General features: G+C 69.7%; 92 protein-coding genes and 13 pseudogenes (2 of these 105 cut by a window edge). 60 read left to right on the top strand and 45 right to left on the bottom strand.

Annotation, left to right across the window (positions count from 1 at the left end; all coding sequences use genetic code 11):
- A protein-coding gene (locus M2271_RS02085; RefSeq protein WP_280885289.1) for a LacI family DNA-binding transcriptional regulator crosses the window boundary here: on the bottom strand, positions 1 to 789 show its 5' portion. Its footprint begins 231 nt before the window's first position; 789 of the gene's 1,020 nt are visible here — the first part of the coding sequence; it begins with the start codon at positions 787 to 789; its stop codon lies beyond the left edge, outside the window.
- Between the two features lie 264 nt (positions 790 to 1,053).
- Here M2271_RS02085 and M2271_RS02080 point away from each other — a divergent pair, with 264 nt between their 5' ends.
- On the top strand, positions 1,054 to 3,033 hold the full coding sequence (locus tag M2271_RS02080) for a beta-L-arabinofuranosidase domain-containing protein (RefSeq protein ID WP_280885288.1): 1,980 nt from the start codon (positions 1,054 to 1,056) through the stop codon (positions 3,031 to 3,033).
- A gap of 200 nt (positions 3,034 to 3,233) precedes the next feature.
- On the opposite strand, the pseudogene M2271_RS02075 reads toward M2271_RS02080, so the two are convergent.
- Both M2271_RS02075 and M2271_RS02070 read right to left on the bottom strand, forming a co-directional pair.
- Positions 3,234 to 3,584 (bottom strand): annotated as a pseudogene (locus tag M2271_RS02075) (DUF3533 domain-containing protein); the annotation flags it as partial.
- Between the two features lie 79 nt (positions 3,585 to 3,663).
- Positions 3,664 to 4,113, bottom strand: coding sequence for a transposase (locus tag M2271_RS02070; protein ID WP_280885287.1), 450 nt, complete (start codon positions 4,111 to 4,113; stop codon positions 3,664 to 3,666).
- A 194-nt stretch (positions 4,114 to 4,307) separates the two neighbouring features.
- Here M2271_RS02070 and M2271_RS02065 point away from each other — a divergent pair.
- Positions 4,308 to 4,859: pseudogene (locus M2271_RS02065) on the top strand (transposase).
- 60 nt (positions 4,860 to 4,919) lie between these two features.
- Here the strand turns inward: M2271_RS02065 and M2271_RS02060 are convergent.
- Together M2271_RS02060 and M2271_RS02055 are read right to left on the bottom strand one after the other, a co-directional pair.
- Positions 4,920 to 6,089, bottom strand: a complete 1,170-nt coding sequence (locus M2271_RS02060) for an acyl-CoA dehydrogenase family protein (RefSeq protein WP_280885286.1) — start codon at positions 6,087 to 6,089, stop codon at positions 4,920 to 4,922.
- Positions 6,090 to 6,137: 48 nt separating this feature from the next.
- Positions 6,138 to 7,337: a CaiB/BaiF CoA-transferase family protein gene (locus tag M2271_RS02055; RefSeq protein WP_280885285.1), complete on the bottom strand. Its 1,200-nt coding sequence runs from the start codon at positions 7,335 to 7,337 to the stop codon at positions 6,138 to 6,140.
- 85 nt (positions 7,338 to 7,422) lie between these two features.
- On the opposite strand from M2271_RS02055, the gene M2271_RS02050 reads away from it, so the two are divergent.
- From M2271_RS02050 to M2271_RS02015, 8 genes are all read left to right on the top strand, one after another.
- Positions 7,423 to 8,400 carry a LysR family transcriptional regulator gene (locus tag M2271_RS02050; protein ID WP_280885284.1) on the top strand — a complete coding sequence of 326 codons (978 nt, stop codon included), beginning with the start codon at positions 7,423 to 7,425 and terminating at the stop codon, positions 8,398 to 8,400.
- Positions 8,401 to 8,446: 46 nt separating this feature from the next.
- Positions 8,447 to 9,238 (top strand): alpha/beta fold hydrolase, encoded by a 792-nt coding sequence (locus M2271_RS02045; RefSeq protein WP_280885283.1) that lies wholly within the window; start codon positions 8,447 to 8,449, stop codon positions 9,236 to 9,238.
- Positions 9,239 to 9,608: 370 nt separating this feature from the next.
- Positions 9,609 to 9,995 (top strand): phosphonopyruvate decarboxylase, encoded by a 387-nt coding sequence (locus tag M2271_RS02040; protein WP_280885282.1) that lies wholly within the window; start codon positions 9,609 to 9,611, stop codon positions 9,993 to 9,995.
- Positions 9,995 to 10,594 (top strand): thiamine pyrophosphate-dependent enzyme, encoded by a 600-nt coding sequence (locus M2271_RS02035; RefSeq protein WP_280885281.1) that lies wholly within the window; start codon positions 9,995 to 9,997, stop codon positions 10,592 to 10,594. The genes M2271_RS02040 and M2271_RS02035 overlap by 1 nt, the downstream gene beginning before the upstream one ends.
- A gap of 43 nt (positions 10,595 to 10,637) precedes the next feature.
- Positions 10,638 to 12,116, top strand: a complete 1,479-nt coding sequence (locus M2271_RS02030) for an aldehyde dehydrogenase (protein ID WP_280885280.1) — start codon at positions 10,638 to 10,640, stop codon at positions 12,114 to 12,116.
- 122 nt (positions 12,117 to 12,238) lie between these two features.
- Entirely contained in the window at positions 12,239 to 13,339 is a 1,101-nt protein-coding gene (locus M2271_RS02025; RefSeq protein WP_280885279.1) for an MFS transporter, read from the top strand.
- On the top strand, positions 13,246 to 14,025 hold the full coding sequence (locus tag M2271_RS02020) for a hypothetical protein (RefSeq protein ID WP_280885278.1): 780 nt from the start codon (positions 13,246 to 13,248) through the stop codon (positions 14,023 to 14,025). The genes M2271_RS02025 and M2271_RS02020 overlap by 94 nt, the downstream gene beginning before the upstream one ends.
- Positions 14,022 to 14,849 carry a CoA ester lyase gene (locus M2271_RS02015; protein ID WP_280885277.1) on the top strand — a complete coding sequence of 276 codons (828 nt, stop codon included), beginning with the start codon at positions 14,022 to 14,024 and terminating at the stop codon, positions 14,847 to 14,849. Before M2271_RS02020 ends, M2271_RS02015 begins: the two co-directional genes overlap by 4 nt.
- Before the next feature lie 71 nt (positions 14,850 to 14,920).
- On the opposite strand, the gene M2271_RS02010 is transcribed toward M2271_RS02015, so the two are convergent.
- From M2271_RS02010 to M2271_RS01990, 5 genes and pseudogenes are all read right to left on the bottom strand, one after another.
- Complete coding sequence (locus tag M2271_RS02010) at positions 14,921 to 15,187, bottom strand: metal-sensitive transcriptional regulator (protein WP_280885276.1); 267 nt, start codon at positions 15,185 to 15,187, stop codon at positions 14,921 to 14,923.
- A gap of 115 nt (positions 15,188 to 15,302) precedes the next feature.
- A pseudogene (locus tag M2271_RS02005) lies at positions 15,303 to 15,971 on the bottom strand (MMPL family transporter); the annotation flags it as partial.
- Positions 15,972 to 16,280: 309 nt separating this feature from the next.
- Positions 16,281 to 16,916 (bottom strand): annotated as a pseudogene (locus M2271_RS02000) (TSUP family transporter); the annotation flags it as partial.
- On the bottom strand, positions 16,913 to 17,272 hold the full coding sequence (locus M2271_RS01995) for a rhodanese-like domain-containing protein (protein ID WP_280885275.1): 360 nt from the start codon (positions 17,270 to 17,272) through the stop codon (positions 16,913 to 16,915). The pseudogene M2271_RS02000 and the gene M2271_RS01995, both read right to left, overlap by 4 nt.
- Before the next feature lie 34 nt (positions 17,273 to 17,306).
- Positions 17,307 to 18,674: an MBL fold metallo-hydrolase gene (locus M2271_RS01990; RefSeq protein WP_280885274.1), complete on the bottom strand. Its 1,368-nt coding sequence runs from the start codon at positions 18,672 to 18,674 to the stop codon at positions 17,307 to 17,309.
- 676 nt (positions 18,675 to 19,350) lie between these two features.
- Between M2271_RS01990 and M2271_RS01985 the strand changes: the two genes are divergently transcribed.
- The 7 genes and pseudogenes from M2271_RS01985 to M2271_RS01955 all read left to right on the top strand — a co-directional run.
- The gene (locus M2271_RS01985; RefSeq protein WP_280885273.1) at positions 19,351 to 20,016 is read left to right on the top strand and encodes a hypothetical protein; all 666 of its coding nucleotides are present in this window, start codon (positions 19,351 to 19,353) and stop codon (positions 20,014 to 20,016) included.
- Entirely contained in the window at positions 20,016 to 20,666 is a 651-nt protein-coding gene (locus M2271_RS01980) for an RraA family protein (protein WP_280885272.1), read from the top strand. Before M2271_RS01985 ends, M2271_RS01980 begins: the two co-directional genes overlap by 1 nt.
- Entirely contained in the window at positions 20,663 to 21,286 is a 624-nt protein-coding gene (locus M2271_RS01975; RefSeq protein WP_280885271.1) for a hypothetical protein, read from the top strand. Before M2271_RS01980 ends, M2271_RS01975 begins: the two co-directional genes overlap by 4 nt.
- A complete protein-coding gene (locus tag M2271_RS01970) occupies positions 21,279 to 22,439 on the top strand; it encodes an aminotransferase class I/II-fold pyridoxal phosphate-dependent enzyme (RefSeq protein WP_280885270.1) in 1,161 nt (386 codons plus the stop codon). Before M2271_RS01975 ends, M2271_RS01970 begins: the two co-directional genes overlap by 8 nt.
- Before the next feature lie 28 nt (positions 22,440 to 22,467).
- Entirely contained in the window at positions 22,468 to 22,851 is a 384-nt protein-coding gene (locus tag M2271_RS01965; protein ID WP_280885269.1) for a VOC family protein, read from the top strand.
- Between the two features lie 95 nt (positions 22,852 to 22,946).
- Positions 22,947 to 23,843 carry a LysR family transcriptional regulator gene (locus M2271_RS01960; RefSeq protein WP_280885268.1) on the top strand — a complete coding sequence of 299 codons (897 nt, stop codon included), beginning with the start codon at positions 22,947 to 22,949 and terminating at the stop codon, positions 23,841 to 23,843.
- 142 nt (positions 23,844 to 23,985) lie between these two features.
- Positions 23,986 to 24,690 (top strand): annotated as a pseudogene (locus M2271_RS01955) (amidohydrolase family protein); the annotation flags it as partial.
- A 408-nt stretch (positions 24,691 to 25,098) separates the two neighbouring features.
- On the opposite strand, the gene M2271_RS01950 reads toward M2271_RS01955, so the two are convergent.
- The 3 genes from M2271_RS01950 to M2271_RS01940 form a co-directional block, all read right to left on the bottom strand.
- Positions 25,099 to 25,326, bottom strand: coding sequence for a hypothetical protein (locus M2271_RS01950; RefSeq protein WP_280885267.1), 228 nt, complete (start codon positions 25,324 to 25,326; stop codon positions 25,099 to 25,101).
- A gap of 65 nt (positions 25,327 to 25,391) precedes the next feature.
- The gene (locus M2271_RS01945; RefSeq protein ID WP_280885266.1) at positions 25,392 to 25,526 is read right to left on the bottom strand and encodes a hypothetical protein; all 135 of its coding nucleotides are present in this window, start codon (positions 25,524 to 25,526) and stop codon (positions 25,392 to 25,394) included.
- 64 nt (positions 25,527 to 25,590) lie between these two features.
- Complete coding sequence (locus tag M2271_RS01940) at positions 25,591 to 25,899, bottom strand: hypothetical protein (protein WP_280885265.1); 309 nt, start codon at positions 25,897 to 25,899, stop codon at positions 25,591 to 25,593.
- Positions 25,900 to 25,963: 64 nt separating this feature from the next.
- On the opposite strand from M2271_RS01940, the gene M2271_RS01935 reads away from it, so the two are divergent.
- A complete protein-coding gene (locus M2271_RS01935; RefSeq protein ID WP_280885264.1) occupies positions 25,964 to 26,395 on the top strand; it encodes a hypothetical protein in 432 nt (143 codons plus the stop codon).
- Between the two features lie 338 nt (positions 26,396 to 26,733).
- Here the strand turns inward: M2271_RS01935 and M2271_RS01930 are convergent, their stop codons facing one another.
- Together M2271_RS01930 and M2271_RS01925 are read right to left on the bottom strand one after the other, a co-directional pair.
- Complete coding sequence (locus M2271_RS01930) at positions 26,734 to 27,174, bottom strand: hypothetical protein (protein ID WP_280885263.1); 441 nt, start codon at positions 27,172 to 27,174, stop codon at positions 26,734 to 26,736.
- 490 nt (positions 27,175 to 27,664) lie between these two features.
- Positions 27,665 to 28,039, bottom strand: a complete 375-nt coding sequence (locus tag M2271_RS01925; protein ID WP_280885262.1) for a hypothetical protein — start codon at positions 28,037 to 28,039, stop codon at positions 27,665 to 27,667.
- Positions 28,040 to 28,289: 250 nt separating this feature from the next.
- Between M2271_RS01925 and M2271_RS01920 the strand changes: the two are divergent.
- Positions 28,290 to 28,490, top strand: a pseudogene (locus M2271_RS01920) (IS701 family transposase); the annotation flags it as partial.
- Here the strand turns inward: M2271_RS01920 and M2271_RS01915 are convergent.
- Entirely contained in the window at positions 28,405 to 28,935 is a 531-nt protein-coding gene (locus tag M2271_RS01915; RefSeq protein ID WP_280885261.1) for an NAD(P)H-binding protein, read from the bottom strand. The pseudogene M2271_RS01920 and the gene M2271_RS01915 overlap by 86 nt on opposite strands.
- Before the next feature lie 180 nt (positions 28,936 to 29,115).
- Here M2271_RS01915 and M2271_RS01910 point away from each other — a divergent pair, with 180 nt between their 5' ends.
- Complete coding sequence (locus M2271_RS01910) at positions 29,116 to 29,397, top strand: hypothetical protein (RefSeq protein WP_280885260.1); 282 nt, start codon at positions 29,116 to 29,118, stop codon at positions 29,395 to 29,397.
- 89 nt (positions 29,398 to 29,486) lie between these two features.
- Here M2271_RS01910 and M2271_RS01905 read toward each other — a convergent pair whose 3' ends face one another.
- From M2271_RS01905 to M2271_RS01885, 5 genes and pseudogenes are all read right to left on the bottom strand, one after another.
- Positions 29,487 to 33,746 carry a carboxypeptidase regulatory-like domain-containing protein gene (locus M2271_RS01905; RefSeq protein ID WP_280885259.1) on the bottom strand — a complete coding sequence of 1,420 codons (4,260 nt, stop codon included), beginning with the start codon at positions 33,744 to 33,746 and terminating at the stop codon, positions 29,487 to 29,489.
- 44 nt (positions 33,747 to 33,790) lie between these two features.
- Positions 33,791 to 34,015 carry a hypothetical protein gene (locus tag M2271_RS01900; RefSeq protein WP_280885258.1) on the bottom strand — a complete coding sequence of 75 codons (225 nt, stop codon included), beginning with the start codon at positions 34,013 to 34,015 and terminating at the stop codon, positions 33,791 to 33,793.
- A gap of 289 nt (positions 34,016 to 34,304) precedes the next feature.
- Entirely contained in the window at positions 34,305 to 37,301 is a 2,997-nt protein-coding gene (locus tag M2271_RS01895; RefSeq protein WP_280885257.1) for an AAA family ATPase, read from the bottom strand.
- A 454-nt stretch (positions 37,302 to 37,755) separates the two neighbouring features.
- Positions 37,756 to 37,998 (bottom strand): annotated as a pseudogene (locus M2271_RS01890) (muconolactone Delta-isomerase family protein); the annotation flags it as partial.
- Between the two features lie 81 nt (positions 37,999 to 38,079).
- Positions 38,080 to 39,171 (bottom strand): MFS transporter, encoded by a 1,092-nt coding sequence (locus M2271_RS01885; RefSeq protein ID WP_280885256.1) that lies wholly within the window; start codon positions 39,169 to 39,171, stop codon positions 38,080 to 38,082.
- 73 nt (positions 39,172 to 39,244) lie between these two features.
- Here M2271_RS01885 and M2271_RS01880 point away from each other — a divergent pair, with 73 nt between their 5' ends.
- Positions 39,245 to 39,595, top strand: a complete 351-nt coding sequence (locus tag M2271_RS01880) for an MFS transporter (protein ID WP_280885255.1) — start codon at positions 39,245 to 39,247, stop codon at positions 39,593 to 39,595.
- Here M2271_RS01880 and M2271_RS01875 read toward each other — a convergent pair.
- Positions 39,590 to 39,829: a DoxX family protein gene (locus tag M2271_RS01875; RefSeq protein ID WP_280885254.1), complete on the bottom strand. Its 240-nt coding sequence runs from the start codon at positions 39,827 to 39,829 to the stop codon at positions 39,590 to 39,592. The two genes, M2271_RS01880 and M2271_RS01875, sit on opposite strands and share 6 nt — an antisense overlap.
- 468 nt (positions 39,830 to 40,297) lie before the next feature.
- Positions 40,298 to 40,789 (bottom strand): MarR family winged helix-turn-helix transcriptional regulator, encoded by a 492-nt coding sequence (locus tag M2271_RS01870; protein ID WP_280885253.1) that lies wholly within the window; start codon positions 40,787 to 40,789, stop codon positions 40,298 to 40,300.
- A gap of 174 nt (positions 40,790 to 40,963) precedes the next feature.
- Between M2271_RS01870 and M2271_RS01865 the strand changes: the two are divergent.
- The 6 genes and pseudogenes from M2271_RS01865 to M2271_RS01840 form a co-directional block, all read left to right on the top strand.
- Positions 40,964 to 41,237: pseudogene (locus M2271_RS01865) on the top strand (NAD(P)-binding domain-containing protein); the annotation flags it as partial.
- A 143-nt stretch (positions 41,238 to 41,380) separates the two neighbouring features.
- Positions 41,381 to 41,980 carry an NAD(P)-binding domain-containing protein gene (locus M2271_RS01860; RefSeq protein WP_280885252.1) on the top strand — a complete coding sequence of 200 codons (600 nt, stop codon included), beginning with the start codon at positions 41,381 to 41,383 and terminating at the stop codon, positions 41,978 to 41,980.
- A 373-nt stretch (positions 41,981 to 42,353) separates the two neighbouring features.
- A complete protein-coding gene (locus M2271_RS01855) occupies positions 42,354 to 43,445 on the top strand; it encodes an MBL fold metallo-hydrolase (protein ID WP_280885251.1) in 1,092 nt (363 codons plus the stop codon).
- Positions 43,446 to 43,793: 348 nt separating this feature from the next.
- A pseudogene (locus M2271_RS01850) lies at positions 43,794 to 44,754 on the top strand (acyl-CoA dehydrogenase family protein); the annotation flags it as partial.
- On the top strand, positions 44,751 to 44,882 hold the full coding sequence (locus tag M2271_RS01845) for a hypothetical protein (protein ID WP_280885250.1): 132 nt from the start codon (positions 44,751 to 44,753) through the stop codon (positions 44,880 to 44,882). The pseudogene M2271_RS01850 and the gene M2271_RS01845, both read left to right, overlap by 4 nt.
- Positions 44,883 to 44,920: 38 nt before the next feature.
- Positions 44,921 to 46,900, top strand: a complete 1,980-nt coding sequence (locus M2271_RS01840; RefSeq protein WP_280885249.1) for an amino acid transporter — start codon at positions 44,921 to 44,923, stop codon at positions 46,898 to 46,900.
- A gap of 573 nt (positions 46,901 to 47,473) precedes the next feature.
- Here the strand turns inward: M2271_RS01840 and M2271_RS01835 are convergent.
- The gene (locus M2271_RS01835; RefSeq protein ID WP_280885248.1) at positions 47,474 to 48,355 is read right to left on the bottom strand and encodes an endonuclease/exonuclease/phosphatase family protein; all 882 of its coding nucleotides are present in this window, start codon (positions 48,353 to 48,355) and stop codon (positions 47,474 to 47,476) included.
- A gap of 8 nt (positions 48,356 to 48,363) precedes the next feature.
- The gene (locus M2271_RS01830) at positions 48,364 to 48,615 is read right to left on the bottom strand and encodes a GNAT family N-acetyltransferase (protein ID WP_280885247.1); all 252 of its coding nucleotides are present in this window, start codon (positions 48,613 to 48,615) and stop codon (positions 48,364 to 48,366) included.
- Positions 48,616 to 48,872: 257 nt separating this feature from the next.
- Between M2271_RS01830 and M2271_RS01825 the strand changes: the two genes are divergently transcribed.
- The 8 genes from M2271_RS01825 to M2271_RS01790 all read left to right on the top strand — a co-directional run bounded on the left by M2271_RS01825 (position 48,873) and on the right by M2271_RS01790 (position 60,210).
- Complete coding sequence (locus M2271_RS01825) at positions 48,873 to 49,946, top strand: LacI family DNA-binding transcriptional regulator (RefSeq protein WP_280885246.1); 1,074 nt, start codon at positions 48,873 to 48,875, stop codon at positions 49,944 to 49,946.
- Positions 49,947 to 50,444: 498 nt separating this feature from the next.
- Positions 50,445 to 51,677 carry a sugar ABC transporter substrate-binding protein gene (locus tag M2271_RS01820; RefSeq protein ID WP_280885245.1) on the top strand — a complete coding sequence of 411 codons (1,233 nt, stop codon included), beginning with the start codon at positions 50,445 to 50,447 and terminating at the stop codon, positions 51,675 to 51,677.
- 9 nt (positions 51,678 to 51,686) lie between these two features.
- A complete protein-coding gene (locus M2271_RS01815) occupies positions 51,687 to 52,640 on the top strand; it encodes a sugar ABC transporter permease (RefSeq protein WP_280885244.1) in 954 nt (317 codons plus the stop codon).
- Positions 52,637 to 53,461: a carbohydrate ABC transporter permease gene (locus M2271_RS01810; protein ID WP_280885243.1), complete on the top strand. Its 825-nt coding sequence runs from the start codon at positions 52,637 to 52,639 to the stop codon at positions 53,459 to 53,461. Before M2271_RS01815 ends, M2271_RS01810 begins: the two co-directional genes overlap by 4 nt.
- Positions 53,462 to 53,576: 115 nt before the next feature.
- Entirely contained in the window at positions 53,577 to 54,995 is a 1,419-nt protein-coding gene (locus M2271_RS01805; protein ID WP_280885242.1) for a GH1 family beta-glucosidase, read from the top strand.
- Position 54,996: 1 nt separating this feature from the next.
- Positions 54,997 to 57,318 carry an alpha-xylosidase gene (yicI, locus tag M2271_RS01800; protein WP_280885241.1) on the top strand — a complete coding sequence of 774 codons (2,322 nt, stop codon included), beginning with the start codon at positions 54,997 to 54,999 and terminating at the stop codon, positions 57,316 to 57,318.
- Between the two features lie 808 nt (positions 57,319 to 58,126).
- Positions 58,127 to 59,839 (top strand): cytochrome c oxidase subunit I, encoded by a 1,713-nt coding sequence (ctaD, locus tag M2271_RS01795; RefSeq protein WP_280885240.1) that lies wholly within the window; start codon positions 58,127 to 58,129, stop codon positions 59,837 to 59,839.
- 41 nt (positions 59,840 to 59,880) lie between these two features.
- Complete coding sequence (locus M2271_RS01790; protein ID WP_280885339.1) at positions 59,881 to 60,210, top strand: hypothetical protein; 330 nt, start codon at positions 59,881 to 59,883, stop codon at positions 60,208 to 60,210.
- 158 nt (positions 60,211 to 60,368) lie between these two features.
- Here M2271_RS01790 and M2271_RS01785 read toward each other — a convergent pair whose 3' ends face one another.
- On the bottom strand, positions 60,369 to 61,202 hold the full coding sequence (locus tag M2271_RS01785; protein WP_280885338.1) for a serine/threonine-protein phosphatase: 834 nt from the start codon (positions 61,200 to 61,202) through the stop codon (positions 60,369 to 60,371).
- A 70-nt stretch (positions 61,203 to 61,272) separates the two neighbouring features.
- The gene (locus M2271_RS01780) at positions 61,273 to 61,704 is read right to left on the bottom strand and encodes a hypothetical protein (RefSeq protein ID WP_280885239.1); all 432 of its coding nucleotides are present in this window, start codon (positions 61,702 to 61,704) and stop codon (positions 61,273 to 61,275) included.
- Positions 61,705 to 61,945: 241 nt separating this feature from the next.
- On the opposite strand from M2271_RS01780, the pseudogene M2271_RS01775 reads away from it, so the two are divergent.
- The 4 genes and pseudogenes from M2271_RS01775 (at position 61,946) to M2271_RS01760 (ending at position 65,670) form a co-directional block, all read left to right on the top strand.
- Positions 61,946 to 62,567: pseudogene (locus M2271_RS01775) on the top strand (DsbA family protein).
- 54 nt (positions 62,568 to 62,621) lie between these two features.
- Positions 62,622 to 63,427 (top strand): annotated as a pseudogene (locus M2271_RS01770) (MBL fold metallo-hydrolase).
- Between the two features lie 255 nt (positions 63,428 to 63,682).
- Positions 63,683 to 64,102: a nuclear transport factor 2 family protein gene (locus M2271_RS01765; protein WP_280885237.1), complete on the top strand. Its 420-nt coding sequence runs from the start codon at positions 63,683 to 63,685 to the stop codon at positions 64,100 to 64,102.
- Between the two features lie 392 nt (positions 64,103 to 64,494).
- Positions 64,495 to 65,670 carry a cytochrome P450 gene (locus M2271_RS01760; protein ID WP_280885236.1) on the top strand — a complete coding sequence of 392 codons (1,176 nt, stop codon included), beginning with the start codon at positions 64,495 to 64,497 and terminating at the stop codon, positions 65,668 to 65,670.
- 2 nt (positions 65,671 to 65,672) lie between these two features.
- On the opposite strand, the pseudogene M2271_RS01755 reads toward M2271_RS01760, so the two are convergent.
- A pseudogene (locus M2271_RS01755) lies at positions 65,673 to 65,773 on the bottom strand (IS630 family transposase); the annotation flags it as partial.
- 578 nt (positions 65,774 to 66,351) lie between these two features.
- On the opposite strand from M2271_RS01755, the gene M2271_RS01750 reads away from it, so the two are divergent.
- From M2271_RS01750 to M2271_RS01740, 3 genes are all read left to right on the top strand, one after another.
- On the top strand, positions 66,352 to 67,143 hold the full coding sequence (locus tag M2271_RS01750; protein WP_348539136.1) for a DUF3152 domain-containing protein: 792 nt from the start codon (positions 66,352 to 66,354) through the stop codon (positions 67,141 to 67,143).
- Positions 67,144 to 67,688: 545 nt separating this feature from the next.
- A complete protein-coding gene (locus tag M2271_RS01745) occupies positions 67,689 to 70,013 on the top strand; it encodes a glycoside hydrolase family 95-like protein (RefSeq protein WP_348539135.1) in 2,325 nt (774 codons plus the stop codon).
- A gap of 227 nt (positions 70,014 to 70,240) precedes the next feature.
- Positions 70,241 to 70,774 (top strand): ATP-binding protein, encoded by a 534-nt coding sequence (locus M2271_RS01740; protein ID WP_280885233.1) that lies wholly within the window; start codon positions 70,241 to 70,243, stop codon positions 70,772 to 70,774.
- Between the two features lie 136 nt (positions 70,775 to 70,910).
- Here the strand turns inward: M2271_RS01740 and M2271_RS01735 are convergent, their stop codons facing one another.
- The 3 genes from M2271_RS01735 to M2271_RS01725 form a co-directional block, all read right to left on the bottom strand.
- Entirely contained in the window at positions 70,911 to 72,239 is a 1,329-nt protein-coding gene (locus tag M2271_RS01735; RefSeq protein ID WP_280885337.1) for an enolase C-terminal domain-like protein, read from the bottom strand.
- Positions 72,240 to 72,357: 118 nt separating this feature from the next.
- Entirely contained in the window at positions 72,358 to 73,695 is a 1,338-nt protein-coding gene (locus M2271_RS01730) for a gluconate:H+ symporter (protein ID WP_280885232.1), read from the bottom strand.
- Positions 73,696 to 74,007: 312 nt separating this feature from the next.
- A complete protein-coding gene (locus M2271_RS01725) occupies positions 74,008 to 74,967 on the bottom strand; it encodes a 5-dehydro-4-deoxyglucarate dehydratase (protein ID WP_280885231.1) in 960 nt (319 codons plus the stop codon).
- Positions 74,968 to 75,083: 116 nt separating this feature from the next.
- Between M2271_RS01725 and M2271_RS01720 the strand changes: the two genes are divergently transcribed.
- Complete coding sequence (locus M2271_RS01720; RefSeq protein WP_280885230.1) at positions 75,084 to 75,359, top strand: hypothetical protein; 276 nt, start codon at positions 75,084 to 75,086, stop codon at positions 75,357 to 75,359.
- 112 nt (positions 75,360 to 75,471) lie between these two features.
- Positions 75,472 to 75,621 (top strand): annotated as a pseudogene (locus tag M2271_RS01715) (alcohol dehydrogenase catalytic domain-containing protein); the annotation flags it as partial.
- A 57-nt stretch (positions 75,622 to 75,678) separates the two neighbouring features.
- On the opposite strand, the gene M2271_RS01710 reads toward M2271_RS01715, so the two are convergent.
- Positions 75,679 to 76,887 (bottom strand): ROK family transcriptional regulator, encoded by a 1,209-nt coding sequence (locus M2271_RS01710; protein ID WP_280885229.1) that lies wholly within the window; start codon positions 76,885 to 76,887, stop codon positions 75,679 to 75,681.
- A 96-nt stretch (positions 76,888 to 76,983) separates the two neighbouring features.
- Between M2271_RS01710 and M2271_RS01705 the strand changes: the two genes are divergently transcribed.
- The 8 genes from M2271_RS01705 (at position 76,984) to M2271_RS01670 (ending at position 88,018) form a co-directional block, all read left to right on the top strand.
- Positions 76,984 to 78,273 carry a sugar ABC transporter substrate-binding protein gene (locus tag M2271_RS01705; protein ID WP_280885228.1) on the top strand — a complete coding sequence of 430 codons (1,290 nt, stop codon included), beginning with the start codon at positions 76,984 to 76,986 and terminating at the stop codon, positions 78,271 to 78,273.
- Position 78,274: 1 nt separating this feature from the next.
- Entirely contained in the window at positions 78,275 to 79,225 is a 951-nt protein-coding gene (locus M2271_RS01700) for a sugar ABC transporter permease (RefSeq protein WP_280885227.1), read from the top strand.
- A complete protein-coding gene (locus M2271_RS01695; protein ID WP_280885226.1) occupies positions 79,215 to 80,159 on the top strand; it encodes a carbohydrate ABC transporter permease in 945 nt (314 codons plus the stop codon). Before M2271_RS01700 ends, M2271_RS01695 begins: the two co-directional genes overlap by 11 nt.
- 73 nt (positions 80,160 to 80,232) lie before the next feature.
- On the top strand, positions 80,233 to 81,519 hold the full coding sequence (locus tag M2271_RS01690; RefSeq protein WP_280885225.1) for an alpha-L-fucosidase: 1,287 nt from the start codon (positions 80,233 to 80,235) through the stop codon (positions 81,517 to 81,519).
- Between the two features lie 131 nt (positions 81,520 to 81,650).
- Entirely contained in the window at positions 81,651 to 82,412 is a 762-nt protein-coding gene (locus tag M2271_RS01685) for an SDR family oxidoreductase (protein ID WP_280885224.1), read from the top strand.
- Positions 82,413 to 82,960: 548 nt separating this feature from the next.
- Positions 82,961 to 83,902, top strand: a complete 942-nt coding sequence (locus tag M2271_RS01680; RefSeq protein ID WP_280885223.1) for an ABC transporter ATP-binding protein — start codon at positions 82,961 to 82,963, stop codon at positions 83,900 to 83,902.
- The gene (locus M2271_RS01675) at positions 83,899 to 85,257 is read left to right on the top strand and encodes an ABC transporter permease (protein WP_280885222.1); all 1,359 of its coding nucleotides are present in this window, start codon (positions 83,899 to 83,901) and stop codon (positions 85,255 to 85,257) included. The genes M2271_RS01680 and M2271_RS01675 overlap by 4 nt, the downstream gene beginning before the upstream one ends.
- Positions 85,258 to 85,261: 4 nt before the next feature.
- Complete coding sequence (locus M2271_RS01670; protein ID WP_280885221.1) at positions 85,262 to 88,018, top strand: bifunctional YncE family protein/alkaline phosphatase family protein; 2,757 nt, start codon at positions 85,262 to 85,264, stop codon at positions 88,016 to 88,018.
- 414 nt (positions 88,019 to 88,432) lie between these two features.
- Here the strand turns inward: M2271_RS01670 and M2271_RS01665 are convergent, their stop codons facing one another.
- Genes M2271_RS01665 through M2271_RS01655 form a run of 3 tightly spaced genes read right to left on the bottom strand, consistent with a single transcriptional unit; the run spans position 88,433 to position 91,053 of the window.
- Positions 88,433 to 89,236 carry an SDR family NAD(P)-dependent oxidoreductase gene (locus M2271_RS01665; protein ID WP_280885220.1) on the bottom strand — a complete coding sequence of 268 codons (804 nt, stop codon included), beginning with the start codon at positions 89,234 to 89,236 and terminating at the stop codon, positions 88,433 to 88,435.
- Between the two features lie 54 nt (positions 89,237 to 89,290).
- A complete protein-coding gene (locus M2271_RS01660) occupies positions 89,291 to 90,331 on the bottom strand; it encodes an NAD(P)-dependent alcohol dehydrogenase (protein ID WP_280885219.1) in 1,041 nt (346 codons plus the stop codon).
- A 50-nt stretch (positions 90,332 to 90,381) separates the two neighbouring features.
- On the bottom strand, positions 90,382 to 91,053 hold the full coding sequence (locus tag M2271_RS01655; protein WP_280885336.1) for a helix-turn-helix domain-containing protein: 672 nt from the start codon (positions 91,051 to 91,053) through the stop codon (positions 90,382 to 90,384).
- A gap of 346 nt (positions 91,054 to 91,399) precedes the next feature.
- Here M2271_RS01655 and M2271_RS01650 point away from each other — a divergent pair, with 346 nt between their 5' ends.
- A complete protein-coding gene (locus M2271_RS01650) occupies positions 91,400 to 91,894 on the top strand; it encodes a MarR family transcriptional regulator (protein ID WP_280885335.1) in 495 nt (164 codons plus the stop codon).
- Positions 91,895 to 91,933: 39 nt separating this feature from the next.
- Here M2271_RS01650 and M2271_RS01645 read toward each other — a convergent pair whose 3' ends face one another.
- Complete coding sequence (locus M2271_RS01645) at positions 91,934 to 94,549, bottom strand: YfhO family protein (RefSeq protein ID WP_280885334.1); 2,616 nt, start codon at positions 94,547 to 94,549, stop codon at positions 91,934 to 91,936.
- A gap of 768 nt (positions 94,550 to 95,317) precedes the next feature.
- On the opposite strand from M2271_RS01645, the gene M2271_RS01640 reads away from it, so the two are divergent.
- Positions 95,318 to 95,992 (top strand): hypothetical protein, encoded by a 675-nt coding sequence (locus M2271_RS01640; RefSeq protein WP_280885218.1) that lies wholly within the window; start codon positions 95,318 to 95,320, stop codon positions 95,990 to 95,992.
- Positions 95,993 to 96,393: 401 nt separating this feature from the next.
- On the opposite strand, the gene M2271_RS01635 is transcribed toward M2271_RS01640, so the two are convergent.
- From M2271_RS01635 to M2271_RS01620, 4 genes are all read right to left on the bottom strand, one after another.
- On the bottom strand, positions 96,394 to 99,672 hold the full coding sequence (locus M2271_RS01635) for a family 78 glycoside hydrolase catalytic domain (protein ID WP_280885217.1): 3,279 nt from the start codon (positions 99,670 to 99,672) through the stop codon (positions 96,394 to 96,396).
- Between the two features lie 41 nt (positions 99,673 to 99,713).
- A complete protein-coding gene (locus M2271_RS01630; protein WP_280885216.1) occupies positions 99,714 to 103,157 on the bottom strand; it encodes a glycosyl hydrolase in 3,444 nt (1,147 codons plus the stop codon).
- Positions 103,158 to 103,274: 117 nt separating this feature from the next.
- The gene (locus tag M2271_RS01625; RefSeq protein ID WP_280885215.1) at positions 103,275 to 105,881 is read right to left on the bottom strand and encodes a beta-L-arabinofuranosidase domain-containing protein; all 2,607 of its coding nucleotides are present in this window, start codon (positions 105,879 to 105,881) and stop codon (positions 103,275 to 103,277) included.
- A gap of 662 nt (positions 105,882 to 106,543) precedes the next feature.
- Entirely contained in the window at positions 106,544 to 106,726 is a 183-nt protein-coding gene (locus M2271_RS01620; protein WP_280885214.1) for a hypothetical protein, read from the bottom strand.
- A gap of 144 nt (positions 106,727 to 106,870) precedes the next feature.
- Here M2271_RS01620 and M2271_RS01615 point away from each other — a divergent pair, with 144 nt between their 5' ends.
- The 3 genes from M2271_RS01615 to M2271_RS01605 are packed head-to-tail and all read left to right on the top strand — an operon-like array spanning position 106,871 to position 110,426.
- Positions 106,871 to 107,395 (top strand): PadR family transcriptional regulator, encoded by a 525-nt coding sequence (locus M2271_RS01615; protein ID WP_280885213.1) that lies wholly within the window; start codon positions 106,871 to 106,873, stop codon positions 107,393 to 107,395.
- Positions 107,392 to 108,084 (top strand): ABC transporter ATP-binding protein, encoded by a 693-nt coding sequence (locus tag M2271_RS01610; RefSeq protein ID WP_280885212.1) that lies wholly within the window; start codon positions 107,392 to 107,394, stop codon positions 108,082 to 108,084. The genes M2271_RS01615 and M2271_RS01610 overlap by 4 nt, the downstream gene beginning before the upstream one ends.
- Positions 108,081 to 110,426 (top strand): ABC transporter permease, encoded by a 2,346-nt coding sequence (locus M2271_RS01605; protein ID WP_280885211.1) that lies wholly within the window; start codon positions 108,081 to 108,083, stop codon positions 110,424 to 110,426. The genes M2271_RS01610 and M2271_RS01605 overlap by 4 nt, the downstream gene beginning before the upstream one ends.
- Before the next feature lie 158 nt (positions 110,427 to 110,584).
- Here the strand turns inward: M2271_RS01605 and M2271_RS01600 are convergent, their stop codons facing one another.
- Positions 110,585 to 111,031 carry an ATP-binding protein gene (locus M2271_RS01600; RefSeq protein ID WP_280885210.1) on the bottom strand — a complete coding sequence of 149 codons (447 nt, stop codon included), beginning with the start codon at positions 111,029 to 111,031 and terminating at the stop codon, positions 110,585 to 110,587.
- Positions 111,032 to 111,364: 333 nt separating this feature from the next.
- Here M2271_RS01600 and M2271_RS01595 point away from each other — a divergent pair, with 333 nt between their 5' ends.
- The 3 genes from M2271_RS01595 to M2271_RS01585 all read left to right on the top strand — a co-directional run bounded on the left by M2271_RS01595 (position 111,365) and on the right by M2271_RS01585 (position 113,399).
- Positions 111,365 to 112,237, top strand: coding sequence for a helix-turn-helix transcriptional regulator (locus M2271_RS01595; RefSeq protein WP_280885209.1), 873 nt, complete (start codon positions 111,365 to 111,367; stop codon positions 112,235 to 112,237).
- Positions 112,234 to 112,485, top strand: coding sequence for a DUF397 domain-containing protein (locus M2271_RS01590; protein WP_280885208.1), 252 nt, complete (start codon positions 112,234 to 112,236; stop codon positions 112,483 to 112,485). The genes M2271_RS01595 and M2271_RS01590 overlap by 4 nt, the downstream gene beginning before the upstream one ends.
- Before the next feature lie 89 nt (positions 112,486 to 112,574).
- Positions 112,575 to 113,399 carry an SAM-dependent methyltransferase gene (locus M2271_RS01585; protein ID WP_280885207.1) on the top strand — a complete coding sequence of 275 codons (825 nt, stop codon included), beginning with the start codon at positions 112,575 to 112,577 and terminating at the stop codon, positions 113,397 to 113,399.
- 147 nt (positions 113,400 to 113,546) lie between these two features.
- On the opposite strand, the gene M2271_RS01580 is transcribed toward M2271_RS01585, so the two are convergent.
- The 4 genes from M2271_RS01580 to M2271_RS01565 form a co-directional block, all read right to left on the bottom strand.
- On the bottom strand, positions 113,547 to 113,987 hold the full coding sequence (locus M2271_RS01580; protein ID WP_280885206.1) for an OsmC family protein: 441 nt from the start codon (positions 113,985 to 113,987) through the stop codon (positions 113,547 to 113,549).
- 213 nt (positions 113,988 to 114,200) lie between these two features.
- Entirely contained in the window at positions 114,201 to 114,491 is a 291-nt protein-coding gene (locus M2271_RS01575) for a GlsB/YeaQ/YmgE family stress response membrane protein (protein ID WP_030665248.1), read from the bottom strand.
- 95 nt (positions 114,492 to 114,586) lie between these two features.
- Positions 114,587 to 114,949: a DUF952 domain-containing protein gene (locus M2271_RS01570; RefSeq protein WP_280885205.1), complete on the bottom strand. Its 363-nt coding sequence runs from the start codon at positions 114,947 to 114,949 to the stop codon at positions 114,587 to 114,589.
- A gap of 203 nt (positions 114,950 to 115,152) precedes the next feature.
- On the bottom strand, positions 115,153 to 115,343 hold the 3' portion of the coding sequence (locus M2271_RS01565; protein WP_280885204.1) for a hypothetical protein. Its footprint extends 76 nt past the window's final position; the window shows 191 of its 267 coding nt (coding positions 77-267); its start codon lies beyond the right edge, outside the window; its stop codon occupies positions 115,153 to 115,155.

The following is a 115,343-nucleotide window of genomic DNA, read 5'->3' as shown; positions in this document are numbered from 1 at the left end:
CGCGACGCCGCGCGCGATCTGGTCGTTGCCGCAGAAGAAGGCGTCGGTGTCCGGAGCCGTACGCAGGACCGCGTCGGCGGCACGGCGTCCCCATGCTTCGCTCCATTCGCCGAAGTGGACGCGCCCGGTCGCCAGTTTCAGCGAGGAGCGCTCCAGGAACTCGACCGTGTGGCTGGCGCGGACACTGGCGGCCGCGTGGTGTGCCGGGCCGGTGACGTGCGCGATCCGGGTACGACCGGTCGCGATCAAATGCTCGACGGTCAGTTGGGCTCCGCTCCGATCGTCGGAGACCACGGAAATGTCGGCCTCGTTCGTGGACGGGGAGAGTGCGTAAACCGTAGGAATCGGCTCCGCACCCTTCAAGGGAGGGCGGGCGTCGGTGCGGCGGCCGGTGATGATGATGCCGTCCACCCGACGGTCCATGAGGTTGGTCAGGTGGTGCTGTTCCCGGATGGCGTCGCCCCGGGTGTCGCACAGCAGGACGGAGATCTTCCCGGCTCCGAGCGCGTCCTCCGCACCCAGCAGCACGGGGGTACTGAAGCGGCCGATGCCGTCCGTGGTCATCAGGCCGACCGTCCAGCTACGGCCGGTGTGCAGACTCTGCGCGTGCTGGTTGGGCCGGAAGCCGAGCGACTCCACTGCGGCCAGGACCCGCTGCCGGGTCTCGGGGCGCATCCTGCCGCTCCCGTTGAGCGCCTTTGAGGCCGTCCCCACACTGACGCCGGCCAGCGCGGCGACATCGGCGAGCTTCGCCCGGCCTGCGATGGGAGTACGTGGAGCCTGGGCCACGAGCAATCCTTTTCCCTGACAACGGTAGCGGGTACATCCTGGCAGCCTTCCTCTGGTCTGACCAGCCCTGATCAATGAACAGCAACGCTTTGCGAGCGCGCCTTGACTGATACGTAAGGGCTATCTACCTTTCCTTTAGGAAAACGATTGCTCAAGCGATTCCAGCGGTCGGCGCACCGACTGCCGGATGCGACGGGTCGCCGTGCGACAGCGCGACGCACCAGAACTCCGTCGACTCGCCGACACCGACCTCTTCGGAGAGCCATGCCCCGCACCCGCTCCACTCCGCCCGTCACCGGTCCGGTCCGTCTCGGCCCGGGTGCCCACGCGACGCTGCGACCCGCCGCCGTCGACGTGCTCGCCGGTTTCTGGCACACACGCCGCGAGGTCAACGCGCACACATCCATCCCCCAGGGGCCGGGACTGCTGGAGTCCGCGGGGAATCTGCACAATCTGCGACTGGTGGCGGGCACGGCTGACGGCGAGTTCCAGGGCGCGTACCCGTTCGTGGACTCCGATGTCTACAAGTGGCTGGAGGCAGCCTCCTGGCAGCTCGCCCAGTGGGCGCCCGGCAAGGCCCGCCCCGAGCCCGGCGCCGAGGCCCAGCAGCTTGCTGCCGACGTGGACCGGATCATCGCCCTGGTCAGGGCTGCGCAGCAGAGCGACGGCTACCTGAACACCTGGTTCCAGGTCCGCAAAGGCGGTGAGCGCTACCAGGACCTCCGCTGGGGCCACGAGCTGTATTGCGCGGGGCACCTGATCCAGGCGGCGGTGGCCCACCACCGGGCCACCGGACGCGAGGAACTGCTGAACGTCGCACGTCGCTTCGCCGACCAGATCGACTCGGTCTTCGGGCCGCCGGGCAGTGGCAAGCCCATCGACGGTGTCGACGGCCACCCCGAGGTCGAGACCGCCCTGGTCGAGCTGTACCGGGAGACCGGCGAGCAGCGCTACCTCGATCTGGCGGGTTACTTCGTCGACCGCTTCGGCCACGGCCTGCTCGGAGGGGAGGCATACTGCCAGGACCGCGTGCCGCTGCGCTCGGCGGTCAATGTCGAAGGGCACGCGGTACGCCAGCTGTATCTGCTGGCGGCCGCGGCGGACCTGGCCACGGAAACCGGGGACGCCGGACTGCGCGCCGCCACCGAGCGGTTGTGGCACGCGATGACCGCCACCAAGACCCACCTGACCGGCGGGCTCGGCGCCCACCACGACGAGGAGGACTTCGGCGACCCGTTCGAGCTGCCCAACGAACGCGCCTACTGCGAGACCTGCGCCGCCATCGCCTCGATCCAGTGGAGCTGGCGGATGGCCCTGCTCACCGGCGAGGCCCGCTACTCCGATCTGATCGAGCGCACCCTCTACAACGGTTTCCTGGCCGGCGTCTCTCTCGATGGCGAGGGCTGGCTGTACGTCAACCCGCTCCAGGTCCGCGACGGCCACACCGACCCCGGCGGCGACCAGTCCGCCCGCCGCACCCGCTGGTTCCGCTGCGCCTGCTGCCCCCCGAACGTCATGCGGCTGCTGGCCGGCCTGGAGCACTACCTGTCCTCCACCGACACGCAGGGCCTGCAGGTCCACCAGTACGTAACCGGCCGCTACAGCGGCGACCTCGACAGCGGCACACCCGTAGCCGTAAGTGCCCGCACCGACTACCCCTGGCAGGGCGCGATCACCCTGACCGTCGAGGAGAGCCCGGCGGACCGGCCCTGGACCCTGTCGCTGCGCATCCCGCAGTGGTGCCGCACGTACCGGGTCCGGTGCGACACCCGGACCTACGACGAGTCGGACGCCCCCGTCACGGACGGCTGGCTGCGTCTGGAACGCCCGTGGGCGACGGGCGACCAGGTCCTGCTGGAACTCGACATCGAACCCCGGCTCACCGCGGCCGACCCAAGGGTGGACGCCGTACGCGGCTGCGTGGCCATCGAGCGCGGTCCGCTGGTGTACTGCCTGGAACAGGTGGACCACCCCGGCGGGGGGCTGGACGACATCGTCATCGACACCGCCCACCCGCTTGGCGTGAAGCACCGGCCGGACCTGCTCGGCGGCGTCACCACCGTCGTGGCCGCCGGCCACCGACGGCAGATCCCCGCCGACGGCTGGTGGCCCTACCGGTCCACCGACAACGCCCCCGACACGGCGCCGCCGTCCGGTGAGCCCGTCGAACTCACCGCGGTCCCCTACTACGTCTGGGCCAACCGGCAAGACGGCAGCATGCGCGTCTGGCTGCCCACCTCCTGACTGTCCCATCAGTCGGCGCGACATGTCGGTATCGAAGCCCGGGTCAGTCGCCTCAAGCGCAGCTTCGGCCTCCGCTGCCCCCGCCTGCGCCGCATGACGGTCGTCGCCAGGTGAACAAGGACAACAGGCAGCCCCCGGCACCGGACCAACCCACAACAGCAGTCCGGTCACCAGGCAAAACCCTTTTCAGGGGCAAGTAGCTAGGCGGAGAGCTTGGCAGCCTGTCCCTGAGGGGTGGGGGCTGCTGGCCCGCCCCGTCGGATACCGGCACCGATCAGGCTGATCACGACACCGACCACGGCGTAGGCGGTGAGGACCAACAGCGGGCCGGTGGTGGCGTTGCCCGAGAAATAGACGGTGTTGCGCACTGTCGTGGTGCCCGCACCCGGGGGCAGGGCCTGGCCGATGGCCCGCCAGAAGGGCGGCAGCAGCGAGGCCGGATAGGCGCCGCCCGCGCTGGGGTTGCCCAGGACGACAAAGAGCAGGATCGTGACACCGATCCCGAGCATGCCGAAGAGGATTTGCAGTCGATCTGCCCTGCCAACCAGGCCGCGACCGCGAGGGCCTCCAGAGCCGCCCGCACACTCTCGCCGGCCAACGCCAGCCGGTTCAAGTCCCGCACCGCGCTGATCACATGGGTGGAGCGGTTCGCTGCTTACCCCCGGCCGCCACCAGGCCGACGTCCTTGCAGCGCTCCAGGAGCCGGTCGAAGACGACCCGTTCCATGCCGTTGTCCGCGAGCCGTGCCCGGAACCGGCACAGCACACTGGCGTCGAAGCCGATGTCCGTCAGTTCCACCCCGAGCGCGTATTTCCAGTCGATCGCCCGCACCGCCATCGCCGCGGCCTGCCGGTCCGTAAGGTCCTCCGCAAACTGCAACACCGTCACCAGCGACAACGCCCCCGGTGACAGTCCCGGCGCCCCTCGCACACCGAACGCCTCCGCGAACGGCTCATCAGCGAAGACCTCCGCGAGGTGATCCCGCCCCCGGATCGCCAGGCTCCCCTTCGGGAACGCCGCCCGGGCCACCATCACGGTCTGCTCCGGAACCTCCGGCAACCCCACCGGCCGCATCGACATGTCCTACCGCCTCCATAGCCGCACAACAGAAGAAGCGACCCCAGGAACGATCACCACTGACCCGCCCTACCCCCGTGCGCAGCAGAGTCAGTGAACCGGGTCCGGGAGGCACTCCAGGCCCTGGTCACCCTGGCCTGCCTGCGGCTATGGCTGCCCTGACTTACGTCGTCTTCGAGGATGAGGCCGGGTTTGCGATGACTCCGGCGCGTGCTCGCACCTGGGGTCGGCGTGGACACACGCCGGTGGTGCGGGTGCGCGGCCGGTCCTGGCGCCGCTGGTCGATCGCCGCGATGTGCTGCTACCGGCCGGACGAGTCCTCCCGGCTGATCTACCGCCCGCGCCGGCACCGCAAGTACCGGGGCAAGGGACGCAATAGCTTCGCCTGGAGCGACTACCGCGATCTGGTCGTGCGAGCCCACATCCAACTCGCCGGCCCCCATCGTCCTCGTCTGGGATCAACCTCAACACCCACCGGGCTGCCGGGATGCGCGAGTACGCAGACAAACACGACTGGCTCACCATCGGCCAACTGCCCTCCTATACACTGGACTTGAACCCGGTGGAAGGCATCTGGTCACTGTTACGGCGCGGCCCGCTGGCCAATGTCGCCTTCGCCGACGACGACCATCTCGAACGCATCCTCCGCCGCGGCTTGCGACATCCAGCAACACCCGGACCTCATCGACGGCTGCCTCGCCGGCACCGAACTGACCCTCCACCCGACAACAGCCCGAAGAACTCAGTAGGTCATCGCGAAGTGCCGGTCGCCGGTGAGTCGGGCACGCACTTCACACAGACGACGGTGTTCACACGTCGAGACTTCCGCGCTTGACGAGCTGGCTCGCGATCACGTTCCGCTGGATCTCGTTGGTGCCCTCGCCGACAATCATGAGCGGGGCGTCGCGGAAGTACCGTTCCACGTCGAACTCGGTCGAGTAGCCGTAACCGCCGTGGATTCGGACGGCGTTGAGGGCGATCTGCATGGCGGTCTCGGAGGCGAACAGCTTCGCCATGCCCGCCTCCATGTCCACGCGCCGGCCCGCTTCGGCCTCGCGGGCAGCGTAGAGGGTGAGTTGGCGGGCCGCGGTCAGCGAGGTGGCCATGTCGGCCAGGTAGGAGCCGATCGCCTGGTGCTGCCAGATGGGCTTGCCGAAGGACTCGCGCTCCTGGGCGTAGGCGAGCGAGTCCTCGAACGCCGCCCGACCGACACCGAGTGCGCGGGCGGCGACTTGGAGGCGGCCGGTCTCCAAGCCCTTCATCATCTGGGCGAACCCCTTGCCCTCGACGCCGCCGAGCACGGCGTCGGCCGGCGCGCGGTAGTCGTCGAAGGACAGCTCGCAGCTCTCGACGCCCTTGTAGCCCAGCTTGGGCAGGTCGCGCGAGACGGTCAGGCCGGGTCCATGCTCGACGAGCAGGATAGCGATGCCCTGGTGGGCGGGGGTGGCCTCGGGGTCCGTCTTGCACAGCAGGGCGATCAGCTGGGAGCGGCGCGAGTTGGTGATCCACGTCTTCGACCCGGTGACCACGTAGCCTCCCCCACCGTCCTTGCGGGCGATGGTGCGCATGGCCTGGAGGTCGGAGCCGCCACCGGGTTCGGTCAGTGCCATGGTCGCCCGGATCTCGCCGGTGGCCATCCGGGGGAGGTAACGGCGCTTCTGCTCCTCGGTGCCGAAGTGCAGCAGCAGTTTGGAGACCACCGTGTGCCCGCCCATCGCACCGGCCAGGCTCATCCAGCCGCGGGCGAGTTCCTCGGTGACCAGGACGTAGCAGGGAACGGAAACCGGGGTTCCTCCGTACTCCTCCGGGATGGCGAGGCCGAAGATGCCGAGCTTCTTCATCTGCTCGATCAGCGCCTCGGGATAGGTGTTGGCGTGTTCGAGTTCCCGCACGACGGGCTTGACGTCCTTGTCGACGAAGTCGTGCACCGTGCCGACGATGAACTGCTCGTCCTCGGACAGGATGTCGAGAGTGCTCATGCTGTGCCGCTCCTTGCGGGATGTACGGGATATGCCTGGGCGGGCGGTTCAGATGGTGTGATCGGCCCGCAGGCCGTCGATGTCGGCCGCGCTGTGCCCCAGTTCGGCCAGGATCCGTTCGGTGTGCTCGCCGGCCGCAGGGACGGCGCCCATACGCGCGGCCGTTCCGGCCAGGTCCACCGGCGGCAGGAGAGCCGGCACCAGTTCGCCGCCCGGTATCCGTACGTCCCGCCAGCGGTCCCGGCCGCTGAGCACGGGATGCGCGAGGAACTCCTCGACGTCGTTGACCCCGGCGTTGGCGATGCCCGCCGCGTCGAGCAGCTTCCTCACCTGCTCGCTGTCCAACGAGCAAAACCGCTCGGCCACGATGGCGTTGAGTTCCTCGCGGTGTGCCACCCGGTCGGATCCGGTCGCGAACCGTGCGTCGTCCACCAGATCCGGCCGTCCCAGGAACTGCTCGCACAGCGCGGCCCATTCGCGTTCGTTCTGGACCGAGAACAGGACGTCCTTGCCGTCGGCCGCGGTGTACGCGCCGTACGGGGCGATCGTGGCGTGCTGGGTGCCCACCCTCGGGGGCTGGGTGCCGCCGTAACGCGTGTAGTAGGCGGGCTGGCTCATCCACTCGGCCAGCGCCTCGAACAGCGACACCTCCACGGAGCGGGCGATGCCGGTGGTGGCCCGTGTGAACAGCGCGGTGAGGATGCCCGAATAGGCGTACATGCCGGCGGCGATGTCGGCGATCGACACTCCTGCACGGGCCGGCTCCCGGGCGGTCCCGGTCAAGGAGACGAGCCCCGTCTGGCACTGCACCAGCAGGTCGTACGCCTTGCGGTCCGCCCACGGGCCGGACGCGCCGTAGCCGGAGATCGAGCACGGGATCAGTGCCGGGTGGCGCTCACCGAGTGCCTCGGCGCCAAGGCCCAGCCGGACCGCCGCGCCCGGCGCCAGGTTCTGCACGAACACGTCTGCCCTGCCCAGCAGTTGCTCCAGGACCGCCCGCCCACGCGCGGACTTCAGGTCCAGCGTCACGGACTCCTTCGACCGGTTGAGCCACACGAAGTAACTGGACTCGCCGTACACCGTGCTGTCGTAGCGGCGGGCGAAGTCACCTCCTCCGGGACGCTCCACCTTGATGACCCGGGCGCCCAGGTCGGCCAGCTGGCGGGTGGCAAAGGGGGCCGCCACCGCCTGCTCGACACTGACGACGGTGATGCCGGCCAGCGGCAGTTCTTCGGGGGGCTCGGTCATGCGGTGACCTCCAGGAGCATGCGTGTCCCGTACGGGAGTACCATCATGAACGCTCATGACACTGTGAGTGAAATAGCTAAATCTGATGGCACCATGTCCGGTGCGGATGGCGGTGAGAACCCTGGACGTCAAGCAGCTCAAAGCGCTCATCACGGTCGCCGAGGTGGGCAGTGTCACGCGTGCCGCCGAGTTGCTGCACCTGGTGCAGCCGGCGGTGACCCGGCAGATCCGCACTCTGGAGGAGGAGCTTGGAGTCCCTCTGTTCGAGCGCACCCGGCAGGGCATGCGTCCGACGGAGGCCGGGGCGATCATGGTGGACCGGGCCCGGCGGGCCCTGAACGAGCTGGAGCGGGCCCGCGCCGAGGTGCAGCCGGCACCCGGCGTGGTGACCGGCATCGTCACTGTCGGTCTGCTGGAGAGCGTGAGCGACCTGCTCGCGGAGTCGCTGGTGTCGGCCGTCGCCCGCGACCACCCCGGCATCGAACTCCGGCTGATCACCGCATACTCCGGGCATCTGCAGCAGTGGCTCGACGACGGCGACCTGGACCTGACCCTGCTCTACAACCTGGACAGCACTCCCTCACTCAACGCCCGCCCGCTGGTGCGGGAGCGCTTGTGGGCGGTCGCTCCGGCGGCGGCCGGGCTGCGGGCCGATCGTCCCGTGCCGTTCGCGGAGGCGGCAGCGCATCCGCTCATCATGCCGGCGTCCGGTCACGCGCTGCGCAGCCTGATCGACGCGGCGGCGGCGCGGGCCGGAGCGGACTTGAACGTCGCCGTCCAGACCAACTCCATGCGGGTGCAGAAGCAGCTCGTCCGTGCCGGGCACGGCTGGACCGTCCTGCCGGGTGTGGGCATCGCCGAGGATGTCGCGCAGGGCTCACTGAGCGCCGCACCGCTGTGCGAACCGGATGTGTGGCGCTCCATCGTCCTCGGAACCCCCAGGTTCGGGCGGACGCCGCCCGCCGTGGAGGTCGTCGCCCGGGAACTGGTACGCCAGATCAACTCGAGGGTCGACCACGGCAGATGGCCCTCAGCCCAGGCCCAGGCATCCACCACCCCGTAGCAGACGGCTGACCGCCCCCGCCCCCGATCACCCCCTGGGACGAACCATGACGAACACCATCCGCCAGCTCCACGCCCGCGCTCAGGACGGTACCGCGCTGGCGTACCAGCTCCAGGGGGACGGGTTCCCGCTCGTGCTCCTGGCCGGGCAGGCGAACAACCACCACTGGTGGGATGGCGTGCGCGAGGACTTCTGCGCCACGCACTCGACCATCACCCTCGACTACCGCGGGACCGGGGCCAGCGACAAGCCAGAAGGGCCGTACTCGACACGGCAGTTCGCCGAGGACGTGCTCACGGTCCTCGACGACCTCGGCATAGAACGGGCCGACGTCTACGGGACCTCCATGGGCGGCCGGGTCGCGCAATGGGTCGCCGCCCGCCACCCGGACAGGATCCGGCGCCTGGTCCTGGGTTGCACTTCGCCGGGCGGACCGCACGCCGTCGAGCGCGACAACACCGTGCGGCGCGCCCTGGCCCAGGCCGACCCGGAGACTGCCCGGCGGGCCCTGACCGAGCTGATGTACTCCCCGGCCTGGCTGGCCGGCCACCCCGGCCCGTACGGCACCCTCGGCGATCCCGGCATGCCGCCGCACGCCCGGCGCGGCCATCTGGTGGCCAGCAACGAGCACGACGCCTGGGACGTCCTCCCCTTCATCAGCGCGCCCACGCTGATCCTGCACGGCGACCAGGACCGGCTCACCCCGCCGGACAACGCCCCGCTGCTCGCCACCCGGATCCACGACGCCCGGACCCACATCTTCCCCGGGGCCCGGCACGCCTACTTCGAGGAATGCCGGAGCGAAGCCGGGGAACTGGTCAGGGCGTTTCTCGACTGAGAAACGGCCCGGCCGGAAAACCGTCGGTCCAGGGTTCTGGACGAGGACGGTGAATGGCGGAGACCGTGACCGACGACGTGATGCCGCAGGTCGCCGCCAGTGCGGGTGCGGGGCATGCGGGCAGAGCATACGAGCATCACAGATTTCTATTGTTCAACCCCATCCATCACCACTCATGATGTGTGACACCTTGAGCCGCCCGGAACAGCGGAGTCGCCACACATGAGCCAGAAACACGCCCCGGCCCCTTCCTGGCAGGAGGCCGTATTCGCCGCGCTGAAGAAGCGCGAGGTCCAGCAGATCGCCTACGTGCCGGACGCGGGTCACTCCCACGCCATCCGCGAGGCCCACCGGGAAGGCCATCAACGACGTGGTGCTGACCACCGAGGAGGAAGGCGTAGCCGTCGTCAGCGGGGCCTGGCTGGGCGGTCAGCGGGCGGTGCTGCTGATGCAGAGCAGCGGGGTGGGCAACTGCGTCAACATGTTCTCCCTGCTGCAGATGTGCCAGTTCCCCTTCCTCACGCTGGTGACGATGCGCGGCGAGTACGCCGACTTCAACCCGTGGCAGGGCCCCATGGGCCGCACCACCCAGCAGGCCCTGGAGCTCATGGGCATCACCGTCCTGCGCGCCGACACCCCGGAGGAGGTCGAGGACACAGTCGAAGCGGCCCTGGACTCCGTGTTCGAGGCCGGCGAGCGCGTCGCCATGCTCCTCGGACAGAAACTCATCGGCCGCAAGAAGTGGGAGCGCAACTGATGACTGCCGTCGACACCCCCGTCCGTATCGACCGCCGCCGCTTCGTCGCCGACCTCATCTCCCGCCTGCCCGAGGAGACCCTGGTGGTGTCCGGGCTCGGCTCCCCCAGCTACGACGTGTTCGCGGCCGGCGACCGCCCCGGCAACTTCTACCTCTGGGGCGCGATGGGCGCCGCCGCCCCGCTCGCCCTCGGTCTCGCCCTGGCCCGGCCGGAGCGCCCGGTCGTCGCGGTCACGGGAGACGGCGAACACCTCATGGGTATCGGCGCGTTGGGCACCATCGGTGCCGTGCTGCCGCCCAACCTCACCGTCGTCGTGCTGGACAACGCGCACTTCGGCGAGACCGGCATGCAGCCCAGCCACACCGGCCTGGGTACCGACCTGGTCGCCGTCGCTCAGGGCTTCGGCATCCGGGACGCCCTACGGATCAGCGACGCGGCCCAGGCCGAGGACCTCGCCGCCCGGATCCGGGTGCGCGCGGCAACCACGTACGCGCAGGTGCTGATCACCACCGACGAGCCGCCGCGCGCCCTTCCGCCGCGCGACGGCGTCGCCAACAAGAACTCCTTCCGCGCCGCGCTGGGCCTGAGCACGTTCTGACTCCTCCCAGCGGGTGCTCCGGGCCGCCGAATCGAGATTCCCCATGCAGCGCTACGACATGTTCATCGACGGGGAGAGCCGCAAGCCCGCCGGCGGTGAATGGTTTCCCACCGACAACCCCTACGTGGGCGCCCCCTGGGCCGAGATCGCCAAGGGCGGCGAGCAGGACGTCGACGACGCGGTCACCGCCGCCCACCGCGCCCTGCACACCGGCCCGTGGGCCGAACTCACCGCCTCCGCGCGGGGCGCCCTGATGCGGCGCCTCGGTGACGCCATCGCCGCCGACGCCCGTCGCCTTGCCGAGCTCGAAGTCCGTGACAACGGCAAGCTGTTCACCGAGATGTTCGGCCAAGTCAGCTACGTCCCCCAGTGGTTCCACTACTACGGCGGGCTCGCAGACAAGATCGAAGGCACCGTCCCACCGATGGACAAGAAGGGCTACTTCGCCTACACGAAGAAGGAGCCCGTCGGGGTCGTCGCGGTCATCACGCCGTGGAACTCCCCGCTGATGCTGCTGGCGTGGAAGATCGCCCCGGCGCTGGCCGCCGGGTGCACCGTGGTGATCAAACCGTCGGAGTTCACCTCCGCCTCGACCGTGGAGCTGGTCCGGCTCTTCCACGAGGCGGGCCTGCCGCCCGGCGTGGTCAACGTCGTCACCGGTTTCGGCAAGGACGTCGGAGCCGCCCTCGTCGGGCACCCCCTGGTCAGAAAGATCACCTTCACCGGCTCGGACGCCACCGGCCGCCACATCAACGAGGCCGCCGCCCGCGACTTCAAGCACGTCAGCCTCGAACTCGGCGGCAAGTCACCGAACATCGTCTTCGCCGACGCCGACCTGGAAGCCGCGGTGAACGGCGCCGTCTCCGGCATCTTCGCCGCCACCGGACAGACCTGCATCGCAGGCTCCCGGCTCCTGGTGCAGGAGAGTGTGCACGACGAGATCGTGGGCAAGGTGGTGGACCTGGCGCGCACCGCACGCATGGGCGACCCGATGGACGAACACACTCAGGTCGGCCCCATCACCACCCCCGCCCAGTACGCCAAGGTGCTCGACTACGTCGCCATCGCACAGCAGGAGGGCGCCGACCTCGCCCTGGGCGGAAGGGCCGCCGCCCGCCCCGAGTGCGGCAGCGGCTGGTTCGTCGAACCGACCGTCTTCACCGGCGTCCGCAACAGCATGCGCATCGCGCAGGAGGAGGTCTTCGGTCCCGTCCTCGCGGTCATCCCCTTCAAGGACGAGGACGAAGCCGTCACCCTCGCCAACGACAGCCGCTACGGCCTCGGCGCCGGCGTGTGGACCAGTGACATCGGCCGCGCCCTCCGCATGGCCGACCGCATCCGCTCCGGCACCGTCTGGGTCAACACCTACCGCGCGGTGAGCTACCTGGCGCCCTTCGGCGGGTTCAAGGACTCCGGCATCGGCCGCGAGAACGGAATCTCCGCCATCAACGCGTACGTGGAGGAGAAAAGCGTCTGGATCAACACCGGCGCCCCCACCGGTAACCCCTTCGTCCTGCGCTGACACACCTCCACCGCCTGTTCCGGCAGGAAGGAGAAGGTTTCTCCGCTCACTCAAGGTTGCTCCCTCACGGCTCGGGCGCCGCGGGAGCGGCCTCCACCGCGACGAGAGCAACGGAGCTTCCTGTGTCGCAGCCACCCCTCCCCGTCCCCGCACAGTCCCGGGTCACGGCCAACGTCATACGCGGCTGCCTGGGCAACCTCATCGAGTGGTACGACTGGTTCGTCTACGCCACCTTCAGCGTCTACTTCGCGGCCGTGTTCTTCCCCGACGGGAACCAGACGGCGCAGCTCCTGTCCACCGCGGTCGTCTTCGCCGTCGGCTTCCTCATGCGTCCCCTCGGCGGCTGGCTGCTCGGGGCGTACGCCGACCGGCACGGCCGCCGCAGCGCGCTGACCCTCTCGGTCACGCTCATGAGCGCCGGATCGCTCACCATCGCGGTCATCCCCGGCCACCAGAGCATCGGCCTGTGGGCGCCGGTCCTCCTGGTCCTGGCACGCCTGGCCCAAGGGCTCTCCGTCGGCGGCGAGTTCGGCTCCAGCGCCTCCTATCTCGCCGAGGTCGCTCCCCCCGGGCGGCGCGGCTTCTACTCCAGCTTCCAGTACGTGTCCATCGTGCTCGGCCAGCTTTCCGCCCTGCTCGTGATGATCATGCTGCAGAACCTGCTGACCGAGGAGCAGCTGAAGACGTGGGGCTGGCGCATCCCGTTCGTGATCGGCGCGGTGGCCGGTCTGGTCGTGATGTACCTGCGCCGCACCATGGAGGAGTCGCAGCACTTCCAGCAGGAGCAGGCGAAGGCCGCCGTACAGGATCCGGGCGTCCGGGAACGCAAAGGCCTGCGCGCCCTGTTCACCGAGTACCCGCGCCAGCTCACCGTCGTCTTCGGGCTGGCCATCGGCGGCACCGTCGCCTTCTACACCTACACCACCTATCTGCAGAAGTACCTGGTGAACACCGCGGGCATCCCGAAGTCGACGGTCTCCGTGATCGGTTTCGCCGCCCTGTTCGTCTACATGCTGACTTCAAGGACAGAAGGACGATGCAGCCCACCCCATCCCCCTCGCTCAGCTCGTACGTGCAGTCGTGGACTCCCGGGCCGGTCACGGACGAAGACCCCCTGTCCGCCGTCCCGGTGGCGGCCCTGTCGGCGACCCTGGACCTTTCCGACACGGCCGCGAAGGCCGGTGACCCGCTCCCTGCGCTGTGGCAGTGGCTCTACTTCCTGAGCTGGCCCGCCGGGCGGGAACTCGGCGCTGACGGCCACCCACTGAACGGCCACTTCCTGCCGCCCCTCCCCCACCGGCAGCGCATGTGGGCCGGCGGCCGCTGCGAGATCACCGAGCCGCTCCGCCTCGGCGAACCGGCCGAACGCATCAGCAGCCTGGGCACGGTGACCGCCAAACAGGGCCGCACCGGGGAGATGCTGTTCGTCACCGAGCGCCGTGAGTTCCGCCAGCACGGCCGCACGTGCCTCGTCGAGGAACAGGACATCGTCTACCGGTCGGGACGCAGCGCAGGCGAGCACCCGGCCGGGATCGACGAGTCCGCTTTCCCGGACACCGATGCCCCATGGCAGCTGCCGCTGCGCGCGGACCCGGCGCTGCTCTTCCGGTTCAGTGCCCTGACCGCGAACGCCCACCGCATCCACTACGACAGCCCGTACTGCCAGGGCGAAGAGGGCTACCCCGGCCTCGTCGTCCACGGGCCCCTGCTGGCCCTGCTCATGCTCGAACTGGCCCGCCGCCACGCCCCGCAACGGCGATTGCGCTCCCTGTCCTACCGGCTGCGGCGGCCGGTGTTCGCCGGCGAGCGCCTGCTGGCCTGCGGCACCCGCGTCGACGATCGCGCCGAGCTGCGCATCGCCACCCACCGGGAGGAGCGGCACGCCACCGCCGAGGTGACGTTCGCATGACCGTGCTCAGCGACCGCATCGCCACCGCCCGGAGCCTGCTGTTCGTGCCCGGAGACCGGCCCGACCGCTTCGACAAGGCGGTGGCCTCCGGCGCCGACCTCATCATCATCGACCTCGAAGACGCGGTCGCCGCCGCGGACAAGGACCACGCCCGCGACAACGCCGCCGCCTGGCTCGCCCGCGGCAACCAGGCGATCGTACGGATCAACCCACCCAGCGCACCCTGGTCCGAGGCGGATCTCGGCGTGGCGGCCGATCACGGCTGCCCGGTGATGGTGCCCAAGGCCGAGGACCCCGCCGTACTCGCGGAGCTCGCCGCCCGCACGGCGGGACGGTGCGCGCTCATCCCGCTCATCGAGACGGCCCTCGGCGTGGAGCGGGTCCACGAGGTGTGCGCCGCACCCGGCATCACCAGAGCCGCTTTCGGCAACGTCGACCTGGCTGCCCAGCTCGGTGTCGCCCACGACGACCACGCGGCGCTGGCGTATGCGCGCTCCCGGCTGGTCGTGGCCTTGGCCGCGGCGGGCATCTGCCCGCCGATCGACGGTGTGACGACGGCCATCAGGGACGCCGGTGCCTTGGGTGCCGACGTCGCTCACGCCCGGCGGCTGGGCTTCACCGGAAAGCTCTGCGTCCACCCTGCGCAGGTCCAGGCCGTCGCCGCCGGATTCGCCCCCTCCGACACCGAAGTGCGGTGGGCGCGCGCCGTTCTCGATGCCGGAAGTTCGGTCACCACGCTCGACGGACAGATGGTGGACAAGCCGGTACTGGAACGGGCACGACGCGTCCTGGCACAGGCCAGGGAGCGGCCTGCCGCTCCCTGACGCTGCCCGACGAGCTCGCCCTGTTCCACCCCCGGGTCGGGGCCTGAGGCACATCCGTGTCGGAGCGTGCGCTAAGCCAGGGCCAGGAAGAGCTTTTCCAGTTCGTCCTCGGTCATGGGGGGTGTCTGGTCGTCGGCGGCGGTCATGCACTGGCGCATGCCACTGGCGACGATTTTGAAGCCGGCCCGGTCCAGGGCGCGGGAGACCGCGGCGAGCTGGGTGACGACGTCTTTGCAGTCGCGTCCTGCCTCGATCATGGCGATGACTCCGGCCAGTTGGCCCTGGGCCCGGCGTAGCCGGTTGAGTACCGCTCCGATCGCTTCGTCGTCCACGCTCATGCCCACGGGGCGCCTCCTGATGTCGAACGTCTCTTCCATGGTACCCCGGGGGGTATAGGTGGTGTCCCCAGCCGGCACGTACGCCTTACGGGGACACCGCGGTCTTGGTTCGGCGTCAGTGGGCGAAGCGGATGTCGGGCAGGAGACGGCGCAGCCAGGCCGGGCTCCACCAGGCGGCATGGCCGGTCAGGCGGAGCAGGACCGGCAGCAGGACCAGGCGCACCAGGGCGGCGTCGAGCAGGACGGCGATGCCCAGAATGACGCCCATTTCCTTGGGAGGCAGCGGCCCGGAGAGCGCGAAGGTGAAGAACACGGCGACCATGACGGCGGCGGCGAAGATGATGCGGCCGGAGTGGGCCAGGGAGCCGGTCATCGCGTCGCGGGGGTCGCCTGTCTTTTCGTAGTGCTCCTTGGCGGAGGCGAGGAGGAAGACGGTGTAGTCCATGGCGATGGCGAAGATCATGGCGAAGAAGAACACCGGTGCCCAGCCGTCGAGGAATCCCTGCGAAGTGAAGCCGAGCAGGTTCGCGCCGTGTCCGTCCTGGAAGATCAGGCGTGCGGCGCCGAAGGCCGCGCCGGTGGACAGCAGGCTGGTGAGCGTGCCGAGGGCGGCGATCAGCGGGGCCTGCAGAGCCACCAGCAGCAGGATGAAGCCGAGGGCGAGGACGACACCGATGACCAGGGGGGTCTTGTCGGTCAGCAGGTGTTGCAGGTCGAGGTTTTCCACGGCGGCGCCGCCGATCAGCGCCTTGTCGGGGAGGTCGGCGCGCAGGTGGTCCACGGTGGTGGCCAGGGCGGGGTCGGAGGGGTCGACGGTGGGCACGGCCTGGATGAGGGAGAGGCCCGAGTGGTCGGTGGCTGCTTGGGCGGGCATGACGCCGGCGATGCCGTCGGTGTTTTTCAGCTGGTCGGTGACGGTGGCCGCCTGGCCGGTGGGGGTGAGGATCTGCAGGGTGCCGGGGGCGCCGGGGCCGAAGGCGTCCTGGACGGCTGTGTAGCCGGCGCGGGCGGAGGCGTCGCCCGGCAGCACGGTGATCGAAGGCATGGCGGTGCGCAGTCCGAGCACGGGGGCGGCCAGGGCGATCGAAACGACCAGGGCGGCGGCGCCGAAGAGGACCGGGCGGCGCCACAGTCGCTCGCCCCAGGCGGCGAAGCGGGCGGAGCGGTGTTCGCCGGTACGGGACCAGGGCAGGGCGAGAGCGTCCAGCAGGCTGGTGCCGACGGCGGCCTGCATCTCGAATGCCAGGACGGTGACCAGGGCGGGGACGGCGAGGAACCCGCCGCCCACCCCGAGCAGCCCCGTCAGCGCCCCCAGGCCCGCGCCGGTGCCGGCTGCCCTCACCGGCCCCGTCTTGGACGGTCCGGCGGCTGGGGCGGGGCGCAGCATCTTCACCGCGGCCAGGGCGGCTACGGCGGCGAACGCGGCGGTCAGTACCGCCTGCGGCAGCCGGGCGGCTGCCGCCCCGGCCAGCGCGGCCGGGAAAAGACCGGCCGCGGCGAAGGCGGCCCCGGCTTTCCAGCGCACGTGTCCGGTCCGGGCGTGGGCGTACAGGGCGGTGGCGGAGGTGGCGGTGACGATGAGCAGGCTCGCGGTGGTGGCCGCGGCGGGGGTGAAGCCGAGCAGGTAGATCAGGGCGGGGACGGCAAGGACGCTGCCGCCTCCGCCGAGCGCGCCGAGCGCCAGGCCGACCACGGCCCCCGCGATCAGGGCCAGGACCAGGGCGCTCACGCTATCGAGCCGCCCCGCCCGCGTTCGTCGACCACCGGCAGCCCGGCCTTCGCCCAGGCACTCATGCCGCCCCTCACGTCCAGGACGTCGACGCCGCGGGAGGCCAGGAGTTCGGCGGCCTGGCGCGAGCGGTGACCGGAACGGCAGACCGTCACCACCGGCCGGCCCTGCGCTTGGGCCGGCAGTGCCGCGCCGGCCAGCAGGCGGGTCAGCGGCAGATGAACGGCGCCGGGCGCGTGCCCGGCCTTCCACTCGGGCGTTTCGCGGACGTCGAGCAGCACCGTGGTGTTGTCGGTCGTGCGCTCACGCGCCTGCTGGGGGGTGAGGCGGCCGGGGCCGCGACCGAAGAGGGGCATCGGCATCTCCTTCTGCTGGTGGTGTGCGGGTTTCTCAGCTGCCGGTGGCGAGGGGCAGTCCGGCGTCCTTGGCGGCATCGAAGGCGTCGTCGACAGCGACGACGTCGCGTCCGGCCGCATCGAGCAGGGACGCGGCGATCGCCGCGCGCATCCCGCCGGCGCAGTGCACCCACACGGTGCCCGCCGGGACCTCGCCGAGGCGGCCGTGCAGCTGGTGGATCGGAATGTGCACCGAGCCGTCGATGAATCCGCCCGCGCGTTCGGAGTCGCGGCGCACGTCCAGCACCACCACCCGCTCGCCGCGCTCGCGCACGGCGGCGAGGTCGGCGAAGGCGGCGCGCGGGAACGACGCGAGGTCGTCCTTCTCCCTCACCCAGGAGGCCAGGTCGCCGGTGGCGGCGGCGGCCGGGCGGTCGATGCCGACCCGGGCCAGCTCCCGCTGGGCGTCGGCGATCTGGTCGGGCGTCTCGGCCAGCAGGGTGACGGGCTTGCCCCACGGGATCAGCCACGCCAGGTAGGTGGCGATCTTGCCCTCACCCTCGAAGTTGAACGCCCCGGCCACATGCCCCTGGGCGAAGGCGACGCGGCTGCGCAGGTCCACCACCCACTCACCGGCGGCCAGCCGCTGCGCGATCCCGGCGGCGTCGGCGGGCTCGGGCGGCGTCAGATCGACAGGTGCGGGGCCTGCCGCGTTGGCCGGGGCCATGTGCGCGTAGTAGGCGGGCACGTCCTCCAGTCCGGCCAGCATCCGCGTGACGAAGGTGTCCACGTCCAGGGTGAGAGCCTCATTGGCTGCCCGCTCCTTGCCGATCGTGGAGGTGTCCCCCTCGGCCGGGGAGGAGGAGCAGAAGCTGCCGAAGCCATGCGTGGGAAGTACCGGCACCTCGTCATCCAGCTCGCCGGCGAGCCGGTGGGCGGAGGCGTGCTGGGCACGGGCCAACCGCTCGGTCAGCCGCGGCTCCACCAGGTCCGGACGCCCCACCGAGCCGATCAGCAGCGAGCCGCCGGTGAAGGCCGCCACCCCGCGCCCGCCGTCCCGCAGGACGTAGGAGGTGTGGTGAGGAGTGTGACCAGGAGTGGCGATCGCCCGCAGCACCAGGCCCTCATCGACGGTGAGAGCGTCACCGTCGGCGACCGGAGTGCGGGCGAAGGACACCGAAGCACCGGCCGGCACCAGGTAGCGGGCGCCGGTCAGGCGGGCCAGTTCCAGACCGCCACTGACGTAGTCGTTGTGCACGTGGGTCTCCGCCACGAACGCGATCCGCACCCCGCGCCGGGCCGCAGCCGCCACCACCTGGTCGATGTCGCGCGGCGGGTCGATCACGACTGCGGCACGGGCGCCGCCGGCCAGGTAGCTGCGGTTGCCCAGGCCCTCGAACTCCAGGGTGTCGACGAAGAACACGGCTCCAGCTCCTTCCGAGAAAACAAATTACCCCGGGGGGTATCTCAGACCGACTCTAACAGAGATACCCGGGGGGGTATTTTTCCGAGGCGGATTGCCCCATGCCCGGCATTGCCCTCACCCCGGCCGACGTCCGCCGGGGCATCGAGGAATCCGGTCTTGACTGCATCCCGTCCACGGGCGACAAGCCCGCCGCCCACACTCCGACGCGGGATCACCGCCTGGGTGTCGACCAGCCCGGCGTTCGCGGGCCAGCCGTCCGCACTTCAGCGCCTCAACCCCGCTGATGACGGGGACGGGGCCGACGTTGCAGCTGTGGGCCACCAGGAGCACCGCAATGGTGACGGGAGGTCCTGAGTCGCGCCTCGCCGCCGGTAACCGAGGTGAACGCTTGGTCGGCGCCGGCCCGGAAGAACACTTCCCGCGCCCTCTCGGCAGGCCTACGCGGGGCAGCATCACGCTCGCCCAGCCTGCAGGTCGAGCAGGAAGGCCGGCTCCGGGCTCCGGCGCCAGCGCGGCGAAGCGCAGGCGGCCGTCGTCGAAGAAAATCTGCCCGCCCTCCGGCAGGGCGGTTTGCCCTCCCTGCAGGCCTTCCCGCGATCAAGTCGCTCAGCATATTGCTGGCATTCGCATCAGGACCTTCACAATATGAGAGCTGATTGGTGGACTGGACTTCGTGAACGACTGCACACCTCTCCTGGCCGCCTACGCCGCGCTCGACAGCGCGGCGGTCAGTGACGCGCTCGACGCACTGGACCTGCCGCCCGGCATAGGGGGGATCGGACCGGTCTGGGGCCGTCCGAAACTGGTGGGATTCGCCGCACCGGTCGAACTCGCGCCCCGTACCCCCGGCCCGTCCGGTGCCCACATCACCGCATCGGCCGTATCCGCCAGCGGACCCGAACACGTCCTGGTGATCGCCAACGGCGGACGCACGGACGTCTCCTGCTGGGGCGGCCTGCTGAGCCTGGGCGCCAGCCTGCGCGGCGTCCGCGGCGTGGTGGCCGACGGAGCCTGCCGTGACGTCGGCGAGGCCCGGGACCTGGGCTTCCCTGTCTACGCCCGAGCCACCACGCCGGTGACCGCACGCGGCCGCCTGCAGCAGGTGTCCGCCGGCGAACCGGTCCACGTCAGCCCAGCCACCGTCGCGCAGGGGGACATCGTCATCGCCGACGAGACCGGCGTGGCCTTCGTGCCCCTGACCCGCGCCCATGAAGTCCTCGAGGCCGCCCAGGCACTGGCCCGGCGCGAGAGCGCCATCGCCGAGGACCTGCGCGACGGAGTGGCCCTGCCCGATGCCATGCGCGATGCCCGACTCGCCGGAATCAAGGAAAAGAACTGATGGACGAACTGACCCAGCGGGCCTCGGCCCTGCCGACCGCCGCGCTGTCCGACGCCCTGGACGCCCTCGGGCTGCCCGGCTCCGTGCTCGGCATCGCGCCGCTCTCCCCCACCGCCCAGCTGACGGGGCCGGCCTTCACCGTCGCCTACGCGCCGGCCGACGAGGGCAAGGGCAGCGTCGGTGACTTCCTCGACGACGTGCCTCCCGGCGCTGTCGTGGTGATCGACAATGCCGGACGTACGGACTGCACGGTCTGGGGCGGGATCATGACCCAGACCGCCGCGGCCCGGGGCCTCGCAGGCACCGTGGTGCACGGTGCCTGCCGCGACGTGGCCACCTCCCTCTCGGAGAGCTATCCGCTGTTCAGCTGCGGCCGGTTCATGCGCACCGGCAAGGACCGGGTGCGCCTCGCCATGGTCGGCACACCCCTGTCCCTGGGCGGCGTACCCGTGGCGCCGGGCGACCTGGTGCGCGGCGACAGCGACGGCGTGGTCGTCATACCCGCCGCCCGGCTGCAGGAGGTCATCGAACTCGCCGAGCGGATCGAGGACACCGAACACGGCATCGTCACTGCGGTACGCGCGGGCCACAGCCTGCGCCAGGCCCGCGCCGACTTCGGCTACCACCTCCTCCAGCGGGGCCGGCGATGACCCACCCCTACGCCGGCGGACACGCCACCGCCACCCTGTACGAGGCCTCCGGTTTCGACTGTGCCTGCGCGCCGGGACTGCGCCCCGCCTGGCCCGGCGCCCGGCTGGCCGGACCTGCCTACACCGTGCAGGGGATGGGCGGCGACAACCTCGCCCTGCACAACGCCGTCGCCGCGGCCCCGCCCGGCCATGTCCTCGTCGCCGACCTGCAGGGCGCGGTCCATGGCCACTGGGGTGAGGTACTGGCCGTAGCCGCCCAGGTGCGCGGGCTGCTCGGTCTGGTCATCGACGGCGGAGTCCGCGACAGCGTGGAACTCGCGGAGATGGACTTTCCCGTCTTCTCCTCGTCCGTCGCCGTCTACCGCACCGGCAAGGACCACCCAGGAGTGCTCGGCGAATCCGTCGTCCTGCGCGGAATCGCGGTCCACACCGGCGACCTGATCGTCGCCGACGCCGACGGAGTCGTCTGTCTGCCCCACGACACAGCGTCCTCGGTCATCGCCCGCGCCGATGAGCGTGTCCGCAAGGAACAGCACATCTTCGGCCAACTCCGCAACGGAGAAACCACCCTTGAGCTCTACGATCTCTCTCCCGCCGGCGCCGGCGGCCCCGGTGAGTGACAACGCCATCCTGGCCATCAGCGCCCGCGCCGCCGAGCTGTGCGCCCAGGGAACCGACGTGATCAGCCTCGCGGCGGGTGAGCCCGACCTGCCCACGCCGGCCAACGTCACCGCGGCGGCGGCCCGCGCCGCGGCCGACCCTGCCTACCACCGCTACGGATCTGCCGCGGGCCTGCCGGAACTGCGCTCCCTGGCCGCCGACCGGCTCGCCACCGCGACCGGACTGCCGTGGAACGCCGAGGACATCCAGATCACCCTGGGTACCAAGCACGCTCTCGCCCTCGCCCTGCAGGCGGTGCTCGGCCCTGATGAGGACGTGCTGGTGACCAGCCCGGGCTGGCCGGGCCACCACGGCGCCGTGCAGGCCGCGGGCGGTCGCGTCCGGTCGATACCGGTGCGCGCCGAAGACCGGTTCCTCGCCACGCCGCAGACCCTCGACCTGGCCCTCACCGGGCGCACCCGCGCGGTGATCCTCGCCAGTCCCGGCAACCCGGTCGGCGCGGTCTACCCCCGTGAGCTGCTGGCCGACATCGCCGACTGGGCGCTGCGCCACGACGTGTGGATCATCGCCGACGACATCTACGACCAGTTCGTCTACGACGGCCCGCACACCACGCTGCTGGCCGCCGCACCCCGGGCCCGCGACCGCTGCATCGTGGTCAACGGGGTCTCCAAGGCCCACGCGATGACCGGCTGGCGCATCGGCTGGCTCGCCGGCCCCGCCTCCGTCGTCGCCCACGCGTTCCGGAACGTCTCCCAGACCATCACGCACGTCCCGCTCATCACGCAGGCCGCCGCGATCGAGGCCCTGGCCGGGGACCAGCGGCCTCTGCACGAGGCCCGCACCCGCTACCGGGCCAACCGAGACCTCTTGACCGATGCCCTCAACACGTTGCCCGGCATCGACTGCCCGCGGCCTTCGGGCGGCCTGTACGTCTTCCCGTCCGTCGCCGCGCTGCTCGCCCGCCACCCCGAGCGCTGGACATCGGCGGCGGACGTCGCCGCCTGGCTCCTGGACACCGCCCATGTCGCCGCTGTCCCCGGGGAGGTCTTCCACGCGCCGAACCACCTCAGACTCTGCTTCGCCGTCAGCGACACCGCCGTGCGCGAAGCGATCCAGCGGCTGTGCCGCGCTTTTGAAACCCTCACATAGACAAACGGGAAGAGAAGGGTGCACACCGATGCACATCCAGCGTTTGGACCACCTGGTGCTCACGGTGGCCGACATCGACGCCACGGTCGACTTCTACGTACGCGTCCTGGGAATGACGCCCGTCACGTTCAAAGGCGGCCGTCGCGCGCTGACGTTCGGCCACAGCAAGATCAACCTTCACCAGACCGGAAGGGAATTCGAGCCCAAGGCCCACCGCCCGACGCCGGGCAGCGCCGACCTGTGCCTCATCGTCGATGAGCCCGTCGACCGTGTGGTGAAGGAACTGTCCGAGCTGGGAGTGGCGGTGGAGGAAGGACCGGTCGAAAGGACCGGAGCCACAGGCCCGATCATCAGCGTGTACCTGCGCGATCCGGACAACAACCTCATCGAACTCAGCAACTACCTCAGCTGAGGCACCACCCCTGGAGGCCCTGGCGTCTCCCGCTCGGCCGACGGCGATATCCTGCGGGTACTGATGCTGCCGGGGATGAGACGGGGTGCGACTCGATGATTGAGGTCCGCCAGGCCCGTTACTTCATCGCGGTCGCCGAGGAGCTCCATTTCGGTCGGGCCGCGGAACGCCTGCAGATGTCCCAGCCACCGCTGAGTCAGGCCATCCGGCAACTGGAGCGGCAGCTCGACGCGCAGTTGCTGGAGCGCTCCAGCCGTTCCGTGGCTCTGACCGAGCCCGGCGCTGTCTTCCTGGAGCACTGCTACACGCTGACCGCGGCGGCCGAACGCGCCCAGGTGGCCGCCGCCCAGGCACAAGCCGGCTACCTGGGCACCCTGACCGTCGGCGCGGTCACGTCCGCCTTCTCGGAGCCACTTCCCGCCATCCTCGGCCGTTTCCGCGCCGAGCGTCCTCGCATCGAACTGCGGGTACGGGAACTGGACACCATCGAAGGCGTTCAGGGCCTCCTCAGCGGACGCCTGGACATCGCCGTGATCCGCCACAGCGGCAACGACGAGCGGCTGCTCTCGGATCCGCTGAGCCGCGACCGGCTCGTGGCAGCCCTCCCCCAGGGGCATGACCTCGCCGCCGGGGACAGCGTGGACCTCGCCGCCCTCGCGGACGAGCCTTGGGTGTGGATCCCCCGGCCGATCTCGCCGAGGTACCACGACGAACTCGTGGCGGCCTGCCGACAGGCCGGCTTCAGCCCGGACCCCCGGCACGAAGCGAACTCCATCCATTCCCAGCTGGCCATGATCGGCTGCGGTCTGGGAGTCGGCCTCGTGCCGCACACGGCATCCGGGCCGCTGATGCCGAACGTCGTCTGCCTTCCGTTGCGGGAGCCAGCCCCTCTCGTGGGACTCGCCGCGGTCAGACGCACGACGGACCTCAGCCCGCTCGTCGCACAGTTCGTGCGGTACGCAGCACCCATTCCGCTCCCCTCAACTCCCTAGACCAACTGCCGCGGCCACATCATGTCCGCATGCCCCCTCGGCGATGCTCCTGTGCTGCCAACTCAGCCGCCCCAGTTGCCCATGCCCGCCGCAGCAACGGCGAGCCAAGCAGGGGTGGTTGGCTGTTGTCTCATGGAGCCTTGACCGCGAGGCGCCTGCCAGCTTGCCAAAGACTCCCGGCGCCTCCCCCGCGGACAGCGTCCCGCGCTGCGTGGAGGAACTCGGCTTCATCGGCTGCAACCTCAACCCTGACCCGTCCGGGGGAAACTGGACAGGACCGCCACTCACCGATCGCGCCTGGTATCCGCTCTACGAAGCCATGGTCGAACTCGACGTGCCGGCGATGGTGCACGTCTCCTCCTCGGACAACCCCAACTTCCATACGACCGGGGCGCACTACCTCAACGGTGACACTGCGGTGTTCATGCAGTTGGTGACCGGTGATCTGTTCAAGGACTTCCCGACCCTGCGCTTCATCATCCCGCACGGCGGAGGCGCGGTTCCCTACCACTGGGGCCGCTATCGCGGGCGCGCGCAGAGCCTGAACCGGCCACCCCTCGCAGAGCACGTCCTGCGGAACGTCTTCTTCGACACCTGTGTCTACCACCAGGCCGGCATCGAACTGCTCACGAAGGTGATCCCAGCCGAGAACATCCTGTTCGCCTCGGAGACATTCGGCGCGGTCGAGGGCATCGATCCCGAGACCGGTCACCACTACGACAACACGCGCCGGTACATCGACGCGATTCCGCGGCTCAATGACGCCGACCGAGGGCTCATCTTCGAGGACAACGCGCGTTTCGTCTACGGACGACTGTCCAAACAGCTCGAACGCCAATGCTCCTGACTCCCCTCCAGCGTCCCGTCGCCGAAACATTCCAGATCGAGGAGAACTGAGTGAACCCCGTTGGCTGGCGTCGATACCCCTCCGCTGCCCCGACCGGGCCCGACCTGATCGAACCGCTGCGAGGTAACTGGATCACGTCGAGGTTCAGGCCGGCCTCGCTCAGAGAAGGCCCGATGGCTTCGGACATCAAGGCCCAGGACGAACGCGGGGCGGCTCACCGCATCGCGGGACTGGAGGAGTTGGGAGGCGATGCTGAGGGTCACGTTGGGCCGTGCTTCGAAATTCGCGCCGATGACACCGCCCGGTCGTCGGCGCTCGAGCAGCGTCAGGCCGTTCCTCGAGGACCGCGTCCCTCGGTTCGTGCGGTACGTCGGCCTGCTCACGCAACTGGGCCTGCGTGGAGCCGAGTCAGGCATCGGCCAGAGGCAACCGGCCCTCAACGCCTTCCGACATTCCTGAGCCCACCGCCGCTTCGAAGTCCTGGTCATTCTCCGCCGGAAGGGCACTGTGCGCTTCTTCCAGACGCTTGGCCGCCATGCGGCCCAGCGCGACATCGAAGTCCTCGTCAGACGCGTCCACGAGAGCGGTGGGGCCTGACAGCCAGGGCCGCGTGCGCTCGCACGGTTTGTTCGACATGCCTGGCTTCGGGGCCGCTACAAAATCCGGCTCAGCTCGCTCTGACCTACAGTCGATGGGAGACTTCAGGCGCGCTGCGGCATCTGTCCCTCCTCCACAGCCGCCATGGCCATGAGCCCACACAAGCCGGTGATCAGGTCATCGACTTCGAAATCACCGAAGAACGCCTCGTCCATGATGAACCCGCGCACCACGACCATGAGTGTGCGCGTCCTCGCCCTCGTGTGCGTAGCACGATGTGTCGTCCTGCTGCGCTGGCAGTCACTACTCCCGGCGGACAGGCACATTGACGTCGTCCACGTTGATGTGGCCCCAGCCGCCCGTCGCCCTGTCGACGACCTCGACGTAGATCCGCTCACCGGTGTGGGCGGACAGGTCGAAGACGACCCGGCGGAACTGCTCGACGGCGCGGCCCGGTCGCCTTGGCGAGCACCTTGCCGTCCCCTGGGCAGGGTCTTGGAGGGACTTGTCCCGGATGTACTCGCGGTTCGGACGGCCATGCCGGCGAAGAACGCGAAAGGACTTCAACCGCAGACCGACCTGGCTGAAAATCGGGCTCCGCGCTGCCCCCATTCACACGACGATGGTCGCGAGAAGTTTTTGAATGTTCATCCTCTCCTCACGACTGGAACTAAACATGCCCCTCAACTCCCCCCGCAGCCGCACGCGCCGCACGGCCCGAGCCTTCGGCCTGACCGCCCTGCTCGCCGTCAGCAGTGCCACCGCTCTCGCTGCCGCGCCCACGGCATCCGCCGCCCCCACGGCCTCACTCACCGTCGACGTACCCATGGCGGCCCGCGGTCAAGGCAACTCCGTCGTGTATTTCGGCAGCCTTCGGATCGACAACGGCACCTCCGTCACCTGCGTGAACAAGTACACGACCTCCGGCGCAGCTCCCAGGATCATCGTGAGTACCACCTACCAGGTCACCGCGGGCACCTCCTACGGCATCTCCGCCTGGGAGACCGGCAATTGCGACGCGGGCGGCACGCAGTCCCTCGGCGGCGTGACCGTCAAGCCCAGTGACGCCGATGTCTCCAGCGGCGTCTACCAGGCCAGGATCGGTTAGTCACGAGGCCTCGCCTCGAGCGGCCCACACGATCGCCTGCGCCTCGCTGCCCACGTGCCGGGGAGAACGAGCCGGCATCCCGGCCACCCCGCCCCACGGGACGACTACTGAGACGTGCCTTTGACCGCCCGCTCCGTCCCGCAGAAACCCCGGGCCTTTCGAGGCCCGGGGTCTCATGCTGTCGGCGCAGTCGTCAGAATCGCTTCGGCCGCCGTCATGCGCTCCGCCTCCGAGGTCTCACAGCTGGCGCGCGACGTCGCGCAAGGCGCGGGGTGGGTGGTCAGCGGGGGCAGGTGGCGTAGCCGACCCGGAGGTCGACCACGCCGACAGCCGTTAGGTCAGGGGCACAGGCCACTGTCCGAGTTGTAGTAGATGTCGATCGAACCGCTCCAGGTCATGCACAGGCCGGGCTTGGGCAGGTCCTTGTACACCGGGCCGGCGAAGGTCGTGTAGGAGCCGGCGTCCCTCGCCGGGGTGCTGCTGGTCGGCCAGGTGTCCAGGGTGACCTCCATGAACACGCGGGCACCGGGCTTGCTGCGCACCGTGACGGCGCACCACTGCTTGTCCGCGGAACTGTAGGCCACGTAGGTGGTGGCGGCCACAGTGGTCTGCGAGGACTTGATCGGAGTCGAGGTGAAGACCTCGTACCCCGTGCCGCACGCCCCGTTGTAGGCGCCGGCAGTGGCGGCCGAGGCCGGCGCGGTCGCGGCGAGCGTGCCGCCCAGGGCCAGGATGGCAAGGGCGCCAGCGGTGGCTGCCTTGTGATGGATCGACTTCATGGTGTTCCCCCTGCTGGTGTCATGGCGGGACGACCGGTCGTTGCCGTCCACGCGGAGTGAGACCGGACAGGCCCACGGACAGTTGTGGGCTTTCTTGTCGCAGGCCTGTCACCGCTGTCACAAGGGCCGTTACGACCACCCAAACCCAGGGCACTGACGGCACTTGGACCACACCGCAACCGCGACAAGCCCCTACGGCTGCGGCTGCGACTCACCCGCCTGGACAGCCGAGGGCACCAAGAGCATCTCCGGTGTCCGGGTGCTGTCCGGCGGGCACCAGCTGCTCACCCCGAATACGCCGCAAGACGGCACGCTCACGGCCGACTGGGTCAGCCACCCGCGCGGCGGCGGAGCCGACGCGCAACAGGGCGAGCGCGCCCCGATCCCCGGCCGCGTCTGCGCCGTCCAGCCCGCCCTCCCTCATCCTCAACTCAGCCAGGGCCTGGGCGAATGGGGTCGCGAAGGGGATGTCAGACCCCCGCACACCTACTCAGCAGTTGGGCAGCGGGTTGGTCTCGCTGGAGATCGCTGTGTCCTTCATCCAGCCCCACTGCCCGTTGTCCGCCTTCGTGAACTCCCAACGCCTCGGGTGCGGTCCGCCCACCCAGGCCTGATCGTCCATCTTGCAGTCGAACCAACTGGGGTTGGAGTACATGTAGCCGACGATCACGTCGGGGTCGGGGTACTGCGTGCTCGCTCCCATCGTGCCGTAGACGGGCGCCCCCGACACGTTGTTGCACCACCAGCGCCCACCGCTCTGCCAGCACCCGCCGGCCGCCCCGGCGGACGGCGTGCCGGCTCCCACCACGGCGACGGCGATTGCGGCGGTGGTCAGCACCGCACCCGCCCTGCTCCTCTTGCGCATGTGAATCCCCCGTAGGTCCTTTGCGTGGTGCTCCCCCTCACGGGGGGGCACCGTGACACCCCCATCGCAACACGAGCGGATGCTGATGGCCATGGGTTGTCCCGTACACCACGAAACAGCTACAAACTACGCGTCGGATTCCGCAACGACGTGGCTCGCCTCCGTCAGCTCGTCACGCCCGTACGTTGGGTTGACCTGTATGGGGAAGCTTCCAAGGCCGGGTAGTCAGGGCTTGCCGGGAAACTTCAGCCTCGGCCTGGACCACTTCGAGGGACGCTCCTGGAACGGCCGGCACCACCACGTCACCCTGGCCACCGCCGCCCACGCATTCCTCACCGAACAGCGCCTGGCCCAAAAGCGCAGTCCTACTCAACGTCGATCGCCTTTTCGATGGGGGTCTCGCCGCCGACCACCACGTAGATACGGCCGGCGGTGTCGGGCCGGTCGATGAGCGCCACGAGCACGGCGGCAACGTCTTCCCTGGCGACTTGGTCGAACCTGGCGCGCTGTGGCCCAACCCTGTCCCCGGCGGTGAGTTCGACGGTGCCGTCGCCGTGGCCGTCGGTGAGCACGCCGGGCCGCAGTACCGTCCAGTCGAGCTCCTCCCGGGCGAAGATGTGCTGTTCGGCGGCACGCTTGGCCCGCAAGTAGACGGCGTACCCATCACCGATGCCGCCGTCGTCGGCACAGCCCACGTTGATGGAGCTGACGTGCAGGAACCGTCGCACACCGGCCTGTTCCGCCGCGTCCATGACCAGCACGACAGCGGCCCGGTCCATCGTGTCCCGGCGTGCGGAGGTAGCGCTGTTGCCCGAGCCGGCCGAGAAGACGGCAGCGTCCGCGCCGACAAGGGTCGCGGCCGCCTCGTCCACCGTGGCATGCTCAAGATCGAGCACGACGGCCTCTTGGTCAACGCACGGTCCAGGCACAGCCGCAGGATGCGCCAGCGGACCGGGTGCCCGAGTGCTTTGAGTTCTTCGACCGTCGCTTCCACATACGGCACAGTGCCTCGCCAAGCCGACGCCGGTTTGCTTGACTGCTATCGATTTCATTCCGTGCAATCGCTTGGAGGACCTGTGATCGAGCAGCTCCGGGACTGGGCGGGCGGCCGGCACCTGGTTGGTGAGCTGGCGGACTGGATCTCCCGGCCGAGCGTGAGCCGGACCGGCGAGGGCATGGCCGAGGCCGCGGCCCACGGTCTTGGGCTGTTACGCGCATCAGGCCTGCAGGCGCGCGAAGTCGAGACCGGTGGCTGGCCCGCGCTGGTGGGGACGGCGGACGGGCCGGGGCCGCACGTGCTGATCTACGGTCACTACGACGTGCAACCGGCTGGGCTGGTAGGAGTGGGCTGTCGGTGATGCCCCAGATCCAGACGGCGTAGAAGGAGAAGCCGCGCCCACCCGGACAGAGCGTCCGGGTGGGCGCGACGTGAGCAAGTGGCGGTGGGTCAGGTCGCGGTCAGCGACAGGTCGGCCGTCGTGGCGCGGCCCGGCAGCAGGGTCACCTCCCTGGATGCCGGGCGGTGGCGGGCGGCCGAGGCCGTGACCCGCAGCGGGCTGGAGCGGGCGTCCAGCCAGAGGTCGTAGTGGCCGTCGGAGTCGGTGCGTACGGTGTGGGCGAGGCGGTCGCAGCCGGTCGTTCTGGCGTGCGCCACCGGGCAGATCAGGACAGTGGCTGCGGCGAGCGGCGTTCCCGTGTGCTTGTCGGTGATCGTTCCGGCGAGATGGCCCCAGGACCGCGGGACCGTGACCTTGAGGCTGACCTTGACCGATGCTCCGGCGTAGGGGGCGTCGGTGCTGTAGGTGAGCCGCGCGGTGTAGGTGCCGGCCGCGGCGACGGCGGAGGCGTTCGCGCGGACAGTGACCGTGGTGGAGCGGCCGGGGGCGAGGTCGAACGAGGTCTTGTCCGCCGACAGCCAGGTGACGTCGTCGCCGTCGCACTGGTCGTGCCCGGGCAGGAGCTCGGCCGAGGAGACGGTCTCGGAGAGCGAGATCATGCCGCCGACGCGGTAGATCCCGCAGCCGCCGCCGGCCCGGAAGACGGTGGAGGAGGCGTTGGGCAGGTCGGACCAGGTGTTGGACACCGGGTCGTATTCGACGACGGTGTTGACCGAGTCCTGTCCGGCGATGCCGCCGACGGCCTGAAGTTTGCCGTCGTTCCCGCCGGCGACGGCGCCCCAGCGCGTGTCGGGCATGTCGGCCGCGCGGGTCCAGGTGTCGGCGGAGGGGCTGTAACGGTAGGTCTCTCCCTTGGCGTCGCTGCGATTGATGCCCCCGGCGCAGACCAGTTCACCGGTGATGCCGGCGCAGGCCGCGCGTTCCACGGGGAACGGGTAGTCGGCGAGGCGGGTCCAGGTGTCGGTGGCCGGGGTGTAGCGGTAGACGGTGCCGACGATGTCCGTGCAGCCGGATCCGGTGCAGCCGCCGATGACGTACAGGCTGCCGTCGAGGACGGTCACATTGGGCATGCCGACCGCCTGGGGCAGATCGGTGAGGCGGGTCCAGGTGTCGGTGGTGGGGTGGTACGCGTAGAGCGTGGCGCGGGCACCGTCCGGGGCCCAGCCGCCTGCGACGTACATGGTCCCGTTGACGAACGCCCCGCCGGGTGACTCCAGGGCCTCGGGGAGGTCGGCGATCCGTGTCCAGGCGCCGGTGGACGGGTCGTGCACATAGCCGCGACTGAGGTACTCCCCGGCGAAGACGCCGGAGACTCCGGCGACGGAGTAGACCTTGCCCTGGTAGGTGCCCACCGCGTTGTCCGTGACGGGCTCGGGGTAGTCGGCTATGCCGGTCCAGGGCCCGGTCGATGCCGAGGCCGAGGCAGTGGCCGAGGGGTCACTCGATGTGCTCTTCGAGGCCGAGGAGGTGGAACTCATCGGTCCGGGTGCGTAGTTGCCCTTGACGCGCAGTGTCGGGGCGCCTGCCGAGGAGTCCGACGTGGTCGTGGGGGTGCCGGTCGGTGAGGTGTAACCGGTGCTCTGCTCACCGAGGTTGACGTGCAGCGGCGCCTGGCCCTTGTTGGTGAAGGTGACCTTCTTGCTGCCTGATCCGCCCAGTGACTCACTCACGGAGAGGGCGTCCGAACTCACCTTCAGGCGGCCCGCCTTGAGCGTGCGGTCGAATCGGTTGACCTTGTCCGGCCGCGTGGTGAGGGTGCCGGTCGAGGTGGAGTAGCGGGCGGCGGCCGTCCGGTAGCTGTGCCGTCCGGTGGGGGTGCTGAACAGCCAGTAGTAGCCGTCGGCCAGCGCCAGGTCGTCGGGGGTCGCGACGGTGGTCGCGGTCGCGTAGCGGTCGGCGGTGTCGGTGATGGTGGCGGGCGTGACGGCGTCGCCCGTGTTGCCGTCGACGACCTGTCCGGCGACGATGCCTCCGCTCACTGCCGCGCAGGAGCCGACGGTGACGGTGTCGAGCTGCCAGAGCGACAGGCCGCTGCCGGAGTAGTGGAAGCGCACCTTCACGTGCTTCGCGCCTGCCGCCTGGGCCAGAGGAACCTCGGCGCGGCCCGCGTACTCGGCCGTGTCCCGGTGCCACACCGTGGTCCACGTCGCGCCCGAGTCGAGGCTGAGGTCGACGTTGGCCACCGAGTCCTTGCCGGCGGCGTAGGCGGCGTCGAAGCCGAGGACGGGTGAGGTCTGGCCCGCCAGACTGAAAACGGGTGAGACGAGTTCGGTGTCTTCCCGGACACCGCCCCGGCCGAAGGGGTTCGCGGAGGCCCAGTTCCCGGTTCCGCCCGTGAAGTTCCACACCGATTTGTCGGCGAAGTCCCAGGCGGCGCCGTCCGTCCCGTGATCGACGACGGTCCAGCCGTGCTCCGGCGTGGTGCCGGTCCAGCCCTCGAAGCCGGTCTCGGCCGGGTAGGCGTGGCCGGGTGCGACGCAGGCCGCCAGGTCCACGTCCGGGGCGACGTCGGTACGTACGTCGGCCGTGCCCACCGGGACACGTCGGTCCGTGCTCCGGTAGCCGGGGTAGACCGGGGCCACGTGGACGTCGTAGGTGGCCTTCTCCGGAAGCTCCACGCTGTACTTGCCGGTGTAGGGGTCGGTGTAGAGGGCGCCGTTCGGATAGCCGTCGATGGTGATCTTCGAGTACAGGGGCCAGCCGTGCCCGCTGCCGTCCTTCACCGTGCCGGACACCGTGCGAGTGGGCAGTTTCACCAGGGCCAGGTCGGCGGTGGTGCTCTGGTTCTCGGCGACACTCACCCCGGAGCGGGTGTTCTCCCGGTAGCCGAAGTCGGTGGCGGTGATCCGGTAGTTGCCCACCGCGACGGGCAGGTTGTAGGCGCCCTGGGCGTCGGTGGTGACGCGGTACTCGCGGCCGTCTGTCGTTTCTGCGGAGATGGTCAGCGCCGCACCGGCGAGCGGGGCGCCGGACCTGCTGTCGGTGACTCGCCCGGACATCGTTCCATGGACGCCGAAGGCCAGCGCGGACACGCCGACCGGGGTGCCCAGACCGGTCGGGCCGTCCCAGCCGGCGCCGGCGGTGCACGTCACGGTGCCGCAGTCGTCGTTGGAACCTGTCGTGACATCGCTCAGCCCGGAGGCGTTGATGTACGGGTAGGTCACCGGGTAGGTGTCCTTGACGGGGGTGCCCGCCAGCGCGTACATCGCCGTGATCAGTGGGGCGGAGAGGCTGGTGCCGCCGACCTGCAGCCAGCCGTCCTTGCCCACCGTGTCGTACACCCCCAGGCCGGTCGCGGGGTCGGCGACCGCGGCGATGTCAGCCGTAGCCCGGGTGTCGCAGCCGGTGGTGAGCCCCCTCTGATAGGCGGGCTGGGCCTCGTACAGCGAGCAGCCCGATCCGCCGGAGGTCCACGCGGACTCCGTCCAGCCGCGCTCGGTGTCCTCGGTGCGGGTCAGCCGGGTGCCGCCGGCGGCCACCACGTCGGGGTTGGTGGCGGGCCAGTTCTGGACGTGGCCGGTGTCGCCGGTGGACGCGACCACGGCCACACCGGGGTGGTCGTAGTGGTGGTCGTACGCGGTCTGGGATGCGCTCTCGCTGGGCAGACCGTAGGAATTGGAGACGTACTTGGCGCCCAGGCGTACGGCGGTGTCGACCGCGGTGCCCAGGTCGTCCAGACTCGCCGAATCACCCTGCACGAGAAGGATGTTGCACGCCGGACAGGCGGCGGAGACGGCGTCGAGATCGAGCGCGGTCTCCAGCGCCCAGCCCGCGTCGTCGGCGGGGTAGTCCGTGCCACCGTTCTGATCGGCCTTGCGGAAGCAGCCGTTGGCGGTGGTGCACTCGGGCAGCCCGTAGTGCTTGCGGTACTCGGCCAGGTCGGCCTCGGCGTGGGAGTTGCCGTACGCGTCGACGATCGCCACCGTCCTGCCCTCGCCTCCGGCAGGAAGGCTGTAGGCCGCCTGGATGTCGGCCGGGCCCAGCGCCGTGGACGGGGGCGCGGTCGCCTGCGGCTTGACGATGTGGTCGGAGCCGGTGCGCACGTCGGCGAAGCACTGGGCCACGCCGTCCTTGAGGCTCGGGTTGTTGCAGCCGGCCGGTACGTAGTTCTGCGGGACGCTGTCCTGCGGCACGGCGTTGAGCAGGTCGGAGGCCTTGGGGGAGCCGGCGTCGGATGAGGAGGCCGGGGAACCGGCGGTGGCCGCGGAGGCGGTGGCCGGCTGTATCGCGGCGAGGGCTCCGGCGCCGAGACAGCCGGCTATGAGAAGGGAGAGGGGCGCGCGTACGCGCGCACGTCTTGAGGACAGCAAGGGGGTGACCTTTTCGTCGTGTTCAGGACCCGGTCGGGCCGGGATCAGAGGGGTTCGTAACCGCTGTACGAGTCGTCCCCGCAGGCGGGGCCCGCCGTCGTGTCGTGGGCGGGTACGCCCGGTGCGGCGGGCGTCGGTTTTGGGGGTCGTTCTCCGGCGGGCGGCACGTCGGTGTGGAGCGGTCCGGTGACGGCACCGGCGGGAGGGTCGGCGCCGTCCGTACGGGCGCCCGGTGCGCCGGACTTCGGTTCGGGGGGTGTGCTGCTCATCCGACGGATGGATGCCTCTCCGGTCGTGTCTAGTGGCGCGGCAGGCAATGTTTGCCCGAGAAGGAGCGGCGTCTGGTGCGTGCTATCGGCGTGCCGGGCGGAAGCCCTCGTACTGGATGTACTTGGGCTTTCGCCCGGTGCGGCGAGAGTGCGTGCCAGGCGTCGCGACGGGGCGAACATTGCCTGTCGCGGCACTATGTGAAGGCGGGCTCGCGGAACCCACGGGCGCGGAACCTGTGGTCACTGAGTATCGATGGTTGGCGCGGGTCCTCGCGATGGGGCGGATGACCTAAAGTTCGGGGCCCGCTGCGGTGGTGTGGCCTTCCGGCGGGGTGATTCCGGCCTGTGTCAGGCTGACCGCCAGTGCGGTACGCGAGGTCACTTTGTATTTGCGCATTGCGGAGTTCAGTTGCGCGGCGATGGTCTTCGGGGAACGGGAGAGTGCTCGTGCGATGGCCGGGTTGGTCAGACCGGTGAGCATCAGCCGGACCACTTCCAGCTCGCGCGGGGACAGTTGGTCGCCGTAGCCGCGCCGTCCGCCGCGCCACACCTCTCGTACCGGCGCCCCGGCCGCACGGCGCGCGGCGTGCACCCGGGCGGCGTCCGTCCGGGCTCCCAGAGCCGTGAATCCGGCCTGCGCGCGAGCGAGTTCGGCCAGTGCGGTGTCCCGGTCCCCCGCTGCCAGCAGGCAGCCGGCCCGGCGTTCGCCCGCGAGCAGTGCCTCATAGGGTCGGGGCAGGCGCTTCCAGGCGGTGACGGCCCGGCCGAACGCGGCGGCTGCCTCGATGCTGCGGCCCTCTCCTTGTGCCAGCACTCCGCGACACGTCTCCAGGGCCGCGTTGGCTGCCGGCAGGTTCCTGCCGCTGAGCCCTTCGGCCAGGTCCGCGACGAACTGCCGTGCCTGGTCCGGCCGTTGGAGTGCGAGGAGCGCGTCGGTCCGCACCGGTGCGAACTCGGTGGCCCACAGCCAGATGTTCTTGCGGGCCACGACGTCGGCCGGTCCTTGCGTCAGCTCCAGCGCCTCGGCGGCCGCACCCTCGGCGAGCCGGATCCGCGCCAGGGCGGCCGCAGGCTCCAGCGGCAGGTCGACGATGCCACGCCGCAGCCCCGCGTCGAGGACCTGGCGCAGACGCTCTTCGACGGTCCCGACCCCGCCTTCGGTCACCGCCGCGGGGCCTGGATCCGCTCCGCCGGCGCCGACCGCCCCGTCCAGCAGAGCCGTGATCAGCAGGGCGTCCAGCTGGAGCAGGGGTTCCTCGTCCACCCCGGCCAGGGCGGCGGCTCGCTCGGGCAGTCCGTCCCAGGCGCCGGTGAACCAGTCCAGGTGCACCAGCGTCACCAGGATCATGTCGTGGAGCCGCTGGTACCGGTGTTCTTCGGCCCTGGCCAGCGCAGTCGTCAGCAGTTGTCTGGCCTCGTCGTATCGGCCCCAGCGCATGGCCCCGTTGGCGATGTTGAGTCCGCTGCGGGCCAGCTGCATCATTCCTTCCGGGGTCGTGGCGGTGTCGGGCAGTTCCGCGGCCACGGCCCAGCCGGCCTCGTCGCCCATGTCCAGCAAGGCAGTCGCCCGGTCCACCACGAGAGCCAGCCGCTGGTCCGCCGTCATCGGCAGCCGGGCCGCGTCGGCCGCCCGGTCCAGCCAACGGCGGTGCTCCCCGGCGGACATCAGGGTGCCCGGCGGGCTGCCGAGCGTGTTCATCGCCCAGGCCGCCTGGAACGGTTCGTCGGCCAGATCCGGCAGTGCCCTCTCCAGTTCCGCCGCACCGGCCGCGTACTCGCCTGCGTGCAGCAGCATCCTCCCCAGTTGGATGCGGACGGCTGCGCGCTCGTGCGGGGCGAGCACTTCTGCGTCCAGCACCCTGCGTAACGCGCGGGTCAGATCGCCGCGGCCGACGAGCCCGGTGAAGGCCAGGACCGGCATCTTCTGTGCCCAGCGGGCCACCGAGGCGGCGGGCGGATCGCTCTGCGTGAGCAACTCGTGCAGCAGTCCGACGGCGGTGCGATGGTCCCCGGAGGCCAGGGCAAGGTCGGCGGTCCGTTCCGCGTACCGGCGCCACTGCCCGGTGTCCCCCGCCTCCCGGTAGTGGTGGGCGAGCCGGGCCACCGGCTGCGGCGTCATGGCCCGCAGCAAGCCGCCCGCTCCTCGGTGCAGGGCCCGGCGGTCGGGCGCGGGCGTCATGTCGTAGACCGCACGGGCCGCCAGCGCGTGCCGGAAACTGACCCGGCCGGCCCGGTCCTCGCCGAGCAGTCCACTGCGTACGGCAGCATCCACGCCTGCGGTGGCAACGTCGTCCGGGAGCCCGCTCACCGTCCCGAGGACGGCCGGGCCGACCGGTTCGGCCAGCACGGAGGCGGCCTGCAGCACGCGTTGCGCGACCGGGGTGAGGCGCGCGGCGCGCTCGGCGACCGCGTCCCGGATGGTGGGCGGCACAGCGATGTCGGCCAGTGTCCTGCGCACCCACTCGCCGCCCTGCCGGACCAGATCGGACCGGTCGCGCAGCAGCCGGACGGACTCCTCGATCGCCAGCGGCACTCCGTCGGTCCGTTCCTGGAGGAACGACGCGAACGTCTCGGAGACGTGTTCCCCATCGAGCATCGACGACATCAACTCGGCGGTCTGCGGCACGTCCAGCGCGCCGAGACAGATCCGTACGTACCCGGTGCCGGCCGGGGGCCGGGAGGTCAGCCGCATCAGCACGGACTCCGGCGCCACGTCCTCGGGACGGTAGGTCAGCACCAGACTCATCCGGCGGGAACGACGGGAGGCGAGGAACAGCAGGAAGTCCAGGGTGGCTTCGTCGGCCCAGTGGACGTCCTCCAGGACCAGCACGCCGACGCCCATGGCGTCCAGCAGTTCGGCCAGTGCGCGCAAGAGCCGGTGCCGGGCAGCGCCCGCGTCCGACAGCACCTCGGGGGCCGGCGGCAGGTCCTGCCCCCACTCGGGGAACAGCGGCCGCAGCACCCCGGCGAGGGGAGTGAGAGCCAGCTTCCCCACATCGGGCCGGGCATCACGGGCGGCATCGACGACCGGGCCCAGGGTGAGGGCCTCCCGGAACGGGGGACACAGGGCGGCCAGCGGCCGTCGGGCGGCGACGCCGGGCTCGTCCAGCGCCTCCTGAACGAGTCGGCTCTTGCCGATTCCGGCCTCGCCCTCGACGAGAACCGCGGCCGGCGGCCGGGCCAAGGCGTCCGTCAGCCGGTGCAGTTCGGCCGCCCGGCCGACGAAACGCGGAGCCCTGAGGCTGGGCAGCACGCGCGGGAGGCCGTCCTGCGCAGAGCGCTCCATCCGACCAACCGCCTTCCCCGCCCCACCCAGGGCCTGTGCAACCCGAGCACCGACTGCCCGTGCGGACCCGATACCGCAGCATGCCATGATCGCCGCACCGACCGCGCCCGGGTACACCGACTGCGCCCGGCGCCACCACGAACGCGCCGCACGGCAGCTGCGGGACGTCCTCGCGAGCTGACGCAGACCTGCCCTGGCGGGCCTGCCGCCTCGGACGCGGCGCTGCAGCCCGTGCGTCCGAGGCGGCCAAGGACGGCGGAGACGATGACGTCGAGGTCGCCGGATTCGGCGTCCGCGGCCTCCCACCGGTTGTCGCCGGTGTGGTCACGCAGCCTCCGCAGGATGGGGTGCCCAGGGGTCGGTGTCCTTCGTCCGTCCGGATCAAGGACCGACGGAACTCCCGGACGAACCAGCCGCGGCTGTCCGCCGCTTCCAGGGTGAGGGGGTGGGTGGCCAGCGAAGTCACCTGGATGTCCGCGTACGGGCGGATGGGCAGGGAGGCCAGCACCTTCTCCAGCTCGTCCGCGTCTGCGGCCGACCAGATGCCGACGTTGCCGCGCTGGCCGGGCATCCGCCAGATGTGCTTGAGGACGCCTGTGGCCATGAGTTCGCGCGCGTGCGCGTGCTCGCGCTTGACGACCTCGTCGCGTTCTTCTACCGGCAGCTCGTAGACGTGGGAACCGTCGAGGTGGATCATGAAATCCAGGGAAGTCCTCCTTGGGTGAGTTGTCGATGTGCCGCGCGGCGATGGGCTGTGTGATCCCAGCCGTCTCGTCCGTCAGCGGGTCTGTGGTCCATCGGGGTGGGCGGAGACGGCGTCGGCGTCGGTTTTTCTCGGCGCGGGCGCCGATGAGCCCACGTACTGATGGCCGGCGGGCAGGAAGCGGACCACGCCCAGCGTCGTGGCCACCAGGAGGGCGGCCCCGATGATCAGGCTGATGCGCATGCCCGTCATGAAGTGGGCCGAGTCGGCGATCAGTGCACCCAGGAGGGCCACGCCGATGGCTCCGCCGAACTGGCGGGCCGCGCTGAGGACTCCGGAGGCCAGGCCTGCCCGCTCGTGCGGGACCGATTCCAGCATCGCCGTCGTCAGGGGCGGGACCGCCAGACCTCCGCCGATGCCCAACGGGACAAGCAGCACCAGGAGCAGGGGAGTTGGGGTGTCCTCGGTGACGAAGAGCAGCCCGAGGATGCCCAGCGTCTGGATGATCTGGCCGATGATCAGCGGGAAGCGCGGCCCGTGACGGTTGGTGAGCTTGCCCGCCAGCAGGTTGACCAGGGTGGTGAAGGCCGTCATCGGGATGAACATGAGGCCTGCCATCAGGGCCGAGGCGCCGCGGTGTTCCTGGAAGAAGATCGTGAAGACGAAGACCAGGCCGTAGTAGCCCAGGTTGAGGGCCAGGCCGGCGCTGGTGCACACGGCCACCGCGGGGTTGCGGAACATGGTCAGCGGTACCGCCGGGTTGCTCTGGCGGGACTCGGCGATCAGGAACACGGCTGCGACGATGACCGCGACCGCGAACCCGGCGATGGTGGCCGGGTCCGTCCAGCCGCTGGAGCCTGCGTTGATCACCGCGAAGACCAGGGCCGCGAGGGCCAGGACGGCCGTGATCTGGCCCGCCGGGTCCATCGGGGCCTGTCCGCGCGGGGATCGTGGGGCGCGGAGCATGCCGATGACAGCGACGACACCGACGGGGATGTTGACGAAGAAGATCCAGCGCCAGCCGAGCCCGGTCGTCAGGGCTCCGCCGACGACCGGGCCCGCGGCGACGGCCGCCCCGCCGCCCGCCGTCCACCATGCGATGCCGCGGGCGCGCAGCGACGGATCGTCGTAGGCCTGGCGGACCAGGGCGAGCGAGGCCGGCATCATCAGGCTCGATCTGCAGTACGCCTGACCGCCTTCGCGCCCTGCTTCCGTCCTCTTCCCAAGGAGTGGCTCTCCCATGAGTACCGCCACCGCATCGGGGCCCGGCGAGACCCGCAGCAAACTCGCCCTGGGCGCCCTCGCCCTGGGCGCCCTCGCCATCGGCACCGCCGAACTGGTCATCGTCGGCGTCCTCGGTCTCATCGCCGACGATCTGGACGTCTCACTGCGCACCGCGGGCCTGCTGGTCACCGCATACGCGCTCGGCATCTCCATCGGCGGCCCGGTCGTCACGGCGGCGACCATCAAGGTGCAGCGCCACACGCTCCTGTGCGCGGCGCTCGTCGTCTTCGTCCTGGGCAACCTGGCCGCGGTCTTCGCCCGGAGTAGTCGCCGGACTTGGCCTGGAATCCGATTGCTCCGGTCATGATGCGGCGAAACCGAGGGCGGCAGCGATGCCCAGCGGCTGCCAGAACAGCCCCACTATCAGGCCGCCGACGGCGGCTGTCTCGGCCGCGCCGATGAAGCGGACCAGAGTAGGGCTCAGTCCCATGTGTGTCTGCAGCTGTGCAGGCACGTCCCCTTTGAGCACTGTCTTGGGCGCGCCGGCAGCGAGTGAGACAAGAGCCAGGAGCACGCTGAGGACGACGGCGGTGATGTACACGGGAAAACATCCTTCCGGTGGTTCCTGGGTCCGAATCAGCCAGACCATTAGTTGATTCTTCAACGAAAGCTACGCCGTGTTTGTTGATTAGTCAACCAATCCGTCTTTGTTCGACGGTGGCGCGTGCGGTTGCGATTCCGTCAGTGAAGACTGCGCCGGACAGGCCGCACAGACTCGCTGCCACCCAGGCCGCTTCTGGCGCACTTGAAATCGTCCGTGGGCCGTTACGGACGAGTCCGGTGAGGCGGTCGGCGCCTCACGAGTCACCTCGCGCGCGCCAATCGGCCGGATGATCTCACCGGTCAAGAGCCATCAGAAGCGCCCCAGGTTCGGCAGTCCCTCACCCTTGCCACCCGGGGCGCAGGCGACTGGCCGGCGACGGTGGCGAACACGGTGAGGCCGTTCCCCGACTCCGCCCTGGCGGGCGGGGGTGGGTGGCGGGTGTCCATCGGGTCGCCCGGCGGCCACTCAGCTTTCGGCGGTGCCGTCATCTTGGGCGACTTCGTCGACAAGCCGGCGGAGGATGCGTTCGTGGATGGCGGCAAGGGTGTCGAGCTCGTCAGGGGCGAGCAGATCGATGAAGTACCGGCGCACATTGTCCACGTGCTGGGGTGCCGCTTCCTCGATCGCCCGGCGCCCGGCAGGCAGCAGGCGGACGAGGGTGCTGCGGGCGTCGGCCGGGTTGGCCTCGCGGGCGACCAGTCCGCGCTGCTGCATGCCCCGAACCTGATGGGAGAGACGGCTCTTCTCCCAGAGAAGCAGGTCGCACAGCTCTCGCGCGGGCAAGCGCTCCTCGGGATGCTCCGACAGTACGGCCAGGATCTCGTAGTCGGCCTCACTCAGTGCGGAGCCCTGGAGGAGGCGCCGCTGCAGGCGGACACGAAGCTGGTGGTGCGCGTGCACGAAGGTCCGCCAGGCGTGGTCCTCGCGGGCGTCGAGCCACTTCGGTTCCGTTGGCATGCGCCCACTCTAGCTGAAGGTTGAGTACTCAATCAAATAGAGTTATTGTTGAGTACTCAACCGCTTGGGCGGAGTGGGCCCCTCCCTGTCGCACCGCGTGGAGGACCGCCTTCCCTCCCACACCCGCACGGCTGCACCGGACGGGTGTGTCACCAACCTGCACCAGGAGTAGCCATGTCCATCCGCATCGTCGCTCTCGTCGGTTCCGCGCGTACCGGTTCGCACAACCGACAACTCGCCGAGACCGCAATCAAGCTCACTCCCGAACGGGACCAAGGCCGCCGCCCTGGCCGGTGAACTCGGCGGCACCACGACAGCCGGGACGGTCGGCAGCGGTGCCCTGACCGGTGACCTCGTCGTCCTGGCCGTGCCGTACGCGGGCGCCGCGTCGATCGTCAGTCAGTACGGGGACGCGCTGGTAGGCAAGGTCATCGTCGACATCACCAACCCCTTCGATCTCACCACCTTCACCGACCTCGTCAGTGGTCGGCTGCACCGCAGTACGTCCCCTGACACGCAGGCACCATCGCCGCGGTCATCGCCCGGAGGGCGGCCGATCGTGCGAGCCCACAGCACTGAAGGAGCACACCGATGAAGTTCGGGATGATCGGTGCGGGAACGCTGTCCCGCGCCATCGCCGGTCACGTCGTGAAGGCCGGACATGACGTGATTTTCAGCAACAGCCGCGGCCCCGAGACGCTGGGTGACGTCGTGGCCGCCTTTGGTCCTCGCGCCTCGGCCGGCAGTGTGGCCGAGGCCGGTGCCGCGGACATCGTCGTCCTCGCGGTCCCCTGGTCGAAGGTCCGCGAGGCGGTGCGCCACCTGCCGGCCAGGGAGGGGCGGATCGTCATCGACGCAACGAACCAGTGGATCAAGCTCACCCCCTCGTTTGTCGCAGAGCACCTCGACATCGGTGGAAGTGAACTGGTCGCCTCGCTGATCCCCGGGGCACATGTCATCAAGGCCTTCGACAACATGTACGGCCGCTACGTCGCAGCGGACCCCGTCACCGAAGCCGGCCGCCGGATCCTCTTCTACGCCGGCGACGACCAGGACGCCAAGAACGTCTTCCGCTCCGTCGTCGAGGGCTTCGGATTCGCTCCCGTCGACCTCGGCCCACTGGTGATGGGGCGCCTCATGCAAGTGGACGGAGGGCCGCTGACCGGTCTGCACGCCATCCGAGAGGGATGACCACCCCGTACCACCGACATTACGGCCCTCAGCCCTCCGCCCCCGGCGGGACCACACCCCACGCAACAGGAGTTCGCTCAGCGGCCGTTCGTCGCCGGCAGAACCAACCGAACGCCGCGCTCAGCGCCGTGGACACTCCGAGCCGGTCGGCAGGTGATCGGACTGTGCCTCGGACCCTCGATCTCCACGGCCGCCACACGACCGTGACCGGCACCGGTATCACCGGGTTCGCACTGGTCCCCCTCCGGACGGAGGCGCGGCATGCATGACACATCGTCGCCACGAAGCCGCCTTCCCGGTATCCGCAGGCTGCCCGGTACGACTGGCCTCTGTCCCAGGGCAACCCACACACATCTCGCAAAGGAGCAAGACGATGACAACGGAGCCACAGCAGTCGGCCGCCCGCCGCACATTCCTCAAGCGGACGCTGGCCGCCGCCGCAGTGCCCGCCGTAGCCACTTTGATCGGCGGCACACTGCCGGGCACCGCAGCCGCAGCCGCAGCAGAGGCTTCCGACCTGCCCGAGTTCGCGCCGGTGCCGAGGAGCGCGCTGGGACCCGCGCTCAACGCCGACGGCTATTTCGTCGGCCGCATCAAGGGCAACCTGTACTGGGTCACCGACTCCTACTACCAGTCCATGTTCCTGAGCACACGCGACGGGGTCGTACTCGTCGACGCACCGCCGAGCATCGGCCACAACCTGCTGCGCGCCATCGACGACGTCACCAGGGCCAACGGCCGACCCAGCAAGGTGACTCACCAGGTCTACTCCCACTCCCACGCCGATCACATCGCGGCCTCCGCCATCCTGGGCAAGGATATCGTCCGCATCGGCCACACCGAGACCCGTCGCCTGCTGCTCATCGACGCGGACCCCAACCGGCCGGCGCCGACGGTGACCTTCGACGACCACTACACCCTGCGAGTCGGTGGCGAGCGCCTCGAACTCGCCTACCACGGTCCTAACCACACGTACGACAACATCTTCATCCACGCGCCCGACCAGGAAACACTGATGGTTGTGGACGTGTTCTATCCCGGCTGGGTGCCGTTCACCGGCTTGGCCGTCTCCCAGGACATCCGCGGCTGGGTGACCGCGCACGACGAGGCGATGCGCTATCCGTGGAAGACCCTGGTGGGCGGCCACGTAGGCCGCCTCGGCGTCCGCTCCGACGCCGACCTGCAGCAGCAGTACGTCGCCGACCTCGACGCGAGCACGCGGGCCACCTACGATTCCCTGGACCCCACTCCGTTCTTCGACAGGTACGGGCCCTCGGGGAATGCCTGGGCGATCTTCAAGACCTACCTCGACGCCATTGCCCAGCAGGCGGCCCTTCCCGTCACCGCCAAGTACACCGGAATGCTGGCCGGGGCCGACGTCTACACGACCGACAACGCCTTCGCCATGCTCGAATCGCTACGTGCCGACTACGGCGTGCTCGGGCCCTCCGGTATCCATCCCTAGCCTCGCCCTGACGCTGGCGCTTGGCCGAGCAGAGGGAGAACGCCGTCGGCCTCCAGAAGGCCCAGATCCCCACGCAGTTCGGGCGCCGACAGGGATGGGCCGTGACGTCACGACGGTGGCCCACGTGCGGGCCCCGGAGAGCTGGGTGTCGAGGAAGCCGGGTGCCTGCATGGTGGGGTTCCCTCCGGTAGAGGTGGTCAGGCCGCCTGACCGAAACCGGCCACGGACGGGTCCTGCTCGCGCAGCGGGGTGAAGTCGACGTCGGGTTTCGGGTCGTACGCGTCGGGCTGGATGCCGAGTTCGTGCGTGGAGTACTCGCCGAACCGGTTGATGTGCTCGGTCAGGATGCCCTGCTACGTCCTGGTCACCGAGGAACTGGCCCGCGGCTGGATGAGCCTGGCCGGCGCCATGGGCGGCCACACCGTGGTCGCCAAGCTACTGCTCCGCTTCGGCACGGAGGAGCAGAAGGGGCGTTACCTGCCGCGCATGGCCACGGGTGAGATCCGGGCGGCCATGGCGCTGACCGAGCCTGGCGGCGTCTCGGATCTGCAGGCCATGCGCACCACCGCTCGCAGGGACGCCGAGGGTTGCGTTGTCAATGGCGTGAAGACGTGGATCACCAACGCGCGTCGCGCACAGCTGATCGCGCTCCTGTGCAAGACCGACCCGGCCGCAAGCCCCTCGCACCGGGGAATGTCGATTCTGCTGGTCGAACACGGGCGGGGACTGACCGTCTCGCGTGACCTGCCCAAGTTGGGTTACAAGGGCGTGGAAAGCTGCGAACTGTCCTTCGAGGAACCACGCTCCGGCCGATGCCGTGCTCGGCGAGACCGAAGGCGAGGGCTTCGGGCACATGATGGGGGGCCTTGAAACCGGCCGCCTGCAGGTCGCAGCACGCGCCCTCGGCGTCGGCAGGGCCGCGCTGGAGGACGCCCTCGCCTACGCCCAGGAGCGGGAATCATTCGGCAGGCCGATCTGGCAGCACCAGTCCATCGGCAACTACCTGGCCGACATGGCGACGTCACTGACCGCGGCCCGCCAGCTGACCCTGCACGCGGCCCGGGAGGCGGAAGCGGGCCGCCGGGTGGACATGGAGGCCGGAATGGCGAAGCTGTTCGCCTCCGAGACAGCCATGCAGATCACCCTCAACGCGGTGCGGATACACGGCGGTTACGGCTACTCCACGGAGTTCGACGTCGAACGCTACTACCGCGACGCCCCGCTGATGATCGTCGGTGAGGGCACCAACGAGATCCAGCGAAACGTCATCGCGAGCCAGCTGGTGAAGCGGGGAGGACTTGACGCATGAGCATCGCCGCGGCGGACGCCGGGTACCCGGACAACGAGGGCCTGGCCATCGATCCGGAGACGGGCACCCCGCCCTGGAGGCGAAGGTACCGGGAGGCCGCATACTCGTTGATCATCGCGGGGCTGTAGGGCCCTGCACCCTGAGCGGGTTGGAGAGTGTGGGGGATATGACCGAAGTGAACGATCTGGCCGCCGCGAACGTGGTGAAGGATCCTGCCGTACCGGAGCGGCCGGGTGGCGCTCTGGCGCAATGGTTGCTGCAGCACCGGGTGCAGGCGGTCAATCCTGCGGCGGAGACAGACTCCGCCGAGTCGCATGCCTGGTGGAAGGTGATGTGCCTGACCGGCGTCGACTACTTCTCCAGCCTGGCCTACGTGCCGGCGATCGCCGCCCTCGCAGCCGGTGCGGTCTCCCCGCTGGCCACTCTTCTGCTCGTGGTGTTAACCCTGCTGGGGATGCTGCCGATGTACCGGCGGGTGGCCGGCGAGAGTCCGCACGGGGCCGGATCGGTGGCGATGCTCGAGGACCTGCTGCCGTTTTGGCGGGGCAAACTGTTCGTCCTGGTCCTGCTCGGATTCGTGGTGACCTCATGGATCATCACCATCACCCTGTCCGCGGCCGACGCCTCCGTACATATGGTGGAGAGCTCCTATGCTCCGCAGGCTCTGCAAGGGCATGAGGTCGTCATCACCGTGGCGCTCCTGGTGCTCCTGGGCGGGGTGTTCCTGCTCGGGTTCAGCGAAGCCGTGAGCGTGGCCATCCCTCTGGTCGCCATATTCCTCGCGCTCAATGCAGTGACCATCGGCGTCGGCCTGGTGGATGTTTTCACCAGCCCGGGCGCCTTCTCGGCATGGACCAGCGCGCTCACCGAAGGCCGGGGGTTCGGTGACCTGGCGGGGCCCGCGCTGCTGGCGTTCCCGCTGCTGGTGCTGGGTCTGTCCGGATTCGAGACCGGGGTAAGCATGATGCCGCTCATCTCCGCCGAGGGCGAGACCACCGAGCAGCGGCTGAAGTCCCGTATCCGCAACGCCCGCCGACTGCTCACGACGGCCGCACTCGTCATGAGCGTCTACCTGCTGGCCGCCAGCTTCGTGACCACCGTCCTCATCCCGCACAAGGAGTTCGAGGCGGGCGGCGCGGCCAACGGCCGGGCCCTGGCCTGGCTGGCCCACGAACACGTCGGGGAAGCCTTCGGCACCGCCTACGACATCAGCACCATCCTGATCCTCTGGTTCGCGGGCGCCTCCGCGATGGCCGGACTGGTCAACATCGTCCCGCGCTATCTTCCCGCCTACGGCATGGCCCCCGAATGGGGCCGCGCGGTGCGCCCCGTCGTGCTGGTCTACACAGCGCTGTGCGTCATCATCACCATCGCCTTCGACGCCGATATCGACGCCCAGGCCGGCGCCTACGCCACCGGCATCCTCGCCATGATGGTCTCCGGCGCCTTTGCCGTCACCGTCTCCGCGCTGCGCCGCCGCCAACGCACCCTGTCCGTGGGATTCGCTGCGCTCACCGCAGTACTGCTCTACGCGCTGGTGGCCAACATCATCGACAAGCCGGACGGCATCACCATCTCCGCGATGTTCATCGTCGGCATCATCACCATCTCGCTGATCTCCCGAATCTCTCGCACCACCGAACTACGCGCAGACACCATCGTGTTCGACGAGGCCGCCCGCCAGTTCATCACCGACACCCTCGCCCACGACAACGCCATCAACATCATCACCAATCGCCGTCAGGCCGGCGACGGCGCCGAGTACGCGGACAAGGAACGCGAACAGCGTGCCACCAATCCCGTGCCCGGCCTCGCCGACATCCTGTTCCTGGAGATCGACGTCGTCGACCCCTCCGACTTCAGCGAAACCCTCACCATCCACGGCGTCGAAATCGACGGGCACCGGATCCTGCGAGCCGAAGCCCCCGCCGCACCGAACGCCATCGCCGCGATCCTCCTCACCCTGCACGACACCACCGGCGTGCAGCCGCACTGCTACTTCGCCTGGGCCGAAGGCAGCCCCCTGACGCACATGTTCCGCTATTTCCTCCTCGGCCGCGGCGACACCGCCCCCGTCACCCGCGAGATCATCCGCCAGCACCAACCCGACCCCGCCCGCCGTCCCGGCATCCACGTCGCAGGCTGACACCACAACCCCAACCACCCCCACCCGCAACCGCTCCGGCAGCACCTCGACGCACGGGCAGCCCTCGCACCGTCACCGTCCGGGCAGAGCTGGAAACTGTTCGACGACCCGCTGTTCCAGTCCCTCACCGACCTGGCACTGGAACTCGTCGAAGACGACATCCTCGGCGTCACGCCGACCGCGACGTGACCGCCGCCTCGCGCGAAGACGCGCCGGGCGACGGTCACTACGGCGAGGCCGTCTTGCGCGTACAGGGCGCCGGCGCCGACACCATGGCGTGTGCCGGCGCCTTCTTTGTGCGCGGAGTCAGGCTGCGTACGAAGGTCCGGGCCGTCCGCCTGCGGCTCCACCCGCTTGAACCGGCCCGCGATCCGGGCCATACCCTGGCCGGACATCGCCCGCCGGCGGGCGGGATCTGCGCTGTGCACACCACGCCGTCGCCGGCCCCGAGCGTCCCCGCCGCCGTCGTCCACCTGCGGCCACCGCATACTCGTCACGAGCCCGGACAAACCTCAGCGATCAGGCGGGGCCCGTCCTCATGGGCCCAGAGGTGCCGGCGGTCGCGGATGCGCCTCACGTCGGGTCCAGGTCGGTGTGCAGCAGATGGTGGTCCGAGTACGGGGTGGCTCGCACACTGTGCTTGAGCGGGGCGATGCCTCGCAGGAAGATGTAGTCGAACTTGCTGTGCCAGTCGGTGGTCGGCTCGCAGGTACCGACGAGCGCGGGATGACATCGGGGGTCTGTATCCGCGGCCAGGGCCCATATCCGGGCGAGTTCGGGAGCGTCCGGAACGGCGTTGAAGTCGCCGAGAACGATGGCTCGGTCGTGGCGGGCGAGTTCTGCGGCGAGTACGCGGGTCTGATCTGCTCGGACTGCTTCTTGACGTCGTTGGGCGAGGTGCGTGTTGAAGACCCGGACGGGCCGGCCACCCACCATGGTGGTGACTGCCATGTACCCGCGGTCTTCGGATCCGCCATCGGGGTATTCCACGGTGACGCGGTCTGTCATCGGTGCCGCCGAGAGGACCGCCTGACCGAAGGCTCCGGGACTCCACGGCGCTCCCCCGCAGCGGCCCCAATTCCGAAGAACCATCCCGTACTCGACGTGGTAAACCAGCCCGTAAAGCCTCTCCAGATGGTCCCGGATCCTCTCGACGTCACGCACGCACGCTTCTTGCAGGCCGACGACCTGGGGCGCATACGTGGCGATCTCCGCTGCCCGGTCAACGTTGCTCGCCTCGCAGGGGTTGCAGATGTTCCACGTCATAACCCGGTTCGGTACGACGTCGCTGACGGCATCGACGGGCAGTGACCGGCCGAAGAGTGCGCTGCCTGGTGCACTGGGGCCGACGAGCACGATGCAGGCCGCGGTCATGACGCCCGCGAGCAACCGGGTACCGCTTCCGAACACCATCGCCTCCTCGATCTGGATACACATCACATCTGACGTCTCCATGCCCGAGGTTATGTGGTCCAGCCGAGCGACTTGTACAGGCTCTGCCCCTCAACCGTTGGGGCGCGCACCCCAGCGCGGGCGTCCGCCGCGATCGCCGCGTTGATCAAGGTGTGCATGACTACCCGTCCCAGGCCTTCGCGACGGTGAGCGGGTGCGGTCTCCATCTGGTCGAACACGACGGAGTCGGCGCGTGCGGGACCGGCGACCTGGCCGTGGGCGGCAAAGGCGCCGTCCTTGTCGAGGATGAGGGCGCGGGTCACATCGCCTGTAATAGGCGCCAATAATTAAGGCGCATTACGCGCCAGGAGGGGAAGGTCGGGCCGCCAGCGCATGCCGGAGCACCTGCGGGGGCGCGAGCGTGTCCCCGGGATCCGGACACCGACCGACGGCCCGATGGCGGCCGGGCCGCCGACGCACCACCCCGCGTCTGCCGGATCTGCAGGTGAGGGGTCCGATATATGATGAGGCTCGCCCTCGGGCTATTCGTCGTCGTGCCCGCATCACCGAGGGGGCGAGGTTGCCTACCATCAAGGATGTCGCCCAGCACGCCGGGGTCGCACCGAGCACCGTCTCCTATGTGTTCAACGGCTCCCGGCCCATTTCCGAGGAGACGCGCAGACGCGTGCAGGAGGCCGTGGACGCGCTCGGGTACCACCCGCGGGCCAGCGCCCGGACTCTGCGCAGCAGCCGCACCCATGTGATCGCTCTCGCCCTGCCTCGCCCGGCCGGCCGGCGAAACGCCGTGGACGGCCGTTTCGCGATAGAGGTCAGCGACGCCGCCGTGAGCCTCGGCTACGACCTGCTGCTCACCACGTCCCAGGACAAGGCCGAGGGGCTGCGCCGCGTGGCACTGAGCGGACTCGCCGACGCGGCAGTGCTGATGGCCGTCGACATGGAGGACGCCCGGATCGATGTCGTACGGGAACTGGCTTTCCCCGCCGCGCTCATCGGGCGGCCGGCCGACGAGGACGCCCTGCCGTGGACCGACCTGGACTGGGAGGAGGCCGCCGCCCTGGTGGTGCGTGAGCTGGCCGCCGCGGGACACCGCGAGATGGTGTACCTCGCACCCACCGAAGCGGAAGTGGCGGCCAGGCGCAGTTACGCGCTCCGGGGTATCGCCGGTGCGACCCGCGGCGCCCGGAGCACCGACGCCGCCGTCACGGTGGCCCATGCGGTGAACGATCCGGCCGGACTGGCCCGCCGGCTCCGGACGCTGCTCGCGGAGCGCGCGGACGACGGGGGACACGGACGGCCGACCGCGCTGATCGTGCAGCACCCCTCCGCGCATCACCACATTCTGACGTCCGTGGCCGATGCCGGGCTCCGTGTTCCCGAGGACCTCACCGTCGTCGTGATCGGCGCCCTGCCCGGAGACCCGTCCAGTCGTCGGCTGCCTCGTGTCGAACTGCCGGTGGAGACGCTGGCCGGCGAAGTGACCCGGCTCGCCGTGACCGCGGCCACGGCGCTGCGCGAGACCACCGCAGGAAACGTGGAGGCCGGTCCGCGGCTGCTCGCCGACACCGTCGGTCATCTGCTGATCGCCCCGGTCCTGCTGCCGGGGGACACGCCACTCATCGCCCCGCGGGTCTGATCTCCGCAGGCCTTCCCCGCGCTCCGGCCTCGCGGGATCCCGCGCGGTCGGCCCGGCGCCACTGTGGCTGATTTGTTCTCCTGAGGCTCTTGTCGCCATCGGATACATGCCCTTAACATCACTGCAGCACGTCGTCGAATCGATTCGACGCGAGGCGACACCTTCGAGCACATCAAGGTGGCATGGCACAACAGTCGGGAGCTGCGATGACCGCCATGACCCATGAGTGACATCGCAGAAGTCACTACCGTGCGCCCACCCGGCACACTGTGCGGCCCCGCCTCGACTCGCCGGTGAGAGGCGGGCGGGCACCCCGCACGGCGCGTGATGTACGCCCTGCCCGATCTGTGTGAGCTGCAGGTGAAGTGCACCTTTGCCCACTCGACACCGTTGTGCCGCAAGAGTCACGGCGTGCCCCGGGCGCTGTCCCCCGGAGCGCCGATCTCGCACGACCTCCGTCTCCTTACAGAGTCGTAGCCCGAACGGAGAGACACCCACATGCCATTCCTTCGCCGCCGCCCTCCGGCGCCGGTCCTGCTCCTCACCCTCCTCGTGACCTCGGCCGGCCTCACCGGGTGCGCGCAGGGGGCCGACCCCCACACCATCACGGTGCTGAACTCCGCCACGGACGAGCTTGAGCACGACCAACAACAGAAGTTCTTCGACCGGTGTGCCAAGCCGCTCGGGGTGACGGTCGAGCAGACCAGTGTCCCCGCCGCCCAAGTGGCCACCAAGGCGCTGCGGATGGCGTCGTCGCACTCGATGACCGACATCCTGGAGCTGGACGGATCGGAGCTGCCGCAGTTCGCCGACACCGGTGGCCTGGTCCCGCTGAAGACAGCGGGCGTGAGGGTGGACGGGCTCTCGCCGGGTGCCGTGAGCCTGGGGAGCTTCAAGGGCACCCCGTACGGCATCGCCCGCTCGGTCAACACCCTGGCGCTGTTCTACAACAAGGATCTGCTGAAGAAGGCAGGAGTGACACCGCCCGCCACCTGGGACGAGCTGAAGGTGACGGCCAAGAAGCTCACCCGGGGCAAGACGTTCGGGATGGCTTTCAGCGCCACGCCCGACGCGGACGGGGTCTACCAGTTCCTTCCCTTCTTCTGGTCCGCGGGCGGGGACGAGGCCCACATCGACAACGGCAAGGGGGACCGGGCGGTCCAGTTGTGGAAGGACCTGGTCACCGACCATTCCGCCTCGAGCGCCGCGGTCACCTGGAACCAGCAGGACGTCAACGACCAGTTCATCGCGGGCCGGGCGGCCATGATGGTCAACGGCCCGTGGCAGGTTCCCGTGCTCAGCGAGCACAAGCTCCTCAACTGGGCGGTCGCCACCATCCCGGTGCCCGTGGCCGGCAAGGCTCCGGTGGCTCCGATGGGCGGAACCGTGATGGCCCTGCCCCGTACCGGCGAGACCGGGCGCCAGACCACCGCCGCCAAGATCCTCAACTGCCTGAACGAACGCCGGAACCAAGTGGGCTGGGGTGCGGGCGTCAACAACATCCCCACCAGGGAATCCGCCGCCGCCGAGTACAAGGCCGACAACCCGAAGCTCGCAGGCTTCGCCGACACGGTCGCCACCGCCCGTTCCCGTACCGCCGAAGTCGGCGCCCGGTGGCCGGCCGTCTCCGACGCCCTGGCGGGTGCCTTCCAGTCTGTTCTGACCGGCGGCTCCTCGCCCGAAGCGGCGCTGAAGCGTGCCCAGTCGCAGGCCACGGCCGGCGGAGAGTGAGGAGCCTTCATGAGTACCACCACCGCTGTGCCCGCCGAGTCCGTGGCGGCAAGCCCCCCGGTCCTCGATCGGAGAGGGTCCCGCGCCGCGCTGACACGCTGGCTCTTCGTCGCGCCCGCCGTCCTCTACATGCTGGCCTTCTTCGGGTATCCGCTCGTACGCAACGTCGTCATGAGCTTCCAGCACTACACACCGCGTACCTTCTTCACCGGCGAGGCACCGTTCAACGGCCTCGACAACTGGACCGCGGTGTTCGACAGTCAGCTGTTCACCGACTCTCTCTGGCACACGGTCCTCTTCACGCTGGGCTCACTGTTCGGCCAGTTCGTCCTGGGCCTGGCGCTGGCCGTGTTCTTCTCCCGGCGCTTCAGGCTGTCCGGCTTCGCCCGCGCGGTGCTGCTGCTTCCGTGGCTCGTCCCGATGGTCGTGTCGTCGGTCGTGTGGCGAAAGCTCCTCGACCAGGACACCGGGGTGCTCAACACCCTTCTGATGGACCTGCACCTCACCTCGGAGCCGGTGCCCTGGCTGAGCAGTCCGAGCGTCGCCCTGCTGTCCGCGATCCTGGTCAACATCTGGGTCGGCATCCCGTTCAACATGGTGATCCTCTACGGCGGGCTCCAGGAGATCCCGCGTGAGATGTACGAGGCCGCCGCGCTCGACGGCGCCGGTCCCTGGCGTACGTTCCGCAGCGTCACGCTGCCGCAGTTGCGGCCGGTGGTCACCGTGGTACTGGTCCTCGGTTTCATGTCGACGATCAAGATTCTGGACCTGATCCTCGCGCTGACCGGCGGCGGGCCGGCCGACGCCACTCAGACTCTCGGCACTGCCACCTACCAACTGTCGTTCCAGCAGCTCGACTTCGGGCAGGGCGCGGTGGTCGGCAACGTCCTCATCCTCATCAGCGCGGTATTCGCCGTGTTCTATCTCCGGGCCAATCGGTCCGACTTCGGTCAGGGGAAGTGATCGCCGTGTCCACCCGCACCCTGCGACGGGGCAGTAACACCGTCATCGCGCTGGTTGTTCTGATCATCCTGCTGTTCCCTCTGTACTGGATGCTCAACATCGCCCTTCAGCCGGGCGAAGGCCTTGCCTCGACCAGCTGGTTCCCGTCCTCGCCCGGCTGGTCGAACTTCGACCGGGCGCTGGAGAGCCAGGGCGGCTCGCTCGTGACCAGCCTGGTCGTCGCGCTCGGCGCGGTCGTGGTCTGTCTCGCGATGGCGGCGCCCGCCGCCTACGGCCTGGCCCAACTCGGTCTGAAGGGCGGCCGGTCCATCGTGTTCGGCACCCTGATCACCCAGATGGTGCCCGGCATCGTCATCGCCAACGCGCTCTACAGCGCCTATGTCGACCTGCACCTGGTCAACTCGCTCCCGGGGCTGATCCTGGCCGACGCCTCGCTCGGCCTGCCGTTCTCCATCGTGCTGCTGAGGGCCTTCATGGTGTCGATCCCGAAAGAGATCGTGGAGGCGGCGATGGTCGACGGGGCGAACCGATTCACCGCCTTCGTTCGCATCGTGCTCCCGATCAGCCGTAACGCGCTCATCACGGCCGGCCTCTTCACCTTCCTCTTCGCCTGGTCCGACTTCATGTTCGCGCTGACGCTCAACACGACGGACGACGTCAAGCCCATCACTCTCAGCATGTACGAGTACATCGGCGCCCACGTCAGCGACTGGGGCGCGGTCATGGCGACGGCCGTCGTCTCCGCCGTCCCGGCGGCGGTCCTGCTGATACTGGCCCAGAAGTACGTCGCCGCGGGAATCACCGGCGGTTCGGTCAAGTAGTACGGACGACCGGTACGGACGACCCTTGCGCACGAGCGGCCGGACCGTGCCCCTCGTGCGCGTTCGTCGAGCACTTCACGCACCCCTCTCAGACCCGGAAGGTCCGCAATACAGCATGAGCAGCACGTCACCTCACTCACCGGACACCGAGCGATTTCCCGTCTTCCCGCCCGGCTTCGTCTTCGGGACCGCGACCGCGAGCTACCAGATCGAGGGTGCGCACGACGAGGACGGCCGCGGACCGTCGATCTGGGACACCTTCAGCCACACTCCGGGCCGCACCGCCGGCGGTGCCACCGGTGACATCGCGTGCGACCACTACCACCGCTATCGGGACGACGTCGAGCTGCTGCGTCGGCTCGGCGTCGACTCGTACCGCTTCTCCGTGGCCTGGCCGCGGATCCAGCCGCAGGGCACCGGCCCGGCCAACGCGAAGGGGCTGGACTTCTACGACCGGCTCACCGACGCCCTGCTCGAAGCCGGTGTCTCCCCCGCCGTCACGCTCTACCACTGGGACCTGCCGCAGGCGCTGGAGGACCGGGGCGGCTGGCGGGTCCGGGAGACCGCCGAAGCCTTCGCCGAGTACACCCGGCTGGTGGTGGAGCGACTGGGCGACCGGGTGGACCGGTGGATCACCCTCAACGAGCCCTTCTGCTCCGCCTTCGTGGGATACGGGGAAGGACGGCACGCCCCGGGCGCCCGCGAAGGCACCGGAGCCCTGGCCGCCGCGCACAACCTGCTGCTCGCCCATGGACACGCGGTGCGGGTGCTGCGCGAGGCCGGCGCCTCCCAGGTCGGCATCACCCTCAATCTCGACCGTATCCACGCGGCCGGCTCCTCCCCTGCCGACCTGGCGGCGCTGCGCCGCGCCGAGACGCTGCACAACGAGGTCTGGACGGAGCCTCTGTTCAACAGCCGGTATCCCACCGACGAGTTCGAAACCTGGGGCGAGCTGGCTGACGGCACGTACCGCCGCGACGGTGACCTGGACATCATCGGCGCACCGCTGGACTTCATGGGGTTGAACTTCTACCGCCCGCTGACCGTTTCCGACGCACCGTACGCGGAGGCCGACGCGTCCCGGCGTACCGGCACGGACATCCGGGTCGCCGAGAGCGATCCGTACGGCACCCGGCACACCACCATGGGCTGGCCCGTCGTCCCCGCGGCCTTCACCGAGTTGCTGGTGGACCTGTCCACGCGGTACCCGAACCTGCCGCCCGTCTACGTCACGGAAAACGGTTCCGCCGAGGCCGACTCCGTCTCGCCGGACGGAGCCGTGCGGGACACCGACCGGGTGACGTACCTGCGCGACCACCTGGCGGCCCTGTCCGCCGCCATCGACGCGGGAGTGGACGTCCGCGGCTACTACTGCTGGTCGCTGCTGGACAACTTCGAGTGGGCCCGGGGCTACGGCCAGCGCTTCGGGATCGTACGGGTCGACTACGAGACCCAGGAGCGTACGCCCAAGGACAGTTACCACTGGTTCCGTGAACTGATCGCCCTCAACCGCGCGTCCACGCAGGAGGCCTGAGATGAAGTTCACCGACGGCTATTGGCAGACCCGCCCAGGGGTGACGGTCCGCTACGCCACCTCCGTCGCCGACGTGGATGTCGCCGACGACCGTTTCACCCTCTACGCGCCGGTCACCCAGGTCCGGCGCCGCGGGGACACGCTCAACGGCCCGCTGGTGACGGTGGAGGCGTGGTCACCCGCCGAAGGCGTCATCGGTGTACGGCTGTGGCACCACGGCGGCAGGCGGCCCCGGACCCCGGAGTTCACGCTCACCGCCGACCCGGACGGTGGGCATGCGAAGACCGTTCGCGAGGGCTCGACCGTCGAGCTCGTTTCCGGCGCGCTGTCCCTCAAAGCCGACACCGAGGGCCCCTGGAACCTCGCGTTCGTCTCCGACGGCGAGGTCATCACCTCGCTCGGCCCCCGCGACATGGGCTTCGTCACCGACGCCGACGACCGCCACTACATGCTGGCGAAGATGCCGCTCGGCGTCGGCGAGAGCGTGTACGGCCTCGGCGAGCGCTTCACCCCGTTCACCAAGAACGGCCAGAGCGTGGACATCTGGCAGGCCGACGGCGGCACCAGCAGTGAACAGGCATACAAGAACGTGCCCTTCCACCTGAGCAACCGTGGTTACGGTGTCTTCGTCAACCACCCCGGCAAGGTTTCCTACGAGATCGCCTCCGAGAGCGTCGGCCGGGTCCAGTTCAGCGTGGAGGACCAGTCCCTCGAATTCTTCGTCATCGCCGGACCTGCCCCGAAGGACGTGCTGCGCCGCTACACCGGTCTCACCGGCCGGCCCGCGCTGCCACCGGACTGGTCGTTCGGGCTGTGGCTGTCGACCTCCTTCACCACCTCCTACGACGAGGAGACGGTGACCCGGTTCGTGGAGGGCATGGCCGAGCGGGACATCCCGCTCAGCGTCTTCCACTTCGACTGCTTCTGGATGCGGGAGTACCAGTGGTCCGACTTCGTCTGGGACCCCGCGGTCTTCCCCGATCCCGCAGGGATGCTGTCCCGGTTGAAGGAGCGGGGCCTGCGCGTCTGCGTCTGGATCAATCCGTACATCGCGCAGAAGTCCCACCTGTTCGCCGAGGGCATGGCAGGCGGTTACCTGCTGAAGCGGCCGGACGGCGACGTCTGGCAATGGGACAAGTGGCAGGCAGGGATGGGCATGGTGGACTTCACCAATCCCGCCGCCCGCGAGTGGTTCGCCTCCAAGCTGCGACTCCTGCTCGGCCAGGGAGTGGACGCTTTCAAGACGGACTTCGGTGAGCGGGTGCCGACCGAAGACGTCGTCTGGTTCGACGGCTCGGACCCGGAGCGGATGCACAACTACTACACCCAGCTCTACAACGAGACCGTCTTCGACCTGCTGGTCGAAGAGCGCGGCGAGGGTGAGGCGGTGCTCTTCGCCCGTTCCGCCACCGCGGGCGGCCAGCGCATGCCGGTCCACTGGGGCGGCGACTGCGAGTCGACGTTCGAGGCGATGGCCGAGTCGCTGCGCGGCGGCCTGTCGCTCGGCCTGTCCGGCTTCGGCTTCTGGAGCCACGACATCGGTGGATTCGAGGGCACCCCGCCACCGGCCGTCTTCAAGCGGTGGGTGCAGTTCGGCCTGCTCTCCTCGCACAGCCGGCTGCACGGCAGCAAGTCCTACCGGGTGCCGTGGGACTACGGCGAGGAGGCGGTCGAGGTCACCCGTGACTTCACCCGGCTCAAGCACCGGCTGATGCCGTATCTCTTCCACGCGGCGGTCGAGGCCAAGGAGTTGGGCACGCCGGTGATGCGGGCCATGCTGCTGGAGTTCCCCGAGGACCCGAGCACCCACTCGCTCGACCGTCAGTACATGCTCGGTGCTGATCTGCTGGTGGCCCCCGTCTTCAGTGAAGACGGCACGGTCGAGTACTACGTACCGGAGGGCACCTGGACCAATGTGATCACCGGCGAGCGGGTCAGCGGTCCGGGGTGGAGGCGCGAGCGGCATGGTTTCCACACGCTGCCGCTGCTGGCCCGGCCGGGCTCGGTGGTCCCGTTCGGCGCGGTGGACGACAGCCCGCGATCCGATTGGGCGGACGGCGTGACACTTCATGTGTACCCGGGCGGAGCCGATGGCTCCGAGACCGTCACCACCATCCCCACACGGTCGGGCTCTGCGGCCGCCGCGGTCTTCACCACCCGGCGTTCGGGCGGCGAGACAGTCGTCGAGACGGAGAGCGAACTGCCCTGGAACGTGGTGGTCGTGGGGGCCACCCCGGGCGATGCCGCCCAAGCGCACCCGGTCGGCGCCCTGTACCCGGCCCCGCCCGGCACCCACCGTCTGATCGTTCCGGCCGCCATGTGAGCCTGCGCCGGGACCGGCACTCCGATCCGGCTTCGCGATCCGGTGCCGGGCCCGGCTGACGGAGAGGGCCTGGCCAGTGCCCGCCGGGCCGTCCCCCGGCAGCGCAGGGTGGTGGATACCGCCGCAGGGAGGCGTGGGCGGTCGGTTCGGGGACGGACGCCGGCCCGTGTCGGCCGATCAGCCCCTGTCGGCTGATGAGGGTCGATGATGCTGTCCCCGGTGGTGATGGCTTTGTCCCCGCTCGCGCGCCTTGGACGGACGCTTCCGGCCGCGTGGAACACGCCGCTGACGGCCGGCCGCCGTGAGGTCCACGAGTCCGGCAGCTGCCCTTCGGACGACGTGGAGTGACATCGAAACCCGGCGCTGCCGTTGGTGGCCGCACCGGCGCGCGGCCACCTCGGTTCACGATGCCGGCCTGCCGAGCTGCCAGGTCCGGCCGGAAGTGCGTGTGGCCGTCGGAGCCCGATGCTGTCAGCCGGGCTGGTCTGCGGTCCAGCTTCCCGGGGACGGCTGAACGGGCCCGGGAATCCGGCGGTGTCCTGCTGAACCAGGACCACCGCGGCAGAGCGGATCCCCCAGCCGGCGGCCCGTACGTGTTCTCACGTAGAGCGGAGACCGCACTCATACGGGTGGACCATGCCGCCATTCGGCTCAGAAACGGCCTGCCACAGGGCACGGTCCCGATCGGCAGGGCTACTTTCCGCTGGGCTGGTGACGCACCGCCTGGCACCAAGACCGGTCAGGGCGCGGCTCCACCGTCCGCTTCCCCGTCGTACTCGTCCGTGCATGTTGCCGATTGAGGACTCTGATGGCGACTCAGACCGAACCCGTTGCGCCGGTTCCGGCGGCCGAGCGCCGCAGTCGGGGCCAGGTGATCATCGCCTGGGCGACGACGACCGATCACAAGAAGATCGGACACCTCTACCTGATCACCTCGTTCTGCTTCTTCCTGATCGGCGGGGCGCTGGCAATGGCGATCAGGGCGGAGCTGGCCCGACCGGGACTGCAGCTCCTCTCCCCCGAGCAGTACAACCAGGCGTTCACACTGCACGGCACGATCATGCTGCTGCTGTTCGCGACGCCGACGTTCGCCGGGTTCGCCAACGCGGTCATGCCGCTGCAGATCGGCTCCCCGGACGTCGCCTTCCCCCGGCTGAACATGTTCTCGTACTGGCTGTTCGCCTTCGGTGGGCTGATCGTGCTCAGCAGCTTGCTCACCCCGCAGGGCGCCGCCGACTTCGGCTGGACCGCCTACGCGCCGCTGAGCGGTCCCATCCGGAGCGGTTACGTGGGCGGCGACCTGTGGATCATGGGACTGGCACTGACCGGTTTCGGCACGATCCTCGGTGCGGTCAACTTCGTCACCACCATCATCTGCATGCGCGCCCCCGGCATGACCATGTTCCGGATGCCGATCTTCACCTGGAACGTGCTGCTGACCTCGGTGCTGGTCCTGTTCGCGTTTCCCGTCCTGGCGGCCGCCCTGTTCGCGCTGGAGGCGGACCGGAAGTTCGGCGCGCAGATCTTCGACGCGCAGAACGGCGGGGCGCTCCTGTGGCAGCACCTTTTCTGGTTCTTCGGCCATCCCGAGGTCTACATCCTCGCGCTGCCCTTCTTCGGTGTGATCACCGAGATCATCCCCGTCTTCGCCCGCAAGCCGATCTTCGGCTACATGGGACTGATCGGCGCCACCATCTCCATCGCCGGCCTGTCGGTCACCGTCTGGGCCCACCACATGTTCGCCACCGGGGCGGTCCTGCTGCCGTTCTTCTCCTTCATGACCTACCTCATCGCCGTCCCCACCGGGGTGAAGTTCTTCAACTGGATCGGCACCATGTGGAAGGGCTCGCTGTCCTTCGAGCCGCCGATGCTGTGGGCGGCCGGCTTCCTCGTCACCTTTCTCTTCGGCGGCCTGACCGGCGTGATCCTCGGCTCCCCGCCCCTGGACTGGCAGGTCACCGACACCTACTTCGTGGTCGCGCACTTCCACTACGTCCTCTTCGGCACGATCGTCTTCGCCATGTTCGGCGGATTCAGCTTCTGGTGGCCGAAGATGACCGGCACCATGCTCGACCACCGACTCGAGAAGATCCACTTCTGGACGCTCTTCGTCGGCTTCCACACCACTTTCCTCGTCCAGCACTGGCTCGGCGCCGAAGGCATGCCCCGCCGATACGCCGACTACCTCGCCGCGGACGGCTTCACCGCGCTCAACACCGTCTCCTCCATCGGTGCCTTCCTCCTCGGCCTGTCCACCCTCCCCTTCCTCTACAACGTCTGGAAGACCGCCACATTCGGCCGACGGGTCGAGGTCGACGACCCCTGGGGTTACGGCCGCTCCCTGGAGTGGGCCACCTCCTGCCCGCCGCCCCGCCACAACTTCGTCACCCTGCCGCGCATCCGCTCCGAATCCCCCGCCTTCGACCTCCACCACCCGGAACTGGCGGAAATCGAACTGGGCGAGAACGTCGGCAGGCGCGACGCGGTGGACCCCGACAGCCACAAGGGCGAGCCACGGTGAGACACGGCAGCCAGCAGGCGCCGCGGGGCACGGGCGACAGTGTGCCGACCGACACGATCGAGGGCTACCTCCTCGCCCACACCCACCACCAGCAGGCGCACCGGGAAGCCGAGCACCTCTGCGCCCGGATGCCCTGGCTGACCAGCGCCCAGGCCGAAGACCTCACGCGCCACTACGTGCGTCGGCGCATCGACCTCACCGGCCAGATGCTGCTGACCACCACCGAGCGCGCCGCCCAGCTCCGACAGGAGTACGAGGACCGTTACGCCGCCCTCCGAGGCGATCTGCTCAGACGCCACGCCGTATGCGCCTGCGCTCTCCTTGCCTGCGCCGGCGGAGTGACCACAGTGGCCTGCCTGCTCACCCGCTAGGTCTGCCCTGGACGAGTACCTCAGCACCCGCCGCGGCCCGCTGCGCCACGGGCTCCCTACCGCGCACATCGCCCTGCGCCGGCGGGGCGGCGGGCCTTCATCCGGTCCAGGACATCTGAGGAAGTCCTCGACTCCCTCGCCCGATTCTGCCGACGGATCTAGTTCCGGGTGAGTTGCGTAACGAGGTAGAGACCGCGTCCGCCCTCGTCCGTGTCCTGGGCCCTCCTCACGTGGGGGGAGGTACTGCTGCTGTCCGACACCTCGCAGATCAGGTTGTCGTCCCGGATCAGGCGGAGCGTGATCGGCTCGCCGCCATGGCGCATCGCGTTCGTCACCAGCTCGCTGACGATCAGCTCAGTGGTGAAGGACTCCTCCTCCAGCCCCCAGCAAGCCAACTGTCGTGCCGTCAGCTCCCGTGCCTGGCCGACCATGTCGTCCTGCGCCATGATATCCCAGGTGACATGACAGTCCATGTCCAGGCCGCTCATCCGGGCCGCCAGGACGGCCACGTCGTCCTGGCGGCCCGGCGGGAGCAGTTCGCGGATCAACGTGTCGCACACCTCCTGCGGTGTGACCGACGGGAGAGTGCGGGAGAGGGTGTCGCGCATGCGGCGCAGCCCGGTGTCGAGATCCTGTGCGGGAGACTCCAGCAGTCCGTCGGTGTAGAGGACCAGGAGGTCCCCGTCGCTCAGTGTGATCTCGCACTCTTCGAATACGACACCGCCAACTCCCGGTAGCGGACCGCCGGGCAGGTCGATGAAGTCGACACCGCCGTCCATCGACACCACCGCCGGCGGCAGATGACCGGCGCGCGCCATGCGGCAGCGGCGCGACACCGGGTCGTACACCACGTACAGGCAGTTCGCCCCTGTCACCAGGGACCCTTCGTCGCCGCGCTCGTCGAGGAAGCGGTCCATCTGGTCATCCAGGTGGGTGAGGAGTTCATCGGGGGACAGATCGAGATCCGCGAGAGTGCGTACGGCGCCGCGCAGACGGCCGCGGACCTGCGGGGTGGTCGAATCGTGGCGGCGGCGTCACCCCAGATCACACTTGGTGACTTCATCACCTCAGCTGGCGCGCGCCAAGTGCGGCCACTGTCTTGCTGGTCTGCGCGAGCGCCCCGGTGCGGGTGCTCAGCCACGGCACGTCGCCGGTACCGAAGTCGCGCTCTCGACCACCCCCGCGGGCTGCGGGCAGGCCGTACTCCGAGCCCCGCACCCTGAAGGAGGCGGCCTTGCCGGTGCCACTGATGCGGTCGGCTTCGGCCGCTGCTGCGGCGTGGGCCGGACCGGGCAGAGCAGCGGTCGCCGGGAGGGCGGCCGTGTCCAGCTCGATGCCGGCGGTGTCGCCGAGGTCGCGAACGCGCGTTGGTGGCGCGGATTCCGGCAGGGGCGAGCTCCGCCCGTACGGCGGTTCCGGCGCGGTCGATGCGGGCCACGCCATGCTGACCGTCCGCAGGTCGCCGGTGAACTGCTTCCACTGTTCTGCGGGCAACGGGTCGAGGATCGCGAGGAGGCCCAGGCCCCCGCATGCCCTGACCGGCCACCGGAGGCGGACTGTCGACCACGCACGCCAGGTTCGATGCCGTCGACACCTGCTACGTGGATTGCGACGCTCACGCCGCCCAGGAAGAAGCAACGAGCTTCACCGTTGGGAATGACTGACAAGTCAGATACTGTTGTGTCAGGTGAAAGACCCGCGGAAGGCGGGTTCCACAACTGGGAGGCGCAGCTTCATGAAGCTCGTCTACATCTTCGATGCCTACTGCGGCTGGTCGTACGGTTTCGCGCCGACGCTGGCCGAGCTCCTCCGCCGTCACCCGGACCTGGGCGTGGACGTGGTGTCCGGAGGCCTGTTCGTCGGCCCGCGGCGGGTACCGATCCGGGAGTTCGGCAACGTCCAGGGCGCCAACGCCAAGATCAGCGAACTGACCGGTGTCAGCTTCGGGGCCGGTTACACGCGGCTGATCGAGGACGGCTCCTTCGTGATGGACTCCGAGGCCGCCGCACGGGGGGGTAGCTGCGTTGCGGCAGGCCGCGCCCGACCGCATCCTGGACCTGGCCGCCGTGCTACAGCATGCGTTCTACGGGGACGGCCTGAGCCTGTCCGACCCGGCCACCTACCGGGCCGTCGCCGACAGTGCCGGCCTGGACTCGGAGGCCGTCCTCGACGCATTCACCGCGCCAGGTCCGACCGTCGCCGCGAAGGACGACTTCACACGAGCGGCAGGCCTGGGCGTGGACAGCTTCCCCACCCTGCTCGCCGTCGAGGGCGACCGCACCACGCCCTTGGCCGTCGGCCATGCCACCGCCGACCAGATCGACCAGCGGCTGCACACCCTCTGGGCCGCATCCTGATCAACTTCTCCTCGCCCCCACCCTGTTTGCCCCGCATCCCCAGAAGGAATCACCATGAGCACTCTCGACTTCAAGGTCCTCGACCTGGACTTTCCCGTCGGCGCCAAGAACAAGACCGCCACCCTGATCACCGGTGAGGAGCAGGCGTTCCTGATCGATGCCGGGTTCACCCGTGCCGACGGCCACCGCCTGGTCGCCGAGATCCTCGACTCCGGCAAGACGCTGACCAAGGTCTTCATCAGCCACGCCGACCCCGACTTCTACTGGGGCGCGGAAGTGATCGCCGACGCCTTCCCCGAGGCCGACATCGTCGCCACCCCGCTGGTCATCGAGCACATCGCAGCCGCGTACGAGAGCAAGCTCAAGGCGTGGGAGGCCGTCGGTGTCAACCGTCCGACCCGGCTGGTCGAACTGGCTGAACTGACCGGTGACATCACCTTCGAGGGTCACGTGTTCCAGCTCAAGGGCGGCCACCCGGGTCTGCCCGACCGGCACTACCTGTGGCAGGCCGAGCACCGGGCGATCGTCGCCGGTGTCCTGCTCTTCCAGAACGAGCACGTCTGGGTCGCCGACACCGCCACGCCCGAGTCCCGCGCCGTATGGGCCGAGCTGCTCGACGAGATGACTGCCCTGGACCCCGCCTTCGCCGTCCCCGGCCACCGGCTGCCGACGACCACAGTCGACGCGAGCCCGATCGCCTACACCCGCGACTACCTCACCGCGTTCGAGGCCGAACTGGACAGGGCCGACACCGGCGAGGCGCTGACCAAGGCGCTGGTCGCCCGCTACCCGGAATCCGGGATGCTCATCGCCGCCAGCTCGGCGCCAAGGTCGCCAAGGGCGAAATGACCTGGGGCTGACCAACCCCTCCAGCGGCCCGTACCGGCGGTTCCCACCGGCGGTTCCCACCAGCTGTCCGGCACCGGCCGCCCATCGGCCCACCCTCGACCACTGGCTGTCCATCTGATCGCGCCTGTCCTCGGCAGCATCCTTGGGGCAGGTATCCACCTGCTGCTGAGGCGCTTCACGGGCGCCAGGCGACCCTCCACCTTCCGCCTGTGCCCCTCCACCGCCGTCACCGACCCGTCCTGACGGTCCTCAGAAAGGCCATCATCATGAACGAGACGTCCGGCTTCGAAACCTCCACCGCTCCCGCCGACGTGGTGCGGCGCCAGTACCTCGCCTCGGCCCACGGCGATCTCGAGGCCCTGCGGGCCACGCTGGCCGACGATGTGGAATGGACCGAGATGGCGGGGTTCCCGCTGGCCGGCACCTACCGCACCCCCGATGGCGTCACCGCCAACGTGATGGAGCAGTTGGGCAAGGAGTGGGACAACTGGACCGCCCACGACGACACCTACGTCGTCGACGGCGAGAACGTCGTGGTGCTGGCCCGCTACACCGCCGCCAACAAGGCCACCGGCAAGAACATCGACGTACGCGTCGCCCACCACTTCGTCGTACGCGGCGGCCGCATCGTCCGCTTCGAACAGTTCGTGGACACCGCCAAGGTCCGCGACGCGATGGCAGCCTGACACGCCCTCATCGCACGGGACCGAACCTGAGCGCGCGCCCCACCGCCGACCGGAACGGCGGACACTTCGCGTGCGGAGGCGGGACGCGGGCGCCAGTACCGTTCGGAAACCGTTCGACGGCGCAGCGGCCCCAGCCCACTCCGTCGACCCAGAGTGCTCCAGGCGATGTCTTCGCTGCCGGCGACCGTCAACGCGGCCATGGCAACAGGCCGCGAACTGCGCGACCAAACGTACTCCGAGCCCGCCACGGCGGTGGCCGGCTGTACATACATGCTCACGAGCGTCGCTGCCTTGACCGGCCTCATCGCAGATCTTTCAGCCTCGTCACCTTCGGAGCGATTTGTTAGCCTCAGCAGCGTGAACGGATCCTCCCTGCCAGGCCAAGGCGCACTGTGAGCGTCGTCGACTCCTGCCCGCTCGGTGCCACGACCACGCTCGCCGAACTCGCGCGGGATCCGCATCCGAGGCTGGCACTGCTCCGTGCGCAGGAGCCGGTGTCCTGGCTTCCCGAGCTTGGCGGCTGGCTGGTGACCCGTCGTGATCTTGCGCTGGGCGTGATGCGGGACGCCGAGACCTTCACCGTCGACGACCCCCGGTTCTCCACCGCGCAGGTCGTCGGCCCCAGCATGCTGTCCCTCGACGGCGACCACCACACCCGGCATCGCGAGCCCTTCACCGCTCCCTTCCGCCCCCGGGCCGTGCGTGACGGTTTCGCCGCGTTCATCGAGCGGGACACCGACCGGCTCATCACCACGCTGCAGCCGACGGGCGCCGCCGAACTGCGACGTGCCTTCGCCGGACCCCTCGCGGTCGCGGTCGTGACCGAGGCGCTGGGGCTGGTCGGCACCACCGGGGACACCGTGCTCGCCTGGTACGACTCCATCGTGCAGTCGGTCTCGGACATCACCGTCGGCCACGCGGCGGGACCCGCGGGCGTCGCGGCGTACACGCAGCTGCGCACCGCGGTGGAGACCACCGTCACCGACCGGAACGCCTCCTCCCTCCTCGTCTCGGCCGCCGGGCAGCTGACGGTGCCCGAGGTGGCGTCCAATGCCGCGGTACTGATGTTCGGAGGCATCGAGACAACCGAGGCGATGATCACCAACGCGCTGCTGCACCTGCTGCGGCATCCCGACCAACTCGCTCTTGTCCGGGCCGACGCCGATCTGCTGGACGGCGCGATCGAGGAATCACTGCGCCTCGAACCCGGCGCGGCGGTCGTGGACCGCTACGCCACCCGTGACACCGTCCTCGGCCCGGCCATGATCCACCGCGGTGACCTCGTCACCGTCTCCCTGACGGGAGCCAACCGCGACCCGGCTGTCTTCCCCGACCCCGACCTGTTCGACGTCCGCCGCGAGAACGCGCGTCTCCAACTGGCCTTCGCACACGGCCCGCACCACTGCCTCGCCGCGCACCTCGCCCGCCTGGAAACCCGTATCGCACTCCAACGCCTGCTCGAACGCCTCCCCGCCCTGCGCCTCGACCCCGACCACCCCGCAGCCCCGTACGGCCTGGTCTTCCGCAAACCCCCCGCCCTGCACGTGCGGTGGGACCGGGCGGCCTGACCGGACTTCAGCGCGGCCAGAGTGTTCCCGGCGCCCTCCTGTAGTGGTTGACGCCCCACAGGGTGTCGTCGCCGACCGTGTAGCAGCCGTGGAAGTGGCGCACCGAGTTGATGCTGCCCCCGGCGCAGCTCACCCCCGAGCTGACCGTAGTCTCTCCAGGGGCGCGTTTTCACGCGCCGTATCCGCCTACGGGCGGCCCGCGTGCATGCGCTGAAAATGAAGCTGTCGGCGCATCTCGCTCCTGGCTGTGATTGTTCCGATGTGTGACCGGCTCGTCGGTGGTGCCATGCGCAGTCGTGCCGGGCCGAGGGTGGGCCCGGACATCGACTGACGCTGCGTGGAAGGGTCGAGCACAAGGTGCGGTTCGTTCACCGCGCGGGGGCGGTGCGTAGGGTCGCCGTCGGCCGCGCAGGGCTCGTCGATTCTGGCGGCCGAAGGACTTCGCGCATCCGAAGCAGGCACGACGCGAGGCGGCGATGCGCCTCCTGTCCCGGCGAGTTCCCACGCGCCCCGAGCCAGCTCGTGCCGCGGCGCCCGCCCCGGGGCGGGCGTCACAGTGCGCTGCGGCCCCTTCGACCGGTGGCGTGATGCCAGGCCATTGGTTGAACCGCGTACCAGCCTGATCCGTTCTAGGAATGCAGGAAATACACCGCACACGGGCTGCACGCCCCGAGGAGAACCATGCCGCGCCCAACGCACTGTCGTATGAAACGACGTGGACGACGTCACCGTAGGTTCCTGCTCCTCGCGGGCGCGCTGTTGGTATGCGTCCCGTTGGCCGGTTGCCGCACCTCGGACACAGCCGATTCCGCCGACTCGGCCCATCCCTCCTCGTCCCCCACGGCCACGAGGGAACAGCAGCCCAGGAAGCCCCCGGAGCCGGCTTCCACTCCGTCGCCCTCCGCCTCGATACCCCTGACGGGTTCCGGACAGTTCACGACTGCCCTCGAAGCCATGGAGCCGGTGGGATCAGGTACGCCGATGAGGTACCGGGTCCAGGTCGAGAACTCCCTTGACGTATCCCCGTCGGAGACCGCGCGGGAGATCAATGCCATCCTGGCCGACAAAAGAGGCTGGACCACCAGCGGGCAGGCGTTCCAACTGGTGGCGTCGGAACCTGCCGAGCTGACGGTGAAGCTGGCAGCGCCGGAAACCGTCGACGCTCTCTGCGGAGCCGCAGGTCTCGACACGCGCGGCGAGGTCAACTGCACCGTGGGGTCCACCGTCGTGGTGAATCTCAAGCGCTGGCTGCTGGGATCTCCCCAGTTCGACGGTTCCCTGCACGACTACCGGGCCCTGATCATCAACCATGAGGTGGGACATCGTCTGGGACACGGTCACGAGGGCTGCTCCGGCTCAGCAAAGCTTGCTCCTGCGATGATGCAGCAGATCAAGGGACTGCACGGCTGCAAGGCCAACGCCTGGCCCTACGACCGGACCGGCACCTACATCAGCGGGCCGGCCATCCCGTGAGGCAGTGCCGAGTGACGCGGCCGGAGCAGCGCACGTCCGGGCAGCACGTCCCGGTGGCACGCCCCAACAGCGGTCTGGGAGACGGTGGCCGTCCCGGCGTCCGTCGAACGCCCATCTGAGCGAACCAGTTCGAGACGCCGTTCATGATGAAAACGTACGAGTCGGGCTGTTGCTGGAGCAGGGCGGTCGCCGCCGGGCTGGCGCTGGTGGCGGCGTTGGGCGCGTTCTTCGGCTTCCAGTTCACCGTGACGCGTCGACGGCAAGCGGTGAGGAATGGGAAGCGACCACCTCGACATGATGCGGCGGTGCGTTGCCCCCCATCGCCGCACGGCGCACGGGCACGCGGGCACGCGGGCACGCGGGCGCACGACTTCCCAACAGACATCGGTCCACTTACGGCCTCTTTTCAGGGGGTTGAGCCGACTCCCATGGCTCACCTGCTCATACAGCCTCTCTGATTTCCGATACGTCGGAGGTCTTCCCCTATCGCTCAAGAGCCCTGCACTATGCCAGGAAGTTCACAACCAGAAATGGGAGGCACCTACGTGACCGCGACGGCAGGGAACGGGATCTCTCGAAGAGGTGCGCTCGGCACGGCAGCCGTGGTCGCCGCCGGGGGCTGGTCGGCCGGGTCCGGTACCGCCTGGGCGGCACCCGCGTCACCCGGAGGAGCGAAAGACCCGTACGAACGGATAGCCAGGGCTGCCGCCCTACGGTGGCGGCGGATGCCCGGCGACTGGAAGGACGGCCCCTTCCTCGGCAACGGTCTGCTCGGGGTGCAGGTCTACCGAGGTGCGACGGCCAACTCCGTGAAAGTCATGGTCAGCCACAGCCAGGTGCAGGACCAGCGACCGCAGTGGCGCGCTCCGTACGGATTTTCCCGGCTCCCCATAGGGCATTTCGACCTCACCCTCGCCGGCGAGGTGACCGGTGTCGACTGGACCCTGGACATCTGGGACGCCGAGCTGCGAGGCGTCGTCACCACCACCCGGGGCAGCGTCACCTTCTCGATGCTGGTGCACAACGCCCGTACCGCGCTGCTGATCTCCACCCGGCCCAGCGCCGGCGAGGAGTCCGCGGCCTGGTCGTTCACCTGGCTGCCCGCCGTTTCACCCCGCGAAAAGGACAAACCCGCAGATTACACGGGCAACCCCGACCCCCGCACCGGAACCGCCGGCGCCACTCACTACGTCGAGCAGCCGCTGATCGCGGGCGGCGGGTGGACCACCGCCTGGCGTGAACGGCGTGTCGGCAGTGGCAGGCTGCTGGCCGCGCACATCGTCTACCGCTTCCCCGAGGACCTGTCGCGCACGACGGAGCTGGCCGTCGCCGAAGTGGCCCGCACACTGTCCGCGGATCCGGACGAACTGGTGCGCGACCACCGCGGCTGGTGGCACCGCTTCTACCGACGCAGCCTGTTGTCGGTGCCGGACAAACGTATGCAGGACTTCTACTGGATCCAGCTCTACAAAGCTGCCTGCGCCACCCGGGCCGGCGGACCTTCGATGTCCGAGTGGGGGCCGTGGTACCCGGAGACCGGCGGCAGTTGGAGCGCCGTCTGGTGGAACCTCAACGTACAGATCGCCACCTGGCTGATCCAGGGATCCCATCACCCCGAACTCGACTCCGTCACCTCCACCTTCAAGAACTTCGAGAAGTACCTGCCGCTCTCCGTCCCGCCGGAGTACCAGGACGGCAACACCTACGCCCTGGCCCACCCCTCGGACTGGATGCTGCGCCCCGGCGCCAAGACCGTCGGCATCCCCGGCACCTCCACCAAGACCGACAACAACGGCAATCTCATCTGGGCCATGCACAACATCTGGCTCAGCTACCGCCACACCATGGATCTGTCGATCGTGCGTGACGTCCTCTACCCGATCCTCGTCAAGGCGGTGAACTTCTACGACCACTTCCTGTACGAGGGCGGCGACGGAAAGCTGCACCTGCCGCTGACCCGGTCGCCCGAGTGGGCGGACGCCACCGACTGCACCTACGACCTCTCCCTGATCCGCTGGGGCTGCGCCACCCTCCTCGACTGCCTGCGCCTTCTCCGTACGGACCATCCGCGCGCCGGCCGCTGGCGCGAGATCCTCCAACGCCTGGTGGACTACCCGCGTGACGCGACCGGTGTCAACATCGGCGCCGGCAAGCCGCTCACCGAGTCCCACCGGCACTTCTCGCACATGCTGTGGCTCTTCCCGCTGCACGAGCTGAGCTGGGACCGGGCCTCCGACCGGGACACCATGCGGACGACCTTCGACCACTGGGTCAAGGACCGCAGCCTGTGGGCCGGTTACAGCTACGCCGCCGCGTCCTCGATGGCCTCCCTGATGGAACGGCCGGAGGACGCGCTCGACCACCTCACCTTCTTCACCGACGGAAACGTCATCAAGAACGCGTGGATGACCCCGAACACCATGTACGTGGAGGGCGGGAACCTGGCCGTCGAGAGCCCGCTGACGGCGGCCCAGTCGGTCCTCGACATGGCCGTACAGAGCCACGGCGACGTCGTACGGGTGTTCCCCTCCGTATCACGCCGCTGGCCCGACCTGTCGATCCAGGGCCTGCGTACCCAGGGCGCGTTCCTCATCGACGCCGACCGATCAGGCGGCCGGACCCGATGGGTGCGCGTCCGCAGCGAGGCCGGCGCCCCGCTCGTGCTGCAGCACGGCATCGACGGAGCCATCGACGTTCGGGACGAGCGCGGGCGGCGGCTGCGATACCGGGAGACAGGGCCGCACCGTATCCAGATCCCGCTCGGCCGGGGCGAAACAGCCGTCGTTCTCCCCCGCGGCACCGACCCGGACCTGGATCCGCGTGACGTGCCGGCCATCGGCGACGCGAAGCCGTGGGGGCTGCCAAACTGAGCCGACACAGCGGACCACCGCTCCGTAGGCAGGCCGCCGGACGCCAGGTCCGCCAAACCCCCGGGGCGACCGCAAGACCATCGCCCGCTCTCGGCACCGTCGGACAGCACCGCCGCGGCACACCGGAATGACAGTGGGCTGTCTTCCCTCGGTGTACGCGGTCGGCGCCTGGGTAGACGCACGTCCAGCATCCGCCCGAGAGCGGCGAGCACAACGAAAGAACCGACATGGTCATCCCGCTTATGAAGCAGGCGGCAGATGGGCAGGGCACAGACGGCCACTCCGGGCTGCGCTACAGCACGGTGTGGGCACATACCGCGGCCCGCGCTGTCGACGCGCGCCGAGCCCTGCGTGCCCTACTCGCCCATGCCCCGCGTACCGGACGCAAACCCGTCCCGGCCCATCTCGCCGTGGACGCCGAACTTGCCGTCAGTGAGCTGGTGACGAATGCCATCCGGCATGCTCCCGGCCCCTGTGGGTTGATCTTGCAGCTGTCCTGTGAAGCACTGGCGATCACCGTATGGGACACCTCCACCGAAGAACCGAGGGTGAAGACGGGCGACCGCCACCGCGTCGGCGGCCACGGTCTCCACCTGGTGCACGCGGTCAGCGGCAGAGTCGTCGTCGCACCCTACGCCGGGGGAAAACAGATCACTGCCTACCTGAACCTGGGTCCCCAACGAGAGCACCACCACCGCTGGGAGCAGGACCGTTCTGCCCGCTTCCCACTTCGGCAGAACAGGGCAGACGCCACGATCTGACCCGAGGCTCACCCGCCGCTCCGCAACCAGCGAGCCGGCCTGTGCCGGTGCGGGCTTTGACCACTCGCAGGATGCGAAAACCCGGGGGATGCCGGGAATGCGGGCGTCGGCTGACCTCATCGCTGGTGTCAGTCGTCTACCGCACCAGGCAGGGGCGTTTGCCGTCGAACTCCCAGCCAGGGACGAGGTATTGCATGGTGACGGCGTCGTCGCGGGCCCCCAATGCCTTCTCCTGGTAAAGGTCGTGGGCGGCGAGCAGCCGGTCCATGTCGAGGCGGACGCCCAGCCCTGGGCTGTCCGGGACGGCGATCTCGCCATCGACGATGCGCGGTGGGGCGGTGGTGAGCCGTTCCAGCCCTTCCTGCCAGATCCAGTGGGTGTCCAGGGCGTTGTACTCTCCCGGGGCCGCGGCGCCGCAGTGGGTCACCATGGCCAGGGAGATGTCGAAATGGTTGTTGGAGTGGCAGCCCCAGGTCAGGCCCAGAGCGTTGCACAACTGCGCCACGCGGACCGAACCCTGCATGGTCCAGAAGTGCGGGTCGGCCAACGGGATGGAGACCGACTGGAGGGCCAGGGCGTGGGCCATCTCGCGCCAGTCGGTGGCGATCATGTTCGTTGCGGTGGGAAGGCCGGTGGCGCGACGGAACTCGGCGAGGACCTCCCGTCCGGAGTAGCCGCCTTCCGCTCCGCAGGGGTCCTCGGCGTAGGCGAGCGTGCCGACCAGAGGCCGGCACAGCTCGACCGCCTCGCGCAGCGACCACGCGCCGTTCGGGTCGAGGGTGATCCGGGCCTCGGGGAAGCGGCTCTTGAGGGCGCGTACGGCCGCGACTTCCTCGGCGCCCTCCAGTACGCCTCCCTTGAGCTTGAAGTCCCGGAAACCGTAGAGGTCGTAGGCCGCCTCGGCCTGTCGGACGATCGCCTGCGGCGACAGGGCCTCCTCGTGCCGGATCCGGTACCACTCCACCGGGGAGTCGGGTTCGCGGGCGTAGTCGAGGTCGGTACGGTCCGGGTCACCCACGTAGAAGAGGTAACCCAATACCCGTACGGAGTCCCGCTGTTGGCCGTCACCCAGGAGTGCGGCGACGGGTACGTCGAGGTGCTGCCCGAGGAGGTCGAGCAGCGCCGACTCCACGGCGGTGACCGTGTGGACGGTGGTCCGCAGGTCGAAGGTCTGGGCGCCCCGTCCGCCGGTGTCGCGGTCGGCGAACCGGTCACCGATCTCGCGCAGGACGCGTTTGTAGTCGCCCACCTTCGCCCCTACGACCAGCGGCTCGGCGTCACGCAGCGTCTGCGTGATCTTCTCCCCGCCGGGCACTTCCCCCAGCCCGGTACGTCCCTCGGAATCGGTGAGAACCACGACGTTGCGGGTGAAGTAGGGGCCGTGCGCGCCGGAGAGGTTCAGTTCCATGCTGTCCCGGCCGGCGACCGGGTAGACGGAGAACGCCGTGACGGTCGGCTGTCCGATACTCATCGGCTGCCCTTCTGGGGTGAGGTGGTGAGGTGGTCACCGCGGTGGGGTCGTGCAGTCCCAAGGTCCTGAGGTCCTGAGGTCCTGAGACTCCCTGGTCCGGGACTTTTCCGGTTCAGAGACTCAGGACGTCGAGGGCCCACTCGGACACCAGGACGCCGCCCAGGCCGATGACCGCGAGCACTGTCGTATAGCTGGTACGGACCTTGATCGCTTCGACGACGGAGAGGTTGAAGTACTCCTTGAACAGCCAGAATCCCGGGTCGTTGACATGAGAACAGGCGATGGAGCCGCAGGCGACGGCGAGCACCATCATCTCCGGGTGCACCCCGCTGCCCGCCAGGAGCGGCAGCACCACGCCGGAGGCCGTGACGACGGCGACCGTCGCCGAGCCGAGCGCGATGCGAAGGATGACGGCGACGAGCCAGGCGAGGATGATCGGCGAGACGGACCAGCCGTCCGTGGCGTCCTTGATGTAGTCGGAGATCCCGCCTTCGACGAGTACGTTCTTGAAGGCCCCGCCGGCGCCGATCACCAGGAGGATCATCGCCATCGCCTGGGCCGCCGAGGCGCAGGAGGCGCCGACGTCCTCCAGGCTTCGGCCGATCCGCGGCCCGAACGCCCAGACCGCCAGGCACAGGGTCAGCAGCAGCGCGATCGGCGCCGAACCGATGAAGGCGACGACGTGCAGGAACGGGCTCTCGGCGGAGGTGGCCATGTCGGTCACGGCGGCAACCACGATGAGCGCCACAGGGAAGAGCGCCACGAACAGCGACCAGCCCAGTCCGGGCATCTCCTCGTCGGTGAACTCGCGCTCACTGACCAGTCCCTTGGGGATGGACGGGTTCATCGCCTGGACGAACGGAAGGCGCGGCCAGGTCAGCGCGATGAGCGCACCGGCGGGAACGGCGATGAACAGGCCGTAGAACAGAGTCAGCCCGACGGAGGCGTGGAAGGTCGCGGCCACGGCGGTGGGACCGGGATGCGGCGGCAGGAAACTGTGCATGGTGGACAGGGCGATGGACATCGGCAGGCCGACCCACAGCAGCTTCGACCCGGTGACCCGGACCAGGGTGAACGCGATGGGCACAATGATGATGAAGGCGACCTCGTAGAACATGGTCACGCCGATCAGCATGGCCGTGACCACCATGGCGACCTGGACCCAGCGCGGGCCGAAAGCGTCCAGGAGCTTGCCGGCTATCCGCTGTGCCGCACCGGAGTCCCCCATGACGCGGCCGACCATGGCGCCGAGGCCGATGGTGAGCATGGTGTCGCCGATCTGGTCCCCGATGCCTTCGGACAGGACGTCCGGGATGGTCGCCACCGGTATTCCCCGGACCAGTGCGACGCCGGCGGCCACCAGCAGGAGGGCGGCGAAGCCGTTGAGTCTCAGTCTGGTCATGAGGAGAAGCAGAACCAGAACGCTGATTCCCACTACGAGGAGAGGCAAGGCAGTTCCCCTTTGAACTGTTGGACTTTTGAGCTGCTGAATTGCTGAACTGCTGAACTGCTGAGTGAGCTGTGGGCGGCTCCGTCGGCTCCGTGTATGGCCCGACCGGTGTACGGCGTGGTCGGCCACACGCACCGGAGGAGCGGTGGGGCGCTGACGTATGGCGGTGCGAGGGGGCGTACGACCGCTTCGGACCACCCCGGGCCCAGGCCGCTCCGGACCCGAGCCGCTCCGGACCCGGGCCGCGGGTCATCGGGCGGACACCGAGCGCCGGCAGGTTCGCCGGGCGGGTGCGCGGGGTGCCCGGTTACGTCAAACGGGTCGTCGTCCGACGCCGACCAGGCTCAGGCCGTGGTCCAGGACCTTCTCCAGGTCGGCGAGGTCGGTCGGGCCGGGGTCGGTGAGCGGGGCGCGCACCGGGCCGACGGCGCGGCCGCGCAGCCGGGCGGCGGCCTTGACCAGGGAGACGGCGTAGCCGGGCACCCGGTCGCGCAGTTCGACCAGCGGGACGTAGAACTCGCGCAGGAGCGTGGTCACACCCGCGTCGTCCCCGTCGCGCAGCGCGGCGAAGAAGGCGTTCGCGATCTCGGGGGCGAAGGCGTGGACGGCGGAGGAGTAGGCGGGTACGCCGACGGTGGCGTAGGCGCGGGCCTGGATCTCGGCGGTGGAGGCTCCGTTGAAGAACAGGAAGCCCTCCGGAGCGGCGAGCGTGAGGCGCTGCAGCCGGTCGAGGTCGCTGTGGCCGTCCTTCAGGCCGACGACGGTGGGGATGCGCGCGATCCGGCGCAGTCCGTCGGCGGTGAAGGCGACCTGGCCGCGCTGGTAAGCGATGAGAGGCAGCCGGGTGCCGGCGGCGATCCGGCGCAGTTGCTCCACCAGACCGTCCTGCGGGGCCGCGACCAGGTAGTGGGGCAGTACCAGTGCGGCGTCCGCGCCGGCCTCCTCCGCGATACGGGCGAACCGCAGCGCCTGCGCCCAGCCGTAGCCGATGCCCGCGACGACCGGCAACCGTCCGTCGGCGACCTCGACCGTGGTCCGCACGACCGCCCGGTACTCGTCCTCGTCCAGTGAGAAGAACTCTCCGGTCCCGCAGGCCGGGAACACCGCGCCGGGTGTGACGGCCAACTGGTCGGCCAGATAGGCCCGGTAGGCGTCCAGGTCGAGGCCGCCGTCGTCCCCGAAGCTGGTGAGGGGGAAGGACAGCACCCCGCTCACCATTCCCTCACGGAGTCGCTGGACGACCCCCGCGACCTCCGCGCTGATACCTGTCATGACTCTCATTCCTGTACACAGACGTCATCTACGTATGCAGATGGAGGTTAGGTGGGTGAACGGGATGGGTCAATGGGTACGCGGACACGGATTCACACGGATTCACGATGGGCCCCATGCCGGAGGGAAGAACGGTGCGCGGTGTGAAGTCGGCGGCGCGGACCGTCGCACTGCCGGAACTGCTCGCCGCACGGGGCGAGATGACACTCGACGACTTCTTCCAGATCCGCTCTCCCGGCGCGGCACCGGACGGGTGGCAGGTGTGCGTCCACGTCTCCCATGCGGCATCCGGGCTCTGGCTGTTGCTCCGGTACGGCGCCAGGGACAGCGCGCCTGCGGGCGGCGGCGAGGAGCCCGACGCGCGCTCCGAGCACACCGGGGCACTTTGCTGAGCACGCCGCCCGGGCATTGCCGGGCGCGTCGCGGTCAGTGCGACTCGCGGCTCACCTCGGAGCCGCTGGAGCCGACGAGGAAGTCGAGGTCGGCGCCGGTGTCGGCCTGCAGGAGTTCTTCACCGGCGCGATGGCCCATCTCCACCAGGGGCACTCCTCCTGTCCGATGCGGCCGGGACACGAGTGGGCCGGCCGCGTCGCGGCGGTCGGCGACGGCATCGACCCCGGCCGGCTCGGCCGCCGCGTGCTGGGCGACACGATGACGGCCTCCTGAGCGACTTCGCCCGGCCGTCGTCGCTGTCGTCCGTCGCTGTCGTTCTCATTCGCGGGTGAGGGTGCCCGGTACTCCGAGGGCCAGCGTCGCCGCGCCGCGGGCGTGTTGGCTGTCGTGCCAGGGGCGTACGACGATCTTCACCCGGTGCGCCGCGGCGATCGGACTGGTACGCATGGCGTCGAGGAAGCCGGGTTCCAGACCGGGCCAGAGGGCGTGGTTCTCGCCGATGACGGCGATGGCCGGTGTCCCGAGGAGGTTGACGACTCCAGCCAGGGCGTGGCCGAGGATCACGCCGATGTCGGCGAGAAGTTCCAGGAGGCCGGGGTCTCCCGCGATCGCCCGGGTGCGGATCTCCGCGATGTCCGTGTCCTCGGTGGCGAGAGCGCGGGAGCGCGCTTCGCGCAGGATGCCCTGGTCGCTGGTGAAGGTCTCCAGGCAGCCGCGACCGCCGCAGCCGCACAGCACTCCCGTGTCGCGGACGGGGGTGTGGCCGAACTCGCTGGAGAGTCCGCCCGGCCCCCGGTGCACTGTGCGGTCGAGTACCGCGCCGAGGCCGACTCCGTCCCCGAGGGCCAGGACGAGGAAGTCGTCGTACTCGCGGCCGGCTCCGTAGAGAAGTTCGGCGGTGGCGCTGGCGATCAGGTCGTTGTCGACGAGTACCGGGACCGGGAGCTGGTCGCGCAGAAGTCGGCCGAGGGGGAAGTCGGTCCAGCCGAAGCGGGGGGCGAAGTGGAGGTAGCCGGTGTCCGGGTCGACCGTGTCGGGTGTGGCCACCCCGACGGCCGTGATGCGCGGGCGCAGAGCGGGGTCGTCCAGGTAGCCGCGGATGACGGCGAGGAGCTGGGCGATCGGGTCCGCGGCGAGGGCGGGGTCGAAGAAATGGACGTCGGAGACCTCCATGCGGCCGTCCAGGCCGACCACCACGGCCACCACATGGTCGGTGGCGATACGGATGCCGAGGGTGGCGGCGGCTTCGGGAACGATCCGCAGGGGAATGCGGGGGCGGCCGACAGTTCCGGACTGTGGTTCGAGGGCCTGGAGGTAGCCGACCGCCAGGAGACGTCGGGTGTGTTCGTGCACGGTGCCCACGCCCAACTGGAGCCACTTGGCGATCTGCCTGCGGTCCAGCGGCCCGGCCATGGAGAGCAGCGCCAGGATCTCGACACGGGTGATGTCACCGCGCTCGGCGGGGCGGCCGGTGGATCGGCGGGGCGGGCGGGTGGCGGGTTGCTCAGAGGTACGGCGCGGATTCATCGGGTGTCTTTTGGTCCCATCCCTTGACAGGGTCACATGGCGAGCCTACGTTTCGCGCTAATTAACTCGGCCCTGAGTTTATTGACTGGAGCAGCGATGGGCAAGAGGTCAAGAAGCAGCGGGACAGGCACGACACGGACGACAAGAGCCCTGGCCACGGGGCTCACCGCAGTGATCATCGGGGCGGGCGTCGCCTGCGGAAGCGGGGACCAGAACTCGGGCGGAAGTCAGGAGGCCAACGGGGCGGTCACGCTCACCTGGTCGATGTGGGCCTCCGGCACCGAAGACCGCAACGCCTGGCAGAAGGTGGCCGACGAGGTCCACGCGGAGAACCCGAAGATCAGGATCAAGCTGGACACCTCCCCCTTCACCGACTACTTCACCAAGCTCGGGACCCGGCTGGCCGGGGGCAGCGCACCCTGCATCGTCTCCATGCAGAGCCTGCGCACGGGCGGCTACACCGACGGGATGCTCCCGCTGGGAGATCTCATCGCCAAGAACAAGCTAGACATCGGATCTTTCAACCAGTCGATCATCGAAGGGCTGGCCTCCGGCGGGAAACAGTACGCACTCCCGTACGACTTCGGCTCGCTGGTGGTCACGTACAACAAGGACATGTTCAAGGCCGCCGGCATACCCGAGCCGAAGGTCGGATGGAGCATGGCCGAGTTCGAGGCCGCGGCCAAGAAGCTCACGCGCAACGGCAAGTACGGGTTCGTGGCGTACCCGGTGGATCTCTACATGTTCCCGATGCTGCTGTCCCGGACAGGGGCCGAGCCGGTCGGCGAGGACGGCAAGCTGGCGCTCACCGGCAAGACCATGGGCACCGCCTTCGACTGGTACAGCGGTCTGTCCGCCAAGGAGCGGGTGGCGCCGAAGGTCCCCGGCGTGGACAACACCTTTCCCGACACACAGTTCCTCAACGGGAACGCGGCGATGTCGGTCAACGGTCCCTGGTCGGTCCTCTCGCTGAAGGGCCAGGCCAAGTTCGGCGTGGGTCTGGCGACCATCCCCGCCGGGCCGGACGGGACGAAGACGTTCTCGGCCGGGTCCGGGTTCGGGATCTCCTCGTCGTGCAAGTACCCGGACCAGGCGTTCCAGGCGATCCGGACGATGACCAGTGCCAAGGTGCTGGGCGAACTGGGAGCGGAGGGGCGGGCCTTCCCGGCGCGTACGGCCGTCCAGGACCAGTGGTACAAGAACGCGTTCCCCGGGGCCCAGGAGGTCATCGACGCGGCCAACAAGTCGGCCACCCCCTTCAAGACCACGAACAACTGGGATCAGGTGACCAAGCTGCTTGCCCAGTACGGGGTTCAGGCGTTCAACGGTCAGGAGTCCGGTGAGAGTGCCCTGGAGCAGGTCCAGCAGCAGGCAGGGACGGGCTGACATGCCGTCCGGCACCTTGCTCGGGCCGGGCCGCCGGACGAGGGCGCCGGTGCGCCTCCCGGGACCCGCGGCCCCCCGCCGACGCCGCGGTGACGGACGGGCCGCCGCCTTCTTCGCCTCGCCGAGCCTGATCGGGCTGACGCTGTTCACGTTGTTCCCCATCGTGATGTCGTTGGTGATCGCGTTCTTCAAGTGGCCGGCGGCCGGCCCCCACGAGTTCACCGGGATCAGCAACTTCACGAGGCTCTTGAACGACCCGGTCTTCCGCCGCGCCCTGTTCAACACCGTGCTGTTCGTCGTGCTGTACCTGCCGCTGAATCTGGTGGTGTCGGTCGGGCTCGCGGTGTGGCTGACGCCCCGCATCAGGGGGCAGCGGCTGCTGCGGGTGCTGTTCTTCCTGCCGGTGGTGACACCGATGGTGGCCAACGTCATCGTCTGGCGGCTGATCTACCAGCCGGACGGGCTGATCGACGGCACCGTCAAGGCCGTCACCGGCAGCCATGCGCCCAACTTCCTCGGTGAGCGGGGGTGGGCGATGGCCGCGGTCGTCGCGATGAGCGTGTGGCAGGGCTTCGGCTACAACATGCTCGTGTTCTCCGCCGCCCTCGACGCGATCCCGCAGCAGCTCGTGGACGCGGCACAGATCGACGGTGCCGGGCCGTGGCGCATGTTCCTGCGGATCAAGCTGCCGCTGATCTCACCGGCGCTCTTCTTCGCCACGACGATGACGCTCATCACCTCCTTCCAGGTCTTCACCCAGCCGTTCCTGCTGACCGGCGGCGGCCCCGGGACCGATACGGAGACACTGATGATGTTCGTCTACAACCAGGGGTTCTCCGTCTTCCAGTTCGGGCTCGCCTCCGCCGCCGCCTGGATCCTGTTCGTCCTCATCCTCGGGGTCACCGCCGTGCAGTTCGTCGGCCAGCGCAGGTGGGTGAATTATGACGTCTGAACCGATCACCGCCGAAGGCCACAGGACGGCAGACCGCGGAACCGGAGGCCGCAAGACAGCAGACCGCAGGACCGGAGTCCGTGGTCTCGGCCAGGGCCGGGGATGGGGCCTCGACCGGGCGCGGCTCGTCGTCTCGCACCTGCTCATCTATCTCGTCGCCGCGGCCTTCGTCTCGCCCCTCGTCTACATGATCGCGACCTCGCTCAAGCCTGCCGACGAGGTGTTCGGCTCGCCCCCGAGGCTGTGGGGTTCGGTGCTGCGGTGGGCCAACTACCGGGACGCCCTCACCTTCCTGCCGCTGGGCCGGTTCGTCCTCAACGGCTTCCTCGTCGCCGCCTGCGGCACGCTCGTGGTCCTGACCGCGTCGAGCATGTCCGCGTACGCCTTCGCCAAGCTGCACTGGCGGGGCCGGAACGGGCTGTTCATCACGTTTCTCGCGACGCTGATGATCCCTCAGGAGGTCCTGGTCGTACCGATGTTCCTGCTGATGCGCTGGATCGGCTGGGTCGACTCCTACCAGGCACTGATCTTTCCCTGGGCCTTCACGGCGTTCGGCACTTTTCTGCTGCGACAGTTCTTCCTGACCGTTCCCGCCGAGATCGGGGAGAGCGCGCGGATGGACGGCGCGGGCGAGGTGCGGATCTTCGCGCAGATCATGCTGCCGCTGGTGCGCCCGGCGCTCGCGGTTCTCGCCGTGTTCACCTTCATCAACTACTGGAACAGCTTCCTCTGGCCGCTGATCATCACCAACTCGGTGGAGCAGAAGGCGACCATCCCCCTGGGCCTCCAACTGTTCTTCGGACAGCAGGGCACCCAGTGGAACCTGGTCATGGCCGCGTCCGTGATCTCCATGGCGCCCACGACGCTGCTGCTCATCGTCCTCCAGAAGCATCTCGTCCGAGGCATCGCCACCAGCGGCCTCGGCGGCCGGTAGGCGCGGAAAGAAACCCGGCTTCACGGCCGGGTGGAAGAACAGACGCAAAGACAGCAAGAGGAAGGGACCAGCAATGTCCGACGGATCCCCCACCAGCGACGGGGCCTGGTTCGCCGAGTCCCGCTTCGGGATGTTCGTGCACTGGGGGCTGTACGCGCTCGCGGCCCGCCACGAGTGGGTGAAGAACCGCGAGCGTCTCACCGACGACGACTACCAGCCCTACTTCGACCACTTCGACCCGGATCTCTACGACCCCGAGGAGTGGGCGCGGCTCGCCCAGGCCGCCGGGATGCGCTACCTCGTGATCACGACCAAGCACCACGACGGCTTCTGCCTGTGGGACTCCACCCACACCGACTACAAGGTGACCAACACCCCGTACGGAAAGGACCTGATCGCACCACTCGTGAAGGCCGTACGGGACCGGGGCATGCGGGTCGGCTTCTACCATTCGCTGCTCGACTGGCACCATCCGCAGTTCCCCGTCGACGGGCACCATCCGCAACGCGACGACGAGGAGTTCAAGGCGGCGAACGCGGACCGTGACATCAGCAAGTACGCCGACTATCTGCACGCACAGGTACGGGAGTTGCTGACCGGCTACGGCACGATCGACTACCTCTTCTTCGACTTCTCCTACGAGGGCAGGCCCGACACCTGGGACGGAAAGGGGCCGGCCGACTGGCGTTCGGAAGAACTGCTGGCCATGGTCCGGCAGTTGCAGCCGGGGATTCTGGTGAACGACCGCCTCGACATCCCCGGCGACTTCGTCACCCCCGAGCAGTACCAGCCCGACGAGCCGCTGCGCTCCGCCGACGGCTCACGGGTGCCGTGGGAGGTGTGCCAGACACTGAACGGGAGCTGGGGCTACGACCGCGACAACCACGACGACAAGTCACCCGACCTGCTGGTGCGGATGCTCGTCGACACCGTCGCCAAGGACGGCAATCTGCTGCTGAACGTCGGCCCGACCGGGCGGGGTCTCATCGATGCGCGCGCCGAGCGGACCGTCCGGGTCATCGGGGAGTGGATGCGGCTGCACGGCCGGGCGGTGTACGGCTGCGGGCCGAGCGAGTTCACGGCGCCGCCCGACTGCCGCTACACACAGCGCGGCGACCGGCTCTATCTCCATCTGTTCGCCTGGCCGTTCGGGCATCTGCAGCTGCCGGGACTGGCCGGGCGGGTGCGGTACGCCCAGTTGCTGCACGACGCCTCGGAGATCGCCGTCCACCACATCGACGAGGGCCAGGCTCCGGACACCACCCGGATGCCCGCGCCGCCGTCGGGAACACTCACGCTCCGGCTGCCGGTGCAGCGGCCGGAGGTGGCGGTGCCGGTCATCGAGCTGTTCCTGACCTGAGGGTGCGGAGCGCGCGGTCCTGAGGGAACGTAGCGGCCGGCCCTGAGGGTGGCCACGGGCGGTTCGCCGTGGATCGGTGATCACCTGGAGAGGCCTGCCGGCCTCAGACGGTGAACAGGGCGCGGTGCAACATGCTCCGCGCCCGCCTGCTGCGGTCCTCGGCGACCGGTATCGGAGCGGGCACCGCGATCAGGCTCGCCGAGGAGGGCGCCAACGTCGTCGTCGGGGATATCAATCTGCCCGGCGCGCAGACCACCGCGACCAAGATCACCGAAAGGGGCGGTTCAGCGATCGCGGTGCCCTTCGATCTCGCCGACGAGTCCTCCGTCAACGCGATGGTCGCGAAGACGATCGAGGAGTTCGGCGCCGTCCAGGGCCTCTTCAACGTCGGCGCGGATCTCTCCCCGGGCAACCTCGGGCGTGACAAGACACTGCTCGACACCGATTTCGACGTGTGGCAGCGCACCCTGGATGTCAATGTGGTCGGCTTCGTCCGGACCGCACGCGCCGTCCTGCCCCACCTGCTCGCGAACGGCGGCGGCAGCATCGTCAACACGTCGTCAGGTGCCGCAGTCAGCGCCACCGACGGCAAACGCCCCGCCTACGGAGCCTCGAAGTCGGCCGTCAACGCGCTCACGCGTCACATAGCCAAGAACTGGGGCCCCGAGGGTGTGCGGTGCAACGGAGTGATGCCAGGCCTCGTCATGGGGGAAACACAGCAGGAGCAGAACGACGTCCAGCTCCAGAAGATGTTCCTGTCGCACGTCCCCACGACCCGCCTGGGTCGCCCCGGCGACCTGGCCGCCGCCGTGGCCTTCCTGCTCTCCGACGACGCCGAGTGGATCAACGGCCAGGTATGGGCGATCGACGGTGGCGCGAACATGCGCGCCTGACGCTGTCACCCCGGCGGGCCGTCCCGATGGGTGGTCAAGCAACCGGAAAGCTCCCCTGACCAGCGGTAATGAGGATCGTCCAGGTCCTTGTTCCCGCGTCCGCCGCAGGCACTTCCCGGGCAAGTGAGATGTATCGGCCATACTCCCTCATCCGCCTCGCGGGCGATGGTCGCGGGGCGGTCTCGGGGGCCGACGGGGCGACGTGCGCCCCATGGATTCGAACGGACTCCGCGCGTCCGGGCTTTGCTCAATTCTGGCTCGGTGCTGGGTAATTCATGCACTCGGAATGGCAGACGCCTTACCCTGAGAGGGGTCCTATCGGTCGGGGCGCGCACAGTTACCAGATATCTGACGCCCCGACACTCCTCGATCCGGCACCAAAAAAACTGCGGGTCATACCAGCAGGTCATCGACGCGGGATCGGCCGGATTTTCTGATCGATTTTCTGCCCGATCTTCTCCCGTTCCATCAACGTTCAATCCACCGTACCTGCTTGCGCTCCAAACAGTCCCTAAGGTCCCTGAAGGCTTCGTAAGAAGAAGGGACCCATGGAAACACCCCATTCAGTCCGGGCTCGCGGGATCACCAAAAGTTTCGGCGACGTCGTCGCGCTCGACGGCATCGACCTGAATGTGACGCAGGGGCAGATACATGGCTTGGTGGGACCGAACGGCGCAGGCAAGACGACGCTGCTCGGCCTCCTGCTGGGCCTGGCCGTCGCCGACGGCGGCCGTCTGGAGATCCTGGGGACGCCGATCGGCCGGGCACTCGCCGTTCCCGACGGTGTCGCCGGCTTCGTGGACGGGCCCGGCCTCTACCCCTCGCTCACCGCCCGGCAGAACCTCACCGCCCTCGCCGCTCTGCGCGGCAGCGACGCGCGGACAGCGGGAATCGACGACGTGCTCGCCCAGGTGGGGCTCACCGATGTCGCCGACGACCGGGCCCGCGGTTTCTCCCTGGGCATGCGTCAGCGGCTCGGGCTCGCCGCCGCCCTGCTCACCAGGCCACGGCTGCTCGTGCTCGACGAACCGTCCAACGGTCTCGACCCGGTGGGCAAACGGCACGTGCACCGTGTCCTCAGCCGGCTCGCGGCGGACGGGGCCAGCGTCGTGCTCTCGAGCCACCGCATGGACGACCTCGAGGCGCTGTGCTCCGAGGTCACCATCCTCGCGACCGGACGAGTCGTCTTCTCCGGCCCGTTGAGCAAACTGGCCGCCGAGAGCCGCGAACTCGACTACCGGTTGCGCACCTCCGACGCGCAGGCCGCCCGCCGGGAGGCGGTCGACACCGCCGGGATCCACCTCGTCGACGGCGGCGGGGCACGGCAGGGTGCCGAGGCGCTCGTCGTGCGCGCGCTGGTGCCCGCCCTGGACGACCTGGTGGTGCGGCTCGTGCACGCGGGGATCTCGGTGCGCGAACTCACCCCCGTGGTGTCGCCGCTCGAGGCAGCGTTCCTCGCCCTCACCGAGCAGGAGGAGACCGGCCGATGACCACGACCATCGCGGCCGACCACGCCGACGCGGCCCGCTGCGCCCCGTTGTCGCGCAGTTACCGCTTCGAGCTGGTCAAGCTGGTTTCGCAATGGCGGATCCGTTTGCTGGTCCTCGCCTGCTGGATCGCGCCGGCGCTGTTCGTCGCCGCGGTGAGCCGGCAGAGCACGCTCCCCACGGACACTCTCTTCGGCCGCTGGATGCACACCACGGGGTGGGCCGGACCGCTGGTGACGCTCGGTTTCGCGGGCACCTGGGCGCTCCCGCTGCTGACCTCGGTGGTCGCGGGCGACGTGTTCGCCTCCGAGGACCGGCTCGGCACCTGGCGCCATCTGCTCGTGGCGGTCCGGTCGCCTCGACGGATCTTCGCGGCGAAGGCACTGGCCAGCCTCAGCGTCATTCTGCTGCTCGTGGCCGGGCTGGCCGGTTCCAGTACGGTCGGCGGGATCGTGGCGGTCGGCGACCATCCGCTGATCGGCCTCGACGGCCGCCTGCTGGCACCGGCGGACGCCGCCGGGAAGGTCCTCCTCGCCTGGGTCTGCGTGCTCGCCCCGACCCTGGCCCTCGCCGGGATCGGGCTCCTCGGGTCGGTCGCCCTGGGACGGTCGCCGATGGGGCTGCTACTGCCGGCCCTCGCCGCGCTCGCGATGCAGGTCGCCCAGATGCTGCCGCTGCCCGTCGCCGTACGGCTCGCCCTGCCGAGCTACGCCTTCATCGCCTGGAACGGTCTGTTCACCAGCCCGGCACAGGTCGGCCCGCTGCTGATCGGCATCGTTGTCAGCCTGGTGTGGGCCGTGCTCGCGACCGCGCTGGCCTGTCTGCTCTTCCTGCGGCGCGACTTCACCAACCCGACCGACGACACCTCGGGGCGTCGCGCGCTCACCACCGGGCTCCTGCCGCTGGCCGGACTGCTCGCCCTCACGGTCACGGTCGTCGCCGTGGCGACCGAGTCCGTGGGCTCCGGGATCCGCCAGAACAAGGTGCAACGGTCGGTCGGCACGGCGTTCGCCCACCTCTACCGGCTGCAGACCGAGCAGCTCAACCGCCCGGACGTCACCGAGGCGCAACTGCGGGCCACGGCGGCGTGCAACAAGGGCGCGGGCCACGTCACCGCCGAGGGACCGGGCAACGACTGGCGCTGCGTCGTCTCCTGGCATCTCCCCGACGTCGAGGCCGTCGGTACGGCTGTCTACCAACTCGACGTCACCTCCGACGGGCGGTTCGTCGCCGACGGCGACGGACCGAAGGAAGTGAACGGCTACTTCCTGGTGCGGACCCCGAACGGGGACGCACCGAACCCGCTCTGGCAGTTCGACGGCAACGTCGAACTGCTGTCCGCCACCCCGAAGGGATAACCCCATGCAGGTAAGACGCCGCCGTAGGCGTGTCGAGAAGGACCGTTTCGCCTTTCTCGGCAGACCCCTCGGCCGCCGTACCCCCCTGCTGACGGCGGGTGCCACCGCCGTGGCCCTCGTCGCCGCCGGCAGCTCCTTCGCCCAGACCCACCAGTTCGGCACCGACCAGGTCGGCCAGGCCACCGATCGGGGCCAGGTCATCTCCAGCGACCAGTACATCGCCCCGTACGGCGAACGCCTCGTCGTCAACAACGGCAAGATCATGTCGTCCTCGGTCAGCCCGGACGGCACCCACCTCGCGGCCTCGGTCACCGACGGTGGGAGTGCGCTGGCCATCACGGACCTGAAGACCTGGAAGGTGCAGCAACTCGTCGGCAGCTCCGCGTCGTCGAGCCCGCGCATCAGCGGCAACAGCGTGGGCCAGGAGGGCCCCACGTACTCGCCCGACGGTTCACAGCTGTGGCTGGGACAGACCGACGGCTACACCAGGTTCACCGTGAACCCGGACGGCAGTGTCGCCGGCCCGACGTTCGTCAAGATCCCGGCGGACGGTGCCAAGCACGCTCTGGTGGGTGAGGCGGTGTTCTCACCCGACGGCTCCACCGTGTACTCCGCCGTCAACGGCCAGAACCGCGTGGTCGCCATCAACGCGGCGACCGGGGCCATCAAGCAGAGCTGGGCCGTGGGCAACGCTCCGCGTGACCTGGTCAAGGTCGGCGACAAGCTCTACGTCAGCAACGAGGGCGGGCGTCCGGCGAAGCCCGGTGACACCACCATCAACTCGTACGGCACCCAGGTACCGGCCGACCCGAAGACGGCGGCCACCACCACGGGCACGGTCAGCGTCATCGACCTGGCGAACGCGTCCGCCGCCGTCGGAAGCGTCAACGTCGGTCTGCACCCGACCGCACTGTACGCCAAGAAGGGCGCGCTGTTCGTCACCAACACGGCCACCAACGACGTGTCGGTCATCAACACGGCGAGCGACAAGGTCGTGCAGACCATCGCCACCCAGCCGTGGCCGGAGGCGTCGGTGGGCTACGAGCCCGACGCGGTGACGCTCACCGACGACGGTCACCTGCTGGTGACGCTGGGCCGCGCCAACGCGGTCGCCGTCTACCGGTACTCGAGCCCGCAGGAGCCGGTCAGCTACGTGGGCCTGCTCCCGACGGACTACTTCCCCGCGGAGATCGCCACCGTCGGCGACAAGGTGGTCGTCTCCAACACCCGTGGCATCGACGCCCGCCGTCCCACCACCGGCGCCGGGCACGCCACGCACGACACCACGTCGAGCCTGCAGCGGTTCACGCTGCCGAGCGACGGCGTCGTCAAGTCCCAGACGGCCAAGGTCTTCCAGCAGAACGGCTGGACCGGCGGCTCGGTCACGCAGACCAAGGGCGTGAGCCACGCGAAGCCGGTGCCGGTTCCGCAGCGGCTCGGCGACCCGTCGACGATCAAGCACGTCTTCCTGATCGTCAAGGAGAACCGGACCTACGACCAGCTCTTCGGTGACGTCACGAAGGGCAACGGCGACCCGTCGCTGGCGGAGTTCGGCGAGAACGTGACGCCGAACCAGCACGCCATGGCCGAACAGTTCGGTCTGTACGACAACACGTACGACATCGGCACGAACTCCGCCGAGGGCCACAACTGGCTGATGCAGGCCGACGATCCGGAGTACACCGAGTCCTCGGCCGGCGAGTACCAGCGCAGCTACGACACCGAGGACGACGCTCTCGGTCACCAGCGGACCGGCTTCCTGTGGACCGGTGCGCAGGCGGTCGGAAAGTCCGTGCGGGACTTCGGTGAGTTCCAGCAGTTCCTGACCAAACCGCCGGACGCGAGTTGGCAGAACCTGTACTGCGACTCCAAGAACATGGCGGCGACCGGGCAGGACACCGCCTACCCGCTGAACTCGTCCTCGCCGATCCCGTCGCTCAACAGCGTGTCGGTGCCCGGCTTCCCGAAGTTCGACACCAGCGTCCCGGACATCTACCGGTCCGAGATCTGGAAGCAGGACTTCAAGAAGAACGGGCCGGCGAACCTCAACATGTTCTGGCTCTCCAGCGACCACACCGGCGGCCCGGCGAACGCGCCGGCGCAGGTCGCGGACAACGACCTCGCGACCGGCCGGATCGTCGACGAGATCTCTCACAGCAAGTACTGGAAGGACTCGGCGATCTTCGTCGTCGAGGACGACTCCCAGGCCGGCCTCGACCACGTCGACGGCCACCGTGCCCCGGTCCAGATCATCAGCCCCTGGGCCCAGCGCGGCACCGTGGACAACCACTACTACTCGCAGATCACGATGATCCGGACCATCGAGCAGATCCTCGGGATCCACCCGATGAACCAGAAGGACAGCGCGGCCAGCCCGATGCGTGGGGCGTTCACCCCGCGCCCGGTCTACACGCCGTTCAAGGCGCTGCCCAACCGGATCCCGCTGACCGACGGTCTGAAGACCCCGCCCGCCTGCGGCGTGGACACCCCGGCGCGGCAGGACCCGAGTGCGGCTGCCGTGCCGTCGGCCAAGGTGCCGGCGGATGAGCAGGCGCTCGCGTCGCAGTGGGACACCTGGAAGTCGAAGCAGCGGCTGACCGGGCCGAACGCCGTGCCCGACTATGCCAACCCCGCGCAGATGAACCACTTCACGTGGTACCAGACGCACGGCTGGAAGAAGCCGTACCCGGGCGAGGACAAGATCTTCGCGCCGAAGGACGTGCCCGGCGCCTACATCCCGTCGTCTGAGTCCGACGGCTGACGCAGGCTGATCGTCACAGGGGCCCCTGACCCGCGTCACCGCGGGCCAGGGGCCTCTTCCGCTGATGTCAGCCACCCTTGTTGACGCGTCGGGTGCGCGTGGCACTGCGGGCGGGACTTCGGGCGGGAGGAAGGCTGCCGTGTCGCGCGGCTCGCGGACGAAGTCGACGAGCGCGGTGCTGCCGGTGACGCGATCAGGCGGCGTGCCCGCCCGTCTCACATACGGAGGGCGGGCGAGCGCGGCCATGAGCAGCGGCGGGGGGGGGGGGGGGGGGGGGGCCCCCCCCCCCCGCCCGCCCCCCCCCCCCGGGGGGGGGGGGGCCCCCCCCCGCCCCCGGGGGGGGGGGGGGGGGGGGGCGGTGGGGGGGGGGGGGGGGGGGCCCGGCCCCCCCCCCGCCGCTCGGTCCGCGCCCGGTCAGCGGGCGGTGTACCCGCCGTCCACCAGGTGGTAGCTGCCGTGGATGAAGGACGCGCGGTCGGAGAGGAGGAAGGCAACCAGGTCGGCGACCTCCTCGGGGCGGCCGAGGCGGCCGGTGGCGTGCAGCGCGGTGAGACCGTTGTAGGCGTCCTGGTCCATGGCCTGCAGGGCGGGGGTCTCGATGAACCCGGGGCCGACCGCGTTGATACGGACTCCCTTGTCGGCGTACTCGAGCGCGGCGGACTTGGTCAGGCCGACGACTCCGTGCTTGGCGGCGACGTAGGCGGCCGAGCCCGCCCAGCCGACGGTGCCGAGGATGGACGCGACGTTGACGATGGCTCCGGCGCCCGCGGCTCGCATGGCGATGATCTCGTAGCGCATCGAATAGAAGACGCCGTCCAGGTCCGTGCGGACGACGCGGTTCCAGACGTCGAGGTCGTGCTCGCCGACGGGCTGGCTGTCGGCGCCGATGCCCGCGTTGTTCACCGCGAGGTGCAGGGCGCCGAAGGTGTCCACGGTGAAGCCGACGGCGGCCTCGACCGAGGCGGCGTCGGTGACGTCCACATGTACGGCGGCCGCGGTGATGTTCTCCGACGCCAGCTGCGCGACCGCCGCCTCGGCGCCTTCGAGGTTGTGGTCGGCGATGACGACGGCGGCTCCCCCCTGGCCCAGGCGGCGGGCGACGGCGAGGCCGATGCCCGAGGCGGCGCCGGTGACCAACGCCGTCCTGCCCCCGAATTCGATCGGGGCCGCGGCACCGTCGGAGGTCGGGGTCGCGGTGGGGTTTTCGGTGGTGCTCACGGTGCTCGCTGCTTCTTTCCGGTGCGGGGAGGGATTTCCAGGGGGCGCCGAGGATCAGCCGCCCGGGAGGATCACGGCGCGGCCGGTCACCTGTCCGGCGTGCAGCCGCTCGTAGGCGAGGGGGGCCTCGTCCAGGGAGTAGGTCTCGGTGTGGAGGGAGAGGGCGCCGGTCCGGGCCAGGTCGAGGACTTCGATCAGTTCACCGCGGCTGCCCCAGTACGGGGCGGAGACGGAGACCTCGAAGGGCAGGAGGCCGAAGCCGACGGGCAGGGCGGCTCCCCCGATGCCGATGATGCTGATGTCGGCCTCCACGGCCGCTACGGCGGCAGCGGTCTTCACCGTGGGTTCGGCACCGACGAAGTCGAACACCGCCTGGGCGCCGACACCACCGGTCAACTCGCGGATGACTCCGGCCGCTCGTGCGTCGGACAGGACCGCCTCGTGGGCACCGACCGTGCGGGCAAGAGCCAGCTTGTCCTCGCTCACGTCCAGGGCGATGACACGGGCCGCGGTCATCGCCCGCAGCAGCTGGATGGCGACGTGCCCCAGCCCGCCGGTGCCGATGACGACGGCTGTCGAGCCGGGCAGCAGCTTGGGCAGAGAGCGTTTGATCGCGTGATACGGGGTCAGGCCCGCGTCCGTCAGCGGCGCGGTGGCGACCGGGTCGAGCCCCCCGATCGGGATCAGGTGCCTGGGGTCGTCCACGAGGAGGTACTCGGCCATGGAGCCGGGGCGGCCCAGGCCGGGCGGGCGGATACCCAGGGCGTCGGCCCGCAGACAGTAGTTCTCCTTGCCCTCCGCGCACTTGGCGCAGGTGCCGCAGCCCCACGGGCCGTACACGGCGACGGCGTCGCCTTCGGCGAAACCGGTCACGCCGGGGCCGAGTGCTGCCACCGTGCCGACGCCCTCGTGGCCGAGGGTGAGGGGAAGCGCGTACGGGAAGGCCTCGGCGGGCCAGCTCATCACCGCGATGTCGGAGTGGCATGCTCCAGCGGCGGTGATCTTCACCAGCACCTGGCCGGGGCCGGCCTCCGGATCCGGGACGGTCACGACCTCGGGGGCTGCGCCGATCTGCCTGTATTGCAGTGCCTTCATGATGCGACTCCTTTGTTTCAGCGGGCGTTCGGCGTCCGACGGGCGCCGGACTACGCCTGGTACAGGCCCACTTGTTCGCTGAGCGCGTCGTAGGCCCGGTTCACCCATTCGGGAAGGCTTGCCACGTCCCCGTGGTCCTCGCGGGCCCAGGCGCGCAGGGCCGCCGTGAGCACCCCTGCGGCGGCGCCGACGACCACGGCCGGGCGCAGGTCCCGGGCGGGGTCGGTGCCGAGCCGGTCCGCGATGATCGCGACGGACTCGTCCTGAGCGTCGACCCGTATCCGCTCGTACGCGGCGAAGAGGGTCGGCTCGGTGTCCGTCAGCCGCAGCAGGGCGTGCCAGCGCTCGGATGCCGTGGCGCCCGGTGCGGAGGAGCGGGCGGCGAGCCACTCCCCGACGGCCTCGCGGTAGGCGACGAGCGGCGGCTCATGGGACGGGCGGTCACGCAGGGCGGCGTTGATACGGTCCCCGTCGGCGCGGGTGAAGTCGAGGGCCGCGTCCTCCTTGCCGCTGAAGTGACGGCTGAAGGTGCGGCGCGTGACGTCGGCGCACTCGGCGATCGCCTCGACGGTGGCGTTCGCGAGACCGCGCTCGAGGATCAGATCGATGGCCGCGGCCGCCATCGTCTCCCGGGTCTGCCGGGCCTTCCGCTGCCTGCGGTCCTCCGCGGGGTCTCCGCCCGTCGCGGCCGAAGAGGTGAGGGAAGGGTTCGTCGCCGTCATCGCCGTCATGCTCTGACAATAACTCACGATGTCCCATCGGGACATTTATCCCGCTGCGACTCATGTCTCAGTGGGACATTCGAGCATACGAGTGACAGCCGCTCTGCGCCCCTTACAACCGGGCGAGGCGATCGTAGGAGTATCGCGGCCACCTTGCGCGGCTGACTCGGATGTGGCGCGGGGCTACTGTCGATGACATGGACAGCGACAACCTTCTGGGACAGTTCCTGCGAGCTCGACGCGGCCACGAGGAACAGGGCATGCCCGTGATCGGCCGCCGCCGCGTGCAGGCCAGGGGATGATCGGTACGGTGATATCCGGGACGACACGAGGGGGCGGCGAGGCCGTGATCGAGCAGGCGGGGATCGGGACGGCGAAGCAGGCTGCGGATCACGAGTTGATTCTCGCGTTCGGACGGCTGCAGGGGGCGGCGAACCGGCTGGAGTACATCCTCGGGCGCGCCCTGGAGACCGAGTGCGGGATCAGCCATCTGATGTTCGAGGTCCTGCTGATCCTCGGGCGGGCCGGTAGGCCGGGCCTGTCGATGCGGGCCATCGCCCAGGAGCAGGTACTGACCACGGGCGGCGCCACCCGGCTGGTGGACCGCATGGAGGCGGCGGGGCTCGTGGCGCGTGCGGAAGCCCCCGACGACCGGCGCGCGAAGCTGGTGCGGCTCACGCCGCTGGGCGAGGAGACGACGGTCCGCGCTTCCCGGATCCACGTCGAGAACATCAAGCGGCACCTCGTGGAACCGCTCCCCGCCGATGACCGTGAGCGGTTCGCGGAAGACCTTCGCATCCTCAGCCACACGGCACGGGACTCGCTCCCCCGGCTGCCCTGACCCGCGCCTCGGGCCTCAGCGCTGATCTCAGAACATCAGTCACCGCTTGGTGGCACGGCGTCGGCGGACGACGGTGAGGGTGCAGAGCAGGAGCAGTGTCACCAGTGATGTGGCACCCACGGCCATACCCAGACGTAGGCCGGGTGGGTGGAACGTGCACGTGAGGCTGGTTGCGGAAGCGGAGAGGGGGACCGCGACCAGGCCGTAGTACTCCCCCGCCGGGGTGGCCGACGCGCCGTCCGTGGCGCACCGCCAGCCGGCTATCCGAGGCGCCGCGATGACAGCCGTGCCTGCCGTGCCTGCCGTGCCTGCCGTGCCTGCCGTGCCTGCGGGGAGCTTGGCCCGGATTGTGGCGCCGAAGACGGTCACGTCGGTGGCGCCGGTGGTTTTGAGGCGTTCGACGGTGGTGTGCAGCCGGGCCGTGTCGAGGCAGCCGACCGCGCCGTCCGGGACGCTGCCCGTCTGGTTGGGCGACAACTCGATCCTCAGCCGACCGGACGCCGGGACGGTGCCGAGCCGTTGCATGGCGGCGATCTTGGTGACGGGGTCGGACCGGAAGCGGCCGGTCAGGCCGTGGGCGGAGTCACCGGTGAGCCGTGCGGTGCCCGCGAAGTGCGGTGCCCACAGGTACACCTCGCTGTCTGCCGGGCACCGGGCCGTGATGGTCGGCTTCGCTACGGCGGTTCCGGGGTTGGGAGCACCGATGCGCACGCCCGGACGCTCACCGCCGACGCGGTACGGCGGCTTGCCGGTACTGGTGCGTACGGTGAGGCGGGGCACGTTGTAGACACGGGTGCCCAGCAGCAGTTCCTGGTTGCGGTAGGGCGAGGGGCCGAAACCGGACACACCCGTGCGGGCGGTGGCAGCGGACGGTCGTACCGTGACCAGCGGTGGTACGTCCTGCCGGGACACGGTCACCCGGCTGCCGTCCTGCGGGAACCAGTTCTGGTGCGGGTCCGGCGGGGAGTGCACCCGCGCACCGACGGAGAAGATCACGTCCGTCACGGCATTGTCCAGGCTCTGCAGGCTGCGACCCCCCGAGGTCCAGCCGCCCCCGAGGGCGGTGAGGGTGCGGAAGAGGATGTCGGAGGTGTGGCTGCTGTAGTACTGGGCACCCTGGCCGCCCACCAGCAACGGGTCGTTGCCAACGGTCTGTTCGCGGCCCGGGTCGGTGCGGTAGCGGGGCCAGCCGTCGGCCTGGGCTATCGCCTCCGCCTGCTGCTCCCGCCGGTCTCCCCAAGGTGCGTAGTCGTCCATGTGCCCGAGCCGCATCCGGGTGGCCACGGCGGAGGTGGCGGTGGCCTCGCCGAGTTGCGTGCCCACGAGCAGCAGCACGGCGACGACGGCCGGGCCGGTGCGCCGCCCGGTACCCGCGGTAGGTCTGCCGTCCGTGCGGGCGAGCAGGGCCAGTCCGCCCAGCGCACCCGCGGCGGCCGTCAGCAGGACCGGCCATGCGAAGGGGCGCACCAGGTCGCTCCGGCTCGCGTAGGCGGCGATCAGGGCGAGCACCGCGACGGCCGCACCCAGCGCGCGTCGGTCGGGCGGCCCGTAGGAGAGCGTGTGCCAGGCGGCGATCACGAGCAGTGCGCACACCACGAAGGTCTCGCGGTACGAACTTCCCTGCGGTGGGGTGAAGGCGTGCCACAGCAACTGGGTGGGGCCCCACTGCAACGACAGCGTGACGCCCACCACGAGCAGGGTCCACCCGGTGCGCACCTGCCGGGGCGCTGCCCGGTGGAAGGGCAGGGCGAGAGCCAGCAGCAGGGCCGTGGTGCCCACGTAGAGAGCCGGCGAACCGAAGCTGTACGTCGTCGGCAGCAGGCGTGCCAGCAGGTCCTCCGTAGCCACCGGCGTGAACTGGGTGAATCTGCCCGGGGAGGCGTGCGTGGTGCCGAAGTACACCACCGTCACCACCGGCGCGGCCAGGCCCATGCCGAGTGCCACGGTCAGGCCCGCGCGTCCCGCCGCGGTGAACCTGCGGCGGCGCGGCAGACCAGAAAGCAACAGCCGCAGGAGCAGCACCAGAGCGGCGGCGAGGGTGGCCATGTACGCCGTGTAGAAGTTGGCGATCCAGGCGGCCGCCACGACCAACACCCCGAGAAGCGGACGCCGTCCGTTCAGCACCCATTCGCCGACCAGGCACAGCAGCGGCAGGGCGATCAGACCGTCGAGCCACATCAGGTTGTACACGGCGCTCGCCACGGTCCAGCCGCACAGGGCGTAGGAGGCGCCCAGCAGTCCCGCCGCCCACCAGCGGCCGGGGCGCAGGCAGAGCAGCAGCCAGGCCATGGCGGCGCCGGCGGACGCGATCTTCAGCACGGTGATCACATACACCGCGAGATCGATCTCGTCCCGCGGAAACACCGCCACGAGCAGAGCGAACGGGCTGGTGAGGTACGTGCCGAGGTCGGGCAGGAAGCTGGCGCCGTATCCGGACTGCCAGTTGACGAACAGTCCGCCGTCGGCCCGCCCGTGCAGCAGATCCCACAAGTGCGCGTGATACGGCACGTACTGGTTGCCCAGGTCGTTGACGCTGCGCGTACGCGGGCCGAAGGGGTAGCTACGGGCCACGGCGTCGCCGGCGCACAACACGGTCACGGTGAGCAGTGCCGCGAACAGGGCAGCGGCCTGCCTCGGTCCTTTCGCCCGCGGCAGCCGGAGCCACCCAAGGCGGTCGTGGGATCGGCCGGCTGGCAGGCCCGGCCCGGCGAGGGGCTGCCCCTCGCCACCGAGGCCGGCCTCGGTCTTCACTTCCGGACGGGCTGTCGAACTCACACCCAGCCCCTGTCCGCTCGCCGCTGTGCACTCCGGTGCGCAGGGCCACCGAGTGGCACCGCCCTGCGCAGAGTCGAACCATCCATACGTGGCAGGCCCCCAGAAACATCCGGGACGCATGGCGCCCCGACCGGGGATTGCAGCCCCCGAACGTCGTCAATTCGCCGACTTAGACGGGCCATGTTCTTGGTTGGTTGTGCAGCCACCGGAAAAAGGGGCACTCAATTTCGAATACGTGCCGGCCTATGCACGAATTCCGTTACCACTGAGGAAACAGAAGGTGTCCGGCACCTTCTATTCAGGCTCAACAACGGTTCAAGTGACGGCAGTTGGCCCTCTGCGGGAGTCCGGTGGCGAGGTCCAGCCGGGTCGGCACGTGCGCGGGGATGCGGCCGCCGTGGCGGTGTGACAGCGCCGTACTCGCCCTCGGCACATGGCCGGCGGCCCGAGGCGCGCGGGCACACAGACCGGAGGAGGTCGATCAGATGTATGCAGGGAGAACATCCCGTTGCTGGTTGTCCGTACTATCGACACGGCAGGCCCCATTCATGGCTGGTACTGCCGCCCTTCCGGTGACAGTCCGGGACAGCGCCGACATACGTCGGGGCTCTCCGTGCGGCCCCGGCCCAAGGAAAGGTTGTGCATCTCATGTCCGAGAACATCTCGCCCACCGAACTGACGTCGCAGTACACCGCCCAAGTCACCACCGACCTCGAACGCAACACCAAAGAGCAGGAACGTATCGAGGCGGAAATCGCCGGACTGCAGGAGCTGTTGGCCGCGCTCCAGCGCGACCAACAGGTACTGGTCAGCATCCAGAGCGTGATCGATGCCGCACCGGCTACCCAGTCCCAGCCGCAGCCCGCGGCCGCGACGGAGCACACCGGCGTGCCCACCCCGCGCACCGAGTCGGCCACCGCGCCCGGCACCAGCACCAGCACCGGCACCGGCACCCGGGGGCGGGCGAAGAAGACCGGCTCGGCCTCGCGTCGCGGCCCGGCCAAGAAGCAGGCCGCGACCCCGCTTGCGGGAAAGGGCGTTACGGCGAAGACCAAGCAGCCGAAACTGGTCGACCTGGTCCGCAGTCACCTCGGCGAACAGAGTGAACCGCGCTCGGCAGCCGAGATCGCCACAGCCCTCGACCAGGCCCATCCCGACCGCAACATCAAGACGACCGTCATTCGCACCACCCTCGAAGGGCTCGTCGCCCGCACCCAGGCACAGCGCGGCAAGCAGGGCAGCTCCGTCTTCTACACCGCCCCTGAGACGCCCCAGCAGGCTGCCCCGGCGCAGACGAAGAAGTCCGCACCCGCCGACGCGTAACCCTCGCTCCGCACGCAGACCCACCCGGGCACGCAGACCCACCCGGGCACGCGGCACACGCGGAGACTTGGCACACGGACACCCAGACACACGGACACCCTCGGAAAAAGTCCGGAAGATTGCGACGGCTGGCTGCCGAGGGTGGGCCTGGCAACGCTCGATGCGCTGCCCGCCCGGGGAGAGGCGGTCGGGCCGCGGTGGACAGAGGCGTTCCGCCGCCGTTCACGGCGTGATCATGTGCGAGCGGTTGAGCCTGCCCGGGACCCGACCACCGTCGTGGTCATTTCGCCGCCGGCCCCCACCGGGAGACGACCGGCTCCCACCGGCGGACGACCGGTCCCTACCCCAAGACGACCGGTCCCTACCCCAAGACGACCGGCCCCAGGCAGACAACCGCGGTATCAACCGCCTTCGACACCCGCTGGATCGATGGGCGACAGCGTCGAGCGGAACGTCCAGCTGCCGGAACCCACCTTGTACACCGCCTCGGTGGCCGTGACGCGGATCAGGCGCGCCTCCTTCGGAGCCGTGGCGTGGCCGGCGGTGGTGGGGACGTGGATCTCGGCCGTACTGCCCGCGGGGACGTCCGCCGTGAGGCGGAACCGGTCGGTGGTGCGGGTCCAGTGGGTGCGGGCGAGGCCGTGGGGTGTTCGGTAGGAGCCCGAGGCCGAGGTCAGGTCGCCCACTACTGCGGGGTCGATCAGGAGTTCGGCGTAGCCGACGGAGTCGGGCGTCTGCGCGATGCCGGCGACACGGCTGGTGAACCAGGAGTCGATGGCACCGAGCATGAAGTGGTTCTGTGACTGGCCCGGACCGCCGTCCCAGGACTCGCCGAGCGTGGTGTTGCCGGCGAGCACCTGGTAGCCGTAGCTGGGGCTGGTGGTTCGGGTGGCGATCCGGTGGACGATGTCGTCACGGCCGGCCGCGGACAGGACACGGAAGGCGGCGGGCAGGGAGATCTCGCCGAGCAGCAGGTGGTGGCCGGCGGTCTCGACGGCGCCGGTGAAGTGGGCGAGGAGGCGGTCCTTCTCCCCTGCCGGGTAGGCGCCCATGTCGAGAGCGAGGGCCTCCGCCCCCTGGCCGCCGCCTGCGAAGGTGCCGGTGGTCCGGTCGTAGTAGGTCGCGGCCAGGGCCTGGGCGGAGGTGTCGGCCTTGGCGCGGTAGTCCGCGGCGGCCGTGGCGTCGCCGAGGACGGCGGCGATCCGGGAGAGGGCGTCGACGACGCGCCAGTAGCCGTAGGTGCCGGCCACCGCGCGCGGGAACGTGCGGTCCGGGGTGAACCAGTCGCCGAGGCCGTAGTCGAGGATGCCGCCGGAGACCTGGGTCCGGAGGAAGTCCGCGTACTGCCGCATGCGGGGGTAGTAGGTGCGCAGGGTGTCCCGGTCGCCGTAGGTGGTGTAGAGCTGCCAGGGCACCAGGACGAAGGCGCCGCCCCAGTTGGAGTCGTTGCGGTAGGCGCCGGGGAGGTTCGTGTACTCGGGTACGGTGCTCGGGATCAGGCCCTCGGCGGTCTGCGCGTCGGCCATGTCACGGACGATCTTGCGCAGCTGGGCCTGCATGTCGAAGTTGGCCGCGAGCGCGGGAAACACCAGTTGGTCCTGTTCGAGCCAGCCCAGCTTCTCCCGGCTCGGGCAGTCGGTGAGGACGCTCATCATGTTGCCCTCCACAGCCCGGCGGATCAGCCCGTGGATGCCGTTGATCAGCGGGTCCGAGCTGGTGAAGGTACCGGCCGAGGCATTGTCGGTGCGCAGGACCTTGCCCCGTACCGAGACCTTGGCTCCCTCGGGCACTCCCTTCAACTCCAGGTAGCGGAAGCCGTGATAGCTGAACCTCGGGTGCCAGGTGGCGCTGTGCGCGTCGCGGGTGGTGTAGCTGTCCCACAGCGGTGCGCCGACGTTGCTGATCGACTGGAAGGCGTGGCCGTCCTTGAGGCTCTCCGCCGGGTGGACACGGATCTCGGTCCCGGCGGGCGCGCTGACGGTGATATCCGGCCAGCCGGCGATGTTGCGGCCGAGGTCGAAGACGCGGCTGCCGTCGGCTCCGTCGACCTCCTTGCCGGTGAGGCTTTCCACGACCCGGATCGGCTCGGTCTCCCGGGCGCTGAGCGCGGCGGGCGCGGCGGCGGTGCCGGGGGCGGTCACGGTGACCGCACGGTCCCAGGAACGGCGGTCGCCCCGGGGCTCGTCCCAGTGCGGGGTCTCCCGGCGGGCGTCGTAGTCCTCGCCGCCGTACCAGTTGCTGGAGGTGGTGGGGCCGAGCGTGGTGCGCCAGTCGTCGCCGCTGGTCACGGTGCGGACGCTGCCGTCGGCGAGGGTGACCTCCAGTTGGGCGATGAGCTTCGGGTCGCTGATGTTTCCGTACAGCTTGCGGTAGCGGTCGGCGGTGCTGACGACGTTGGACATACCGTTGCCGAGGGCCACGCCCAAGGTGTTGGCGCCGGACCGCAGGCGGTCGGTGACGTCGTACGTGGCGTACTGGACGCGTTCGCGGTAGTCGGTGTTGGCGGGCTCCAGAACGGCGTCGCCGACGGGCTCACCGTTGAGGGTGGCATCGTAGATGCCCAGGCCGGCGATGTAGAGGCGGGCGCCGCGGATGCCGCGCGGGAGAGTGAAGTCGTCGGCGAGCAGGGGCAGTCCGGCGGGGAGGTAGGGCTTCGGGGGCCGCTGGCCGGCGACGTGGGAGAGCGTGGTGTACGGGCCGGCCGGGTCGTCCGCCGCCGACAGGGCGTAGTCGACGGGGAAGTCGGGGACGCTGCCGTCGTCGGTGAGGACGTCGGCGCGCGGGTACAGCGCCACCTGGTCGAAGGTCTTGACCGTCTTGAGGTCGAGGGTGAGGGTGACCGGCGCGGACGAGGTGTCGGCCGAGGTGTGCGGCGCGCTGGAGTATCCGGCGGCGGTCTGCAGGGCGCTGTTGGCCAGGCCGTCCACCGCGAGCGCGGGCTCGTAGGTCTTGCGGACGGTGGTGGTCTCGGAGGCGGTGACCGCGGCGCCCTTGGCGAGCCCGGTGGCCGAGGTCGAGGAGTCGCGTACGTCGATCTCACCCAGTTGCAGGCGCCAGGTGCGGGCGTCGACGCTCTCCTTGAGGGGCAGGCCCAGGCGGGTGACGTCGAGGCGGAGATAACGGGCCGTCGTACGCGGCAACGTGACGACGACCGGCTCGATCTCGCGTTCACTCAGCCGCCAGTCGGGGTGGGTGATCCACTGGGCGTCCCAGTCGGAGGACCGGGTCAGGCCGGTCTCGAAGACGGCGGTGCCGCTCCAGCCCGAGTCCCGGTGGCCGGCGGACCACAGCTGGACGCGCCAGTACACCCGGGCCCGGGAGCCGAGCGTACGGCCCGCGTAGGTCGCCTCCGGTACGGCGGAAGCGACCTTGCCGGAGTCCCACAGGTCGGGCCGTCCGGAGCGCAGACGTTCGGGCGAGGTCGCGGCCTGGACGCGGTAGGCGCTCTGCAGGGCGCCCGCGGTGCGGGCGGTGGTCTGCCAGCTGAGCTGGGGAGTGGTGTCGTCGATGCCGAGCGCCTCGTCGAGGTGCTGGGTACGGAGCTGGACCGGAGTGAGGGTGCCGGTGGCCGCGGGGGCGGCCTGGACGGTGCCGGAGACGGCGGTGACGAAGGCGGTCACCGCGGCGGGCAGCAGGAGGGCGAGGCGTCGGCGTCCGACGCGGGGTCTGAATCTGGGCATGGGAGTCCTTCGGGAAGGGGATCCTCGGTGCGGCCGGTGCGTCAGACGCGGTCCAGTACGGCGGTGACGCGCCGCTTGAAGCGCAGGGTGACCGGACCGAGCAGGCCGGACGGCAGGGGCTTGTTGCGTTCGTTGGAGAGGGTGTTGGCCACGCGCACGGCCACCTGGTTGCGTCCCGGGCGGAGAAAATCGGTGACGTCCGTGACGAAGGGGGCCCACAGGAGGGGGTCGAGTGCCGTGCCGTTGACGGTCACGCAGGCCACGTCCCGCACCTCCCCGAGGTCGAGCAGGACGCGCCGGCCGTCGAGGTGGGCCCGGTCCACGTCGATCTCCTTGCTGTAGGTGCCGCTGCCGGAGAACAGCGGCGCGTGCGCGGTCCAGCTGCCGAGCGGGCCGGTGACCGGGGTGTCCCCGTCGCGTTCCAGGGTGAGGGTCCAGTCGCCGGTGACGGGGACCGGGGTGAGCGGGTCGTCGACGCGGACCGTGCCTCGGTACGTGCGGCCCGCGTCGGTGCCGGTGAGCCGGTGGCTGCCGGGAGCCCCGGTCTCGACGGTGGCGTGCAGGGCGCGGCCGTGCCGTGCGACGGAGCGGACGTCGAGCGTGGCGTCCGTCAGGTGGGGCGGGACCGCCGCGTCCCGGCGCACGACGACGATCCGGGTCTCGTACGCCGCGAAGGTGAGCGGCACCTGCAGTCCCCGCTTGCTCGTCCGGTGGACGGGTGCCGGCGCGGTCCTGCCGGTCGCCGGGTCCCACAGCTCCGGGACGCCCTGGGCGGGCAGGACCACCGTGGTCTCGACGGCCGTGGCGCTCTCGTTGTTGAACAGGAAGGCGGTGTCCTCGCCCCGGGTGACCCGCAGGGCGCGGATCGCCTCCCGGGCGGGTTCGAGGACGGCCGCCGCGGCCCCGGCGTCGTGGGCGACGGCGCCCAGGGCCGTCGTGTCGGCGACGCGCACCGCGTGTCCCCGGCCGAGGGTGCGGCGGCCGGGGACGGTGTCGCCGAACAGGTCGTGCAGGGCGCGGCTCAGGGAGCGGTCGTTGCCGTCGGCTTCGTCGGCGGGCAGTGCGCCCACCGCGACGACGGTCCCGCCGGCCCGGACGAAGGTGTCCAGGGCGCGCACGGTCGCCGTGTCCAGGGTCGGGGTGAGCGGCACCACGACGAGGTCGTAGCGGGCGGCGCCGACGGTGAGGCGGCCGGACCGTACGCGGGCGTGGGCCAGCAGCTCCGGGTCGCCCGTGAGGGCGCCCTCGTGGAGGAGGTCGAAGTCGACCTGGGCGCGTTCCAGCGTGTAGGCGGCGTCGGCGAGGGCGCCGTCGATCTCGCCCTGCCGGTCGGTGCCGGTCCACTGTTCGGCGGCCCGCTGGGACTGCAGCAGCGCGGTGCGGGCGGCGGACGTGCCGCGGCCGGCCTCCATGACCCGGCCGATCCACTCGGCGAGCGGGCGCATGGACCACCACCACGGCGCCCGGGGGCCGAAGGGCGGCGGGAAGTAGACGACGGTTTCGTCGGTCCACAGCGCGTGCAGGACGGTCAGGTTGACTCCACGGACGGCCTGCGCGCCGACGGTCGCGTGCACGAAACCGGGTGTCACCTGCCAGCCCATGTTGCCGAACATCTCCATCAGGGCCCGCTCCCGGCCCATCTGGTGGGCGACCGAGACGGGGTTGCGCGGGAGCATGGTCTGCTGCCCGGGCACGTACTCGGCGGTGATGATGTCGCCGCCGGGGACCTGCGCCCACTGGTTGACCTTGTGCAGGTCCCCGGTGGTGGGGATCCGCTTCGTGGGCGCTGCCTCGTCGTAGAGCGGGTTGCTGATGAGTGCGACGCCCCGGTCCTCGCACCAGCGGGCCTGCGCGCGGAAGTAGCGGGCGAAGCGGTTGGAGACGGCCTGCCAGTAACGGCCGCGGGCGATACGGCCGGTGCGGCCCAGGTCGTCGAAGGCGCTGGCGTAGGCCACGCCGGGCTCGACGTCCACCGCGCGCAGCGCCGCGTCGAGCGTGGGTGACCAGGGAAGCCGCTTGAAGTGCGCCTCGGCGGAGGCGAAGAACGGCTCGTCGTCCCAGAAGCCGGGGACGACGGTGCCGAAGTAGCGGCGGAAACGGCGGTGGTACTCGCCGGGGACGATGTCGAGGAAGAGACGCACCGGCTCGTCGTCGAGCAGGTCCACGTAGCTGCGGCTGTAGCCCTGGGTGTCGTCGATCAGCGGGACACCGCCGAACAGGTCGATCTGCCAACGACCCGCGGGGACCTGCCAGACGCCGTCCGCGGTGAGCCGCGCGGTCAGGCCGACGATGTCGGTCCCGTCGGTGGAGCCGGCCGGGCGGGCCGCGGCGGCGACGGCCCGGACGCCGAGGGACGCCCGCTCGGGGAAGTCGCCCGCGGTGGCCGCGTCGTCGAACGTCGTCGAGTACAGCGTGGTGCCGTCGGCCGCGGTGACGGCGAGGCTGTCCCACAGGCCGCGTTCGTCGCCGACCGCGCGTACCCCGACACCGCCGGACGGGTGGTGGTCGTCGGTGACGGTGCCCTTGTCACGGCCGTCGAGGGTGACCGAGAGGCTGCCGCCGCGGACGGTGACGGCGAGGGTGTGGTACTTGGTCTTGTTGAAGCCGTCGGTGCGGGTGCTGCGCAGCAGTGGGGCGGGGGCGGCGTCGCGGGTCAGGCGCTGCACGGTGACGATGCCGGTCTGGTCGAAGGAGACCGCGTAGCCGTCGAGGGCGTCGGCGGAGGCGCGGACCACGAGCCCGGCGGCGGTGTGGTCCGCCTTGACGCTCGCGGTGACGGTGAGGTCCCGCCAGTCCGTGCCTCCGCGCAGCACGGTGGCGCCGCCGAGGACAGCGGCGTCGGCGACCAGGTGTCCTGCCTCCACGCCCACGCCGGTGCTGCGCCGCAGATCGGCCCGGGCCGGGCCCTCGACCACCGTGGTGGAGCGCCACAGCGCCTTGAGCCGGAGGTCCGGGCGGGGCGCGTAGGTGCGGGAGCCGACCGTGCCGCCCTTGACGATGTACTCGCCGCCCCGGCCGCTCGGGAAGTGGTCGTCGTTGAACAACCAGACGCGCATACCGGTGCGTTCGGCGGTGCGCAGCACGTGTCCGACGATGTCGAACCATTCCTCGCTGAAGAAGACGGGCCGCATCGCGTCGTTGTCGAAGGAGAAGAGGATCACCTCGTACATGCCCTTGTCCCGCAGATCGGCGAGTTGCCGATCGACGAGTTCGGGGGTGACGGGGCCGTTCCAGTACCAGTAGACGGTGGGGCGGCTGTCCTTGGGCGGGTCGGTGAAGCGCCGGGTGGTGAAGGCGGCGGGGACGGTGTCCGGTGCGAGGTCCTGGGATGCGGCGGAGGCCGTCGGAATCGCGAGCCCGAGACCGGGCAGGCCGGCGGCGACCGCGGTGCCGGCCCCGGCCGCGGCGACGAACCCGCGTCTGGACAGGGGGCCTTCGGCGGCGGTGGCGACGGGGGTGGGGCCGGCAGGGTTGGTGTCGGACATGCGTGAGCTCCTACGGGGGTACGGCGGGCGTGCGGGCGTGGCCGTGACGGAAGGGGAGGAGAAGGAGAGGGGGAAGGGGAGGAGAGGGCGAGGGCAGCGGGTGGGGAACCGGAAGGTTCAGCCGGTGGCCAGAGCGGCCACTTCGGTCGCGGTGAGGGCTCGGTTGTGCACCCGTAGGTCGCGCACGGCACCCTGCAGGTACGGATGCGTACTGTTCTGGGAGCGACCGAGGTAGGAGCGTGTGGTGACGCCGAGCAGCAGCGGACTCGCGACCATGGCCGGGTTGCGGCCCGCCTCGGCACCGTCGAAGTAGAGCACGCCCGTGCCGCCGCCCAGGGTGAGGGCCAGGTGCGTCCAACGGCCCACGGTGAGGGGGCCGTCGGCGTCGACGAAGTCCTCCCGCTCCATTCCCGCGATCTTCAGCGCGGCTCGGGGGCGGCCGGTTCCGGTGGTGGCGGCGAGGAAGAGGTACGTTTCCTTGTGGTAGCCGAAGTCGAAGACGCGGGCGGAGGAGGCGAGGGTGTCGACCCGGACCCGGACGCTGATGGTCACCTCGTCCAGTCCGCTCAACAGCCCTGCGGGCAGGGCGACATGGCCGCCGCGCCCGTCCAGCGACACGGCCGGCCCCGTACCGTCGTCCGTCCAGCCGGCACCGGCGGCCAGAGTGGCCGCGGCGAAGGTTCTGGTGGTGTCGGTGGCGGTGGTCCCGGTGCCCTCGTCCAACGGGTAGCGTGCGACGTCCCGTTCGCGGCCGCGGCGCGGGGTCACCGCCCAGTAGACGTTGTAGCGCTGGTGATGTACCTCGTGGAACGGGCGCAGTTGCACGGGCCTGCCGTCCGCGAGGGCGGTGAACCGGGTGGAGGTGCCGGGGACGGGGTGCAGCGACTCCGGGCGGATCGTCGGCAGTGTGTCGAGCGGGGTGTCGCCGTACTGACCCGCCAGCACCAGGGGGCCGTATGACAGCGATGTCACCTGCGGATTGTCGGGCGCCTCGGTCCAGACGGGCGTCCGTGGGAGGAGCAGGTCGACGGTGTCACCGGTGCGCCACGACCGTTCCACGGTGGCGTAGGTGCCCGCGCGAAGCCTGGCGGTGACGGGGCGGCCGTTGACCTTCAGTACCGCGGGGCGGCGGGTGTCGGCGACCCAGGCGGGGATCCTGATCCGCAGCGCGAAGCGCCCCCGGCCGGCGGTGACGGTGAGCCGGGTGTGCCCCTCTGTCGGGTACCGCGTCTCCTGGCGTACCGTCACTCCCCTTTGCTCCCAGCGCACTTCGGAGGGTACGAACAGGTTCACGTAGAGGGCCGGCGGCTGCCTGTCGCCGGACCGGAAGTAGACGGAGTCGGCGAACTTGGTGTGGGTCTCCAGCCCGGTGCCGTGGTCGCAGGAGAAGTTGTCGTAGTCACCGCTGTAGCTGCCCGGGGCCGAGCCGAGTCCGCCCTTGGGTTCCCGCCGGGAGCCCGCCCACAGGCCGGTGTAGTAGGTGACGAACCCGTGCGCGGAGTCGGGGTCCTGCTCCCCCAGCATCTGGTTGTAGAGGGTCCACTCGTAGTGGTCCATGAACTCCGCGCGGTCGGGGCGGTGCAGGAACAGGTGCCGCCCCAGCTTCAGCATGTTGTAGCTGTTGCAGTTCTCGCAGGTGACCTCGGAGAGCCGGCTGACGATCTCGTCGGGCGGGCCGAAGAGTTCCTTGTTGGAGTTCCCGCCGATGGCGTACGAGTGATGGCGTACGACGGTGGTCCAGAAGGTGTCCGCGATGTCCAGGTAGCGCGACTGCCCGGTGGCCTCGAAGGAGGGCACTGTCCCGACGATCTTGGCGATCTCGGTGTTGGCATGCCGTCCGGCGAGCTCGTCGCGTCCGGCGGCGAGCGGAGCGTACAGCTCCTCGTGGTCGAAGCGGCGGGCGGTGCGCAGGTGCGCCGGGTCGCCGGTCTCCTGGTAGAGCCGGGTCAGCACGTCGTTCATGCCGCCGAACTCCACCAGGAGCAGGTTCTGCATCCGCTCGTAGGACAGCGGCGCGGTGCGGGCGTCCGCCCACGCCGCCATCCCCCGCAGCACCGCCAGCGCTTCGCGGTTGTCGCTCAGGCGGTACTGGTCGAGCAGCCCGGCCATGATCTTGTGCAGCGTGTAGTACGGCGCCCAGGGCTTGCCGCCCGCCTCCAACTGGTCGAAGACCGACTCCGGGAACGCCGAGAGGTAGCCGGGCGTGAAGCCGGCTGCCGGGGCCGCCCGTTGGCACGCGGCGAGCGCGGAGACCAGGACGCGGCCCTTGTCGGCGTACGCGGAGTCGCCGGTGTTGGCGTGCGCCTGGGCCAGGGCGCTGAGCAGATGGCCGGTGGTGTGGCCGCGCAGTTGGACGTCGGGGGCCTCCCATCCGCCGCAGGGCTCCGCCAAGGACGGCAGGCCGACGGTCCGGCGGAAGGTGTGCAGGACTCTGTCGGCGTCCACGAAAAGCAGATAGGCGCAGGCGCGGCGCATGTTGGCGAGGAAGGGGCTCTCCAGGAGCCGGACCTCGGACAGGTCGAAGGCGGCGAGGGCGGCCCCGCCGGCGACCGGGTGGGCGGCCCCGCCGGCGACCGGGTGGGCGGCGGATGCGGGGGCGGATGCGGCGGCGTGGGCGGGGGCGGCGGGTCCGACCGTGGTGACGGCCGCCGCGGTGGTGGCGGCCGTGGCGGTGAACAGGATCTGACGGCGTGACGGACCGGCGGTGTCGCGTGGTGCGGACAACGTGCGGGATCCCTTCGGCGGGGCGGGGCGGGGCGCCCGGGGGGGCGGGAACAGGGAACGGGCAGCCGCCGCTTCGGCGTTGACGGGCGGAGAGGCGGAGGCGGGGCGGGGCGGCGTTGAATCGTTTTATTGATCAGCCGCAGACGTTAAACTTGCCCCTGGCAAGCGTCAAGACTTTTCACAGGAGTTGACTTAAGGCGGGCGGAGAGAAGGGATGAAAGCGCAGGAAGATGAGTTGAGTTGATACCAACCTGCCGCACGACCGCTTACCCGAGTTCCAGTGCCACATTCAAGGGTCGCGATTGAAACGTTCAATTTTCGTAAGCGCCGCGCCGCGTCGCAGTCGCGAGGGTCCGGGCCCGGAGTATGTCCGCCGGGCGCCGTCGACGAACCGGCTCGACGGGGTCGCACGGCACGCTCCGCTCGGCGGGGACACCACGGCGCCGGAGATGCGGTCGAGCGGGCCGGGTACGGCGATGCCCGGGCCGAGCAGGCAGGCGCGGTCCACGCCGCTACGGTCGACGTGCCGGCCCGTCCTCCTGCACCTTCTGCTGCCGTACTGATTTTCCCTCAGCAGCACCTGACGCTCGACTGGACGATGTGCGTGGTCCCCGAGTGCGGCAAGGCCCGCTCGCTCGCAAGCGGCATCTGCGCGAACCGCCTCACCCGATGGCGCCGTCCGGGGACCCGCCGACGGAGGAGTACACGCCCAGTCCTGCCGTCGGCATGCGCGGTACCAGGGGCCGGACTCCGGCCGGCATCCGCCCCTCCGACTGCGTACGTCCCACCTCGGGCGCGAGCACCGCCTGGCGGGTCGTAGCCGCCCGTCCACCGCGCCCTGCCATGGGCCGGGCGGTTCGGGCTCGGCCCGTTCAGGAATCGTGACGAGGGGAGCCTTCCCCTCCCTCACCTGCACAGCCGTACGCCCCGCCATGAGCTACACACTCGGCGTATACATGCGGCGTATACACGGTATGTATAGTGAGCGCATGTCCATCGCTCACACCCTTTTGGGGCTCCTGGAGTCCGGCCCGCGACACGGTTACGACCTGAAGCGGGCCTTCGACGAGACGTTCGGTCACGACCGGCCGCTGCACTACGGCCAGGTCTACTCGACGATGTCCCGGCTGCTGAAGAACGGCCTCGTCGAGGTCGACGGGATCGAGGCCGGCGGCGGCCCGGAGCGCAAGCGCTACGCGATCACCGACGCCGGCATCACCGACGTGGAGCAGTGGCTCGCGACCCCGCAGAAGCCGGAGGAGTACCTCCAGTCGGCCCTCTACACCAAAGTCGTCCTCGCGCTGCTCACCCACCGGGACGCCGCCGACATCCTGGACACCCAACGCTCCGAGCACCTGCGCAGCATGCGCATCCTGACCGACCGCAAGCGCAAGGGCGATCTGGCGGACCAGCTGATCTGCGACCACGCCCTCTTCCACCTCGAGGCCGACCTGCGCTGGCTGGAGCTGACCGCCGCCCGACTCGACAAATTCCGTGAGGCTGTTGCCCGATGACCACTTCTCCCCCTGGTTCCCTGCTCACCGCGCAGGACCTGCGCAAGACCTACGGGCACACCCACGCCCTCGACGGCGCCGAGTTCTCCATCCACCCAGGCGAGGTCGTCGCCGTCATGGGCCCCTCCGGCTCCGGCAAGTCGACGCTGCTGCACTGCCTCGCGGGCATCCTGCCGCCCGACTCCGGGTCGATCACCTACAACGGGCGTGAGGTGACGACGATGAGCGACGCCCAGCGCAGCGCGCTGCGCCGCTCCGAGTTCGGCTTCGTGTTCCAGTTCGGGCAGCTCGTGCCGGAACTGACCTGCGTGGAGAACGTCGCCCTGCCGCTCAGGCTGAACGGCACCTCCCGCAAGGAAGCCGAGCGGGCGGCGCTCGGCTGGATGGAACGCCTGGAGGTCGACGACCTGTTGGGCAAGCGGCCCGGCGAGGTCTCCGGCGGCCAGGGCCAGCGCGTCGCCGTGGCACGCGCGCTGGTCACCGGCCCCCGGGTGCTGTTCGCCGACGAACCGACCGGCGCGCTCGACTCCTACAACGGCGAGCGCGTGATGCAACTGCTCACCGACGCGGCCCGCTCCACCAACGCCGCCGTCGTCCTCGTCACCCACGAGACACGGGTGGCCGCCTACTCCGACCGCGAGATCGTCGTACGCGACGGCAGGTCCCAGGACGTGGAGCGCGCCGTATGAGTCCGCGCCAGTGGTCCACAGACCTGGCCATGGGAGCCCGGTTCGCCGTCACCGGCGGCCGCGAGGGCTGGGTCCGAATGACGTTGACAGCGGTCGGCGTCGGCCTCGGTGTGGCCCTGCTCCTGTTGTGCACCGCGATGCCCACCGTGTTCGCCTCCCGCAGCAAGGTGGAGGACGCCCGCTACGCCGACGTGTACTCCCAGAAGGTCCCGCCCAAGGCCGACAACACTCTCCTGATCGCCGACGCCGACACCACCTGGCATGACGACGACATCCACGGCCGGTTCGTCGAACCCGAGGGCAGGCGGGCGCCGCTGCCCCCGGGGGTCGACCGCTTCCCGGGTAAGGGCGAGATGGTGGTCTCCCCCGCGCTCAGGAAACTGCTGGACTCGGACGACGCGAAACTGCTGCGGGAGCGCCTGCCGTACAAGATCACCGGCACGATCGGCGAGAGCGGGTTGATCGGCTCGCACGAACTGGCTTACTACGCGGGCGCCTCGGGGTTGAAGCTCACGGACACCTCCCTGGTGACGCGGCTTGCCAAGTTCGGCAAACCGGACGCGACGCCCGAGAAGACCGACCCGGTGCTGCTGCTCATGGTCGTGGTCGTGTTCGTGGTGCTGCTGACGCCGGTCGCCGTGTTCATCGCCGCCTCCGTCCGCTTCGGCGGCGAACGCCGCGACCGCCGCCTCGCCGCGCTGCGCCTGGTCGGCTCCGACCGGGGGATGACCCGGCGGATCGCGGCGGGCGAGGCGCTGGCCGGAGCCCTGCTCGGCCTGGCCGTGGGCACCGGCTTCTTCTTGCTCGGCCGCCGGAAGCTGGGCACCGGCGAGTTGCTGGGCGTGAGCGTCTGGCCCAGTTACCTCGACCCTGCCCCCGCGCTTGCCGCGCTGGTCGCGGTGGCGGTGCCGGTCGCCGCGGTGCTGGTCACGCTGCTCGCGATGCGCGGCGTGGTCGTCGAACCCCTCGGTGTCGTGCGCGCGGCCGAGCAGAGCCGGCGCCGACTGTGGTGGCGGCTGCTGCCGACTCTGGCCGGCCTCGGGATGCTCTACCTGATGATCGGCCAAGGCCACAAGAACGGAAACTTCAACCAGTATCTCGTCATCGGCGGCGTCCTGATGTTGCTGATCGGCATCACCGCCCTGCTGCCCTGGGTCGTGGAGACGGTCGTCGTCCGGCTCGGCAAGGGCCCGCTGTCCTGGCAGCTGGCCGTGCGACGGCTGCAGCTGAGCAGCGGCACCGCCGCCCGCATGGTCAACGGCATCGCCGTGGCGGTGGCCGGGGCCATCGCGCTGCAGATGCTCTTCACGGGAACACAGAGCCAGTACACCGAGAACACCGGCAGGGACCCCAGCCGGGTCCAGATACAGGTCGACTTCAGCGGCCCCAAGCCGCTGTCCGGCATCGAGCGCGAATTCACCGGCACCAAGGGTGTCCGGGCCGCTGTGGCCCTGGCCCGCTCCCAGTACGGGGACTCACGTCGCAACCCGGAGAACAGCAACGGCCTGACCGTAGGTAACTGCGCCGCCCTGCGCGAACTCGCCACACTGCCCTCCTGCAAGGACGGTGACGTGTTCATCACGCGCACGCGGAGCGGCTACTCGGACCCCGACAACGCATCCGAAATCGCCCTGGTGAAGCCCGGTCGGCAGCTCTACATCGACCCGTCGTACGACGGCCCCGGACGCGGCCTGGAGGTGCCCTGGACCGTGCCGGCGAACCTTCGGGAGGTGAACGCGCGCAAGGACTCACTGCAGGACTACACCAGTCTGCTGGTCACCCCCGCCGCCCTGCCCCACACGGCCGCGCCCGCGGTGTTCTCGGACGGTGTCTTCCTGCGTCTGGACCCCTCGGTGCCGGACTCACGGGAGTACATACGCAACGTCGCCGCCCGCATCGACCCCCTGGCACAGACCTTCGGCTGGTCGGCGGCCCAGGAGGACGCCAAGTATTCCTCCATCCGCACCGGCCTGTTCGTCGGCGCCGCCTTCGTGCTGGCACTGATCGGAGCGAGCCTGCTGGTCTCCCAGCTGGAACAGCTGCGCGAACGCAGGAAGCTGCTCTCCGCGCTGGTCGCCCTCGGCACCCGGCGCCACACACTCAGCCTGTCCGTCCTGTGGCAGACAGCCCTCCCGGTCGGACTCGGTCTCGTACTGGCCACGACGGTGGGCGTCACCCTCGGCGCAGTGCTGCTGAAGATGACCCGTACACCGGTGACCATGGACTGGGCGAGCGTGCTCACCATGACCGGCGTGGGCGCGGCCGTGGTCGGCATGGTCACGCTGCTCAGCCTGCCGCCGCTCCTGCGCATGATGCGCCCAGCGGGCCTGCGCACGGAATAACCCCTCACACATCCCATGAAGTGGGCTCCTCCTGCCAGGAGGAGCCCACCCCTGGACGCAGGCAAGCCCGGTCGGTGTCAGCACAGTCACCGTCAGGGCGCCCTCGATGGGCAAGCCCCCCGCCCAGCGAGCCCCTCTCGGACCCCCGCCCCGTGCCGTCAGCCAGGAATGATCAAGGTCGCCCACACCGCGTTCCCGCCGGTGCGCCGGGACCGGTCCACCCCCCAGGTGTGCGCGATCTCCTGGACCAGGAACAGACCGCGGCCGCCCTCGTCTTCGGACCCCGCCTCGCACCGGGGCAGAGTGCCGACCGAGTAGGCGTGGTCGTGCACCTCCAGGCGGAGACAGTCGTCCGCGATGCGCCCGATGCCGCACAGGACGCGCGCGCTGGGCGTGTGGCACACCGCGTTGGTGACCAGTTCCGACACCAGAAGAACCGCGTCCGCGGACGTTTCTGCGGGCAGACGCCATGCGGTCATCCGTGCGTCCATCGAATGGCGGGCGACTCTGACGCTGGATCGGTGCGCTGGAAGGTCGATCCAGTGCGTGCGCTCCGGGCGCGCGGCATCTAAGAGTTGGGGGGAGGAAGTCGTGTGGGGGGACACGCTTGTCGCCTTCCATCAGGAGGAGCGCAGGGGAGAGCAGGGCATCCGATGGCCCTTCCGGGAGAGGGGTGATCCCGGCATGTCGGCCGCATGGATTCGTAGGGTTGCTGTGCGTCAACTCCGCGTAGTGTCACGGCAATCGACTGCGATGCCTTCGCGTCCGAAGGATCCGCTTGCACACGTAACTATGGTCGTAGCCGAGTTCACACTGCAACCGACTCCCTGATAATTTCAGCAAGACGTTATCCGTTGGGTTTCGTTGGAATCCGTTGGGCAGCTTCCTCAAGTCGCTGTCACACTCGGGCTGGTGACTCATCATCAGGAGGCAGTGCAGTGAGCGAGGCTCGTTCAAGCGCGGGCACCAGCGCACCGACCGTCCTGCGTATGATCCTCGGCCGTCGGCTCCAGGACAGACGGCTCGGCGCGGGCGTGTCCCTGGAGGACGCGGCAAAGGCCCTGCGGGTGACGTCGCTGACCATTCGCCGGCTGGAGAAGGCGGAGGTCGGCCTCAAGCCTCTGTACGTGGAGAAGCTGCTGCAGACGTACGGTGCCGGTCAGCAGGAGGTCGACGAGTTCGTCGAGTTCGCCGAGCGGGCCAACCAGCCCGGTTGGTGGCACGCGTACCGCGACGTGGTGCCGAGTTGGTTCACCGCCTACGTGAGCCTGGAGAGCGGTGCCAAGACCCTGCGGACCTACGAGCCCCAGTACGTCACCGGGCTGCTGCAGACGCCCGGGTACGCGCGCGCCATCCTGCGCGGGGGGTTTCCCAACGACAGCGAGGAGGACCTGGAGCGGCGGGTCGATCTGCGGCTGCGGCGCCAGGGCCTGCTGGAGAAGGCCGACGCCCCCACGCTGTGGGTGGTGATGGAGGAGGCCGTCCTGCACCGGACGGCCGGCGGCGCCGAGGTCATGCGGGAGCAGATCGAGCGGCTGCTGGAGGTCTCGGAGCTGGAGCACGTCAGCGTCGACGTCGTGCCGTTCTCCGCAGGGGCGCACGTCGGAGCGTGCGCGCCCTTCACCTACTTCCGGTTCGAGGAACCGGAACTTCCCGACGTCGTCTACAGCGAGATCCTGTCCGCCTCGGTGTACCTGGACCAGCGTTCCGATGTCGTGGCCCATCTCGAGGCGCACAACCGGATGTCCCTTCTGACGTCCTCCGCCGACAGCAGGGCCCTGCTCGACCGCATGCGAAAGGAGTACTCATGACCTTCGCCGACGGCATTGTGTACAACGGGATGCCCGCCTCCGACCTCGGCGAGCAGGGCTGGGAGTGCCCCTGGAGCGGCCCCAACGGGGGTCAGTGCGTGGAGACCAAGCAACTCGCCGACGGACGCGTCGCATTGCGGCAGTCGACCGATCCCACCGGGCCCGCGCTGATCTACACCTTCGAGGAGATCTCCGCCTTCGTCCAGGGGATCAAGAGGGGTCTCGCCGATCACCTGACGGCCCGCTAGACCGAACCGCAAGCGGGAAGGATCCGAGCCGGCCCTGGCCGCGACCCGCCCGGCACACCGCGACCGCGCACACCACCGAAGGGGACAGGATGAGCAACACCCACGCCGCACGGGGCATAGACACCAGCAGGCCGCACTCGGCCCGCATGTACGACTACTACCTGGGCGGCAAGGACCACTTCGACATCGACAAGCAGGCCGCCGAGACGGTCGCCGCGGCCTACCCCGGCATCTTCGTGTGTGCCCGCGAGAACCGGGCGTTCATGCACCGCGCCACCCGTGTCCTCGCCAAGGAGCACGGCATCCGCCAGTGGCTCGACATCGGCACGGGCATCCCCACCGAGCCGAACCTGCACCAGGTGGCCCAGAGCGTGGTTCCCGAAGCGCGCGTGGTGTACGCCGACAACGACCCCCTGGTCCTCAAATACGCCGAACGCCTCATGCGCAGCACTTCCCAGGGCCGCACCACGTACATCGAAGCGGACGTCAATGATCCGCAGGCGCTGCTCAACGCCCCCGAGCTGGCCGAAGTCCTGGACCTGAACCGGCCGGTGGCCCTGTCGATGAACGCCCTCATGCACTTCGTCACCGACGCCCAGGACCCGTACGGAATCGTCGGCCGCCTGCTCGACGCCCTCCCCTCGGGCAGCGCGCTGGCCCTCAGCCACTGCACGCCCGACTTCGACCCGTCCACCTGGCAGAAGGTCACCGACATCTACACCGCCGCCGGTACGCCGGTACGGTTCCGCTCCCAGAAGGACGTCGTACGCTTCTTCGACGGCCTCGACCTGCTCGACCCCGGTGTCGCCGTCGGCCACCGCTGGCGCCCCGACGCGCCGAACGGGGACGAGCCCGCGGAGGCGCTCACGGATGCCACGGTCAGCCTGTGGACCGGGGTGGGCATCAAGCCCTGACCTTCGTCCATCGGCTTGTCGAGTCGGTCGTTGTCCGCCGACGCCTCGACCGTCCACAAGGTCTTCGACCAGGTGTGTCCGATGGCCAAGGGCGGCCCGAACACCTCGAGTCCAGAAGGCCGGTGACGGCGGTACGCACCGTCGAGGTCAGGAGCCCTCGACCTGTGCGGTGACGGGCGTGCCGATCTCGACCGTGCGGCTGACCGTGCAGAGCCGGTCGTGGGAGGTCCTGACCGCCCGGGGAAGGATCGCCCGGGCCCGATCAGCGCCTTCCACGTCCGAGAAGGTGACGGAGAAGGTGACGGCAAGATCGGTCAGCCGGTTGCCGAGCTCGTCGCTGACCTTGTTGCCGGTCACCGCGACGGAGAACCTGGTCGGCTCGGCGTGGCGGCTGGTGGCGATATCGACGTCCGCCGCCGTGCAGCCTCCGATCGCGGCGAGCAGCAATTCGACCGGGGTGAACTCGGTGTCCCCGTGAGGATGGGAACCGGTGCCGAAGGCGATGGTGCCGCCGCGGGCGTTCGTCGCGGTGAAGTGGCCGGTGCCGGTTCGTTCGACGGTGACGGAACGCAGGGAGTTGTCGGTCATACCGACGACATTACTGCCGTGGGGAGGCCCGCTGAGGACTGACGCCTCGCCCGCGCACCGCCCCGCCCCGCGCCGGCCGATGACCGAGCGCCCGGCGTCAGACATGCGTGAGCGCCCCCGCCCGAGGACGGGGGCGCTCACGTTCTTCACTTCCGGATGCCGTTCAGCCGGCCAGGCCGACGGACCGAACCTGTTATGCCCTGTTATGCCCTGTTATGCATGGACGTGCCCACGTCGGTGCCCGTGCCCGCGGCCGGCGATCAGCCGGTACAGCGCGAGGAGGATGACAGAGCCGACGATGGCCGCGATCCAGGTGGACAGGTCGAAGAAGCCGTCGATCGAGTCAACTCCGAAGATCACCTTGCCGAGGAAGCCTCCGAGGAGACCACCTGCGATACCGATGAGCATGGTGATGATGATTCCGCCCGGGTCCTTACCCGGCATGAGCGCCTTGGCTATTGCGCCGGCAAGCAGACCGATGACTATCCACGCGATGATGCCCATAGCCGAACTCCTCCTTGCTGTCGGGTTCGCCGGACGTGTTTCCACGGAGCCCCTCCCCAAACCGCATGATGAGAACGCGGGTTCGATGAGACCCGTCAGCCTGCGTCCTTCAGGCCCGTTGCGCGGCCCTCCTCGTCCCACCGGACTTCCAGGATGCGTGCGACGGCATCGCGGTTGATGGGCCCGTAGACGTGTGGGAACAGGATGCTCTTGGCAACGCCGGGCGGCGGGGCCGGAGCCGCCGCCTCCCGTTCGCACCTGGCGGTGAGCCGGTCCTCGTCGAGGCGCAGCACCAGCAACGGCCGGGGAGCGGTGCGGTAGAACGTGTTGACGATGATCAGCGTGGTCACCTCGTCGGGGGAACAGTGGACGAATCCTTCCTCCGCAAGGGAGGCCGGTGCGTACGGCTGGTCGGTACGGGCATTCCACTCGTCGAGCGGCACGACGTGATAGATCATGGTCCGGTTATACAACAGCCGTACGGCCCAGGGCTGCTGCCGTACAGCTCAGGACCCTGAGGAAGCCGGACGGGGAGCAGGTCGATCAGTCGCCGGAGCGAGCGACCTCGATCGTGCGAGCCACGCCCGGTCGCCGTGCAGGGGGAGGCACCGCCTGCCTCGTCACGGTGTGTCGCGGTGAAGGGGAGGCACAGCAGGCCCGGTCACGGTGTGTCGCCGCGCCAGTCGAAGCGGCGGACGTCGTCGACGCGGGGTGCGTACAGGGCGTGTCCGCCGGGCCCGTAGGCGCCTATCTCGGTCGCCAGCACCACGCCCTGGCGCAGTTCGTGGTCGGGCCGGCCGGTGACGTCCAGCAGCAGACCGTCCAGCGGCCCGCCGACCAGCTCCACGTAGA

Origin of the sequence: Streptomyces sp. LBL (assembly GCF_029893585.1) — a bacterium.
Taxonomy (GTDB): Bacteria; Actinomycetota; Actinomycetes; order Streptomycetales; family Streptomycetaceae; genus Streptomyces.
The sequence above is the reverse complement of the archived record's forward strand: the minus strand, read 5'-3'. Positions and strand labels throughout refer to the sequence as shown.

Excerpts from the sequence above, each read along its gene's own strand:
- M2271_RS02080 (WP_280885288.1), top strand. The coding sequence starts at position 1,054 with ATGCCCCGCACCCGCTCCACTCCGCCCGTCACCGGTCCGGTCCGTCTC.
- M2271_RS02070 (WP_280885287.1), bottom strand. The coding sequence starts at position 4,113 with ATGTCGATGCGGCCGGTGGGGTTGCCGGAGGTTCCGGAGCAGACCGTG.
- M2271_RS02060 (WP_280885286.1), bottom strand. The coding sequence starts at position 6,089 with ATGAGCACTCTCGACATCCTGTCCGAGGACGAGCAGTTCATCGTCGGC.
- M2271_RS02055 (WP_280885285.1), bottom strand. The coding sequence starts at position 7,337 with ATGACCGAGCCCCCCGAAGAACTGCCGCTGGCCGGCATCACCGTCGTC.
- M2271_RS02050 (WP_280885284.1), top strand. The coding sequence starts at position 7,423 with ATGGCACCATGTCCGGTGCGGATGGCGGTGAGAACCCTGGACGTCAAG.
- M2271_RS02045 (WP_280885283.1), top strand. The coding sequence starts at position 8,447 with ATGACGAACACCATCCGCCAGCTCCACGCCCGCGCTCAGGACGGTACC.
- M2271_RS02035 (WP_280885281.1), top strand. The coding sequence starts at position 9,995 with ATGACTGCCGTCGACACCCCCGTCCGTATCGACCGCCGCCGCTTCGTC.
- M2271_RS02030 (WP_280885280.1), top strand. The coding sequence starts at position 10,638 with ATGCAGCGCTACGACATGTTCATCGACGGGGAGAGCCGCAAGCCCGCC.
- M2271_RS02015 (WP_280885277.1), top strand. The coding sequence starts at position 14,022 with ATGACCGTGCTCAGCGACCGCATCGCCACCGCCCGGAGCCTGCTGTTC.
- M2271_RS02010 (WP_280885276.1), bottom strand. The coding sequence starts at position 15,187 with ATGAGCGTGGACGACGAAGCGATCGGAGCGGTACTCAACCGGCTACGC.
- M2271_RS01995 (WP_280885275.1), bottom strand. The coding sequence starts at position 17,272 with ATGCCCCTCTTCGGTCGCGGCCCCGGCCGCCTCACCCCCCAGCAGGCG.
- M2271_RS01980 (WP_280885272.1), top strand. The coding sequence starts at position 20,016 with ATGGACGAACTGACCCAGCGGGCCTCGGCCCTGCCGACCGCCGCGCTG.
- M2271_RS01975 (WP_280885271.1), top strand. The coding sequence starts at position 20,663 with ATGACCCACCCCTACGCCGGCGGACACGCCACCGCCACCCTGTACGAG.
- M2271_RS01965 (WP_280885269.1), top strand. The coding sequence starts at position 22,468 with ATGCACATCCAGCGTTTGGACCACCTGGTGCTCACGGTGGCCGACATC.
- M2271_RS01960 (WP_280885268.1), top strand. The coding sequence starts at position 22,947 with ATGATTGAGGTCCGCCAGGCCCGTTACTTCATCGCGGTCGCCGAGGAG.
- M2271_RS01950 (WP_280885267.1), bottom strand. The coding sequence starts at position 25,326 with ATGTCGAACAAACCGTGCGAGCGCACGCGGCCCTGGCTGTCAGGCCCC.
- M2271_RS01945 (WP_280885266.1), bottom strand. The coding sequence starts at position 25,526 with ATGGTCGTGGTGCGCGGGTTCATCATGGACGAGGCGTTCTTCGGTGAT.
- M2271_RS01940 (WP_280885265.1), bottom strand. The coding sequence starts at position 25,899 with ATGGGGGCAGCGCGGAGCCCGATTTTCAGCCAGGTCGGTCTGCGGTTG.
- M2271_RS01935 (WP_280885264.1), top strand. The coding sequence starts at position 25,964 with ATGCCCCTCAACTCCCCCCGCAGCCGCACGCGCCGCACGGCCCGAGCC.
- M2271_RS01930 (WP_280885263.1), bottom strand. The coding sequence starts at position 27,174 with ATGAAGTCGATCCATCACAAGGCAGCCACCGCTGGCGCCCTTGCCATC.
- M2271_RS01925 (WP_280885262.1), bottom strand. The coding sequence starts at position 28,039 with ATGCGCAAGAGGAGCAGGGCGGGTGCGGTGCTGACCACCGCCGCAATC.
- M2271_RS01900 (WP_280885258.1), bottom strand. The coding sequence starts at position 34,015 with ATGAGCAGCACACCCCCCGAACCGAAGTCCGGCGCACCGGGCGCCCGT.
- M2271_RS01895 (WP_280885257.1), bottom strand. The coding sequence starts at position 37,301 with ATGGAGCGCTCTGCGCAGGACGGCCTCCCGCGCGTGCTGCCCAGCCTC.
- M2271_RS01885 (WP_280885256.1), bottom strand. The coding sequence starts at position 39,171 with ATGATGCCGGCCTCGCTCGCCCTGGTCCGCCAGGCCTACGACGATCCG.
- M2271_RS01880 (WP_280885255.1), top strand. The coding sequence starts at position 39,245 with ATGAGTACCGCCACCGCATCGGGGCCCGGCGAGACCCGCAGCAAACTC.
- M2271_RS01870 (WP_280885253.1), bottom strand. The coding sequence starts at position 40,789 with ATGCCAACGGAACCGAAGTGGCTCGACGCCCGCGAGGACCACGCCTGG.
- M2271_RS01860 (WP_280885252.1), top strand. The coding sequence starts at position 41,381 with ATGAAGTTCGGGATGATCGGTGCGGGAACGCTGTCCCGCGCCATCGCC.
- M2271_RS01855 (WP_280885251.1), top strand. The coding sequence starts at position 42,354 with ATGACAACGGAGCCACAGCAGTCGGCCGCCCGCCGCACATTCCTCAAG.
- M2271_RS01845 (WP_280885250.1), top strand. The coding sequence starts at position 44,751 with ATGAGCATCGCCGCGGCGGACGCCGGGTACCCGGACAACGAGGGCCTG.
- M2271_RS01840 (WP_280885249.1), top strand. The coding sequence starts at position 44,921 with ATGACCGAAGTGAACGATCTGGCCGCCGCGAACGTGGTGAAGGATCCT.
- M2271_RS01835 (WP_280885248.1), bottom strand. The coding sequence starts at position 48,355 with ATGGAGACGTCAGATGTGATGTGTATCCAGATCGAGGAGGCGATGGTG.
- M2271_RS01820 (WP_280885245.1), top strand. The coding sequence starts at position 50,445 with ATGCCATTCCTTCGCCGCCGCCCTCCGGCGCCGGTCCTGCTCCTCACC.
- M2271_RS01815 (WP_280885244.1), top strand. The coding sequence starts at position 51,687 with ATGAGTACCACCACCGCTGTGCCCGCCGAGTCCGTGGCGGCAAGCCCC.
- M2271_RS01805 (WP_280885242.1), top strand. The coding sequence starts at position 53,577 with ATGAGCAGCACGTCACCTCACTCACCGGACACCGAGCGATTTCCCGTC.
- yicI (WP_280885241.1), top strand. The coding sequence starts at position 54,997 with ATGAAGTTCACCGACGGCTATTGGCAGACCCGCCCAGGGGTGACGGTC.
- ctaD (WP_280885240.1), top strand. The coding sequence starts at position 58,127 with ATGGCGACTCAGACCGAACCCGTTGCGCCGGTTCCGGCGGCCGAGCGC.
- M2271_RS01765 (WP_280885237.1), top strand. The coding sequence starts at position 63,683 with ATGAACGAGACGTCCGGCTTCGAAACCTCCACCGCTCCCGCCGACGTG.
- M2271_RS01750 (WP_348539136.1), top strand. The coding sequence starts at position 66,352 with ATGCCGCGCCCAACGCACTGTCGTATGAAACGACGTGGACGACGTCAC.
- M2271_RS01740 (WP_280885233.1), top strand. The coding sequence starts at position 70,241 with ATGGTCATCCCGCTTATGAAGCAGGCGGCAGATGGGCAGGGCACAGAC.
- M2271_RS01725 (WP_280885231.1), bottom strand. The coding sequence starts at position 74,967 with ATGACAGGTATCAGCGCGGAGGTCGCGGGGGTCGTCCAGCGACTCCGT.
- M2271_RS01720 (WP_280885230.1), top strand. The coding sequence starts at position 75,084 with ATGCCGGAGGGAAGAACGGTGCGCGGTGTGAAGTCGGCGGCGCGGACC.
- M2271_RS01710 (WP_280885229.1), bottom strand. The coding sequence starts at position 76,887 with ATGAATCCGCGCCGTACCTCTGAGCAACCCGCCACCCGCCCGCCCCGC.
- M2271_RS01705 (WP_280885228.1), top strand. The coding sequence starts at position 76,984 with ATGGGCAAGAGGTCAAGAAGCAGCGGGACAGGCACGACACGGACGACA.
- M2271_RS01700 (WP_280885227.1), top strand. The coding sequence starts at position 78,275 with ATGCCGTCCGGCACCTTGCTCGGGCCGGGCCGCCGGACGAGGGCGCCG.
- M2271_RS01695 (WP_280885226.1), top strand. The coding sequence starts at position 79,215 with ATGACGTCTGAACCGATCACCGCCGAAGGCCACAGGACGGCAGACCGC.
- M2271_RS01690 (WP_280885225.1), top strand. The coding sequence starts at position 80,233 with ATGTCCGACGGATCCCCCACCAGCGACGGGGCCTGGTTCGCCGAGTCC.
- M2271_RS01685 (WP_280885224.1), top strand. The coding sequence starts at position 81,651 with ATGCTCCGCGCCCGCCTGCTGCGGTCCTCGGCGACCGGTATCGGAGCG.
- M2271_RS01680 (WP_280885223.1), top strand. The coding sequence starts at position 82,961 with ATGGAAACACCCCATTCAGTCCGGGCTCGCGGGATCACCAAAAGTTTC.
- M2271_RS01675 (WP_280885222.1), top strand. The coding sequence starts at position 83,899 with ATGACCACGACCATCGCGGCCGACCACGCCGACGCGGCCCGCTGCGCC.
- M2271_RS01670 (WP_280885221.1), top strand. The coding sequence starts at position 85,262 with ATGCAGGTAAGACGCCGCCGTAGGCGTGTCGAGAAGGACCGTTTCGCC.
- M2271_RS01660 (WP_280885219.1), bottom strand. The coding sequence starts at position 90,331 with ATGAAGGCACTGCAATACAGGCAGATCGGCGCAGCCCCCGAGGTCGTG.
- M2271_RS01655 (WP_280885336.1), bottom strand. The coding sequence starts at position 91,053 with ATGACGGCGACGAACCCTTCCCTCACCTCTTCGGCCGCGACGGGCGGA.
- M2271_RS01640 (WP_280885218.1), top strand. The coding sequence starts at position 95,318 with ATGTCCGAGAACATCTCGCCCACCGAACTGACGTCGCAGTACACCGCC.
- M2271_RS01635 (WP_280885217.1), bottom strand. The coding sequence starts at position 99,672 with ATGCCCAGATTCAGACCCCGCGTCGGACGCCGACGCCTCGCCCTCCTG.
- M2271_RS01630 (WP_280885216.1), bottom strand. The coding sequence starts at position 103,157 with ATGTCCGACACCAACCCTGCCGGCCCCACCCCCGTCGCCACCGCCGCC.
- M2271_RS01620 (WP_280885214.1), bottom strand. The coding sequence starts at position 106,726 with ATGGCAGGGCGCGGTGGACGGGCGGCTACGACCCGCCAGGCGGTGCTC.
- M2271_RS01615 (WP_280885213.1), top strand. The coding sequence starts at position 106,871 with ATGTCCATCGCTCACACCCTTTTGGGGCTCCTGGAGTCCGGCCCGCGA.
- M2271_RS01610 (WP_280885212.1), top strand. The coding sequence starts at position 107,392 with ATGACCACTTCTCCCCCTGGTTCCCTGCTCACCGCGCAGGACCTGCGC.
- M2271_RS01605 (WP_280885211.1), top strand. The coding sequence starts at position 108,081 with ATGAGTCCGCGCCAGTGGTCCACAGACCTGGCCATGGGAGCCCGGTTC.
- M2271_RS01590 (WP_280885208.1), top strand. The coding sequence starts at position 112,234 with ATGACCTTCGCCGACGGCATTGTGTACAACGGGATGCCCGCCTCCGAC.
- M2271_RS01585 (WP_280885207.1), top strand. The coding sequence starts at position 112,575 with ATGAGCAACACCCACGCCGCACGGGGCATAGACACCAGCAGGCCGCAC.
- M2271_RS01580 (WP_280885206.1), bottom strand. The coding sequence starts at position 113,987 with ATGACCGACAACTCCCTGCGTTCCGTCACCGTCGAACGAACCGGCACC.
- M2271_RS01575 (WP_030665248.1), bottom strand. The coding sequence starts at position 114,491 with ATGGGCATCATCGCGTGGATAGTCATCGGTCTGCTTGCCGGCGCAATA.
- M2271_RS01570 (WP_280885205.1), bottom strand. The coding sequence starts at position 114,949 with ATGATCTATCACGTCGTGCCGCTCGACGAGTGGAATGCCCGTACCGAC.